We start from the raw sequence: 112148 nt of genomic DNA on the forward strand, positions 1-112148 counted from the left end.
CGCTGCACGGTTCTGGTCAGCGTGGCCGGACTGACATGGCAGTCGAGACTCGTCCGGCCGAAGTTCAGCGTCTGGGCGAGATGCAGGAAGAGTCGTAGCTCCCGGTGGTCGTCCATGTGACCTCGGCATTTCAGTTCATGCAACAGTGCGCTGCGGAAGTTGCGCTTGCTGCAACGCTCGGCCGGAGCCTACAACTCCACCATGACCTCCACCACGTACGCCTCCGGCGTCTTCGCCCTCGAAACCCTGGATGTCCCCGGCGGCACGGAGACCGTCCTGCGCGGCGGCCGGCACCTGTTCCCGCTGCTGCCTCAGGCCTTCGCCGGGGTCCGTCGCATCGGCGTGCTCGGCTGGGGCCCGCAGGGCCGCGCCCAGGCACTCAACCTGCGCGACTCCCTGGCCGGCACCGACATCCGGGTGGCCGTGGGACTGCGCCCCGGCTCCCGCTCGGCCGCCGACGCGCGCGCCCACGGCTTCACCGAGGAGGACGGCACGCTGGGCGACTGGCTCGCGGTCGCCGCCGACAGCGACCTGGTCGTCCTGCTGATCGCGGACGCGGCCCTCGCCGCCCACCACCAGGAGATCTTCGCGGTGCTGAAGCCCGGCGCCGCGATCGGACTCTCGCACGGCTTCCTGCTCGGCCATCTCCGCGAGACCGGCGGGGACTTCCCCGTGGGCCACCCCGTGATCGCCGTGTGCCCCAAGGGCATGGGCGACTCGGTGCGCCGCCTCTACCAGCAGGGAGCCGACGTCAACGGCGCCGGGATCAACAGCAGTTTCGCGGTGCACGCCGACCCCGACGGCCGCGCCGTCGACCTCGCGCTCGGCTGGTCGGTGGCACTCGGATCGCCGTACACCTTCCGCACCACGCTGGAGAGCGAGTACCTGTCGGACATCGTCGGCGAACGCGCCCTCCTGCTCGGCGCCGTCCACGGCATCGTCGAGACGCTGTACACGCGGTACCGCCTGGCCGGGGACGACGAGGTGACGGCGTACGAGCGGTCCTGCGCGAACGTCACCGGGCCGATCGCCCGCACGATCTCGCACTCCGGCCTGCGGGCGGTCCGCGACGGCCTCTCTCCCTCCGACCGGGACGTCTTCGACCGCGCGTACACGGAGACGTACGGTCCGGCCCGCGAGATCGTCGCGGAGATCTACGACGAGGTCGCCGACGGCACCGAGCTGCGCAGCGTGATCCTGGCCGAACGGAGGCTCGGGGCACGGCCGATGAGCGAGATCGGCGGCTCCCCGATGTGGGGTGCCGGTGAGCGGGTGCGGGCCCGACGCGGTGAACGCGAGCTGCCCGTCGACCCGTTCACGGCCGGCGTGTTCGTCGCCACCATGCTCGCCCAGATCGACGAGTTCGCCGACCGTGGGCATCCCTGGTCGGAGATCGTCAACGAGTCCGTCATCGAGGCCGTCGACTCCCTCCTGCCGTACATGCACGCGCGCGATGTGGCCCACATGGTCGACAACTGCTCCCGCACGGCCCGTCTCGGCGCCCGCCGCTGGGGCCCGCGCTTCCAGGCCGCCTACGAGCAGATCGCCTACCCGGCAGCCGAACACCCGGCAGACCAAGGCCTGTTGACGGCCTTCGTGGACCACCCCGCCCACGAGGCACTGGCCGCGGCGGCGAAACTGCGGCCCTCCGTGGACATCTCGGTGGCGTAGGGCTGATGCCGCAGCCAGGGGTCGCTGTCGGTGGCGGCGGCTAGCCTTCAGGTCATGATCGAGACGACCGAGACCGACCGCGCCTTTCCGCCCGCCCTGGCCGACGTGGCCCGCGTGGAGTTCGACTACGACGACGGCGAGGGCGTCGACTTCGAGCCGTACGACGCCTTCGACTCCGCCGAGGAGACCACCGACTGGCTCCGCAACTGGACCGGCAACCACGAACTGGACGGCGACGCCTACCGGGTCTTCGGACAGGACGGCACCGGAGGTCTCGCCGCCCTGTGGTGCGTACGGCCGGGGCGGCCGCTGGTCGAACAGCCCGTGGTGTTCCTGGGCTCCGAGGGCGAGCGCGGGGTGGTGGCGGCGAACCTGTCCGACTTCCTGTGGGTGCTGGCCGACGGCCTGGGACCGATGGAGGTCGTGGAGTACGAGCAGTACGAGGCCCGCGTGAACGCCACGCTGACCGAGCTCGCCGAGCGCCACGCGACCACCCCGCGCCGTACCACCCGCGACATCGTCACCACCGCCCGCTCCGAGTTCCCGACCTTCTCCGAGGACATGGACGCCCTCTGCCGGTGATCGGGGATCAGGGAACCAGGGGTTCCGGCCACTCCACGGCGAACGCACGGGCGGGGTTGTCGGTGAAGACGCGCCGCACCAGGTCCTCGCCCAGCTCCACGGCGAGCCGCGGCCGCACCCGGCGCAGCAGATACGGCATCCCGGGGCCGCCGTCCACCGACCGGGCGGCCGCGGTCGTGGTGTCCCCGCCGAGCAGCAGCCGGTCGCCGTGGCCCGCGTCGGCGAGGGCCCGTACCGCGTCCGGCATGCGCCAGTCCGTGGCGTGGTGGGCGCGCGAGGGCCCGTCGAAGGCGAGGTAGCAGCCGGTGCCCGCGGCCTGACGGTGCACCGTGAAGTCGGGGGAACGGTTGAGATGCCCGAGGACCACCCGATGCGGCGGCACCCCCAACTCCCCGCACAACAGGTCGAGTACGTCCAGCGCACCCGTCCCCAGCTCAAGGTGCACGGCGATCGGCGCCCCCGTCGCACGATGGGCCTCGGCCGCCGCGACCATGGTCCAGCGGGCGTGCGCGTCGAGAGCGTGGAAGCCTCCCGCCACCTTGATCAGCCCCGCCCGGACCCCCGACGTGCCGATACCCGCGGTCAGTTCGGCCACGAACACTTCAGCCAGCCTGCCGCGCAGCCCGGCGAGCGTCCGGTCGTCGTAGTGGACGTCCTGGTGCAGACCGGTCGCCGCGACGATCCGCACCCCGGTCTCCCGGGACAGCGCCGGCAGATCGGCGGCCCGCCGCCCCAGCCCGTACGGCGTCCACTGCACGACAGTGCCACCGCCCTGCGTGGCGAACGCCGACAGCTCGGCCCGCGCCGCCGAGACGCTCTGCAGCTCCTGGCCCGGCAGTCGGGGGCTGGCGAAGAAGAGGTGGTCGTGCGCGTCGCACACGCCCAGCTGCTCGGCGGGGATGTCCCCGAGCACCGTACGGACCGCGCTCACCACTGACGCCCCCGCGCCGGCCGCTCGCGCCCGGGTGCCGACACATGCAGCACCTCGAACACGTCACCGTCGGCCTTCGGCGTCCCATACGCCCACAGCGAGAAGTGGACGAGCTCCCAGCGGGCCGTGTCCACGGCGGCCGCCGCGAACACCACGCCGTCATCCCCGGCCAGCCGCTCCGTCTCACTTACCGCCTCAGCCATCACCCCCGCCAACTCCACACCCGAGGGCACCGGTTGACCCAGCCGGACGGCCGAGCGCGCAGACGAGCCGACGGCGCCGCCCTCCTCGTACGACAGCCCGGCCCACTGCCGGACCGAGGGCCGCCCGAAGTCGTCGCTGAGCCCCTGGAAGGCGCCTCCCCACAGGAAGGTGTTCATGCCCTCGACGGTGTTCCAGAGGTAGAAGGGCGCGTACTGGTTGACCGGCGAGCCGTTCACCCCGCGCTCGCGCATCAGGTACGTCTTGAAGCCGAGGCCCTTCCAGTCGTCGAGGAGATGCCCGACGCGGGCGACCCGGTCGCGGATGACGTTCATGTCGTATCCCGCGGGCAGCGTCAGCTCGTACTGCATGGCGTGCACAGGGTCACATCCTCTACATGGTCGGGGACTTGAGCAGCGACAGAAGACCCCGCACGCCCGTGTCGAAGGCGGCGGGCGAGCCGGACGCGCGGGCGAGGACATAGCCGCCCTGGACGGTCGCGAGCACGGTCGCCGCGATCTCCTCGCCGTCCAGTGAGGACGCGAACTGGCCCTGTTCCTTGCCCTCTTCGACGATTCCGGCGATGCGCTCGCGGATCCAGCCGATCGTCTCGTCGACGGGCGCGCGCAGCGCGTCGCTGGCGATGACGTCAGGGTCCATCGTGAGCCTGCCGATCGGACAGCCGCGCAGCACGTCCCGCTCGCGCCGCAGATAGGCCTCGATGCGCTCGTACGGCGTGCCGGGACCGCCGAGTACTTCCTCCGCGGTAGCCCGCAACTCCTCGGCGGTCCGCCGGATCGCGGTCAGGGCGAGGTCGGGCTTGCCCTGGAAGTGGTGGTACATGCTGCCCTGTCCGGCGCCCGCGCGCTCCAGGATGGCCTTGGGGCTGGTGCCCACATAGCCGCGCTCCCACAGCAGCTCACGGGTGGACTCGATCAGTCGGTCCGAGGTGTTCATGAACCCACTGTACATACTGGTAGTTACAGGCGCACGTACTCCCCGCGAGGTACGCGCGATGCCGCTGGCCGTACGACGACCCGGACCCCTCCTCGGAGCGAGTCTCGATTCATCACCACAGGACACACCGAGGAGATGAACCGACATGCAGACACTCGCGAACTGGGACGGCGGCCCCGGCCCGTGGATCCTCTTCCTCCCGCTGATTTGGGCGGCCGTCGTGCTCGGCGTCGTCACCGTCCTGCGCCGCACCGTCTGGCGCGGCCGCCGGGGCCCGTGGCGCGCCACGGCGGACGCAGGCCCCTCCGGCGACTCGCCGATCGCCATGCTCGGCCGCCGCTTCGCCGTAGGCGAGATCGACGAGGACGAGTACTGGCGCCGGCTGTCCGTCCTGGACGAGCAGTTCGGCCGCACGGCGGGCAAGGGCGGTGCGGCATGACCGCCCCCACCGCCACGACCCGCTCGGCGAAGAAGCTGCCGGCCGCCCGGGTGGTCGACGCCGTGAAGGTGTACGGCAGCGGCGACACCGGCGTGCGGGCCCTGGACGGGGTGAGCGTCGACTTCCCGGCCGGCCGCTTCACCGCGATCATGGGGCCCTCGGGCTCCGGCAAGTCCACCCTCATGCACTGCGCGGCCGGGCTCGACACGCTCACCGCGGGCGCCTCCTACATCGGCGACACCGACCTCGGCGCCCTCGACGACCGCCGTCTCACCCTCCTGCGCCGTGACCGCGTCGGCTTCGTCTTCCAGGCGTTCAACCTGGTACCGACGCTGACCGTCGAGGAGAACATCCGGTTGCCGCTCGATCTCGCGGGCGGCAGGGGTGACCCGGAGTGGATCGACGCGCTCGTCGACGTCGTCGGACTGCGCGACCGGCTCCACCACCGGCCGGCCGAGCTCTCCGGCGGTCAGCAGCAACGCGTCGCCGTGGCCCGGGCGTTCGCGGGACGGCCGGACGTCGTCTTCGCGGACGAGCCCACCGGCAACCTCGACTCCCGCTCCGGCGGCGAGGTCCTCGGCCTCCTCGGCAGGACCGTGCGCCAGACGGCCCGCACGGTCGTCATGGTCACCCACGACCCGGTCGCCGCGGCCCACGCCGACGAGGTCGTCTTCCTCGCCGACGGACGACTGGTGGACCGTATGGAATCACCGACGGCGGACAGGGTCCTGGACCGCATGAAGGCCTTCGAGCTGTCCGCACAGACCGCGGTCGGGGCGGAGGGGGCATCATGAACGCCTCCGTGCGCCTGAGCGTGTCCTCCCTGCGCGCCCACAAGCGGCGGTTCGCCGGGACCTTCCTCGCCGTCTTCCTCGGTGTGGCCTTCCTGGCCGGAACCCTCGTCATGGGCGACACCCTGCGGGCCGGCTTCGACACCATGTTCGGCAACGCGACCCGGGGCACGGATGCCGTGGTCCGCAGCGCCGACGCCATCACCACGCCGGGGGAGAGCGAGGGGGTGCGCGAACCGGTCGACGCCGATCTCGTGAAGACCGTGCAGCAGGTCCCGGGTGTCGCGGCCGCCGCCCCCGACATCCAGGGCGCGGGTCAGCTGATCGGCGCGAACGGCGAGCCCGTCGGCGGCCAGGGCCCGCCCACCCTGGCCGGCAACTGGATCGACGACCCGAAGCTCAACCCGTACCAACTCGCCGAAGGGCGCGCCCCGGAGAAGTCCGGCGAGGTCGTCGTCAACCGCGGCACCGCCGACCGGGGCGACCTGAAGCTCGGCGACACGACGATCCTGCGCACGCCCGAACCCGTCGAGGTGAGGATCGTCGGCCTCGCGACCTTCGGCGGCGAGGACGGCATGGCCCAGGTGACCTTCACCGGCATGACCCGGGCCGACGCCGAGAAGTACCTCACGGCCCGGCCCGGTCAGGCGTCGAGCATCCAGGTGCGCGCGGGTCCCGGGGTGAGCCAGCAGGAGCTGGTCGACCGACTGAATCCCGTGCTGCCCAAGGGTGTTGAGGCCATCACCGGCCAGGAGTCGACCGAGGAGAACACCGACATGATCTCCAGTCAGTTCCTGGCGATCTTCACGACCTTCCTGCTGGTGTTCTCCGGCGTCGCCCTCCTGGTCGCCACCTTCTCCATCCACAACACCTTCGCGATCGTCGTGGCCCAACGCACCCGCGAGAACGCCCTGTTGCGAGCGCTCGGCGCCTCCCGCCGTCAGGTCACAGCGTCCACCCTGACCGAAGCGAGCGTCGTGGCCGTCGCCGCGTCGGCAGCGGGCCTCGCGGGCGGCATCGGTATCGCCGCCGGACTCCAGGCACTGTTCCCGGCCATCGGATTCCCCTTTCCCGAGGGCGACTTGGTGGTCAGCGTGCTGTCGATGGTTCTGCCGCTCGCGGTCGGCGTCCTGGTCTGCCTGGGCTCCGCGCTGCTGCCCGCCATACGGGCCGGCCGTACCGCACCGCTGGCCGCACTGCGCGAGACGGCCGTCGACCAGTCGGGCGCCTCACGCGTCCGAGCGGCGATCGGCGGGGGACTGGCGGCACTCGCGGTCGCCGTCACCCTCACCGGCGTTCTGATGTCCCCCTCCCTCTGGCTGGCCGGAACCGGCGCCGTCCTGGCCCTGGCCGCGTTCGTGGTCCTCGGCCCGGTCGCCTCCACGGCCGCCGTACGGGTCCTCGGCGTCCCCCTCGACCGGCTGCGCGGAGTCACCGGCTCACTCGCCCGGCGCAACGCCCTGCGCAGCCCCAGGCGCACGGCCGCCACCGCGAGCGCACTGATGATCGGCGTGGCCGTGGTCTCCCTGTTCACGGTGTTCGGGGCGTCCCTGAAGGCGACCATGGACCAGACCGTGTCCCGCTCCTTCGCGGGCGATGTCGCCGTGAGCACCCCGGGTTTCGGCGCGGGCGGCAGCGGTCTGAGCCCACGGCTCGCCGGCGCGGTCCAGGACCTGCCCGAGGTGGACACGGCCGTAGGACTCGGCCGCGGCGTCGCCGAAGTCGACGGCAAGGGACGGGCGTTGACCGTCACCGACCCGCTCGCACTGGAGCGCACCTTCGACCTCGGCCGGATCCGGGGCTCCCTGGGCGGCCTCGGCACCGACGGTATCGCCATCACCGAGAAGGAGGCGGAGAAGCAGGGCCTCACGACGGGAGACAAGGCCCAACTCACCTTCACCGACGGCGAGAAGGACACCTTCACGGTCCGCGCGGTCTACGGACAGTCCGAGCTGGCGGGGGAGTACGTCATCACCCGGGCCGCCTGGGCACCGCACCGCACACAGGACTCCGACACCCTCCTCGCCGTCTCCTTCAAGGAGGGCGTGAGCACGGACGCCGGCAAGGCGGCGGTTCAGAAGGTGGCGGCGCGGTACGGCAATCCGGACGTGCAGACCCGCGACGAGTACGCGCAGTCCTCGGCCGGCGGAATCGACATGATGCTGACCCTCGTCTACGCGCTGCTGGCCCTCGCGGTCCTCATCGCCCTGCTCGGCATCGCCAACACGCTGACGCTGGCGATCCACGAGCGCACCCGCGAACTGGGCCTGCTGCGGGCCGTCGGCCAGACCCGGTCCCAGCTGCGGGCCATGGTCCGCTGGGAGTCCGTCCTGGTCGCCGCCTTCGGCACGGTCGGCGGACTCGCCCTCGGCGCCTTCCTCGGCTGGGTCCTGGTCAAGGCCTCGGACGGCGCCAGCGACAGTGCCTTCGCCTTCGCGATGCCACCCCTGCAACTGGCGGTGGTCGCCCTGGTGGGCCTCGCCGCCGGAGCCCTCGCGGGCCTGCGCCCGGCACGGCGAGCGGCACTGCTGGACGTACTGCGGGCCATCGCCACGGAATGACCAGCCCACATGCCCACCAAGGTCCACTGTCCCCAGGCCACCGGCCGCGAGAGAGCCGGAGGGGCGCGCCGGTGCCGAGAGACCGAACGCGCGGAGGCCCGAAGGGCTGAGCACGATCGGTCTCTCGACACCGGCTGAGAGCGCCCCGCAGGCGAACGAGCAGACCAGAGGCGCGTCACCGCCCGGTCAGCCGGCAACGGCGGACCGGGCGGGAGTGTGTTCCGGCCGGTGGCTGTCCACGGACACCTCGGCGAACCTGAGCGCGGGCTTCTCCGCGACCTTGCGCCGGGGCGAACGCGTGGTGGGCCGTGCCGCGGCCGGCGTCGGCAGCGTGAACCACACGACCTTCCCCGACTCGCCGTCCGGCCGTACGCCCCAGCTCTCGCTGACCGCGGCGACCATCGCGAGTCCGCGCCCGCACGTGGCGAACGGCTCGGTGTCGTCGATGTCGGCCACGACCGGCAGACGCGGGTCGTGGTCGTGCACGGAGACCATGAGCCGGTCGAGCAGCAGCTCGATCTCCACGGTGCACGTCTTGTCGGGCTGGGCATGCCGGTGGACGTTGGTCAACAGCTCCGTCACACCGAGCGCCGCCCGGTCTATGAGGGGGTCCATATGCCAGTAGCGCAACTGCGCTGAAAGGATTCTGCGGACCTGGCCGATCCGCGACGGCAGGGCTTGAAGCTCCACCGTGCAGTGCCTGCTTGGGTGACTGATCACGGCTGCGACTCCCCGACATTAGGTCCGGAAGAACACGGAGTTCGGATCGATCCAGCAGGTGCCCGCATGAAATCGGCTGCCTGCCGTCGTGCCCGGCGGCTGGTTCGCAGCGTAATCGCCGGTAAACCGAGAGTGATGTGAGATCAGCGTGACTCAGGAGGTACGGGACCGCAACTCGCGGCCTGCGGGCGGCCGCACAGGGCGACGACTCAGCCGCTACGGCCCGCAGCCCGGCGTACGGCCTCTATGAACCGGCGTGCCGCGGGCGGTCCCGGCTCGCCCGGGGCCGGGTCGTGATCGCCCAGGGTCAGCAGATACCGGTTGCCGTTGAGGTCCGCGAGGGCCCGGTCGTCGGCCGCGAACCACGGTTTGGAGGCGCGTACCGCCTGTACCGGCGCACTGTCGATCTCGCTGCCGTAGCTGGTGAGCAGTTCGAGTCTGCCGTCGCTGATCCGGACCTGTCCGGCTCGGGTGAGTGAGCGCAACCTCTTGCCGATCCGCACGCCCGTAGCCGTGAACTCCGGCTCCGCCATGCCGCCCCGCCCCCTTGTGCGCGTCGGTGTGCCGGCCCGTGCTCCCGCTTGGGCCGAGAGCCGGCTCCTGTCGTGATCCAGTGTGCGCCCCCGTCCGGGACCTCGTCCCGTCCGGTGCAGTCTGCCCGCCATGGGCGTCGAGCACCAGTGCGCATGACACGGCCACCGGAACCGCCCGGAGCACTCGCGCGAATGCGCCCCCGCGGGTGCGCGCTGCGGTGACCCCAGGGGTGCCTTTGGGGCTCTCAAAGGTGCGTTTATGCAGGTGAGAAGCGTGCGGAAGGTGTCTATGATCGAGACGTAGGCCGCGCGACACGCCGTCGGCGCGCAGCGTAAGGAGCCCTGTCGTGAGCACCCCTCAGCAGACCCGCACCGGCGACACTCTCGACGTCGACCGCAGCGACACCTCCTACCGCGGCTGGCTGAAAGAAGCCGTCCGCAAGGTCCAGGCCGACGCCAACCGCTCGGCCGACACCCACCTCCTGCGCTTCCCGCTCCCGGAGAGGTGGGGCATCGACCTGTACCTGAAGGACGAGTCGACCCACCCGACCGGCAGCCTCAAGCACCGGCTCGCCCGCTCGCTCTTCCTCTACGGCCTCTGCAATGGCTGGATCCGGCCGGGTCGCCCGGTGATCGAGGCGTCCAGCGGCTCCACGGCCGTGTCCGAGGCGTACTTCGCGAAGCTGATCGGCGTGCCCTTCATCGCGGTCATGCCCCGCACGACGAGCGCCGAGAAGATCCGCCTGATCGAGTTCCACGGCGGGCGGTGCCACTTCGTGGACGACCCGCGCACGATGTACGAGGAGTCCGCCCGCCTCGCGGTGGAGACGGGCGGCCACTACATGGACCAGTTCACCTACGCGGAACGGGCCACGGACTGGCGCGGCAACAACAACATCGCCGAATCCATCTTCCGCCAGCTGGAGTTGGAGCGTTTCCCGGAGCCCGCGTGGATCGTGGCCACGGCCGGCACCGGGGGCACCTCGGCGACCATCGCCCGGTACGTCCACTACATGCAGCACGACACCCGCATCTGTGTCGCCGATCCGGAGAACTCCTGTTTCTTCGAGGGCTGGACCACCGGCGATCCGGACGTCACCTGTGACTGCGGCTCGCGCATCGAGGGCATCGGCCGGCCGCGCATGGAGCCGAGTTTCGTGCCCGGTGCGGTCGACCGCATGATGAAGGTCCCGGACGCGGCCAGCGTCGCCGCCGTACGGGCCCTGGAACAGGCCATCGGCCGCAAGGCGGGCGGCTCGACCGGCACCGGGCTGTGGAGCGCGCTGAAGATCGTCGCCGAGATGGTGGCCGAGGGACGGCAGGGGAGTGTCGTCACGCTCCTCTGCGACCCGGGCGACCGCTACCTCGACAAGTACTACTCGGACGCCTGGCTGGCCGAACAGGGCCTGGACATCGGGCCGTACACGACGGCGATCGCCTCACTGCTGGAGACGGGCGTCTGGCCCGACTGAGCCCGTCACCGAGCAGACCCCGGGCCGCGTCACTCCCGACCTTGATCCCGTCCCCGAGCCCGTCCGGCCAGAGCGGTCGGGCTTGCACGGGCGGGCGTGCCGACCAACGCCCCATCCCCCGAACGGCCTGCGAAGGCGCGCCGGATACCGAGGGAGGGATTTCCATGGACACCATGCCCCGACTCGACACCACCAGCCGCCGGTCACTTCACTCCGCCGCAGCACTGAGCCTGGTAGCGGCGCTGGCCGTCGGCTGTACCGGGTCCGACGCCGACACCGCCGCCGTCGTCGGCCGTGCGGCAGCCGCTACGTCGCCGCTGCCCAGCGTCCCGCCCGCCCAGCCACCGGCACAGCTCACCCGTGCCAAGGTCGAGACCGCGGTGGGCCAGCTGGACAACGTCGTCAAGGACGCCATGCGCACCACCGGGGTGCCCGGAATCGCGGTGGGCGTCGTCTACGACGACAAGGTGGTGTACCAGAAGGGGTTCGGCCTGCGGAAGGTGGGCACGAAGGACCGGGTCGGAGCGGACACGGTCTTCCAGCTCGCCTCGGTCTCCAAGCCTCTCGCCTCCACCGTGGTCGCCGCTGCGGTGGGTGACAAGACCGTCGGCTGGGACGACCCGGTCGTCAAGCACAGCTCCGGCTTCACCCTGAAGGACCCGTGGGTCACCCGGCATGTCACGCTGGCCGACCTGTTCTCGCATCGCAGCGGACTGCCCGACCACGCCGGAGACCTCCTGGAGGACCTGGGCTACGACCGCTCGTACATCCTGAATCACCTGCGCTACGAGCCGCTGGCCCCCTTCCGTGCCCACTATGCGTACACCAACTTCGGACTGACCGAAGCGGGCGTCGCCGCCGCGCGAGCGGCGGGCACCAACTGGGAGGAGCTGTCCGCCGACAAGGTGTACAAGCCGCTGGGGATGGACTCCACCAGCTCCTCGTTCGCCGACTACGAGAAGGCGGGCAACAAGGCCACCTTGCATGTGAAGAGCGGGGACACCTGGAATGCCTCGTATGTGCGAAACCCGGACGCCCAGAGCCCGGCGGGCGGGGCCAGTTCCACGGTCCGCGACATGACGAAGTGGCTGCGCCTGCAACTGGGCAACGGGAAGTTCGAGGGGCGGCAGGTCGTCGCCGCCGCCGCGCTGGAGCAGACCCACCTGCCGTACATGGTCTCCGCGCCGCCGCACACGCCCGCGGGCAGGGCCGGGTTCTACGGGCTCGGCTGGAACGTCAGCTACGACGACCAGGGCAGGCTGAAGCTCGGCCACTCCGGCGGCTTCGCGCTGGGGGCGGCCACCAACGTCGCGCTGCTGCCCTCGGAGAAGCTCGGCATCGTCGTCCTGACCAACGGCGAGCCCATCGGTGTGCCCGAGGCGATCTCCGCCACGTTCCTCGACACCGCGCAGACGGGCGGGCCGACCGTCGACTGGCTGAAGTTCCTCGGGCCGGTCTTCCAGCAGACCCTGCAGGCGGAACGCTCGGAGACCGACTACAGCAAGCCCCCGGCCTCGCCCGCGCCCGCCAGGGCCAACAGCGCGTACACCGGGACGTACGCCAATGACTACTACGGCCCGCTGACGGTCAGCGCCCAGGGGAACGAACTCAGCCTGCAGATCGGGCCCAAGAAGCAACGGTTCGTCCTGACCCACTACGACGGTGACACCTTCAGCTACCGAACCACCGGCGAAATGGCCGTCGGCCTGACCGGCGTGACCTTCACCGTCGACTCCGGCGGACGCGCCGACAAGGTCCGGGTCGAGAACCTCGACACGAGCGGCCTCGGCACCTTCACGAGGAAGGACTAGCGTCGCGTTCTCACGGGCGCTGTGGAGGGTCCGGCGTGCGTACGGGCTCCTGGTGCGCGAGCCGCCGGTCCAGCCGCTTGACCGCGTCCCGGAAAGCCCGTCCCAGGCCGGCGCGCCCGAGCTTCGCCACGAGCCGGAACGCCGCCGTGCCGTCCGCGGCGAACGTCCACCGCACGCTCGTGCCCGTCCCGGCGGGCATGAGCCGCCACTCCTCGGCGATGGCGCGGGCCCCGGGAGCGTTGGCCACGTCGACGCGGTAGGCGTACACCTCGGGGCCCTTCGCCGCGATGACCGTCTCCTGGAAGCGCCCGCCGCCCTTGAGGTGGATCTCCCGCGTGGAGCCGTCTCCGGTCGAGCGGGCCAGCGTCACCGCGGAGAACCACTCCGCCCAGCCCGGCACGTCCTCGGTGAGCGCGTGGAAGACCGCCTCCGGCGGGGCGGACATCTCCTGCGTGAACACCAGCCGTACGGGCGCGATCTCGATGAAGTCGAGCCCCACCGCGCGCAGTTGGTGAGCCATGGACACCCCCTGGGTCCGGATCAGGAGGTGTCACCCTAGCTGACGCTCAGTCAGCTGTCTGCACCCTCAACGGACTCGCCGACCTGACCGGCCAACACCAGCCGCCGCAGATGCTCGGAGATCTCCCCGCGCGCCTCGGCCGGCAACCCCGCGTCCGTCACCAGTGTGTCGACCTGCTCCAGCGAGGCGAACGAACTCAGGCCCACCGTGCCCCACTTGGTGTGGTCCGCGACCACCACGACCCGCCGCGCCGACTGCACCAGACGGCGGTTGGTCTCGGCCTCCGCGAGGTTCGGCGTCGACAGGCCGGCCTCGACCGATATCCCGTGCACCCCGAGGAAGAGGACGTCGAAGTGAAGCGCCGCGATCGCCTGGTCGGCCACCGGCCCCACCAGCGAGTCGGACGGAGTGCGCACACCACCGGTCAGCACGACCGTCGCCGCACCCTGACGGGGGCCCGTGGTGCGCTGCGCCGCGTGGAAGACGTCGGCCACCCGCACCGAGTTGGTGACGACGGTCAGATCCGGCACGTCCAGCAGATGATGCGCCAGCGCGTACGTCGTCGTACCGCCCGACAAGGCGATCGCGGTACCCGGCGCCACCAGCTCGGCCGCGGACCGCGCGATGTCCTCCTTGGCGGTCAGCTCCAGGCCCGACTTGGCCTCGAAACCCGGCTCGTGCGTGCTCGCCTCGACCACGGGGACCGCGCCGCCGTGCACCTTCTCCAGCACGCCCTGGCGGGCCAGCGCGTCGAGATCACGCCGTACGGTCATGTCCGACACGCCGAGCTTGCGGGTGAGCTCGTTGACCCGCACGCCGCCTCGGCGCCGCACCTCGTCCAGGATCAGGGCGCGCCGCTGCTCCGCGAGGAGGTTCTGATTCTCACTCACGTACGCTCCGGTCCTTTCGCCTGAGACTGTCCGACACGCCCTGCGCCACCAGCGTATTTTGCCCGTCCCTGGTGCGCGGACGTCCCATACTCGCACGGGCCGCCGCCGGTGGCGCCACCGACCGCCCCGGCGCGCTCATGCCACCGGCCCGACACCCTGGCTCCGGCTGTCACCCGGATCGGGGAGATTCCGTGACGAGAGGTGTGCGAAACGCGCCGAACGGAGATCCTGGTGCCCGCACGGACAGATGCCGACGGCGCGTCACGGGGGAAGTGCGAACAGTGGAACGTGTCCCGACCATGGGCGCGGACGGCTCGGCCGCCCGGCCCGAAGAACCCGGCACCGCCCTGGAACTCCTGGTCCACGGGGTGGGCGGCACCACGCCGGAGAAGATGCTCGACGATCCGCGCACGGTCCGGATCACCGGTGACGACATCGCGGCCGTCTTCCGACGCGCCGACGACGTGGACGCGGAGACCAGAGGGACCGGACCGCACGACGGCCGCACCGGACCGGTGCCCGAGGCCTACGTCTGGTGCAACCTCACCTCCGGCAACGGCACCCGCGCCCTGTGGCTGCTCCTGCTGCCCTTCATGGTGGTCAACCTCGCGCACTGGATGCGCCCCACCGCCCGCGGTCGCAAGAAGACCGTGCGGTTCTACGGCCTCCTCGTGCGGCTCGCCGGCCTGACCCTGACCGTTCTGCTGGTCGCCGCCGCCTGCGAGGTCGCCCTGGACCTCGCGGCCTGGCAGTGCGCGGGCACACGCGCGTGCGCCGCGTCGCACTCCTGGCTGGGCTTCCTGTCGCCCGATGTCTCGGACGACGGCTGGTGGAGCAGGCCCGGCCGCCGACTCGCCCTCGCGGCCCTGGTCCCGGCCGCGCTCACCGGCCTGCTCTGGTACCTGTCCCACCGCACGTGGAGCGCCTACGAGTCCCAGCAGCCCATGTCCCGCGAGGGCGAGCCCGAAGAGGACAACGTCCGCACCGCCCTCGGCCGCCCCGGCTTCTGGTACGGCCGCCGCCTGGTCGCCCGCCTGCGCGCCGCCCACACCGCGGCGGGACTGCTGACGATCGCCGCGGCGGTCAGCTCGACGGCGGCCCGCTTCGACCGTGCGCCGGGTGGCCCCGCACTGCTCGACACGCTCGGCCGCCTCCTGCCGGCGAGCCTCCTTGCCGCCGGTGCGGCCGTCGTCTGGGTGGTGTGCCGCCGCGGCCGCAGCGAGAAGTGCCTCGACCGGGAGCTCGACGAGCATCTCGTACGACGCCTGCCGCTCACCGCGCTCGTCCTGCTGGCCCTCGCCGCGGTGTACGCCGGGTGGGAGCGACCGGGGTGGGAGTCGCAGGGCCGGTTGTCGGGGGACGCCACCTTCGGCGGCATCGCCTTGGTCCAGGGGCTGCTCGTCATCGCCCTCGCCGTGGTCGCCCACATGCTCTACCGCACCCATCCCGACCCGCGCTCCGCGATGCGCGGCCTCGGCGGACCCGCCGTGGCGATGCTGGCCTGCGCCCTGGGCGGCGTGATGTCCGGCGGCGTGTCGCAGCGTGTGGCGGACTGGCTGGACGGCACCGGCGCGACCATCCCCGGACCGCCGGTCCTGCTGACCTGGCAGGCCTCCGTGATCCCGCTGGTCCTCCTCGTCCTGCTGGGCCACTGCGCCTGGCTGGGCCTGCGCACCTGGCGAGCCGCAAGGGCCCAACTGACCACGGTGGAGAGCGAGTACCCCGCAGAGCCCAAGGACGCGACCCGCACCCGGCGCATCGCCAGAACCCGCGCGATGGCCGCACTGACGGACCGGGGCCCCCGTCTGATCGGGGTGACCTCGGCCAGCACCCTGCTCCTCGGTGCCGGCGCCCTCGTCGGCGCCCTGACCTCCCGCAAGACCCCGGGCAAGGCCGCCGAGGGGTCGTACCCCTTCGTCGAGAGCGCCGCGGAGACCGCGCAGGCGCTCGGGTCCTGGCTGATCGGCCTGGGCTTCATCCTGTTCGTCACCTGGGGCAGGCGCGCCTACAAGGACCCCTCCGCCCGCCGCACCATCGGCATCCTCTGGGACGTCGGCACCTTCTGGCCGCGCGCCGCCCACCCCTTCGCCCCGCCCTGCTACGCCGAACGCGCCGTACCGGACCTGACCTGGCGGATCGGGACGTGGACCCGGGCCACGCAGGGCAGGCTGGTCATCTCCGGGCACTCCCAGGGCAGCGTGCTCGCGGCCGCCGCGGCCTGGCAACTGGAGCCGTCGGTCCGCAAGCGGGTCGCCCTGCTGACCTACGGCTCCCCGCTGGAGCGCCTCTACGGCCGCTGGTTCCCGGCCCACTTCGGCCCGGTCGCCCTCACCGCGCTGCACCACGACGTGGACTGCTGGCGCAACCTCCACCGGCTCACCGACCCGATCGGCGGCCCGGTGCGGCTGCCCGGCGACTGCGGACCCGAGGTGGACCGGGAACCCCTGAAGGACCCGCTCGCCTACGGCCGCACCGACCTTCACCCGCTGCCCGCGCCGATCCTCGGCCACTCCGACTACCAGGCCGACCCGGTCTTCGCCGAGGAGCGGGCGAGACTGCTGGGCCGACTCCAGCCGGACGTACCCGGCCAGCGGTCTCAGGACGACCCGGGCAGGTCCTCGGCGTAGAGCAGCGTCAGATCGTCCTTGGTCGGGTCGTCCACCTGGGCGACCCGGCTCGCGTGCTTCTCCACCATCGCCTCGAAGGTCTGGCGCGCGGTACGGCCGTTGCCGAAGGCGGGTCCCTTCGGCAGCACCGTGAAGTACTGCAGCAGGGCCTCCGGGGCGCCCGGAGCCAGCCGGTACTCGTGCTCCTCGGCCTGCTGCTCCACGATGCTGAGCAGTTCCTCGGGGTCGTAGTCGCTGAAGGTGATGGTCCGTGAGAAACGGGACGCCACACCCGGGTTGACCGACAGGAACCGCTCCATCTCGGCCGTGTATCCGGCGACGATCACCACGACCGCGTCCCGGTGGTCCTCCATCAGCTTCACCAGCGTGTCGATGGCCTCCTTGCCGAAGTCCCGGCCCGAGTCCTCCGGTGACAGTGCGTACGCCTCGTCGATGAACAGCACACCGCCGCGCGCCTTGTCGAAGGCCTCCTGGGTGCGGATCGCGGTGGAGCCGATGTGCTCGCCGACCAGGTCGACACGGGACACCTCGACGAGATGGCCCTTCTCCAGGACACCGAGGGAGGCGAGGATCTCGCCGTAGAGCCGGGCGACCGTGGTCTTGCCGGTGCCGGGGGAACCCGTGAAGACCAGATGCCGTTTGACGGACGCGGCCTTGAGGCCCGCCTGCTGGCGGCGCCGGCCCACCTCGATCATGTCGGTGAGCGCCCGCACCTCGCGCTTGACGCTGTCCAGACCCACCAGCGCGTCGAGCTCGCCCAGGACGTCCTTCGAGGTGCGCGAGGGCTTCTCCGGCTCGGCCGGTGCGACCAGCGGCTCCTGCTCGGTGATCCGCTGCCCCGGGATCGCGCCCAGCAGGCCGGGCGAGCGGGATTCGGTCTGTACGGCCGTCTCGCGGGCCGCGGGCGGGGTGAGGCCGCCGCTCTCGTCGCTCGTGCAGTCCTCGACGACGGGGCCCGATCCGGCCGCCGAGTCCGGGGCGTCCGCGAACTCGTAGCCCCCGCGCGCGCAGCGCTCCGTGCGGCACTTCCTGAGCGTCGAACGGGAGCCGTCTATGACGTGGAAGCCGTAGCCGCCGCTGCCCGTCACCCGGCAGTTCAGGAAGCTGCCACGGCCGCCCGCCGACACATAGAAGCCCGCCTCCGCAGGGGAGTCGACGGTGCAGCGCTCGATCGTCGGGTCGGCTCCCTTGGTGACGATCACGCCGGTCTGGGTGCCGTCCACCGTGCAGCTGTTCAGGGTGCCGCCGCTGCCGTGGTCGCGGAACCAGGCGCCGGTCGCCGCGTCCCGGATCCGGCAGTCGTCGAGCTGGGCGGTCGCCCCGTCGCTCACCGACACGGCCGTGTTGCGCACCTGGGAGATGTCACTGTCGACGACGTCCGCGCGGGAACCGCGGTCCAGGACGAACAGGGCGTCCGGCACGTCGTGCACCCGGCAGGAGTCCAGTACGGCGGTGGCGCCGTCGCTGACCCAGACAGCCGGGTAGTCGCCGGTGCTGTCGAAGATCTCGCACTGGTTGGCGTCCACACGCGTGCCCGGGTCCCACACCGACAGGCCGTTGCGCCCGAACTGACGGACCGTCGTGCGGGTCAGCGTGAGCACCGACCGCGAGCGCAGGTCGACCGCGTTCTCCGGGATGTCGTGGATACGGCAGTCGGCCAGGGTCAGCACCGCGTCGGTGTCGAGGGTGACGCCGTCGGCGGTGGTGCGGTGCACATCGCAGTCGGTGAGGTGTGCGGTGGCCCGGCCGGTGATCTGCACGCCGCTGCCGCGCACCTCGTAGACCTCGCAACCCACGGCCTCCAGAGCGGAGTTCTCGCCGGTCACCGCAAGGCCCGCGCCCGAGGTGTGGTGGATCCGGGAGCGCTCCAGACGGGGGTGGGCGCCGCCGCGCACCGAGACGCCGGACTGGCCGGCCGCCACGATCTCGCACTCCTCGAACACCCCGCCCGCGCCGTCCAGTACGGCGATGCCGACGCCGGCCGGGTTGTCGACGGTGCAGCGCCGTACGGTCGGGCGCGCCCCGCCGCGCACCTCGATCCCGGCCGCGGAGCGGGTGATGACCCTTATGTCGGCGAGCTCCGGTGTGCCCTCCTCGACGAGCAGGGCGGGCGCGGCCGCGTCCTGGCCCTCCACGTGCAGATCCTGGACCACCGCCGAGGCACGCACCGTCAACGGCACCCCGTCCACCGGCGCGATGCGCACGGAGCCGGGCGAACCCTCCGGGCCACGGAGGGTCACCGCGCGCTGCACGATGAGGTTCTCCCGGTAGGTGCCGGGAGCGACGGTGAGGACGTCGCCGTCGGCCGCGGCCTCCAGGGCGGCGGCGAGCGACGCGTACTCACCCGTGCGGCGCCGCCACCGCGATGTACCGGTGTGCGTCACCTGGACCGTGCCCTGTGCCATGGCGCTGCCGTGCTCCCACCTCGTAGTACGCGGGTTTGTGCTGCCGAAGGACTTCGGCCGGTCCACCGTAGCGTGCGCGCGGGTGGTGGGTTGACCAGAGCCGTAAGGCCGTCAACTGCCGGTGCCGGTGCGGCCCCAGTCCGGGCCCGCGCGCTCCCAGGCCTGGTCCCAACGGGCGTACCGGTGACGGACCATGCGCCATACCGCGAGCCGCCTGCCGCCCTCGATCAGGCCCGTGGTCAACAGGGCCGCGCCTATGCCCGCGAGAACGGCGTGGGTGGTGGCGGTGGCTGAGTCCAGCGGCCGGGCCACTATCCGCCCGTGGAGGTCCGTCCACAGGCTGAAGTGGTCGCCGCGGTGCGGGGTCTGGAGTTCGGCCATCACCTTGCCCTCGTGCGTGGTGCCGTCCGGCGCGGTCCAGTCGGCCAGCACCCGGCTGCGCAGCTCCCGCCCCGTGGAGGTCTCGGGGTCGGCGTCCAGCGGGGAGCGGTCCAGCTTTCGGATCACCGTGGCCGTGACCAGTTGGCGGGACTCGCGCTGCTCCTGGACGGACCGCTGCAGCGCGTCCTGCGCCACGCCGCCGATGACGGCGCCGACCACCGGTCCGACGACCAGGATGAGCAGCAGGGCCGCCAAACCCACCCAGGCCTCGGCCAGGTCGGTCCCGCGGCGCAGCGGGTTGCGCCGCCACCGCCAGAGTCCGCTGATCGCTCGCACGCCCGCACCCCCTTCCCGCTCCGTGATAACCCCCGGTGGAGTCGTTCACGTCCGGGACCGGCCGAAGAGAGAGCGAAATCACCTGCGGCCGGGTCCTCTCATGAACTCCTCATGAAAGCCCCAACGCGCGGGCCCCCGGGCCGGGTTCCCGTCGGCCGGGCTCGGGTGGATCTTTGACGGAACCTGTCCACGGCCCCCCCCGGCCGACCACCCGGTGGCCTATTCGAGAATCCCGACCGGATCACCGACCCGGATCGTGCCGCGGGACTCGGGCACCAGGTTCTGCCCGAAGACCAGCTTGCTGCCGAAGCGGCGGTGGCGGCCGAGGGTGTGCAGGGGCTCCTTGCCGCGGACGGCGCTGGCCTGGTCGGTCGTGGTGACCACGCACCGCCCGCACATCTTGGCCACCCGGAAGGTGACGTCACCGATCGCGATCCGCGACCAGTCGTCCTCGGCCCAGGCGTCGGTGCCGCTCACCACGACGTTCGGCCGGAAACGGTTCATGGGCAGGGGACCGTCGGACGCGTGCCGGCCTTCGGAGATCAGGGAGTTGAGGGCGTCGAGGGAGGCCGTGGAGGCGAGCAGGAGCGGGAATCCGTCGGCGAAGGTGACGGTCTCGCCCGGCAGCGCGTACTCGGGGTCGACCGGGCGGCGGGTGGCCGGGTCGTCCAGGTGGACGAGGCGGGTCGGAACGCCGAGGTAGTCGCTGCACCAGGCGTGCGCGGCCGCGTCGGTGGCGGGCACCCCCTCGACCTTCTCTCCGAAGAGCTCCAGCGTGATGGTCTCGGCCGGCTCGGGGACGGGCACCGCCAGCGGTTCCAGACCGGGCGCGGCCAGCAGAACGCCGCCGGGCATCAGCTCGGCGGCGGCCAGCGCCAGGCGCGGCTGCTGTCGTTGTGTGACGACCTTTCCCCCGTCGTCGACCAGCGCCCAGCGCCGGTCTCCGGCCAGCCCCCAGGGCTCCACCTCGGCCTCCCGGAGCCCGAGAGCCCGGAACGCCTTGACCGGATGGACGTGAATCGACTGCAGCTGCGCATTCCCCATGAGGCCATCGTGCCAGGTGGCACCGACAGCCCGGGGGGAATCAGTACCCGCGGTACTGCTGGTTGTTGTACGGGTCCTGGTAAGGAGCCGCCGGAGCGGGCCGGGGAGCCGCGGGGCGCATCGCCTCGTAGCCCGTGCCCATTCCCGTTCCGGGAGCCGCCGGACGCGGCTGCTGCTGCGGTCCGGGATAACCGCGCGGTGCGGCGGCCTGCTGCGGGATGTACGCCGCGGGCGCCTGCTGCAGCGGAGAGGGCTGCTGCGCCTGCGGATAGCCGTAGGAGGGCTGGGAGGGTCCCGCTGGAAGGGCGGGCAGTGCGGACGGCAGCGCGGGCAGGTTGCTCACCGGCATGTCGTACGCGGCGGGGACCCGGATCGGGGCGATCTGCGGGGTGCCCCGCTCGGCCACGAGCTTGTCGTAGATCGGAGTGTCCGGGAAGGCGGAGTAGTAGCCGCCGCCGTACGTGGAGCGGGGGGAGGTCATGGCACATAAGTTAAGCCCACGATGTGCTGGTTGGGGAGACCGATAAGAGGGTTGTTTTCCGTGTCGGCCGTGACGTGGGATCCCCAATGCGAGCGAACTCGGCAAAATAGGACGCAAATCCATGTCCGAGTCGTGTAAAGGCCGAGTTCCCGGCGGGTTACCGACGGTTGACCGGCGATCTCTCCGTACAGCGGGATGGGAGTTCGCTGTCCCTGGGGAATAGGTTGAGCGGGTAGAACACGAAGGACCGCCGGGCGCGTCCTGGCCTGCCGACATGTGATGGAGGCGGACATGTCAATGTCGAAAGGGTCGAACGCGCCGGTGCCCACGACCGCACTGCGCGTCGAATTGGGCTGGCGTTCCGGACCGGGCGTCCCCGACGCGGATGCCTCGGCCCTGCTGCTCGTCGGCGGAAAGGTGCGTTCCGACGCCGACTTCGTCTTCTACAACCAGCCCGCGCACTCCTCGGGAGCGGTCCGTCACGAGGGCAAGCGCACCGACGGCGGCCGGGTGACCGACACACTGCTCGTCGACCTCGCGCGCGTGGAGCCGTCGGTCGAGACCGTCGTACTCGCCGCTTCCGCGGACGGCGGGACCTTCGCCGGGATCCCGGGCCTCTACATCGAGGTCCGGGACGCCGCTCAGGGAACCGTGGCCGCGCGGTTCGACAGCGAGGGCGCCACCGTGGAAACCGCTTTCGTACTCGGGGAGTTCTACCGTCGTCAGGGCGCCTGGAAGTTCCGCGCCGTCGGCCAGGGATACGACAGCGGACTGGAAGGTCTCGCCACGGACTTCGGCATCACCGTGGACGAGCCCCAGCAGGCGGCCCCCGCCGCCGCGCCCCCGGTCCCTCTGACCAAGGTGACGCTCACCAAGTCCGCGCCCTCGGTCTCCCTCACCAAACAGGGCGGCACCTCGGGCACGATGCGTGTGAACCTCAACTGGCAGGTGCGCAAACAGTTCTCGGGATGGGCCGGCAAGCGCGGCCGAGCGGTGGCCATGCACGCGGACCTCGACCTCGACCTGTGCGCCCTGTACGAGCTCGCCGACGGCCGCAAGGGGGTCGTACAGGCGCTGGGCAACGCCTATGGAGCCCTGCACCAGCCGCCCTACATCCACCTTGACGGCGACGACCGCACCGGTGCGGTCGCGAGCGGCGAGAACCTCACCGTGAACCTCGACCACAGGCGGGACCTCCGGCGCGTCCTCGTCTTCGTGACCATCTACGAGGGCGCACGCTCCTTCGCCGACCTGCACGCCATGGTCACGCTCCAGCCGCAGCACGGCGCACCGATCGAGTTCGCCCTGGACGAGTGCACGGTGCCCTCCACGGTCTGTGCGCTGGCCCTGATCACCAACACCGGAGACGACCTGGTCGTCCAGCGCGAGGCCCGCTATCTGGTGCCCGACCGCGGAGTGAGCCCCCAGCGGACGGTGGACCACGCCTATGGCTGGGGCATGAACTGGACACCAGGCAGGAAGTGAGACCTCAGCTCTCCTCGCCGGCGACCGCGTCCGGGCGCGTGTAGGTGCGGCCCTTCCAGGCCGCCCCGCGCCCCCTGTAGTGCTGCACCGCCGAGTCGACCGTCATGAGGAGATAGAGGAACGCGGTGAACGGCAGCAGGGGAGCGAGCCACAGCGGCTGCCGGTAGTAGCGGAGCATGGGGACGTACGTCCCCGTCATGACCAGCCACGCGAGAGCGCCGAGTACCGCGGTCGTCGTGCTCCCTGTGGCCGCGCCCGCGACGACGGCGACCGGCGGCACCAGATAGACCAGCGCGAGGCCGGCCACCGTGCCGAACAGCACCAGGGGGTTGTGGCGGAGCTGGGCATACGCGCTGCGGGACACCATCCGCCACAGGTCGTGCAGCCGGGGATAGGGGCGCACACTGTCCACCCGCTCGGCGAGGCCCAGCCAGATGTGGCCGCCCCCGCTCTTGACGGCCCGCGCGAGGGCCACGTCGTCGATGACGGCCTGCCGGATGGCGTCCGGGATCCGCGCCCGCTCGGCGGTCTCGGCGCGCAGCAGGACACAGCCGCCCGCCGCGGCCGCCGTCCGTGCGCCTTTCCTGCCGATCCGGCGGAACGGGTACAGCTGCGCGAAGAAGTAGACGAACGCCGGCACGACGAGCCGCTCCCACAGGCTCTCCACCCGCAGCCGGGCCATCAGCGAAACCACGTCGAAGCCACCGGAGTGCGCGGCGGCGACCAGTCGCCGCAGGCTGTCCGGCGCATGGGCGATGTCGGCGTCCGTGAGAAGCAGGTACTCGGGGCCACGCGCGCGTGCCAGGCCGATGCCGTGGCGCACGGCCCACAGCTTGCCCGTCCATCCCGCGGGCGGCTCACCGGGCGAGGACACGGTCAGCGGCAGTCCGCCGTGCCGGCCCGCCAGTTCCCGTGCCAGCTCCCCGGTGCCGTCCGCACTGCCGTCGTCGACGAGAAAGACCTCCGCCCGCCCCGGATACTCCTGTGCCAGCAGGGAGGGAAGGCTCTCGGGCAGCACCTCGGCCTCGTCGCGGGCCGGGACCACGACAGCCACGGACGGCCAGGCCGCCGGATCCCGCTCCGGCGGGAGCCGCACATCGGTGCGCCAGAAGAAGCCCTGACACAGCAGCAGCCACAGCCAGGCGGCGAGGGATACGGCGGCGGTCCACGCGATGGCGCTCACGCGCGCAGTCTGCCCCACGGGACCGGCGCTCAAGGGCTCATCGTCTATCGTGGCCGGGTGAAGATCGCGCTCTTGGACTCCGGAATCGGTCTGCTGGCGGCCACCGCCGCGGTACGGCGACTGCGCCCCGACGCCGACCTGGTGCTCTCCCTCGACCCCGACGGCATGCCCTGGGGTCCCCGGACGCCGGACGACATCATCGGGCGTGCTCTCACCCTCGCCGAGGCCGCCGCCGCCCACGGTCCCGAGGCGCTGATCATCGGCTGCAACACCGCCACCGTGCACGCCCTGACCGCCCTGCGCGCCCGCCTCGAACCGGACCTTCCGGTCATCGGCACCGTCCCCGCGATCAAGCCCGCCGCGGCCGGCGGCGGCCCCTTCGCCATCTGGGCCACCCCCGCCACCACCGGCAGCCCCTACCAGCGCGGCCTCCTCGACGAGTTCGCCGACGGCGTGCCGGCCACCGAGGTGCCCTGCCACGGTCTCGCCGAGGCGGTGGAGCACGCGGACGAGGCCGCGATCGACGCCGCCGTCGCCGCGGCTGCCGCCCTGACCCCCGACGACGTGACCACCGTCGTCCTCGGCTGCACCCACTACGAACTGGTCGCCGACCGCATCCGCGCCGCCGTACAGCGCCCCGGCCGCCCGCCGCTCGTCCTGCACGGCTCCGCCCGAGCGGTCGCCGCCCAGACGCTGCGTCGGATCGGCGAGCAGCCCGCGCGCGAGGCCGCAGCCACCGGCACCCTCACGGTGCTGCTCAGCGGACGCGAGGGCAGCGCGTTGCCCGCGCCAGCCCTGGCCTACGCGGAGGGCCGGCTCCTGCGGACGGCCACACCGGCCCGCTGACCGCCGCGAGCGGCCGGAAAGCCCACCCGGAGCAGTCACTCTCCGCGACGACCTACCCGCGCGGCGAAACCTGAGTAACCTCGTAGGTATGAGGGACCACCCCCACGGCGAGCAGACCTCGCACCACACCGACGTCTGGACCGGTCGCGCCTCCAACCGGATCCAGTGGCTGCTGGCGCTCGGCGGCGCCGCGATCGTGGCGCTCGGCATCGAGCTCGCCGTCGACTCGGCGTGGACTTCCGGCATCGCCCCGCTCGTGATGTCCGTGGTCGGCTGCATCGCCGCCGGCCTGCTGGTCCTCTTCCTCACGCTCGCCTTCGTCCATGTCGCCCTCAGGGTCGACATGGAGTGCCTGGAGGTGCGCTGCGGCCACATCGGCGTGCCGCGCCGCCGGATCCCGCTGGCGCACGTCGCCGGTGCCGAGTTCGCTCCCCACGTGAACCCGCGCCAGTGGGGCGGCTGGGGCTATCGGTGGCGCCCCGAGAAGGGCACCGCGGTAGTCGTACGCCGTGGTGAGGGTGTGGTCCTCCAGCTGTGGGACGGGCATACGTTCACGATCACCGTGGACGACGCGGAGGCGGCCGTACGCATCATCAGGGACCGTCTGCGGCCCGGTGCTCCGGGCCCGCGGCACTGAGACCGGCACGTTCGGTCACCTCGCGGACGGATCGTCGACGATCGGGTGAGCCGTCGCCAGGCCCGCCAGGAGCCCCGCGCCCACCGAGACCATCGTGAAGCTCAGCGCGTTGCCGACCGCCGCGATCCCCGCGAGCGCCGTCAGGGCCGCGCCCGCGGTCAGGACCACCGGCGTGGGACGCGGTGAGCGCCACAGCGCGTACAGCAGCCAGCCGAAGGCCGCCGCCAGCAGGACCACCCCGACCAGCCCCTGCTCCGCGGCGAGCTGCAGCGGCGCCGAATGCGGCTTGCCGTCGGGCAGCAGCAACTCGGCGGCCGTCTTGCTGAGCTCCCCGAAACGCCCCGGGCCCACGCCGAGGGCGGTGTCCTCGCGGGCCAGGCGCAGGGCGTCGTGCCACAGTTCGATGCGGTGCGCGGTGAGCTGACCGCGCAGGGACGCGGCGAGTCCTTCCGGTACGGCGCTCCCGGCCACCGCCCAGACCAGGCCGGTCACCGCGGTCGCGGCGAGAGCGAGCCCCGCGAGGCCCGGACCGCGGTGGCTCATCCGGCTCGCGGCGAGCGAGCACAACAGCACCGCGGTGCAGGTCACCAGCCCGGAGACCGAGCCCAGGGCGGCTGCGGCCACCGCGATTCCGGCGGCCAGCACCCGCAGGAGGAGCCGCAGGGCGGTCGACCGGGTGGACCAGGCGGCACAGCACGCCGCGCCGGTGGCGAGCGTCAGCAGGGCGGCCGTGGCGCCCGCGTGGCCGAGCGGTGCGACGATCTCGGGGCCCGGCGCGAGATGAGGGAGCCCCACCGTCAGGCCCAGGCCGGTCAGCGCGGCGGCACAGGGTGCGGCGACCGGCAGCAGGGCCCCCGAGATCCGTCCCGCGGAATACCCCGCGGCGACGGCCAGCAGGGCGAGGAGGACGCCCTCCGGACGGCCGTCGTGCGCGGCCGCCGTGATCAGCGACCAGGTGGCACAGGCGCCGAGCACCAGCACGCCCACCGCGTCCGAAACGTTTCGTCTGTCGCCGTCCTCGTCCCGACCGGCCACAGACATCATCCCCGTGGAACCCACCCCGCCCCCCGAACCCCGGTCCCCCGACCTGTGGCCCCCGCCGCCCGGATTGCTACCGGCCCGTACGAAAGGGACTCCGGCACACCGTAACGGCTGATGGTCGATTTGTGGACGAGTTGCGCCGGGTTGCCCGGCCATGCCGCTGCTCACATGCCCGGGCCGGCGCCGTGGTCACCACACGGACCGCGCTGTCGACGCCGAGGTCAACCGCCGTACACTCCCGGAGTGACCGTCACCGCAACCTCCGTGGACGAGTCGGACCAGCTGGAACCGCAGTCCGCGCCCGCCTCCCGCTGGGCCGCCCGGCTCCGCCGTCTCGTCCCGGCCGCCGCCGCGGCGCTCTCCGGAGTGCTGCTCTACGTCAGTTTCCCGCCGCGCACCCTGTGGTGGCTGGCCCTGCCCGCCTTCGCCGTCTTCGGCTGGGTGCTGCGGGGCCGCGGCTGGAAGGCGGCCTTCGGTCTCGGCTATCTCTTCGGCCTGGGCTTCCTGCTGCCGCTCCTGGTGTGGACCGGCGTCGAGGTCGGACCCGTCCCGTGGATCGCCCTGGTGGCGATCGAGGCGATCTTCATCGCACTGGTCGGCGTGGGCGTCGCCGCCGTCTCGAAGCTGCCCGGCTCGCCGGTGTGGGCCGCCGCGGTGTGGATCGCCGGAGAGGCGGCACGCGCGCGTGCGCCGTTCAACGGTTTCCCCTGGGGCAAGATCGCGTTCGGCCAGGCGGACGGCGTCTTCCTGCCGCTCGCCGCGGTGGGCGGCACGCCTGTGCTGGGCTTCGCCGTCGTCCTGTGCGGCTTCGGCCTGTACGACATCGTGCGGCTGGTCGTGGAACGGCGGGGGACCGGTGCCGTACGGCGTCCGGCCGCCGCCGTGGCCCTGCTGAGCGTGACCGTGCCGGTGACCGGGGCGCTCGCCGCCCGGACGCTGGTCAGCGACAAGGCCGAGGACGGCACCGTGACCGTAGCGGCCATCCAGGGCAACGTGCCCCGCGCGGGCCTGGAGTTCAACGCCCAGCGGCGGGCCGTGCTGGACTACCACGCGCGCGAGACCGAGCGGCTGGCCGCCGAGGTCAAGGCCGGCAAGGTCGAGAAGCCCGACATCGTGTTGTGGCCCGAGAACTCCTCCGACGTCGACCCGTTCGCCAACGCTGACGCGGCCGCCGTCATCGACCGGGCGGCCAAGGCGATCGACGCGCCCATCTCGGTCGGCGGCGTCGTCGAGCGGGGCGGAAAGCTCTACAACGAGCAGATCCTGTGGGACCCGGTGAAGGGGCCCACCGACACCTACGACAAGCGGCAGATCCAGCCGTTCGGCGAGTACCTCCCGCTGCGGGGGCTCGTCGGCGCGATCAACAAGAACTGGACCTCCATGGTCCACCAGGACTTCAGCCGGGGCACCAAGCCGGGCGTCTTCCAGATGGCCAACGCCAAGGTCGGCCTGGTCACCTGCTACGAGGCCGCCTTCGACTGGGCCGTGCGCTCCGAGGTCACCGACGGCGCGCAGTTGATCTCGGTGCCCAGCAACAACGCGACCTTCGACCGCAGCGAGATGACCTACCAGCAGCTCGCCATGTCCCGCGTCCGCGCGGTGGAGCACAGCCGGACCGTCACCGTGCCGGTGACCAGCGGGGTCAGCGCGATCATCATGCCGGACGGGAGGATCACCCAGAAGACCGGCATGTTCGTGCCGGCCTCGCTGGTGCAGAAGGTGCCGCTGCGCTCGACGGAGACCCCGGCCACCCGGCTCGGCATCCTGCCCGAGACGGCCCTGGTGCTGATCGCGGCCGGCGGGCTCGGCTGGGCGATCGGCTCGGGAGTGCGCAGGCGTCGGGCCGAAGGCGCGTAGGCGTACGTCGGTCGTACGTACCGAAAAGATCACTGGAGCCATGAGGGCGGCCGTTAGGGTCGGGGCATGGCTACTCCTGACTTCATCCGCACCCTGCGGGCTTCCATCGGTCACGACCTCCTCTGGCTCCCCGGCGTCAGCGCCATCGTCTTCGACGACGAGAACAGAGTGCTGCTCAACCGCCGTTCGGACACGGGCAAGTGGTCGCTGCTCGGCGGCATCCCGGAGCCGGGGGAGCAGCCCGCGGCCTGTGCCGTGCGCGAGGTCGAGGAGGAGACGGGCGTGCACTGTGTCGTCGAGCGGGTCGTCATTGTCCAGGCGCTCGAGCCCGTGACCTACCCCAACGGCGACATCTGCCAGTACATGGACATCTCGTTCCGCTGCCGGGCCGTCGGCGGCGAGGCGCGGGTGAACGACGACGAGTCCCTTGAGGTGGGGTGGTTCGCGGTGGACGCCCTGCCCGAGCTGAACGAGTTCGGGATGCTGCGGATCAAGCAGGCACTGATAGACGGACCCACATGGTTCGACCCCACGAGTTTCGAGTGAAGTATGGGGTGTGACCATATGTGGTCAGGGCTGAGCGCTGCCTAGGGTCGGAGCATGACCGGCAGCAGCGCCCTCCCGGGCCCCCACGCTCCCCTGCTCGACCTCGGCGGCCGCACCGCCCTCGTCACCGGCGCCGCAGGCGGCATCGGCCGCGCCTGTGCGCTGCGGCTGGCGGCCGCCGGGGCCAAGGTGAGAGCGGTCGACCGGGACGCCGCCGGTCTCGAAGCGCTCGCCGAGTCGGCGGCGGGCCTCGCGGGCACCGTCGAGCCGCACGTCCTCGACCTCACCGACCTGGACGCCGCCGAGCACGCCGCCGCGGGCACCGACGTCCTGGTCAACAACGCCGGCCTCCAACTGGTGCGCCCCATCGAGGAGTTCCCGCCCGAGGTGTTCCACACGGTGCTCACCGTGATGCTGGAGGCGCCGTTCCGGCTGATCCGTGGCGCCCTGCCGCACATGTACGGACAGGGGTGGGGACGGATCGTCAACGTGTCCTCGGTCCACGGACTGCGCGCCTCGGCCTACAAGGTGGCCTATGTGGCCGCCAAACACGGCCTGGAGGGGCTGTCCAAGACGGCCGCCCTCGAAGGCGCCCCCCACGGGGTGACCTCGAACTGTGTGAACCCCGCCTATGTGCGCACCCCACTGGTCGAGCGCCAGATCACCGACCAGGCCCGGGCCCACGGCATCCCCGAGGAGCGCGTCATCTCCGAGGTGCTGCTGCAGGACAGCGCGCTCAAGCGGCTCATCGAGCCCGAGGAGGTCGCCGAGGCCGTGGCCTACCTGTGCAGCCCGCAGGCGTCGTTCGTGACCGGCACGTCCCTCGTCCTCGACGGCGGCTGGACCGCACACTGAAGGGCACCAGGCCGGAGTGCCACGGACCGAGGTTGTCCACAGGGCTGACGGGGTCACCGTGCGATGAGTAATCCTGTGGGCATGTCCAGCGATCACGTGCAGCCCGCCGAGCTCTCCGTCGGCAGCGCCGAGGCCCCCTTCCTCGCGCTGCTGGCCAGGGGCGCGTCCATCGACGCCTACGAGCAGCCGGTGCTCCTCGCCCGGGCCGAGGGAAGGCCGGCCGAGCGGATCGCCGCGCTGGAGGAGGCCAGGGCGATCGCCCTGAGCGTGCGCTCCGAACTGGAGGGGCGCCGCCGCCGGGAGGCCGAGCTGTCCGCCCTCTTCGAGACCGCCCACGACCTGGCCGGGCTCAGAGACCTGGACGCGGTGCTCCGGGCCATCGTGCAGCGCGCTCGGTCCCTGCTCGGCACCGACGTCGCGTACCTCAGCCTCCACGACCCGGCGCGCGGCGACACCTACATGCGGGTCACCGAGGGCTCGGTCGCCGCCCGCTTCCAGCAGTTGCGGCTCGGGATGGGCGAGGGCCTGGGGGGACTGGTCGCCCAGACCGCGCGCCCCTATGTCACCGACGACTACTTCAAGGACGAGCGTTTCCAGCACACCCGCACCATCGACGCGGGGGTCCATGACGAAGGCCTGGTCGCGATCCTCGGCGTGCCGCTCACGCTGGGGCATCACGTCATCGGGGTCCTGTTCGCGGCGGACCGGCGCGCCCGGGTCTTCGAGCGGGAGCAGATCGCCCTGCTCGGCTCCTTCGCCGCGTTGGCCGCGGCCGCCATCGACACCGCCAACCTGCTCACCGAGACCCGTTCGGCCCTCACCGAACTGGAGCGGGCCAACCAGATCATCCAGGACCACAGCGCCGTCATCGAGCGTGCCTCCGACGTCCACGACCGGCTCGCCGAACTGGTCCTGCGCGGCGGTGGGGTGCACGACGTGGCGGCGGCCGTCGCCGAGATCCTGGACGGCACGGTCGAGTTCACCGAGACGGCAGCGGCCGAGGCACTGGAGAGCTCCCGGGCCGAAGGCCACGCCGTACGGCACAAGGACGACTGGATCGCCGCCGTGGCCGCCGGCGGCGAACTCCTCGGCGCGCTCGTGCTGCGGGGCCGTCCCGGACTCGACCCCGTCGACCAGCGCACGCTGGAGCGCGCCGCGATGGTCACCTCGCTGCTCCTGCTGGCCAGACGCTCCGCCGCCGAGGCCGAACAACGGGTGCGCGGTGAGCTGTTGGACGACCTGCTCGACGCGCGGGACCGCGATCCGCGCCTGCTGCGCGACCGGGCCTCCCGCCTGGACGCCGACCTCGACGCCACCCACGTCGTGCTGGCCGCTCGTCTGGACGGGCCCGCGGCCGACGCGGACCAGGAAGCGGCCGCCCGCCGACGCCTGTGGTCCGCGGCCTCCCACCTCGCCGCCACCCGGCACGGTCTGGCCGCCGCCCGCGACGGCGGCACGGTCCTGTTGCTGCCGCTCACCGCCGGGGACACCGCCACCGAACTGGCCCGCCGCACCGCCGGACACCTCGGGACGGCCGTCCACGAGGCGGTCACCGTCGGCGCCTCGGCCCCGGTCCGTGACCTCGCCGTCCAGCCGGACGCGGTGTCCGCCGCCTACGAGGAGGGCCGCCGCTGTCTCGACGCGCTGCGCCTGCTCGGCCGCTCGGGGGACGGTGCGGCGGCGGAGGACTTCGGCTTCCTCGGGCTGCTCCTGGCCGGTGACCGGGACATCGCGGGGTTCGTCGACCGGACCATCGGCAAGGTCGTCTCCTACGACGACCGGCGTGGCACCGACCTCCTGCGCACCCTCGACGCCTACTTCGCGTGCGGCATGAGCCCGGCCCGCACCAAGGACGACCTGCACGTCCATGTGAACACCGTCGCCCAGCGTCTGGAGCGGGTGGGCCGGCTGCTCGGCGAGGACTGGCAGAGCCCCGCCCGCGCCCTGGAGATCCAACTCGCGCTGCGGCTGCACCGGTTGTCGGCGCCGGAGCGGCACTGACCCCCGTACGCGGGTGCGCACGGGGGTCGGCCGGCTGGGCTCAGGGAGTTCAGGTCGTACGGGCATCCGCGGCGGAGGCCTTGGGCGCCTCCGGCTCCGTCTCGGGGGCCGGCTCGACGTCGGCCAGATCCCGGTGCCGGGTCTCCTTGGCGACACCGACGGCGACGACCGTCAGGACGGCCGCGGCGATGACGTAGAGGGCGATCGGGGTGGAGCTGTCGTAGTCGGCGAGGAGCGCGGTGGCGATGAGCGGGGCGGGGGCGCCGGCCGCGACGGAGGCGAACTGGGCGCCGATGGAGGCACCGGAGTACCGCATCCGGGTCGCGAACATCTCGGAGAAGAAGGCCGCCTGGGGCGCGTACATGGCGCCGTGCAGGACGAGCCCCACGGTCACCGCGAGGACCAGGTTGCCGAAGCCGCCGGTGTCGATGAGCGAGAAGAACGGGAACATCCACAGACCCACGCCGACCGCGCCGAGCAGGTACACGGGGCGGCGACCCACACGGTCCGACAGCGCGCCCCAGGCCGGGATCACCGCGAAGTGCACGGCCGAGGCGATCAGCACCGAGTTGAGGGCGGTCTGCTTGGAGACACCGGCCGACGTGGTGGCGTAGACGAGGATGAACGCGGTGATGACGTAGTAGCTGATGTTCTCCGCCATGCGCGCGCCCATCGCGACCAGCACGTCCCGCCAGTGGTGCCGCAGCACGGAGACGATCGGCAGCTTCTCGGCCTGTCCGTCCCGAGCCGACTTACGGGCCTCCGCCTGGGCCAACGCCTGCTTGAACACGGGTGATTCGTCGACGGACAGCCGGATCCACAGACCGACGATCACCAGGACACCGGAGAGCAGGAAGGGAATCCGCCAGCCCCAGCTGCCGAACGCGGCGTCCGACAGCACGGCGGTCAGCAGCGACAGCACACCCGTGGCGAGCAGCTGCCCGGCCGGTGCGCCGGTCTGCGGCCACGAGGCCCAGAACCCGCGCCGCCGGGCGTCCCCGTGCTCGGACACCAGCAGGACGGCCCCGCCCCACTCGCCGCCCAGCGCGAAGCCCTGGACGAGGCGGAGCACGGTCAGCAGCACGGGAGCGGCGGTGCCGACGGTCGCGTGGGTGGGCAGCAGCCCGATCGCGAACGTCGCCCCGCCCATCAGCAGCAGGCTCAGCACCAGCAGCTTCTTGCGTCCCAGCCGGTCGCCGTAGTGCCCGAAGACCAGGGCACCGAGCGGACGGGCGGCGAATCCGACGGCGTACGTCAGGAAGGACAGCAGGGTGCCTACGAGCGGGTCGGAGTCGGGGAAGAACAGCTTGTTGAAGACCAGGGCGGCCGCGGAGCCGTACAGGAAGAAGTCGTACCACTCGATCGTGGTGCCGATGAGGCTGGCGGCGACGATGCGCTTGAGGTTGCTCGGCGTCGGGGGAGCGGATGCTGCGGAGGCCATGTGCGCCACTTCCTCGTGTGCGATGGGGACGGGTACGTGTTCGCACACGGTAGGAACGCGCAGGTCAAGGGCACATGTGGTGGGGCACCATAGTTCGAGGGTCAGGTATCCGCGCGGCCACCATGACTAGTGGAGTTGTGTCCATGGGGCGAACCCCGTCGGGCCGTAGCGATCTTTACCGCACTATTGCGTCGCCATGACCGGATAACTGCTGATCCATGACCGGATACCTGCAGACGTGCGCTCATGATGGTCGGCGTAAGTAAGGCGTGCCTTCGCTAACCTGCGGCAGCGGCCTGACGACGACGGGCCGGAGGGCCGCAGCTCATGTGGGATGACGCGTTTCCGAGCTTCCTGATCGGGCTCAGGGAGGGTCTTGAGGCCGGGCTCATCGTCTCCGTTCTCGTTGCCACGCTGGTGCGGGCCGGCGCCAGGTCCAGGCTTCCGCAGGTGTGGACGGGTGTGCTGGCCGCGATCTCGCTCGCGCTGAGTTTCGGCGCGGTGCTGACCTTCACCGCAGCGTCCCTGTCCGCGACCGCTCAGGAGGCGTTCGGCGGTGCGCTGAGCGTGGTGGCCGTGGGGTTCGTCACCGCGATGGTCTTCTGGATGCGACGCTCGGCGCGCACCTTCTCCGGTGAGATCCGGGAGAAGGTCACCGGCGCGCTGGGCATGGGCGCGGGCATGCTGATCGTCACGTCGTTCCTGGCGGTGGGCCGCGAGGGCCTGGAGACCGCGCTGTTCCTGTGGACCACGGCCCGGGCGGCCGGCGAGTCCGCGGGCCCGCTGGCGGGTGCCGGTGTCGGACTGGTCCTCGCCGCCGGGCTGTGCTGGGGCCTGTACCGCCGCGTCCTGCACATCAACCTGACGAAGTTCTTCACCGCCACCGGCGCCGTCCTCATCCTGATCGCGGCCGGAGTGCTCGGGTACGGGCTGCGTGACCTGCAGGAGGGAGGGGTGCTTCCCGGCGGGACCTCGTACGCCGTCGATCTCGGCGGCAGCATCGACGCCGGGTCCTGGTACGCCACCCTGGCGCAGGGCGTGTTGAACCTGACGCCGACGATGACCTGGCTGCAGGTGGTCGCCTACGTCGGCTATCTCGCCGTGGTGATGACACTGTTCCTGCGCGGTGCCCGGCCGCGCGTGGCCGACCCCGCGCCGCAGCCGCAGACGAAGCCCGGTGCGCCCGTGCCCGGCCGCCGCCGGCCCACGTGGGTGGTACCCGTCGCGGTGGTCGCCGGGCCCGCTGTCCTGGCGGGACTGGCCGTCGCCCTCGGTGACTCCCCGGCCGCCGCTGCCCAGACCGTGGCCGTCTCGGAGACCGACTGCGGCAACGGCTTCACCGCGCCGAAGCCGGGGCGGCAGACCTTCCAGATGCACAACACCGGTGACAAGACCGCCGAGGTGTACCTCGTCGACCCGGCCACCGACGCGGTCTACGGCGAGGTCGAGGGCCTCGCCCCCGGCACCACACGGGCCCTGGTGGCGACCGTCGCCGGCGGTATGTACGCCTGGCGCTGTGTGCCCAGCAGCGGCAAAGCGGTCACCTCCCGCGCGGTCCGGGTCAGCGGCAGCGGGGGGACCACGGCCGTCGTGCCGGTCTCCGCCCACGACCTCGCCGCGCCGCTCGCGTCGTACCGGGCATACGTCGACCGCGGCCTGGCCACGCTCGTCACCCAGACCCACCGGCTCAGCGCCGACATCACGGCCCGCCACCTGGGCGCCGCCCGCACGGACTGGCTGACCGCGCACCGCACCTACGCCTCCCTGGGCGCCGCTTACGGCACCTTCCAGGACTACGACCAGAAGATCAACGGCAGGCCCGACGGGCTCCCCGACGGCGTGCACGACAAGGACTTCACCGGCTTCCACCGGATCGAGTACGGGCTGTGGCACGGCCAGTCCGCGAAGGACCTGTCCGGCCCCGCCCGGCAACTCGCCGCCGACGCGGCCGGGTTGCGCAAGGCGTTCCCCACGCAGGACTTCGATCCGGGCGACCTGCCGCTGCGCACCCACGAGATCCTGGAGAACACCCTCCAGTTCGAGCTGACCGGCGACACCGACCAGGGCAGCGGCACGGGCCTCGCCACCGCCGACGCCAACCTCACCGGCACCCGCGAACTCCTCACCGTCCTGCGGCCGTTGCTGACCAGTCGCGCCCCGCACCTGCTGCCTACCGTCGACGCGGACATCGCCCGGCTGCAGAAGCTGCTCGACGCGGCCCACCACGGCGACCGGTGGACCCCGGTCGACCGTCTGGACGCGACCGCACGGGCCCGGCTGAACGGGGCCACCGGACAGCTCCTGGAGGACCTCGCGCCGGTGCCGGACCTGCTGGAGATCAGGAAGTCCGCGTGAAGACCGAAGACCACGAACGCCCCGAAGGGAACCACCCCATGCCGTCCACCGAAGCATCAGGCTGCCCCGCGGGTGCCGGACGCCGTTCCTTCATGCGGACGGCCCTCGGCGCCGGTGCCGCCGGAACGGCCATGGCCGGCGGCGCCTTCGCACTGAGCGAGAGCACCGGCACGGCCCAGGCGCAGGCCTCGGACGCCACCGGCCCCGCGAAGGTCCCCTTCCACGGCACCCACCAGGCGGGCATTGTCACCACGGCACCGGCCGCGGCCACCTTCGTCTCCTTCTCCGTCATCGCGGACGACCGAGCCCAACTCGCCGAGCTGCTGCGGACCATCACCGATCGGGCCCGCTTCCTCACCTCCGGCGGCACCCCCACCGACCTCGGAGTCGGCGCCCCGCCCTCGGACAACGGCATCCTCGGCCCGGACGTCCCCGCCGACGCGCTCACCGTCACCGTGGGCGTCGGCGCCTCGCTGTTCGACGACCGCTACGGGCTCACGAAGGCGAAACCGCGCCGGCTCACCCCCATGCGCACCTTCCCCAACGACAACCTGAAGCCGGCCGAGTGCCACGGCGACCTGTCCCTGCAACTCTGCGCCGCCCGCCAGGACACCGTGCTGCACGCACTGCGCGACATCGCCAAGCACACCCGCGGTGCGATGCAGATCAAGTGGCGCGTCGACGGCTTCCAGAACGGCCCGCGCCCCAGCGGCGCCCAGCGCAACCTCCTCGGCTTCAAGGACGGCATCGTCAACCCCGACGTGGCGTCGGCCCGGGAGATGAACCGGCTGGTGTGGGTGGGCGACGGACAGGACGAGCCGGCCTGGGCGCACGGCGGCAGCTACCAGGTCATCCGTGTCATCCGCATGCTCGTCGAGTTCTGGGACCGTGTCTCGCTGTCCGAACAGGAGCTGATGTTCGGCCGCCGCAAGGACACCGGCGCCCCGCTCGACGGTTCCAAGGAGACCGACATCCCGCACTACGCCAAGGACCCGCACGGCACGGCGATCCCGCTCGACGCCCACATCCGCCTCGCCAACCCGCGCACCCCGACCACTGACAACTCCCGCATCCTGCGCCGGGGTTACAACTACGACCGGGGGATCGACGACGTCGGCAACCTCGACATGGGCCTGGTCTTCTGCTGCTACCAGCAGGACGTACGGCGCCAGTTCGAGGCCACCCAGACCCGCCTGATCGACGAACCCCTCGTGGACTACATCTCCCCGACCGGCGGCGGCTACTTCTTCGCCCTGCCCGGCGTCCGCGACTCCTCCGACTGGCTGGGACGCGGCCTGCTCGCGACGTAGCGCACCGGCCGGTCGAGGAGGGGAGGGGAGAGCCCTCCAGCCAAAGGCTAAGGTCACTGGGACCGCCCCTTTCGATGCCGTACTCGACCGGGCCCGTGGCGGTCGAGCAGGCCGGGCCGGACACGAAAGGGTGTGACGACGTGCCGAGTTGGGATCGCAGGCTGGCGGCCGCCGGTGTGCAGGACCGCTCCTTACGGGCCGACTACTCGACCGCCGCCCGGGTCTTCGCCCGCAGGATCCTCGCCCACTACGCGGCCGTACGCCTGCTGGTGGCCCCGGAGTTGCACCCGCATGTGGTCGCCGCCTACGCCTTCCTCGCCCGCACCGACGACCTCGCCGACCAGGGACCGCTGGAGGAACGGCTGCCGCGCTGGCGCGACTGGGCCGAGCGGGTCACCTCGGGGCTGGAGTCAGGAGAGGCGGAGGACCCGGTCCTGCGGGCCTTCCTGCACACCGTGGCGGCACGGAGGCTGCCCCACCACTGGGTGCACACCTACCTCAAGGCCACCACCGAGGAACTGCACTTCACCGGCCACGCCACCGAGGCCGACTTCCAGCACTACGTCGACAACCTCGCCCTGCCGGCCCTGATGCTGATCGAGGACCTGCAGTACGAGGGCGGCGGCGACGAGGTCTTCCGGTCCCGTTGCCGGTCGTTCGCCGAAGGTCTGCAGCGCCTGGACTTCCTGACCGATCTGACCGACGACCTGAACGAAGGACGCCTCTACCTTCCGCGGGAGGACCTGGACCGGTTCGGCGTCGGCCGCTCCGACCTCGAACAAGGCCAGGACACCCCGGGCGTACGGGAGTTGGTCGCGCTGACCTGCCGTAGGACCAGGAAGTCCCTGACCGAGTCGCGAGCCCTCGTGGACGTCACCGCGCCGGGCTTCCGGCCGCTTCAGCGTGCCCTGTTGGACCTGGCCGAGCACCAGTTGTCCCGCGTCGAGAGCACGGGAACCTCCGTCACGCGGCGCGCGGTGGGGTACGGCATCCGGGTGCCGCTCGCCGTGCTGCTCCGGGAGCGGCGCCGGCTCAGGGGCGGGGCCGCGTACGACGGGTGAGCCGGGCGGGCGAGATGGCCGCCGGACGCCGTAAAGCTCCGTACGGCCGGGGCGCTGGTCTTCGCCCACCGGACCCCACCGATGGGCGAAGACCGAGCCCGCGACTCCGAGTCCACCCGAGGCCCGTCGGCCGCGGTGCTCGTCAGTGACGCACCTTCACCTTGCTGAGTGCGGCCACTCCGAGCGCGGCGACGGCGATCTGGATCAGCCACTCCACCCAGTCGACGCCGTCGGTGTCGGCGACATCGAGACCAGCCGCGATGCCCGTGCCGATGAAGGCGGCGACGATGCCGATCAGGATCGTCCACAGCATGCCGATGCGCTGGCGCCCGGGGACCACGAGCCGGCCGAGGACACCGATCACGATGCCGATGACAATCGCGCTGATGACGCCTGAGATCTCCATGCGGTGTCACCCCATCCGTAGTTGGTGACGCACGGGTGCCCCCTCAAACGGCGCACACTCCACAGCTTTGGCCATCGCTTTGCGGCCAACCAGGCGAGGGAGCCCCCGGGCCGGCAGACAGGCTTCTGGGCCGACCCGGGGACGGAAAGCGGGCCGACCTCGGTCAGTTGCGCGAGTTGGCGAACAGCAGGCGATAGCCGATCAGCAGGACCAGCGACCCGCCGATCGCCGCGCCCCAGGTGTAGAGGTCGAAGAAGTGACTCTCCACCGGCCGGTCGAGGAAGTGCGCGGAGAGCCAGCCGCCGACGAACGCTCCCGCGACCCCGATCAGAGTGGTGCCGATCAGGCCGCCCGGGTCCCGGCCCGGCAGCAGGATCTTGGCGATGGCTCCGGCGAGCAGGCCGAGGATGATCCAGCCGATGATGCCCACGTCGTTGTCCTCCAGTCGGGCCGGAGCCGGGCGGAGTGCGCCGGACACCGATGCCTTGGGTTGCCTGATTGCGCAAGCCTAGGGATTGATCAGGGGAGGAAAGAGGTCCGACGATGACTGATGACAAGTCGTCGATGTTCTTTCACACGCTTATTACATTGCGCAAGCGATGAACTGGCGTGAACTGCCGGCGCGCTCGTCGGCGTATCCCCACCGCCCCTACACTGAGACAGCACGCGTGCGTTGACGGTGACCGGGCGGAACGGGAGGGGACCGTGGTGACACTCGCCGGTGGCTTGGAGGATCCGTCCGCCGAGGTGCTCACCGAGGCGGCCGCCGCGTTCGGACTGCTCGCCTCCTCCGCCCGGCTGCACATCATGTGGGCGTTGTCCCAGGGCGAGAGCGACGTCACCCATCTCGCCGACCGCGTGGGCGGCGCGCTGCCCGCGGTCAGCCAGCACCTGGCGAAACTGAAGCTCGCCGGGCTGGTCCGGGCCCGCCGCGAGGGCCGACGCCAGATCTACTACGTCGACGACCCCGACATCGTGACGGTGGTCCGCGTCATGGTCGGTCAGCTGACGGCCCGGACCGTCCCGGCCGTGCACAGCACCGCCTCACGCCGCTCTTAGCGCACCTTCGGTAGAGGGAGCCAGGCCGGAGAGGGGGTGGGCATGTTCGATTCCCGGGCGCGTCGGCGCCGGCTCCCCGTGCTGGTACTCGCCCTGGCGTTGTACGTGATCGTGCGCGCGGCGAACACCTCGCGGGGCGACTCGACGCCTCCGAGAGAGGGTTCCCCAGCCACGCGTCCCGCCTCCGCAACGCCTTCCACAGCGCCTTCCGCGACGACCCCTTCGTCGTACGACCCCGCCGACTACGCCTCCCAGGTCCGCAGCCGCGCCCGACAGACCGGTGTCAGCGCCCGGTTGCTGATGGCGATCCTCTACAACGAGTCCTGCAAGCCGCACGTCCCGTCCCTGGAACGGGCCTGGCAGAAGTACAAGCCGGACGCGGCCTTCGGCATCGCCAACATGCACCGCACCACCTTCGACGAGGTGAAGAAGGGCCGGGATTTCGCTGACCGGAGCTGGGAGGAACTGCCCGACGACCGGGACCTCGCCATCGAGGCCGAAGCCTGGTACCTGCACGACCTGGCGGCCGAACTGCCTGCCGACCGGACCGCCCCCTGCACCAAGGATGAACTGCTGGCCCTCGGCTACAACATGGGCGGGGGCAACATGCTCGCCTTCGCCCGGGGGGCCGCGCCGGTCAGCCAGGCCCGGTCCTGTCTCGACCGCCTGCGCCCGAACTGGGCCGAGGCGGGGCGGGCAGTGGGCGGAGGGTAAGGCGGCGGCTGAGCGGAGCCGGAGGCGGGAGCGGAGGCTGATTCGCCCCGATCAGGTTGCCGCAGGTTTCCATGAGATGCCTCACCTGTGAAAAGCGGCGGGCATTGTGCTGGCCGGTCCAGGGGTTTGTTAGATTGCGCAACTACGCAACCTAGGCGAAGTTCCCGCTTGGCCTGCCTGTACACCGCCGCGCACGCCCGGCCGTCCACCCCTCGGCCCGGCCTGACGGGCCCGACCCTTTCGTGGGAGTGGTAGATGAGCGACCGGTGGGACGGCCCGGGCGGTCAGGCCACACGAAGCCGCACCGGCCAGGTGCCGGGCCAACGGACGGACGGGGCCGGGGGAGCACCACGGCCGGGTGGCCGGGCAGCGGCCCGTGCCGCGGCCCGCTCGCGCGGGGGGAAGCGGTCGCGGCGCAGGGCGCGCCCCGTGCGGCGCGGCAGGCGGGTGCTGAAGATCGCCGGGATATGTCTGGCGCTCCTGCTGCTGGGCACGGCCGGCGCAGGCTGGTGGTTCTACCAGCACCTCAACGGCAACATCAACAGCGTGGCCCTGGACGGCAAGGGCGGTTCGGAGAAGGCCGACGCCTTCGGCCGTACCCCGATCAACATCCTGGTCATGGGGTCGGACGGCCGGACCAGCGCGGCGGACTGCAAACTGGGCGGCGGCTGCTCCCAGACCGGGGTGCAGACCGGCAACGGCAACGCGGACGTGCAGATGGTGGTGCACATATCCGCGGACCGCTCCAACGCCACCGTCATGAGCATCCCGCGCGACACCATGGTGGACGTCCCGGCCTGCAAGGACAGTAAGAGCGGCCAGTCCACGCCCGGCTACTACGGCCAGATCAACAGCGCCCTGCAGTACGGCCCCGCCTGCCAGGTGGCCACCATCCACCAGCTCACGGGCATCCCCATCGACCACTTCGTGAAGCTCGACTTCTCCGGCGTGGTGAAGATGTCCGACGCGGTGGGCGGTGTCTCCGTGTGCGTCAGCAGCAACGTGTACGACACCTACTCGCACCTGAAGCTCTCCAAGGGCACCCACACCCTCAAGGGCGAGGCGGCCCTGGAGTTCGTCCGTTCCCGGCACGGCTTCGGGGACGGCAGCGACCTCGGCCGTACGGTCTCCCAGCACATCTTCCTCAGCGCGATGATCCGGAAGTTCAAGAGCGCGGGCACGCTCACCGACCCGACCGCGGTCTACGACCTCGCCGACGCCGCCACCAAGGCGCTGACCGTGGACGACGGTCTCGGCAGCGTCAAGAAGCTGATCGCGCTCGCGGCCGACGTGAACAAGGTCCCCACCCAGCGGATGACCTTCACCACCATGCAGACCGCCCCGGACCCGGCCAACGCCAACCGGGTCGTGGTGGGCTCCGGCGCCAAGGCACTCTTCTCCAGCATCGCGAACGACCAGTCCCTGACCACCGGCTCCGGCAAGAAGGCCGCGGCGGCCTCCGCGACGGCCACGGCCTCCGCGGTGCCCGCGTCCGAGATCGCCGTGACCGTCGAGAACGGCACCGAGATCACCGGGCGCGCCTCCGACATCGCGACCGCGCTCACCGGCCAGGGCTTCAGCTCCGCCACGACCACGGCCAACGCGCCGAGCCCCGCGACGACCACCACCCTCACCTACGGCACCGGTCAGAAGGGCGAGGCCCAGACGGCCGCCAAGGCGCTCGGGCTGCCCGCCTCGCATCTGGAGCAGGGCACCGGCACGGGGCTGACGCTGGTGATCGGCAGCGACTGGGCGAGCGGGACCACGTATCCGGGCGGCTCGTCCTCGCCGGCGCCCGCCGACACCAAGGCCGCGGTCTCCAACGCCCACGCCCAGACCGCCGACGAGGCCAAGACCTGCGCGAAGGTCAGCCCCTACAAGACGGTCGCGCTCAACGGGGTCGCGATGACTCCGGCTCAGGCGTATGCGGCGGCGACGAACAAGAAGGACTCCGACGACTGAGGTGGCGTCAGGGCAGTTGGTTGTACAGTTGCGCAAGCTGGCAACAATGAGCGTAGAGAAAGGACGTGCGGGATGCTTCGCAACGGACTGGAGCCCTGGCACCTGTTGGTCGTGGTGATCCTGTTCCTCCTGCTGTTCGGTTCGAAGAAGCTGCCCGACGCCGCCCGCGGGCTGGGCAAGTCGATGCGCATCCTCAAGAGCGAGGCCAAGGCCATGAAGGAGGACGGCACCGCGCAGTCCTCCACCAACTCGGCCGAGGGCACGACCACGTCCTAGTCCCGCTCTGACCGGGGTCCAGCGCCCGACCCCCACCCTGGTCATGAGGCACGTCGGCGACGACCGCGTACTGCCCGAGCTGTGACGACGTCCCGTGCCGGGCGGGGCGAACGCTGTCGGTGGGGACAACTAAGCTCCCGCCCATGAGTGAGGCAGACGAAGGCCCCGGCAGACGAGTCGTCGACGGGCGCTTCGAGTTGGAGGCCCGCCTCGGCGGTGGCGGGATGGGCATGGTCTGGCGGGCCAGGGACCTCGTGCTGCACCGGATGGTCGCGGTCAAGGAGGTCCGGCCGCCCGACCGGGACCTCGCCGAGTACGACCCCGACGGCGCGCGGATGCTGCGCGAGCGGGTGCTGCGTGAGGCACGGGCCCTCGCCCGGATCGACCATCCGAACGTCGTCACCATCCACCACATCGTCGACGGCGGCGACGGCACCTACCCGTGGATCGTCATGGAGTTGGTCAGCGGCGGCTCGCTCGCCGACCGGCTGGCCCAGGGATCGATGCCGCCCGCCGAGGCGGCCCGGATCGGCAGGGGAGTGCTGGCCGCGCTGGTGGCCGCGCACGACGCCGGCATCCAGCACCGGGACGTCAAACCCGCCAACGTCCTGCTGAGGACCGACGGCCGCCCCGTCCTCACCGACTTCGGCATCGCCGCGATCCGCGAGGCGACCAGCCTCACCGCCACCGGCTCCATCATCGGCACGCCCGACTTCATGGCGCCGGAGCGGATCTCCGGGCACGAGGGCGGATCGGCCTCCGACCTCTGGTCGCTGGCGATGATGCTGTACACCGCCGTGGAGGGTCACCACCCGCTGCGCCGGGGCACCACCCTGGCCACCCTCGCCGCGGTCCTCCACGAGGACGTACCGCCGCCCGTGCGGGCCGGCGCCCTGGGCGACGTACTGATGAGCGTGCTCGTACGGGACCCCGCGGCGCGGCCGTCGTCCGCCGAACTGGACCGCCGACTGGCCGGGATCGAGTCGGGGCAGCCAGGTTCGGCGACCGGGTGGCACCAGCCCACCTCCTATCTGCTGCCACCGCCGTCCGCCGCCGCCACGGCCCCTTCGCACCCAGGGGCCCACGCCTCGCCGACCGCTCCCGTCCCGGGTGCCCCCGCCGGATTCGGGCCGCCGCCGGTCCACATCGCGGCTGGGCAGCCGACGACCTCGCCGGTTCGCGCGGTCCGTAAGGGGCGCCCCGGACTGAGCGTCCTGCTGAGTGTCTCGGGGGCCTCGCTCGCCGGTGCGCTGGTCCTGATGTGGTGGCTGTTGCCGTTCGGGAGCGACTCGGGTGGGTCGGGGGCCACGGCGGGCGCCGGCGGTTCGTCGGCCACCTCGGCTCCGGAGGCGACCGGTTCCGCGACCGCGGCCCCGGCCGCCCAGAAGCCGAAGGACACGAAGACCACGAGTCTGCTCACCCCGGCCGGTATGCGCACCGCCATCGAGGCGATCGAGCAGGAGACCGGCCGGGACAGGTTCGGTGACTTCACCGTCTACGACGAGTACGCGTCGGCCGAGGTGATGGTCAAGGGCAGCGACACCGCGTACGACACCTACACCTACCGTGTCGGACAGGGTGTGGAGAAGGGCATCATCAAGGGCAAGCTGACGGGTGGCGTCCAGCCCTTCGGCCTGGACGGCTTCAACTGGGACAAGCTGCCCGCGCTCTTCGAAGAGGCGGGGAAGAAGCTCAACGTCGACAAAGTGGACACCCGTTACGTGATGGTGCGGCAGCCCAACGACATCTTCGACACCCCTCTCGGCATGGCCGTCTACCTGAGCAACGAGTACAGCCAGTCCGGCTTTCTGGAGGCGGACCCCAACGGCAAGGTGACCCGGGTCGTGCCCGCGGAGGACTGACCGCACACGGTCCGGCTCACCGCTTGCCGAAGTGCGCGAGGTGCTCCGGGCCCGGCCGCCGCCGACGCACCAGGGTGTGGCCTTGATGATGCTTGCGAGTCCAAGGCCGGCGGCCGTCCGAGCAGAACCGGACAGCGCGTGCCCCCCGCCGACGCGCTGCGCGCCTGCACGGTCTCTCCGGCCTGGTCGAGACGGGCGAGGCCGTCGACCTGTGCGTCCTGGGCGCCCGTTGACGGATCTCGACCCGCACGACATCACGGCGGTCAGGGTGTGGCCGATGAAGGACTGCGGCACGCCCCGAGCGGCCAGTCCGTCCGGGTGGGGCAGGCCACGGCCGATACCGGCGACGGCAGTCGACGTAGGCCCGGCCGAAGGCGAACCGACGTCTCCGTACTGTCACGAGCCGCCCGCGGTCCGACATGACGGCCCTGACCCGCCCTCGCTCAGCCCACCGGCCGCACCGAATCCCGGATCACCAGCTGTGTGCTCAGCACGACATGGTTGTCGGACGCGAATCCGACCTCGCGCTCCAGGGCGAGACGTACGGCGGTGCGGCCCAGTTCCTCGAACGGGACGCGGACCGTGGTGAGCGCCGGGGTGAGGTCGGCGGCGAACGGGACGTCGTCGAAGCCGACCACGGAGACATCGCCCGGGACGCTCAGACCGGCCTCGCGCAGGGCGGCCAGCGCCCCCAGCGCGACCATGTCGGCCCCCGCGAACACCGCCGTGAACCCGACTCCCGAGCGGAGCGCCTCCCGGGTGCGGAGGTAGCCCGACTTCCGGGTGTAGTCACCGGTGGTGTCCAACTCCTCGGCGTGCGGCGCGCCATGGGCCCGCAGGGCGTCCTGGTGACCGAGACGCCGCTCCTCCGCGCTGCTGAAGCCGGGGACGCCACCGAGGAAGAGGACGCGCCGGTGGCCGGCCGTCAGCAGATGTGCCGTGGCCTGGAAGGCGCCGCCGCGGTTGTCGTAGTCCACGACCGTGGCCGGCACGCCCTTCGGCAGGGGCGGCCGGCCGCACAGGACCAGCCGGGAGCCCGCTGAGTCCAGTGCCTTGGCGTAGCCGGCCATCCGACGGTTGTAGGCGTCGTCCGTCACGGTGCCGCCGACGAGGACGACCGCCGCCGCGTGCTGCTCCCGCATGAGCTGGACGAGGTCGTCCTCCCGCCCGATGTCGCCCTTGGTGGAGCAGACCAGACTGAGGCGGCCCCGGTTGCCGGCCTCCTCCTCCACTCCCGCGGCGACATGGGCGAGAGACGGACCGGTGATGTCGCTCAGCACGAGGGCGATCGGTCCGGCGACCCGTCCGGAGAGTGCCTTGGCGTGGACGTTCACGACGTAGTGGAGGGATTCGACCGCGGCCATGACCCGCTCCCTGGTCTCCGTGGACACCGGGTAGTTGCCGGCCAGCGCCCTGGAAACGGTTGCTACGGAGACACCGGCCTTCGCGGCGACGTCACGGATCGTACTGGGCCTGTCGGCAGGCTTCCTCTTCCGCTTCGCCTTCTTCGCCCCCGGGGCGTGGGTCGGCCCTGGTTCCTCGTCAGTCACGGCTCCGACGTTACTGCACCGGTCGGTCTTGCGACTCCGCCGATCGGGAAAGTACCACCCAGAGGGAAAGTAAGCGTTTTCTCCCCCTCCGGGACACCCGCAACTGGCACTATCCGTACCTGGACGGCGCAGGAGAGCACGCGGACTTCACGTACGCCACCTACCGGGAGGGGAACGCCTGATGGGCCGGATCCGGCTGTTCCGCACCGACCTCGGACCGGCCGACGCCCCGGTCCCGGTGGACGGCTGGGGCGGGGACGGCAGGGAGTGGTCGCCGCACGCGGAGGCGCTGGCGGGGCGGTTCCGTGTCGTCGTACCGGATCTGCGGGGGCACGGCCGGTCTCCGGTGCCGGACGAGGGCAACACCCCGGTGGAGATGGCCGACGACCTCGCGGCCCTCGTCGACGGGCCGGTGACCGCCGTAGGGCACTCCATGGGCGGGCAGGTGGTCAACCTGCTCGCCGTACGGCATCCCGCCCTTGTCCGCTCCGTGGTCGCCCTGGATCCCGCGCACGGTGCGCACGGCGCCGAGGTGGACGGGATCCCGGCCCGGCTCGCCGCGTACCGGGAACGCGGGGCCCGGGAGGCCGCCGAGTTCGTGGCCGGAGCGTTCGCCCCGGACGCCCCGGCGGGTCTGCGCACGGCCCATGTCCGCACCATGCTGGGCACGCCCGACCACGTCATCGCCCAGGCGTACGCCGGTATGTACACCGATCCGGGCGCGGTCGGCATCCGGCCGCACAGCGAGGAGTGCCTACGGCTGCGCACCCGGCCCGCGTTGACCGTGTGGACCTCGCGGAAGGCGGCCGTATGGGAGCGCGGCACCCTGCACGCGCCCGGGTCCCGCGTGGAGCACTGGTCGGACTCCGGGCACTATCTGCACGAGGAACACGTCGACCGCACGATCCGGCTCCTCGCCGACTGAGCGGACTGGGGGGACCGGGCGGTCGACGGCTGACCCCGGTCAGCTCGGCTTCAGGACGACCGCCTGACCGCCCGCCGGGGCCATGGCCACGTTCAGTGTTGACTCCGAGGTGACGGTCTGGGTGCTGACCACGACAGGGGTCTGGTAGGGGCTGGCACCCGGGGTGCCGTCGCCGTAGACCGTCGCCGTGTAGGTTCCGCTGCCCAGGAAGGACAGGGGGAGCGACAGGGTCCGGGACGTCTCGTTGGTCATGGCGCCCAGGTACCAGGTGTCCCCGTTGCGGCGGACGACCGCCACGTACTCGCCGATGGACCCGGCCAGGGTACGGCTCTCGTCCCAGGTGGTGGGGACGGCGTTGAACCAGGGCAGTCCCGGCCAGTTCGCGGGGTTGGCGTACTTGGACGGCTTGTCGTACCAGAAGAGGAAGTTGAGCGGCTGGTAGTACACCGCGGCCATCGCCATCTGGTGGGCGTTGGTCGTCTTGTCCCGGGACTGGCCGTAGCAGATGGTGTAGTCGATCGGACCGCCGATGTTGCGGGCGAAGGGCAGCGTCACGTTGTGCGTGGCGGTCGGGAACTGCTCGTTGCCGCGGACGCCCTCCAGGCTGATCCAGTTGGGGTAGGTGCGCTCGTAGCCGAACGGCCGGACGTCGTCGTGCATGTCGATCAGCAGCCGGTGCTCGGCGGCCGCCTTCGCCCAGTCGGTGATCTGGTTCGTCATCGACTGCGTGCCGTCGTTGATGAAGCCGAGCTTGATGCCCTGGACGCCCCAGCTCTTGTAGAGGGCGAAGAGGGAGCCCGCGTCGGTCAGTGCGAGCCGGTTGACGTAGAGGAAGACGCCGACGCCCTTGCTCGTGGCGTAGGAGATGACCGACGGCAGGTCGATCGCCGCGATCGGCTTGGTCGCGTCGACGGTCGTGAACTCGGGGCCGTACCAGCCGGCGTCGTACTCGACGTACTCCAGGCCCCGGGCCGCGGCGAAGTCGACGCCCGCGAGGCCGGCAGCGGTGGTGAGCTCGCAGCGGAAGACCTTGCCCGGCTTGATCCACGAGGTGTCGGCGAGGACGTTGGGCGGGGCCAGGTTGAGCACCAGCTCGGCGTTGTCGATCAGTTCGGCGTGGGTGGAACCGATTACTGTCGCGCGCCACGGTGTGGCGAACGGAGTCGTCACCGTGCTGGCCGTCTCGACCGGGCCGGTGCCGCGGGCGGTGTGCTCCATCAGGAACGCGGCCAGGGTGCCCGGCCGGCCGTCGACCGAACTGAGCATCAGCCGGGGGAAGTCCAGCCGCGCGGACTCGCAGACGCAGGCGATGAGTCCGTCCGTGAGGTCGGCGGTCAGCGGCAGGTCGGTCAGCGGGCCGTTGTCGGTGGTGGCGGTACCGGTGACCGGGATCGAGCCGGGGGCCACCGGGAGGTAGGCGTTCTCGTCGCGGGCGCTGTAGACGGTGGTGCCGTCGGGGAAGGCGAACGTGGTCAGTTCGTCGGAGACGGTGACCGTGCCCTCGTCGAGCAGCAGGTAGCGCAGCGCCACACCGGTCCGGTAGGCGCGGATCTGTACGCCGAAGCGGATCCCCGAGGCGGTGTCCCGCAGGTCCCAGCGCTGCTCCTGGTAGTGGTCGGTGACGGTGGCGTTGCGCCCGTACACCGGGGTCCAGGTGGTGCGGGTGGTCGCCTGCCCGTCCTGTTGCACCGTCACATCGCTGCCGAGGACGGTCCCGTCGCTCAGTCCGAGGCCGAGGACGGACGTGTCGATCACCGTTCTGCCCTTGTGCTGGACGGACCAGCGCAGGGCTCCGTCCACCACCGACATCGTGATGGCGTTGCCGCCCATGCGCGCTGTCGCGCAGACGGAGTTGCTTGCGCCGGGCGCCTCGGCGGCCGCGTGCGCCGGCTGCGTGGCGCCGACGCCTGCCGCGGCCAGCCCCACGGTGACGGCCGTGCCCTTGAGGACGCCCCGACGGGACAGTGCCCCTGGCCTGCCCGCTCTCTCCGCGGTGGGCTCTTCCCGGTCCTCTGCGGTTCTCATCGTGGGAGGGGCCTCTCCATTGAGGGCCGCGTCGGCGCGCGGCTCGGTGCGGGCGACGGTCCGTCGATGCGGTGCCAGTAAACGTTTTCTGCCGAGGAACGTTGTACGCGCCGGGGGGAGCCGGGTCAAGACCTGCGGAGGCGTTCCGAGTCCGCGGTGAGTGTTGTGGTCGTGGCCTTCGGAGGCGTCGATCACTGTGCGGGCGGCCGCAGGCCGCTGCCGAGCCCCCTCATGAGCGGTGCTGCGCGTCAACCGGGAGGGCTCACGCGGTGGCAGCAGCCTCTTCGTCGCTTCCGGACCGGGCGGTGTCGCGGTCTCCGGCCAGGCGAAGTGCCGTCAGGGCCGCCAGTCCCGCCGTGACGCCGAAGGTGAGGGCGGCGGGAACGCCTCCGCGAGGAAGGCGAGCACGTGCAGTGGACCCCACACATCGGGGGTGTCGTCGATCGCCATGTGCAGGACCTGGCTCGCCAGCAGTCCGAGCACGGTCGCACAGACAGCGCCGGCGGCCATGACCGGTGCCGTGGTCCGGGTGAGCAGACCCGGCAGCAGACGCAGCGACCACCACACCACGGCCGGCACGAGCGCGTCGGCGGCCCGGTACAGCAGCCACTGGCCGAGCGGTGAGGCCGACGGCCCAGTCCAGGCGCCGAGCAGCAGCCACTCGCGCAGCAGGTCACCCGGCTCGGACAGCAGCCCGCCCCGCTGAACGAGGTAAGACGGGCCGGGACATCGACACCGCGTTCGCCCTGCACACCACCGTCCAGGACGGGCGGATCACCAGGTACCACCTCAACGCGCTGTCGCCAAGGCCTACTTCGACGAGTGCCCGTCGGGCCGGGTCACTCCTCCCAGCCGGCCGTCGCGGTCGCTCGTCGCCGCCACTGGCTCACGCCCGAGCCGTGCGGCTCCCAGCGGTGACAGAACTGCCTGAGCGATTCGCAGCGGGCCAGCATGGCGGCCTTCCGCACCGGCCAGGGCGGCACCTCACCGCCGTAGGCCCGAAAGAAGTGGCGTAGTGCCCGGCGCTGAGCGGGGTGGTGCGTGCGCACGATCCACTCGCACCAGGCCAGGTCCTCCACCGGATCTCCCAGGTGGGCGAACTCCCAGTCGACGACTGCTGTGACCGCGCGGGTGGAGGGGTCCAGCAGCATGTTGTGGGGACCGAAGTCGCCGTGCACGAGTACCTTGCCCGACTGGTCGGCGCCCGCCCGGAGCACGCTCGGGTCGGTTTCGTGCAGCCGGCGCAGCAACTCCCCGCAGCTCACCAGGACTTGTACCGCGTGCCCCGAGTCCAGGAGCTCCTGGCCCGGGGTGCCGGCCACGAAGCCGAGCGTGAGGGTGGCACCGTCCGCCGCCGCCACCACCGGCGGCACGGGCAGCAGGCCCCTGAGTCCCGTGAGCAGCACGCGTTCGCGGTGGAGTCTGAGCTCGGCGTCGGGCCCCTCGTACGTCTTCACCGAGCTTCTTCCACGGCGAGCTGGCCGCCGTCATGATCGGCACCGCGTACGCCGCCGCCGACGAGTACGCCCGGATCGTCGCCGCCCGCCCCCTGCTCCTGGAGCCCGACCGCACCCGCGCCGACCTGCACGACTACCAGCGCCACCTCGGCGAGGCCCTCGGCATGATCCACCTGGCCGAGGCGGCCCTCAGGCAGACCGCACAGGACTGGATGGAGGCATGCCGTCGCAATGTGAGCGGCGAGGCGCCCTTCACGCTCGTCGAGGACAACCTGCTCGCCCTGACGTTCCTGAACGCCGGCCGCATGGCCTGGGACGTGCTCCAGGGGGTCCTCTTCCGCACGGCCGGCTCCCGGCACGCCCGCGACGGTGAACGCATGCAGCGCTATTTCCGGGACGCGGCCACGTACTGGACCCACGTGGGGCCCGGCATGTACGAGCCCCTCGTACGGCGGGTCGGCTGCGACACCCTCGGCCTGCCCTCGGAGCACATCGCGCTGATTCCCTGACGTCCCGCACGCATGCTCTCGGCACGCTCGGGTACGCGAGCAGAACCGCGCCCCGGGCGATCATGCCCGCGGACGAGGCCGCACGACCGCCGCTACCAGGGGATCTGCCATGGACACACCCGCCAACGACAACATCGCCACACCGGCCCAGCGGGCGCTGGACGCGCTGACGCAGAACACCGACGACGCGACGGCGCTGAACACGCTCGCGACCAGCGACGTGCTCATTCCGGTCCCCGACGACGCCGGGGACGAGGACACGACCGTGGCGCTGCCCGTGCTGGAGCAGCAGGACGGCGCTCCCGTGGTGCCCGTGTTCACCTCGGAGACGGAGATGGCCGAGCTTCTGCCGTTCGTCTCCCGCTACCGTCTCGTCCCGCTGGGCGCACTCGCCGCGCAGTGGCCCGACGGCGATCTCTCGCTCTCGATCGACGCCAGCTCCACGCATCCGCTGACCCTCACCTCCGAGGGCGTGCGCACACTGCTGGCGCGGCCGCAGGGCTGATCACACACGGTGGGGCCCGGCCACCAGATGCGACGGAGGGGGAGCGGCCGGGCCCGCAGAGGGGTGCGGACGCTCCCGCTGTCGCACCCCGGTTCTCGCATCGGTAACGGGGATGAGCGGCGCCGACCCTGCTCATCCCCGGTGCGGTCTGCGATCGCCGTGCCCCGACCATAGGACCGATCCGGCAGGCCGTCGCTCCGGATTGCGTGGCGCATGGCCGCAAAGCGCGGCGGATCGGCGGGCGTGAGGGCTCACACGGCGCGCAGCGTCTGCGAGGGCGACTCCCCGAAGCGCTCCCGGTACCGCCGCGCGAACCGGCCCAGATGGACGAACCCCCACGCATGAGCCACGTCCGTCACGGTCGTCGTGCCCGGCGCCGCCGCCCGCAGCTGCCGGTGCACGCGTTGCAGCCGCACCTCGTGGACGTAGGCCATGGGCGACATGCCGACATACCTGCGGAAAGCTTCCTGCAGGGTGCGCAGACTGACCTGGGCGATGGCCGCGAGCCGGTTCGCGTCGTACGGCTCGGCGGGCAGCTCCTGCACGGCGTCCATGACCCGCTTCACCGACGCCGGACGCATCGCGGGCGGAGGCGCCGCCAACGTGTCCCGGAACGTGTGGTCGGTGGCCAGCAACATCCCCTCCAGCAGGGCCTGTTCAAGACGACCACGGATCATCGGATGGCTCAGCATCCCGTCCGGGACGTCCCGCTCCCGCAAGTTCCACATCGCGAGCCGCACCCAACTCAGGCCTGGCCCCCGGGAGACGTCCATGTACGGTCCGAACCGCGGCGGACGACGCACCGCCCGGCCCAGCAACACCTCCAACTGCCGTAGTAGGGCGGCCTTGTCGACCTTGACCGTGAGGGCCTGACAGTCGGCGGACCAGGTGTCGATGTGGATGTCGTGCTCGGGATCGAAGACCAGCGCCCGCCGCTCGGTGGCGAACTCCACGTCCGCGCGCCCCTCCTGGACGCTGAAGCAACCGCCGAAGGGCACGGCCACGTGGTACACACCCGGCTCGCCGAAGCTCATCCGCATCTCGGTCCCGAAGCGGATGTCGCCGACGGTGAGCGCGCCGAGCTCGACGACACTGAGCCGGGTGGCGAACAGCGAGGCCTGGCCCGCGACTTCGAGCCGCAGGTCGTAGTAGTGGGCCGCGATCGCGTCGTGCGCCTCCTCCACGGAGCTCGTCGCGTAGCTGCTGAACCCGGCGGCCCGGTCCTCTTCCACGGCCAAGGCGTCGTCAGCCCCTTCCCCGCTCGGTGTCTGCTGTTCAGCATGACCCCGCGCACGGCCGGTCATGCCGGGCAGGACACCACCCGGGTTTCACAGTGCCTTTCCGGGGTTGAGGATGCCTCGTGGGTCGAACACCTCCTTGATGCGGCGCTGCAGGGAGTGGGTGGCGGGCCCGAGTTCCTCGGCCACCCACTGCCGCTTGAGCACCCCCACTCCGTGCTCGCCGGTCAGCGTCCCGCCGAGCCTGAGCGCCAGCGCGAAGATCTCGCCGGCCGCCTCCCACGCGGCGTCCGGCAACCGGTCCAGGGCCCGGTCGACCACGATGATGGGGTGCAGATTCCCGTCCGCCGCATGAGCGATGGTGAACACGGGCACGTCGTGCCGGGCCGAGATCGCCCGGATCTCCCGCACGGCCTCCGCGAGCCGGGACCGCGGCACCGCGATGTCCTCGATCAGGGGACGGCCCAGCCGTTCCAGCGCGGGCAGCGCGAGCCGACGGGCGGCCAGCAGCGCCTCTGCCTCGGCGGGGTCCTCCGTCACCTCCACCGCCGAGGCGAGCGGCGCGAGCAGCCGGGCCACGGCCGCCGTCTCGGCCGCCGCACCCGCCCCGTCGCACTGCACCACCAGCAGCGCGGCTCCCCGCTCCCGCAGCGCCGGGTCGACGGCGTGCAGTACGGGCCCGTCGACGAGTTCGGCCAGCGCGGGTTCGACCCCGGCCCGGGCGACGGCGTACGAGGCCTCGGCCGCCGCCTCGAACGAAGGGAACCAGGCGGCGAGGGTGGCCGTCGCCACCGGGACCGGCCTGAGCCGCAGCGTCGCCGAGGTGATCACCGCGAGAGTGCCCTCCGAGCCGGTCAGGAGCGCGGTGAGGTCGTACCCGGTGACACCCTTGACCGTACGGCGGCCCGTGCTGATCACCGTCCCGTCGGCCAGCACCGCCTCCAGACCCAGCACACTGTCCCGGGTCACCCCGTACTTCGCACACCTGAGGCCGCCCGCGTTGGTCGCGATGTTCCCGCCGATCGTGGACAGCGCCGCACTCGCCGGATCCGGCGCGTACCGCAGCCCGTGTACGCCCGCCGCCCGGTCCAACTCGGCGGTGATCACGCCCGGTTCGACGACGGCGAGCTGGTCGTCGGCCGAGAGTTCGAGCACGCGGTTCATCCCGGAGAGATCCAGCACGAGGGCACCCTCGTCGGCGGTCGCCCCACCCGAAAGCCCGGTGCCCGCGCCCCGGGGCACGACCGGGACCCGCAGCTCGTGGGCGTGCCGGAGCGTGACGGTCACGTCCTCCGTGCGCCGGGCGTGCACCACGGCCAGCGGCTCGCCCCGGGGTCGGGTGCCTGAGCGATCGGTGGCGTGGGTGGCGAGCACGCCCGGGTCGGTGCTCAGCCGGTCGGGCGGCAGATCACGGGCGAGCAGCCCGAGGAACCGCGCCGACACGGTCGTTTCCGGTGCCGCTGTCATGGGTTCAACGCCTTCGTTCCGATCGCGAGCAGGGCGATGTCCTCCTGGGGCGCGTGCACCGGCGCGCACTGGATGTCCCGGAAGTGCCGCTCCAGCGGGTTGCCCCGGGACAACCCCGGATTCCCCAGCAGCCGTACGGCCGCCTCGACTGCCCGCACCCCGTGCCGGTCCGCCAACACCCGTGCTCCCAGGGCCTGTTCGGGCGTGTACGAGGTGTCACCGGCGTCCAGCTTCGCGGCACCGTCGAACACCAGCTGCTCGGCCGCCGCCAGCAGCACCTCGATCTCCCCGGCCGTACGGCGGAAGCGTTCCGTACGCGCCACCGGATGACCGAGGTTGGCGGGCACGCGCGCGTGGGCGAAGGTGTGGAAGAACGCCTGCGCGGCCCTGGCGACACCCAAGTAGAGGGCGGCGAGCGGGAGATGGAGCGCGGCGCCCGCCCGGTTGTCCTGCTCGGCGGCGGGCCCGTGCGGCCCGATCCCGATCACGTGCTCGTACGGCACCTCGACATCCCGGAAGGTCACGTCGTGACTACCGCTCGCCCGCAGGCCCAACTGGTCCCAGCGCCCGGTGATCTCGATGCCGGGCGAGTCCCCCGCCACCAGGAAGGTGCCCACCCGCGGTTCGTCCTCGTCGGTGGTCGCCCACACCAGGAACCAGTCGAGCCCCTCGGCCCCCGTCACGAACCGCTTGGTCCCGCTGACCGCCCACCCGTCGGCGGTCCGCCTGGCCCGGGTCGCGGGCAGCCCGCCCCGCGCGGGGGAACCCAGATCGGGCTCCACACGCGCGTGGTTGAGCAACACAGGACGCGCGAACGACTCCTTCACCACGCGCGCGTACAGCTCCTCGGGCCAGTGCGGCTGTACGGCCTGACGGGCGTGGTTGGTGAGCGTCATCGCCGCGATCAGGGCGACGGACGGGTCGGCCCGGCCCAGCGAGTGCAGGATGCGCGCGCTCTCCTCGACGCCCGCGCCCCGGCCGCCGTACTGCTCGCCGATGGTGGCGGTGAGCAGTCCCGCCTCGTGGGCGATGCGCAGGGACTCGGCGGGGAAGGCGGCCGATCGGTCGTACTCGGCTGCGAGGTCGGCGATGCGCTGGGTCACAGTGCCTTCTCGAGGTCGGCGTTGAGCTGGGTGGTCCAGAACGACTTCACGTCCAAGTGCTGCTTCAGCGCTCCGAGTTCGGTGAACGCGTCGGCGACCTTCTGCTGTGAGGCGACGGCGTCGTCGCCCACCGTGCGGGCCTGCGTGGGGCGTTGCGCCTGCGCGTCCGTGAGGTCCTTCTTCGCCTGGGCGAGGGGCTGGTGGGTGGCGTCCGCGGTGACCTGGGCGAAGCCGTCCAGGTGGCCGTCGCGGACGTAGGCGTACGCCTTGGTGATCCGGGCGATCAGGTCGGCGGCGGCCGCCTTCTGCTCCGGGCTCTTCAGCACGCTGTCCCGCGCCGACCAGAGGAAGTTGCCGGACAGGATGTCCTTGCCGGAGCCGACCGTCGTGGCGCCCTGCTGGTGGGCGGTGATGATCGAGGTGCCGTAGGAGGCGAAGGCGTCGATGCCGCCGCCGTTCAGAGCGGCCAGGCCGTCGTTGGGCAGAAGCGGCTTGGCGTCGATGTCGGACCACTTCAGGCCGGCCTGCTTCAGCAGCTCGTACAGGAAGTAGTGGGCGGTGGTGTTCTGGACGTAGCCGACCCTCTTGCCCTTCAGGCCGGCGATGTCGGTGACCTTGGAACCCCTTGGGACGACGACCTCCTGGTTCAGGGTCGCGCCCTTCTGCACGGCGACGACCTTGAAGTTGGGGTCGCCGTCGGCGGCGGCGAAGACCGGCGGGATCTCGCTGGAGGACGCGAGGTCGAGGGCTCCGGCGCGGACGGCCTGGAGCTGCTGGTCACCGCCCTGGAAGAGGCTCCACTTGACGCGGTAGGGGGTGTCGTCGAGGTGGGCGTACTTCAGCACCGCCTCCTCGGTCTTCCAGCCGGTCGCACCGACGTTGAGGGTGACGGTGGGGGACTCGGCCCGGGCGTCGCCGCCGCATGCCGTCGCGAAGGGCAGGAGCAGGGCGACTACGGCGGCGGACGTGCGCAGGGAACGTCGGAACAACACGGGCTCTCCATCAGGCAGCGTGGGCGCCGGCGGCGCGGTGGGCGAGTTCCTGCCGGACCAGCGGCAGGACGTGACGGGCGTAGTCGATGGCGTCGTTCAGCGGGTCGTAGCCGCGGATCGACAGCAGGTCGCAGCCGATGTCGACGTAGTCGAGCAGGGCCTTCGCGACCGTCTCCGGGGAGCCGACCAGTGCGGTCGAGGCGCCGGCCGCGTTGGTGGCGACCGCCGGGGCGGTCCACAGGCAGCGGTCGTGGAGCTCGCCGCGGTCGGCGATGTCGAGGAGCCGCTGGGAGCCGACGTTGGCCGGGCGACCCGTGGTGCGGTAGTGCCGCAGCAACTCGGTGTTCTTCGCCTGGTCCTTGAGGACGCCGAGCGTGCGGTGGGCCTTCTCCCAGGCCAGCTCGTCGGTGGCGGCGATGATCGGGCGGAACGACACCCAGATACGGGGGTGCGGGCGCCCCGCGGCGTCGGCGACCGCGTTGACGGCGGCGATCTGCTCTGCCGTCTCCTTCAGCGGCTCGCCCCACAGGCCGAAGATGTCGCCCTGCTGCCCGCCGACCCGGTAGGCGTCCTGGGAGGAGCCGCCGACGGAGATGGGGATCAGCCCTTTGACCGGCTTCACGTCCGAGTAGTAGCCCTCGAACCTGAAGTACTTGCCCTCGTGCGAGACCGGCCCGTCGGCCTGCCACACCTTCCGCAGGATCTGGATGTACTCGTCCGAACGCTCGTACCGCTCGGTCTTGTTGAGGTAGTCGCCCTCCCGGCGCTGCTCCTCGTCACTGCCACCGGAGATGATGTGGACGGACAGCCGCCCGTCGCTGATCCGGTCCAGCGTGGCGAGGGCCCGGGACGCGTGGGTCGGGAAGACAACACCCGGCCGGTGCGCCAGGATCGGGCGGATCCGCTCGGTGTGGGTGGCGACGAACTGGGCGATCTGGAAGGCGTCCGGGGACGCCGAGTGGTAAGCGACCAGGGTGTGGTCGAAGCCGCCGTCGTCCAGGGCGCGGGCGTACCTGCGCAGATGGTCGCGGTCGAAGCCGGTGCGGCTCGTGGCGGCGGGCCCCGAAGCCCCGCTGTCGGTGTGGACGGCGCTGATGAACTCGACAGGCATGAGAACTCCCTTGTGGCGGCGACTACTTGAGAAGTGACGTGTCGGCCGACTTCGCCACGTCGACGTTCGGTTCCAGGACCCCGATGCCGTTCATGAGGTCGGCCACGCCCTGGACGGTGCTGTTCACGTCGTCGGTGATCGGCAGGACCTTGCCGTACGCCGCCGAGGCCAGTGTCCTCGCCACGGTGGCGTCGGCGCCGTTACGGGTCTCGATGGCCTTGGCGTAGGCGTCCTGGTGGGTGCTGGTCCAGGTCAGGGCCGTACCGAGGCGCTTGAGGAAGTCGGTCAGCGCGGCCTTCTTCGACGAGTCGGCGAGGGCCTTGTCGGAGGCGTTGATGAACCCGATGCCACTGACCCGGCCGTCCGCGCCGTCCACCAACAGCTTGCCGCCCTGCTCCAGACCGACGGCCTGGTAGACGCCGAAGGTCGCCCACGCCTTGATCTTCCCGGAGGCGAACGCGGCCTGTGCGTCGGTCGGCAGCAGGTACTGGACCTTGACGTCCTGGTAGCTCAGGCCGTTCTGCTTGAGCACGTTGGCCAGCAGATACTCCGAGACACTGCCCTTGGCCGAGGACACCACGACCTTCTGGCCCTTCAGGTCCTTCACACTGTCGATGCCGGAGTCCTTGCCGACGACGATGCCGACATGGGTGCCGTCGTTCTGCAGAGCGGCCACGTTCTTGATCTGCACTCCACCGCTGAGGGCCTGGAGGGCCGGCAGGTCGGCGGAGTAGCCGGTGTCGGCGGCACCCGCCTGCACGGCCTGGTAGAGCGGGGCAGCGCCCTCGAACTCGGCCCATTTCACCTTGTACTTGGCGCCCTTGAGGGCGTCCGAGGCGGCGACGATGGTCTGGAGGGTCTTGGCCTGGTCGCCGACGGTGAGGGTGACCTCCTTGGACGAGGCCTCGGCGGAGGAGTCGGCGCCGCAGGCTGTCAACGCCAGCAGGGCGGAGAAGCTCAGTGCGGCGGTGGCGAGTCTGCGGATCACGAGGGGGTTCCTTCCAGGGTGCGGGTCACGCCGAGCCAGTTCAGGAGGCGGGCGCGCAGGGAGACGAACTCGGGGGCGGTCAGATCACGGGCGCGGGGCAGGTCGATGGTGAGCTCGTGGGCGATCCGGCCCTCGTCCATCACCAGGACCCGGTCGGCGAGCAGCAGCGCCTCCTCCACGTCATGGGTGACCAGGAGGATCGCGCAACCGTGCCGCTGCCACAGCTCGGCCACCAGCTGCTGCACCCGGCCCCGGGTCAGGGCGTCGAGAGCGCCGAACGGCTCGTCCAGGAGCAGCAGTTCGGGCTCACGGACCAGGGCGCGGGCCAGGGAGACGCGCTGGGCCTGGCCACCGGAGAGCGTCTTGGGCCAGACGGTCGCGCGGTCCGCGATGCCGACCTCGTCGAGCGCCTTCGCGGCCAGCGCGCGATCGGGTCGCCCGGGAAGTCCGAGGACGACGTTCCGCCACACCTTCAGCCACGGCAACAGCCGCGGTGACTGGAAGGCGGCGCTGCGCCGTGCGGGTACGGTCACCTCGCCGCCGATCTCCTCGTCGAGCCCGGCGAGGATCCTCAGCAGCGTCGACTTCCCGCAGCCGCTGTGCCCGAGCAGGGCCACGAACTCACCCTCACGGATGTCGAGATCGAGCTCGTGCAGGACCGTGTTGCCGTCGAAGGCGCGCGAAAGTCCGCGTATTTCCACGCTGTTGGGCATGTCTAGGCCTCGCCCTCGAAGTTGGCCCGCCACGTGAGCAGACGGCGGGAAAGGATGCGTACGGCGAAGTCGCAGGCGAGTCCGAGCAGCGCGTACACGACGAGGCAGAGCACGATGACGTCCGTACGGAAGTACTGCTGGGCGTTGCTCATCAGATAACCGAGCCCCGCGTCCGCGTTGATCTGTTCGGCGAAGACCAGCGCCAGCCACGCGGTGGACAGCGCGTACCGGAGCCCCACGAGCGCGCCGGGCAACGCGCTCGGCAGGATCACGTACGTGATCAGGCCGAGCCTGCCCAGGCCCATCATCCGTGCGGCCTCGACGAGTTGGGCGTCGGTGGAGCGGATGCCGCCGTAGATGTTGAAGTACAGCGGGTAGGTCACGCCGAGCGCGACCAACGCGATCTTCGGGGTCTCCTCGATGCCGAACCAGATGATGAACAGCGGGATCAGACCCACCCACGGGATGGCCCGGAACATGCCCATCGAGGAGTCGATGACGTCCTCGCCGAGCCGGAACAGCCCGGCGAGGAGGGACAGACTCAGAGCGATCGTGGCGCCGATGAGGAAGCCGGTGGCGGCCCTGCGGCCCGACGCGGCGATGGCGCTGGGGAGTTCGCCGTTCTTCGTGAGCTCGACGGCCTGCTCGATGACGTCGACGGGCGAGGCCAGCACGGACTCCGGGAGGACTCCGGTGGCCGAGGTCAGGAACCACAGGAGGACGAGACCGACGGGGCCCGCTGCCCTTCGCACGGAACGGGGGACCGCGAAGCGGCTGCCGCTCTTCGTGGTGCCGCGGATGGTGACCCGGGCGGCTTTCGCCGGGGCGGCCTGTTGCAGCACCGGTGTGTTCGTCGTCATGGCCGGCTTCCCTTCGTGGCCGGTCGTTCCGGGTCGGACGACCAGGCGGACCAGGAGCCGGGGAAGAGGGCGGCCTCGAACCCGGCGATCTCCAGCGCGGCGATCTGATGGGCCGCGGTGACGCCCGAACCGCAGTACACGCCGATGCGCTCCGCTGTGCCGGCGCCCCGCTCCTCGAACCGCTTGCGCAGTTCCTCGGCCGGCAGGAAGGTGCCGTCCGCCGCGAGGTTCTCGCCGGTCGGCGCGGACACGGCACCCGGGATGTGACCGGCACGCGGGTCGACCGGCTCCACCTCGCCGCGGTACCGCTCCCTCGCCCGCGCGTCCAGGAGCAGCCCGGACACGGTGAGTTCGGCGGCTCCGTCCGCGTCAACCACGGGCAGCGCACCCGCCCGCAGGACGACGTCACCCGGCGGCGGATCGGTGGGCAACCCCGACTCCAGGGGCAGTCCTGCGGCCCGCCAGGCACCGAGCGCCCCGTCGAGCAGGGTCACCGTGCCGAGCCCGGCGTACCGCAGGAGCCACCAGGCCCGCGCGGCGGCCGTGTTGCCCAAGTCGTCGTAGACGACGACGGGTTGGCCCTGCCGGAGACCCCACCGGCGTGCCGCCTCCTGAAGGTCCTCGATCGAGGGCAGCGGATGTCGGCCGCCGTCGGGGCTCGGGGCGGACGCGAGTTCGGTGTCCAGGTCGACGTAGACCGCGCCCCGGATGTGGCCCTCGGCGTAGTGCTCGCGGCCGTGCGGATCACCGAGCGCCCAGCGGACGTCGAGCAGGGCCGGGGGAGTGTCCGAGGCAAGCAGCTCGCGGAGTTCCGCGACGGTCACGGTGACGGTCATGCCCGCTCCTCGGCGATCGGCGGCAGCTCGGGGGACAGCCGCAGCCGCTCCAGGAAGAGGACGACCGTGGCGGCGACGGTGCGGTGCAGGGCGTCGTTGAGAAGGTCGTGCCGACCGCCGTGGAACAGGACGGTCCGCGCACCCGCGTACGCGGCGAGGGCCTGGTCGACCGGGCTCACCGTGTCGTCCTCGCCGTGCAGGGCCAGGACGGGGACGTGTACGCCGTCGAGGTGGGGTCCGGGCAGCTCGGGAGCCGAGCCGAGGGCGCCCCGCCGGAATTCCGGGTCGTTCGTCAGCCGCCCCTGGTGGGTCGGGCACGCGGTGCGGGCCTCGACCTCAGCCTGCCAACTCCCGGGCGTCCAGGGGGAGGTGGGCAGTCCGGCCAGGATCAGGGCGTCGACGTCCACGGTCCGCTCGGCGGCCAGCCGGGCGGCGTACAGCGCTCCGGTGTCCGAGCCGACCAGCACCTTCGGGCCGGGCAGTGACTCGTCGGCGAGCAGTTTGGACGCCTCGTCGAGGACGGAGGGGTCGGCGGAGGCGTCGCCGAGGGCGCGGACCCGGTACGCGTCGAAGGCGAGCCGGCGGCCGAACCGCTCGTACACACCGCCGTGTTCACCACGGCCGGCCAGCACGATCAGGGTGCCGCGCGCGGCGAGACCTTCGGGTTCGTCCCAGGAGAAGGAGGAGGGCATGAGGGGGCAACTCCCGTGTCAGGGCAGGGAAATGTGCAGACAGGAGGAGCTGTCACGGGTCAGCAGGAAGTGAACGTGATCAGCTCAGAAAGAGACGCGGCCGGAGGCCGCGGGGAGGTCAGCGACAGCGCGCGCTGCACGCCACGCCGAAGTCGATGACTCGGCGCTGCGTCAGAAGGGCAGCAGTAGTGGTCGCGTGCAGCATGCGTTCATGATGACCGACCGTGACGGACCGCGTCCAACGACGATTCCGCATCGAAACCGATCAGCTATCGCGATCGATCGACCCTAGCGGCTAGTGTCACGGCATGCCCCAACCCGTCCTGGACATCGTGGCCCTGCGCAGCCTGACCGCGATAGCCGACTGCGGCGGCTTCCACCGCGCCGCCCAGGCCCTCGCCCTGAGCCAGTCCGCGGTCAGCCAGCATGTGCGCAAGCTGGAGAAGATTCTGGGGCGTCCGGTCGTCGAGCGTGAGGGCCGCGGAACCCGCTTCACCCCCGAGGGGCGCCTCCTCCTCGAACAGGCCCGCCGGATCCTGGCCGTCCACGACGAGGCCGTGCGCACCCTCCTCGGTGCCGACGGCGACACGGTCACGATCGGCTCCACCGAGCACGCCGCCGACCAGTTCCTGCCGAGGCTGACCGCCGCCGTCGAGGCGGTCCGCCCGGGTTGCCGGGTGCGTTTCCGCATCGACCGCTCCGCGCGGCTGGTGGAGGCCGTGGAGCGCGGCAGCGTCGATGTCGCGGTGTACGTCACCGAGGCCGCCGCGACCGAGGGCACCCGCGTCGGCGGCCTGCCGCTGACCTGGCACGCCGTACCCGGCTGGGAGCCGCCGCGGGCGCCGGCCCCGGTGCCGCTGGTGGCCATCGAGGACCCGTGCGCGATCCGCCGCCGCGCCATCGCGACCCTGGCCGCACGCGGGGTACCCGCCACGGTCGTCGGAGACGCCGGCTATCTCGCGGGCGTCCTGGACATCGCCCGCACGGGCCAGGGCGTGGCACTGCTGGCGGCGGTGGGCCCCGCCCCCGACGGCCTGACCCCGTACGAGGGCCTGCCCGACGTCACCCCGATCCCCATGAGCGCCCTCGCCCGACCGGGCGCGGACCCGGCGACGGTGGAGGCGGCGTTCGAGGCGGTACGGGGCCTGCTGGCTTAGCGGGCGCCAGGGCCGCTCCGCTCTCAGGCGTCGTCGAGCATCCGGGCCAGGACGCCCCGCTGAAGCGGCAGCACCTCGGTATGCAGTGCACGGCCCTTACGGGTGAGCGAGACATACACCCCGCGTCGGTCCTCCACGCACATGGACCGCTCCACCAGCCCGTCCTTCTCCAGCCGCCCGATCAACCGCGACAACGCACTCTGGCTGAGATGCACCCGCCCGGCCAGATTCTGCACCCGGCACTGATCCCCCTCGCGGGGCGACTCCGTGGCGAGGATGTCGAGCACCTCGAAATCGCTCGCGCCCAGTCCGTGCGGATGCAGCACGCGGTCGATCTCGCACATCGTGCGCGCGTGCACCGCCAGGATGTCCCGCCAACGCTCCTCGAGACCGGTCTCGACCGTTTTCACCGCCATACATGCACGGTAACACCGATCCGGCCATTCATTGAGTGCGCAACTAGTGCACGCGCAAGGAGTTGGTCAGTCCTGAGGGTCCTGGGTGATGCCGACCAGGTTCCCGTCCGCGTCCCGGACGAAGGCGATCAGCTTGCCGCCGCCGACGTCCTGGACGTCCTGCAGTGTCTCCGCCCCGGCGGCCACGAGCGCCGCGAGGGTCGCCCGGATGTCGTCCACGTGCCAGTAGGGCACCGGTCCTGTCATGCCCCGGGCGTGCCCGTTGGGGTCGAGGCCGACGTCCTGCCCGGCGTCCTTGAAGCCGACGTAGTACGGCTCGTCGGCATACGGCTCCACCCCCAGTAGTGCGCTGAACAGGGCCTTCGCCGCGGCCAGGTCCTTGACGGGGTAGATGATCGTCTTGAGGCCCGCAGTCATGGTGTGCTCCTTCGTGAGGTGGTCCCCGACGTTCCGCGTCGGTGGTCTCACGCTAGGCCGGGGGAGGGGAGGGCCGCTTCTCCGATCCTGACCGGTCACCGTCCGCCCGCCCCGACGCACCGGGGCTCACGCCGACTCCCGCCGCACCAGCTCCGTGGGCAGGATCACCGCCGCCGGATCCTCGCCCCCCAGTTGCGCCAGCAGCACCCGCACCATCTCGGCGCTGATCCGGTCGTAGGGCTGGCGGATGGTGGTGAGGGCGGGCGTGGCCTCCGTCGCCGCGATGGAGTCGTCGAAGCCGCCCACGGGGACGTCCTCGGGGACCCGGCGGCCCGCCCGGCGCAGGGCCGTCAGGGCGCCCAGCGCCATGAGGTCGGAGGCGACGAACAGGGCGTCCATGTCCGGGGCCCGCGCCAACAGCCGCTCGGTGCCCTCCTCACCCGCGGTCCGGCTGTAGTCGCCGGAGACGACGAGCCGCTCGTCGATCTCGATGCCGGCCTCGGTGAGCACCTCCTTGTAGCCCGCGAGGCGGTCCACACCGCCGGGTGAGTCCGGCGGACCGGTCACGATGCCGATCCGGCGGCGGCCAAGGGACAGCAGATGGCGCACCATGTCACGGGCGCCGTCGCGGTCGTCCGCGGCCACGTAACTCACCTTCGAACCCGACCGCATGGGCTTGCCGCACTGCACGACGGGCACGCCCGCCTTGTGCAGCTCCTCGGCCACCGGGTCGGCGGAATGGCTGGTCACCAGCAGCACGCCGTCGAGGTGGCCGGCCGTGATGAACCGCTTGATCCGGCGCCGCTCGTCCTCGGTTCCCGCCAGCATCAGCAGCAGCGGGATGTCGTGCGCGGCCAGCGCCTGGGTGCAGCCGCGCAGCAGGACGTTGAAGTTGGGGTCCTCGAAGAACCGCTCCTGCGGCTCCGTGAGCAGGAAGCCGACCGAGTCGGAGCGTCCGGTGATCAGGGAGCGGGCGTGCCGGTTGACGACGTACCCGGTCTTGCGGATGGCTGCGTTGACCGCCTCCAGGGCGGGAGGGCTGACGTAGTGTCCGCCGTTGAGCACACGCGAGACGGTGCCCCGCGAGACCCCGGCCTCGCGGGCCACGTCGTGGATCGTCGGCGGTTTACGCCGGCCCCCCGCATTGTTCATGGTCAAGACTCTAAGGCCCGGGAGGGCGCGAAGGAGGGGCTCGTACGGCGGGGACGGCAGCGGCGGCATTCCGACGCTCTGGGATCGTGCACAGAAAAGTCTCACCGAAAGCACTTGGCAAGCCTCGTCCCTGTACGGTTACCTTGGGCCGCACACCTCTGGAGCCGTGTGTGCACGTTCCCATCCACTCGAAACGGGAGAGACCATGCCGGAGACCACCCCCAGGGGCCTCACCAGGCTTGCCTTCGGCGGGGACTACAACCCGGAGCAGTGGCCGGAGAGCGTCTGGGACGAGGACGTCCGGCTGATGCGCGAGGCCGGGGTCACCATGGTCAGCGTAGGGATCTTCTCCTGGGCGCTCCTGGAGCCGGAACCCGGCGTGTACGACTTCGGCTGGCTGGACCGGATCATCGACCTGCTGCACGCGAACGGCGTCCGTGTCGACCTCGGTACGCCCACCGTCGTACCGCCCGCCTGGTTCTACCGCGCCCACCCCGACGCGCTGCCCGTCACGGCCGACGGCAACCGTCTCGCGTTCGGCTCGCGTGGCGCCATCTGCCACAGCGACAGCGCCTACCGCGCGGCCGCCGCGAACATCACCACCAGGCTCGCCGAGCGCTACGCCGACCATCCCGCCCTCGCGATGTGGCACGTGCACAACGAGTACGGCGTCCCCGTCTCCGCCTGCTACTGCGACTCCTGCGCCGCCCACTTCCGCCGCTGGCTGGAGACGACGTACGGCGGAGTCGACGGCGTCAACGAGGCCTGGGGCACCGCCTTCTGGGGCCAGCACTACACGAGCGTCGAGCAGATCGAGCCACCCCGCACCGCGGCCACCGTCGGCAACCCCGGCCAGGCGCTGGACTACAAGCGGTTCGCCGACGCCACCATGCGCGAGAACTTCGTGATGGAGCGGGACATCCTGCACCGGCTCTCCCCGGGCGTCCCGGTCACCACCAACTTCATGACCGCGCTCAGCCAGTGCGACTCCGTCGACTACTGGGCCTGGGGCCGCGAGGTCGACATCGTCACCAACGACCACTACCTCATCACCGACGGCCGCCGCACCCACGTCAACCTCGCGATGGCCGCGGACCTGACCCGCTCGGTCGCGGGCGGCGCACCCTGGATCCTGCTCGAACACTCCACCTCCGGTATCAACTGGCAGCCCCGCAACCCCGCCAAGGCCCCCGGCCAGATGGCCCGCAACTCCCTCGCGCACGTGGCCCGCGGATCCGAGGGCGCCATGTTCTTCCAGTGGCGCCAGTCCCGGCGCGGCGCCGAGAAGTTCCACTCCTCGATGGTCCCGCACGGCGGCACCGACACACGCGTGTGGCGCGAGGTCGTCGAACTGGGCGCCTCCCTCGACTCGTTGAGCGCCATCCGCTCCACCCGCACCCAGGCCGACGTGGCCGTCCTGTGGGACTGGCACTCCTGGTGGGCGCAGAACCTGGACTGGCGGCCCAGCGTGGACCACGACGCGCGCGAGCGCGCCGACGCCTTCTACGAGGCCCTCTACGACCGCCACCTCACGGTCGACTTCGCCCACCCGGAAGCCGACTTGTCGGCCTATCCCCTTGTCGTCGTACCGGCTCTCTATCTGATGACGGAGACCGCCGGGAACAACCTCAGGGAGTACGTCGAGAACGGCGGCACCCTCGTCGTCTCGTACTTCTCCGGCATCGTCGACGAGCACGACGCCGTCCACGAGGGCGCCCACCCGGGCGCACTGAGGGACGTTCTCGGTCTCACCGTCGAGGAGTTCTCGCCGCTGCTCCCGGACCAGCTGGTGCGCATCACCGGCCCCGACGGCTCCGAGCTCACCGGCGACGTGTGGACGGAGTTCGTGGTGCCGCGCGGCGCCGAGACCGTGTGGACGTACGCCGACGGCCTGACCGCGGGCCACCCCGCCGTCACCCGGCACCGCCTCGGCGAGGGCACCGCCTGGTACGTCTCCACCCGCCTGGCCGCCCAGGGCCTCGACGCGCTGCTCGGCTGGGCCGCGGAGGACGCCCAACTGCCCTCCCGCGCGGACCTGCCCGACGACGTCGAGGTTGTGCGACGCAACGGCGAGGCCGGTTCCTTCGTCTTCGTGGTCAACCACACCGCGGCCGAGGCCAAGGTGCCCCTGGAGGCGGGGGGCACCGAACTGCTCACCGGAGAGCCCGCGGCGGGCAGTCTCGCCGTCCCGGCGGGCGCCGTCCGGGTCGTACGACTCGACGGCTGAACCGACTCCCCTCCGCCCGCGAGACCACGAGCCGCGGGCGGAGGGGGCCAGTTCGATATCGGACAAGCTCGGCGACTTGGGGACACGGCGGCTCCGGCTGCGGGACAGTGGGCACACCCGGTTTCAGGAGGCTCGGACGGAGGCGCGAGCGATGCTGAGAACTCCCACCGGCGAGATGCGCCTGGCCATCCTGGAGTGGCTGAAGGACCCGGCTGCGCACTTCCCGCCGCAGCGGCACATCGACCCCGTCGAGGACGGCGTCAGCGCCGACGCTGTCGCGGGCAAGCTCGGGGTGCCCCGCTCGGTCGCGGAGACCCACCTGGGCCTCCTGGTGAACATCGGCCTGCTGCGCGCCAGGAGAATCCGGTGGCGGACCTACTACCGTCGGGACGAGATGCGCATCGCGGAGGTGGCGCGCATGTTCGAGAAGGGCTGGTAGCGACCGCACCGGAAGGGCACCTCATGGACCGTCCCACCGCACTGACCCCACGCCACTACGTCGCGATCGGCGGCCGCGGACCCGAGGACGTCGTCGCCGACGCCCGCGGCCGGATCCTGACCGGAGTGGAGGACGGCCGCATCCTGCGCGTCGACGGCCTCACGGAACCCCTCGCCGCCCGCGTCGAGACGCTCGCCGACACCGGCGGCAGGCCACTCGGCCTCGAACTCCTCCCGGACGAGGGCCTGTTGGTGTGCGACGCCGAACGCGGACTGCTGGGCGTCGACCTCGCCGACGGCACCGTACGCGTCATCGCCGACGAGGTGGCGGGGGAGAGGCTGCGGTTCTGCAGCAACGTCGTCGCACTCTCCGACGGCAGCGTGTACTTCACCGTCTCCAGCCGGAGTTACCCGCTGGACCTGGGGGTCCCCCCACGCCCTCAAGGCAGTGGGGGAGGATCGGCGACATCGTCGAACACACCGGGACCGGCCGCCTGCTGCGCCTGGCACCCGGCGACGACACCCCCGAAGTCCTCCTTGAGGGGCTGCAGTTCGCCAACGGCCTGGCCGTGAGCGCCGACGAGTCCTTCCTGGCCGTCGCCGAGACCGGGGCGTACCGCCTCACCCGCTACTGGCTCGAAGGACCGCGGGCCGGCCGCAGCGAACCCCTCGCCGAGAACCTCCCCGGCATGCCCGACAACATCTGGCGCGGCGGACCCGACGGCCCCATCTGGGTCTCCCTCGCCGGCCCGCGCGTACCCCCGCTCGACCTGCTGCACCGCGCCGCCCCGCCGGTCCGCCGAGCCGCCGCCCGCGCGGCCGTGCGCGCCCCCTTCCGGCCGACCGGCACCATCGGCGCCCTCGCCGTCGACGACCACGGCGAGACCGTCCGCCCCCACTCTCAACTACGTTCGAGCGGGGGGACCCCCATCCTCACCCGGCACCGGTCCCGCTTCCGCATGGTCACCAGCGTCTGTGAGGCCTCCGGGCACCTGGTACTCGGCAGCCTCTGGGAGCGCGGCATCGCGCTGTGCGAGCCGCCCGCCGCGAAGTGACCCCGGCAGGCACCCGGCGTTACCCTGGTCCTCGGTCGCGATCACCCTCGCGGCACGGCGGTGGGGCCCGCCGTACCCGAACCGCGGCGAAGGCGCCGCCAACGGTCCCTACTTGCGATGGAGCGCGCCCGCATGCCCGGGCCCCGGCGAGTAGGAGAGACACGACCATGACAGCCCCGGAGAGCCTCCGCACCCCCACCGGGCCCCCACGCCAGGCCGTCTGGCAGGGCCAGGCACCCGTGGTCGCGGTGGTCGCGCTCGGCGGCGCCCTGGGTGCCACGGCCCGGTACGCCCTCGCCCTCCACTGGCCCGCCCAGCCCGGCGGATTCCCCTGGGCGACCTTCTGGACCAACGTCGTCGGCTGTGCCGTCATCGGCGTGTTCATGGTCGTCATCACCGACGTGTGGGCCGCCCACCGCCTGGTCCGCCCCTTCTTCGGCACGGGCGTCCTCGGCGGCTTCACCACCTTCTCCACCTACGCCGTCGACATCCAGAAACTCGTCGACCACGGCCACCCGGCCACGGGTCTGGCCTATCTCTCCGCGACCCTGCTCGCGGCCCTCACCGCGGTGTGGCTCGCGTCCCAGGCCGCCCGCCGCGTCCTGAAGTGGAGGCAGCCATGACGAGGCTGACCGGCAACGCCCTGCGCGTCACCGTCCACATCGGCGAGAACGACACCTGGCACCACAAGCCCCTCTACACCGAGATCGTGCACCGCGCCCACGCAGCGGGGCTCGCGGGGGCGAGTGTGTTCCGCGGCATCGAGGGCTTCGGCGCCTCCTCCCTCATCCACACCTCCCGGCTGCTCTCCCTCAGCGAGGACCTGCCGGTGGCCGTGGTCATCGTCGACACGGAGACGCGCGTACGGGAGTTCCTGCCGCAGCTCGACGAACTCGTCACCGAGGGCCTGGTCACCCTCGACCACTGCGAGGTCATCCGGTACGTCGGCCGGGACGACAGTCGGGACCGGACTCAGGACAAAGCGGGCACGAAGGGTAAGAAGTCGTTGTGAACTGGCTGCTCGTCATAGCGGGTGCCGTGGTCGGTGCCCCGCTCCGCTACCTCACCGACCGCACGGTGCAGTCGAGGCACGACTCGGTCTTCCCCTGGGGCACCTTCGCAGTGAACGTCACCGGCTGTCTGGTCCTCGGCCTGCTCACCGGCGCGGTGGCTGCCGGGGCCGCCGGATCCCACCTCCAGCTGTTGCTGGGCACCGGTCTGTGCGGGGCGCTGACGACGTACTCGACGTTCTCCTACGAGACCCTGCGGCTGACGGAGACCGGGGCGCGCTTCTACGCCGCGGTCAACGTGGTCGCGAGTGTGGTGGCGGGGTTGGGAGCGGCCTTCGCGGGCGTGGCGCTGGCGCAGGTGGTGTGGGCGTAGGAATCGGTCCTCGCCCGGGTGTAGTAAGACTGACCCCGCCGCACCCGCGTCCCCTGAGAAGAACTGGATCCCATGAGCGTTATCAGCGTCGGTCAGGCCGTCGTCCTCGGAGCCGTCGAGGGGGTGACCGAGTTCCTGCCCGTGTCCTCCACCGGCCATCTGAAGATCGTCGAGGGGCTGATGAGCATCCCGGTCGACGACGACGCCGTCGTCGGGTTCTCGGCCGTCATCCAGGTCGGCGCGATCGCCGCCGTGCTCGTGTACTTCTTCAAGGACATCGTGCGGATCGTCTCCGCGTGGGGGAGGGGCCTGGTCAACAAGGAGGAGCGCTACCACCACGACTACAAGTTCGCGTGGTGGGTGATCGCCGCGACCATCCCGATCGTCATCGTCGGTCTCGCCGCCAAGCCGCTCATCGAGGGGCCGCTCGCCTCCCTGTGGGTGGTCGCGGGCTCCCTGATCGTCGGCAGTGGTGTGATGTGGGCGGCGGACCAGATGGGCCGGCACAAGCGCGGTGAGGACGACACCACCTTCAAGGACGCCATGCTGGTCGGCAGTTCGCAGATCCTCGCCCTGCTCTTCCCCGGCTTCTCCCGCTCCGGCGCCACCATGTCCACGGCGCTGATCCTCGACCTGGACCGCGTGGCCGCCACCCGCCTCTCCTTCTTCCTCGGCATCCCCGCCCTCACCGGCGCCGGCCTCTACGAGCTCAAGGACGCCCTCGGCGCGGGCGTGGGCGCGGCCCCGCTCGCCGTGGGCACGGCCGTCTCCTTCGTCGTCGCCTACGCCTCCATCGCCTGGCTGCTGAAGTTCGTGGCCAAGCACTCCTTCAACGCCTTCGTGATCTACCGGATCGTCGTCGGTCTGCTGCTGTTCGGGCTGCTGGCCACGGGCACGCTCAGCAGCTGAGGCCGGGGGCCGGGGTGGGCGGCACCTCCGCGCGCACGCCGAACGTGCTTCCGCGGTGTCGTCGGGGTCGCGCTGGCCGTTGCGGTCGTGAGCCGCGGCAACGCGAGAGCGACGATGGCCGCGGCAAGCTCCGCCATGGCGATCCAGCCGGCCGTCCTGCTCGCCCCGTCGTCCGCCGGTGGCGCGGGCGGCCGCTGTCGTCGACGTTTGCGACCGTGCGGCCGCTGCCCTGGGCGAGACACCGGGCGACTGGTTGCGGACAAGAGTGCGAAGGGGTGCCGGCACTCGGCCACCCCGCTCCTGTCGCCGTGGGCGTCGGCGGAGCCCGCTGGTGATCGCCGGCCCCGGGCGCGGTTGTCGGCCATGCAGCCGGCGTGTCGTTTCGTTCGGGCAAGGATGTGCCGTACGGCGTCGGCGTGATCGGCGAGGGCGTCGTAAGGGACGACCGTGCGTCGGCGGAAGTGTCGAACCCGGTGTCGATGCCCTGTGCGGATCTCTCCAGAGGTTCGTCACTCCCGGCCCCCACCCCTTGACAGCCCTTCCCGCCACCCGGAGTATCACCCCTGTGAACCTGTCAGACAGCCGGACAGCCAGTCAGCCCCCGCGGCGCATCAGCGCCATGGAGGCGGTGCTGGCGCATCTGCGTGGCGCCATCGAGCGCGGGGAGTACGCCATCGGCGACAAGCTCCCCTCCGAGGCGGAGCTCTGCCGCACCCTGGAGATCAGCCGGCCTGTGCTGCGCGAGGCCCTCAGGGCCCTGCAGACCATGGGGCTGACCGTCTCCAAGACCGGCAAGGGCACCTTCGTCGTCGCCAACGCGGTGGAGGACCCCACCTTCGGCGACTACGCGGCCAGCGACCTGCTGGAGGTGCGCCGCCACGTCGAGATCCCGGTCGCCGGGTACGCGGCACAGCGCCGCACCCCGGAGAACCTCGACCACCTGGCCCACCTCCTGGACCGGATGGAACGCGAGACCGACACCACCGCGTGGGTCGCGATGGACACCCTCTTCCACCTCGCCGTGGCCGAGGCCGCCCAGAACCCGGTCTTCCGCCGGGTCATCGAGGAGATCCGGGACGCACTGGCGCGTCAGTCGGCCTTCCTCAACGAACTGGGCGGCCGCCGGGAGCAGTCCAACCGCGAGCACCGCGCGATCGTCGAGGCGCTGATCGACGGTTCCGAGCACGACGCGGTGGAGGCGATGTCCCACCACCTCGACCGCGTCGAGACCACCCTCACCGACATCGTGCGTTCCCCGAACACGGGCACGGACACCCCCACGGAAGGCGAGCCCCAGGCGTGAGCGAGCAGTCCCTGCGCGACGGCGTGCAGAAAGGTTCCGGTCATGTCGACGCCGGAGACGAGGGATACAGCAAGTCCCTCAAGTCACGGCACGTCAACATGATCGCCATCGGCGGCGCGATCGGCACCGGCCTCTTCCTCGGCGCCGGCGGCCGCCTCGCCGACGCAGGACCGTCCCTGTTCATCGCCTACGCGGTCTGCGGACTCTTCGCCTTCCTCGTGGTCCGCGCCCTCGGCGAACTCGTCCTCTACCGGCCTTCTTCCGGCGCCTTCGTGTCGTACGCCCGGGAGTTCCTCGGCGAGAAGGGCGCCTACGTCGCCGGCTGGATGTACTTCCTGAACTGGGCCACCACCGGCATCGCCGACATCACCGCCGTGGCCCTCTACACGCACTACTGGGGCATGTTCGCCGACATCCCGCAATGGGTGCTCGCGCTCATCGCGCTCGCGGTGGTCCTCACCGTGAACCTCATCTCCGTGAAGATGTTCGGTGAGCTGGAGTTCTGGTTCGCCATCATCAAGGTGGGCGCGCTCGTGGCGTTCCTGTTGATCGGCATCTTCCTGCTGGCCACCCAGCACCCCATCGACGGCCACCACCCCGGCCCGTCCCTGATCACCGACAACGGCGGCATCTTCCCGAGCGGCCTGCTGCCCATGCTGCTGATCATCCAGGGCGTCGTCTTCGCCTACGCCTCCGTCGAACTCGTCGGCGTCGCCGCGGGCGAGACCGAGAACCCCGAGAAGATCATGCCCAAGGCGATCAACTCGATCATGTGGCGCGTCGGCCTCTTCTACGTCGGCTCGGTCCTCCTGCTCTCGATGCTGCTGCCCTGGAACAAGTACACCGCCGGCGAGAGCCCCTTCGTGACCGTCCTCTCCAACATCGGCATCCCCGCGGCCGGCGGCGTGATGAACCTCGTCGTCCTCACCGCGGCCATGTCCTCGCTCAACTCCGGCCTGTACTCCACCGGCCGCATCCTGCGCTCCATGGCCATGTCCGGCTCGGCACCGAAGTTCACCGGCGTGATGAGCCGCAGCCAGGTCCCCTACGGCGGCATCCTGCTCACCAGCGGCGTCTGCGTCCTCGGCGTCGGCCTCAACTTCGTGGTCCCCGCCGACGCGTTCGAGATCGTGCTCAACTTCGCCGCGATCGGGATCCTGTCCACCTGGGGCATGATCATGATCTGTCACCTGCTCTTCTGGCAGAAGACCGAGAAGGGCGACCTCACCCGCCCCGGCTACCGACTGCCGGGATCCCCCTGGACCGAACTCGTGACGCTGGCCTTCCTCGCCTCCGTCCTGGTCCTCATGTACGCCGACGGCGGCGCCGGCCGCACCACCGTGCTGTGCCTCCCGCTGATCGTCGGGGCCCTGGTCGCCGGATGGTTCGCCGTCCGGGGCCGGGTCTCAGCCAAGTCCACCACCGGCGCCGACGCGTGATCCGCGAGGCGCTCTCCACGAGAAGGCAGTGATGTACAGCAGTCCTGTTGCGGACGCACCCCTTGTCCGTGAACCCCTGCACGCTCCCGTCGCCCACCTCATCCGCGGTGGACTGATCGAGGGCACCCACTACGGCTCAGTCGTCGTACTCGACGGCGACGGGGGTGTCCGGTTCCAGCTCGGGGACATCGAGGCCGCGTTCTACCCCCGGTCCGCCCTCAAGCCGGTCCAGGCCGTGGCCATGGTCCGGGCCGGGCTGCCGCTCGACGGTGAACTCCTCTCGCTCACCGCCGCCAGCCACTCAGGCGAGGAACGCCACCTCACCGGGGCCCGGAAGATCCTGGAGCTCGCGGGCGTGCCCGAGGACGCCCTGCGCAACGTCCCGGACATGCCCTTCGACCCCGCCGTCCGGGACGCGTGGGTGCGTGCGGGCCGTGCGCCCTCGCGGCTCGCCCAGAACTGCTCCGGGAAGCACGCGGCGATGCTGTACACGTGCGTGCTCAACGACTGGCCGCTGGAGGGGTATCTCGATCCCTCGCATCCGCTCCAGCAGGCGATCGCGGAGATCGTCGAGGACCTGACCGGGCAGCGGATCGCGCGGGTGACGGTGGACGGTTGTGGCGCGCCGCTGTTCTCCGTCTCGCTGCACGGGCTCGCCCGGGCCGCCGCACGGATCACCTCGGCGGTTCCCGGCACGCCCGAGGCGCGCGTGGCCGATGCGATGCGGGAGCATCCCGAGATGGCTTCCGGGGCCGGGCGTGACGTGGCCGCGTTGATGAAGGCCGTGCCCGGGCTGCTCGCCAAGGACGGGTTCGAGGGCGTTCAGGTGGCCGCGCTTCCCGATGGGAGGGCCGTTGCCGTGAAGATCTCCGACGGGGCGAATCGGGCGCGGGTGCCGGTTGTTGCGGCGGCGCTTGGCCGTGTCGGGGTTTCGCCCTCGCTGCTCACGGAGTTCCAGGGTGAGGCGCTGCTCGGAGGAGGCCGTGAGGTCGGTCGAGTGAAGCCCGTTCGTTCGCTGGAGCCGGTTGTCGTGTCCGCCTGCGCCTAGGAGACAGCCACATCTCTCGCATGGCGACCGCGGGTTCGTGGGGGCTGGTCGCGCAGTTCCCCGCGCCCCTGAAAAAACTCAACTGATCCCCTTTGGAAGAAGGACCCGTACCCTCATGACCGCAGTCGTCAGCCGCCGTGAGCATGATCTGCTCGGTGACCGGGATGTTCCCGTCGATGCCTACTGGGGTGTGCACACCCTGCGTGCCACGGAGAACTTCCCCATCACGGGTACGCCGATCTCGGCCTACCCCCATCTCATCGATGCCCTCGCCGCAGTCAAAGAAGCAGCCGCCCTCGCCAACGAGGAGCTCGGGCTGCTGGAGCCGAAGAAGGCCGCCGCCATCGTCGAGGCCTGCCGGGAGATCCGGGAGGGGAAGCTCCACGACCAGTTCGTGGTCGACGTGATCCAGGGCGGTGCCGGTACCTCCACCAACATGAACGCCAACGAGGTCATCGCCAACCGGGCATTGGAACTGCTGGGCCACGAGAAGGGGCAGTACGTCTTCCTGCACCCCAACGAGGACGTCAACCTCGGGCAGTCGACCAATGACGTCTACCCGACCGCCGTCAAGATAGCGACGGTCTTCGCGGTCCGTGGACTGCTCAACGCGATGGCTGTACTGCAGGACTCCTTCGCCCGTAAGGCCGTCGAGTTCCGTGATGTGCTCAAGATGGGCCGTACACAGTTGCAGGACGCGGTGCCCATGACGCTCGGTCAAGAGTTCTCGGCCTATGCCGTCATGATGGACGAGGATCGCAGCCGTCTTGACGAGGCTGTCCAGTTGATCCATGAGATCAACCTGGGGGCCACGGCCATCGGGACCGGGCTCAACGCTCCCGCCGGGTACGCCGAGTCGGCCCGTCGCCACCTCGCAGAGATCACCGGACTCCCTCTGGTCACCGCCGCCAACCTGGTCGAGGCGACCCAGGACTGTGGTGCGTTCGTCCAGATGTCCGGTGTGCTCAAGCGGGTCGCCGTCAAGCTCAGCAAGAGCTGCAACGACCTGCGGCTGCTGTCGTCGGGGCCGCGCGCCGGTCTCGGCGAGATCAACCTGCCGCCCGTACAGGCCGGTTCGTCGATCATGCCCGGCAAGGTCAATCCGGTGATCCCCGAGGTCGTCAACCAGGTCGCCTTCGAGGTGATCGGCAACGACGTCGCCATCACGATGGCCGCGGAGGCCGGACAGCTCCAGCTCAACGCGTTCGAGCCGATCATCCTGCACTCCCTCTCGGAGTCGATCACCCACCTGCGCGCCGCCTGTCTCACCCTCGCCGAGCGTTGTGTGGACGGCATCACCGCCAACACCGAGGCGCTGCGCCGGACGGTCGAGAACTCGATCGGCCTGGTCACCGCCCTCAACCCGCACATCGGCTACACGGCCGCCACGGACATCGCCAAGGAGGCGCTCGTCAGCGGCCGGGGAGTGGCCGAACTCGTCCTGGAGAAGGGCCTGTTGCCCGCCGAGACGCTCGCCGACCTGCTGCGGCCGGAGGTCGTCGCGGGCACCGGCTCGCCTCGCGCCTGACAGCCCCCACCTGCGGTGACACGCACCAGAACCGGCCCGGAGGCACAATAGTGATCATGGCAACGACGTCGTCGCTCACCTTCCAGCCGGTCCTGGAGCGCATCGCCGAGGAGATCGAACGCACCCCGGGCCGGGGCCGCGCCGCCGACTACATCCCGGCGCTCGCCGCCTGCGACCCGCGCAGCTTCGGCATGGCCGTCGCCGAACTCGACGGCACGGTGTACGGCGTGGGGGACTGGCGGGAGCCGTTCTCCACCCAGTCGATCACCAAGGTCTTCACCCTCGCGCTCGACCTGGCCCGCGAGGGCGACGAACTGTGGGAGCACGTGGGCCGCGAGCCCTCCGGCAACCCCTTCAACTCCCTGGTGCAGCTGGAGTACGAGAACGGCATCCCGCGCAACCCGTTCATCAACGCCGGCGCCCTCGTCGTCACCGACCGCCTTCACAGCCGTACCGGAAACGCGGCGGGGGAGTTGCTGTCCTTCCTGCGCGAGGAGAGCGGCAACCCGGCCCTGGACTTCGACGAGGACGTGGCCGCCTCCGAGTCCGCCCACGGTGACCGCAACGCGGCCCTGGCCCACTTCATGGCCGCGTACGGAAACATCGACAACGACATCCCGGTCCTGCTCGACCAGTACTTCCGTCAGTGCTCGATCAGGGCGTCCTGCGCCGACCTGGCCCTCGCCACCACCTTCCTGGCCCGCCACGGCATCCGCGCCGACGACACCCGCCTCCTCACCCGCAGCCAGGCCAAGCAGATCAACGCGATCATGCTGACCTGCGGCACGTACGACGCGGCGGGCGACTTCGCCTACCGGGTGGGGCTGCCGGGCAAGAGCGGAGTGGGCGGCGGTGTGATCGCGGTGGTGCCGGGGCGTTGCACGCTGTGCGTGTGGAGCCCTGGCCTGGACGAGCGCGGCAACTCGGTGGCGGGGGTGGCGGCCCTGGACAGGTTCACGACGCTCACGGGCCTGTCCGTGTTCTGAACCGCCCGCGCACGACCGGCCCGCACCCGACCACGCACCGGTCACACCCCGGTCTCCACCCCGTCGCCTTCCAGCCACCCAAAACTGACACGCTGCTGACGTGTTGGCCAAAGTTCCCGTCGATCTCCGCCGCTGCCAGATCCTCGGTCTGGTCGGCACCGCCTTCCTTGCCGCAGGAGGTGAGACGGCCGGCGCCCTCCCCGTGCGGGAGTTGCTCACCCCGGCCTCGCCCGGCGCGGCGCTCGGACTGGTCGGCGCCTACTTCGGTGTCGTCCTCCTGATAGCCGCCTGGCTCCTCCTCGGCCGCCTGGTGCGCGGCGCCGACAAGAAACCCAGCACGCGCGAGCTCATGGCCGTCCTGATCATCTGGTCGGCCCCACTGCTGCTCGCGCCACCCCTGTTCAGCCGGGACGTCTACAGCTATCTCGCCCAGGGCGCGATGGCGGACGCCCACATGGACGTCTACAGCCAGGGGCCCGCCCTCCTCGGCGGACCCCTCGCCGACGAGGTCGCCCCCATGTGGCAGAACACGGCCGCCCCGTACGGCCCGGTATTCCTGGGCGTGGCCTCCGTACTGGCCAAGGCGTCCCGCGAGGAACTCCCCGCCGGTCTGCTCGGGATGCGGCTCGTCGCCCTGCTCGGCGTCGCCCTGATGGCGGCCGCGCTGCCCCGTCTCGCCCGGCACAGCGGAGCCGACCCGGCCGCCGCGCTCTGGCTCGGCGCCCTCAACCCGCTGGTGCTGCTCCACCTGGTCGCGGGCGCACACAACGACGCGGTCATGCTCGGCCTGCTGGGCCTCGGTCTGGTCGCCGCACTTGGCCGGTGGCCGATCCTCGGCGCCGTACTCGTGACCCTGGCCGCTCTGGTGAAGGCGCCCGCCGCCCTGGGGCTCGCCGCGATCGTCGTACTGCGGATCCGGGCCGGCGACCACCCCGCGAAGGCTGTCCTGAAGGCCACTGCCTCGGCCGCGGTCACCACCGTCGTCGCAACGGCCGTCGCGGGCACCGGCTACGGCTGGATCGGCGCCCTCAACACCCCGGTGTCGTCCGGGAACTGGGCCCTGACCAGCCTCCTCGGCCGCGCCACCGAGGCCCTGCTGGAGCGGCTCGGCAGTGACCTGGCCCCACTGGCCGTCCCCGCCTGGCACGCCTTCGGCGTCGTGACCGCCGTCGTCGTCATCGGCTACATATGGCTGCGCCTGCGCCCGCGGCCCGTGTACGCCCTGGGCCTGAGCCTCGCCACCGTCGCCGCCCTCGGGCCGGCGATCCGCCCCTGGTACGCGCTGTGGGGGCTGTTCCTCATAGCGGCCGCCGCACCCAGCGCCTCGGTACGGCACCGGGTGGCCGCCGTGACGGGCGTGCTCGCCCTCGCCACCCTGCCGAGCGGCGGCCCGGCCGACGCCGGACAACTCGTCCTCGCCGTCTCCGGAGGCGTGCTCGCCCTGGTCGTACTCGTGCAGGCACTTCAGACGGCCCAGGCCCCGGCGACGGGACACACGGCATGAGGACACCGACCACGGACCGCGGCCGCTTGCTGCCGGCCCTCGCCGCCGTTACCGCCGTCACCGTCTTCACCGCGACCGTGCCGCTCCTGCGCGACTGGTTCGATCTGCGCGTCTACCACGGAGCCGTCGACACCTGGATCCACCACGGCGGACGGCTCTACGACTACCGGGTGCCGGGGACGACGTACGGCTTCACGTACCCGCCGTTCGCGGCTGTCGCCATGCTCCCGATGGCCCTGCTCGACCTGCGCACGGCGATCGTGGTGGGCCTGCTGCTCAACCTGGCGGCGCTGGCTGTGGTGATGCGCCTGCTCACCGGCCGGGCCTGGCGGCGCTACGGCTGGTACGGCTGTGCCCTGGGCGCCTGTGCGCTCGCGCTGTTCGAACCGTTGCGCGACACGTTCAGCTTCGGGCAGGTGAACCTCCTGCTGCTGGCCCTGGTCCTGGTCGACGCCTGGCTGCTCGCCACGGGCCGGGAGCGCCGGGCCGGCATCGGCATCGGTCTGGCCGCCGCGGTCAAGCTCACCCCGGCGCTCTTCATCGGCCTGCTGCTGGTCGCCCGGCGCTGGCGCGCGGCGGCGGTCGCCACGGTGGTGGCCCTCGCGGCCACCGGGTTCGCGGCCGTGGTCGCCCCCGACGCCTCGCGTTTCTACTGGACCGACGCCCTGTGGGACACGACCAGGGTGGGCCGCCTGGACTACGTCTCCAACCAGTCGCTCCAGGGCATCCTGGCCCGGCTCGGCGAAACGGACCGCGCGGTGTGGGCGGTGGCCGTGCTGCTGACCCTGGGCGTGTGGGCCGTGCGGGCGCGGCGGGCCGTGGTGGCGGGGGACTGGGCGGCCGCGTTCGCGCTGACCGGGCTCACCGCCTGTCTGGTCAGCCCGATCACGTGGGTGCACCACCTGGTGTGGCTGCTGCCGTCCTTCGCCGTCCTCGTGCGCACAGGGCACGCCCGGGTCGCGGGCGCCCTCTACGCGGTCATGTGCACCAGCGTGGTGTGGCTGTGGTTCGACGACGCGTCCGGCATCGACGGCTTCCTCGGCAGCAACACCTACACCTGGATCACGCTCGGCCTGCTGCTGTGGCTGCCGGTGGGTCAGCCCCGCGCCGCCCGCCCGAACCGGGACCGCAGCGCCAGCGCCATCGATCCCGCACCGAGCCCGGCGGCGCCCAGGATGGCCCAGGTCTCCAGCCAGCCGGGCCCGCCGTCCTCCGGCGACACCGCCGCCGCGACCGGCACGGCCTCGGGACCCGGCCGGGGCTTCGCCCGCAGCGCGTCCAGTGAGCCCACCGGATCCACCCGCCCGGCCGCCCCGAATCCCCAGTCGAGCAGCTCGCGCGCCTCCTCGTAGACCGCGAATCCGCCGCCCTCCTGCGGGTTCATCACCGTGACCACCAGCGTCCGGTCACCCCGGCGAGCGGCGGCGACCAGCGTGTTGCCGGCGTGGCTGGTGTAGCCGTTCTTGATGCCGAGCAGGCCGGGGTACCGCTCCACGTCGTCGGCGCCGGTGAGCAGCCGGTTGGTGTTCTGGATGCCGTACGACCGTCCGCCCCGGCCGGGGAACTTCGCCTCGGCCGTGCCGCAGTACCGCGCGAAGTCCGGGTTGCGCAGTCCGGCCCGCCCGAAGACCGCGAGGTCGTAGGCCGAGGAGACCTGGCCCGGGGTGTCGTAGCCGTCGGGGGAGCGGACGTGGGTGTCACGGGCGCCCAGGGCCCGCGCCTTGGCCTGCATCCGGGCGGCGGTCGCGCGCCAGCCGCCGCCCAGCCGGGCCAGGACGTGCACGGCGTCGTTGCCCGAGTTGAGGAAGACCCCGCGCCACAGGTCGGCCACCCGGTACGTCCGTCCCTCGGCCACCCCGACCAGGCTGCTGCCGGGCCCGATGCCGGCCAGCTCGTCCTCGCCGACCCGGTGTCTGAGGCCGCCGGGCAGCACCGGCAGCACGGTCAGGGCGAAGAGGGTCTTGAGGGTGCTGGCCGGCGGCAGCCTGCGGTGCGCGTTGTGCGCGGCCAGCACCTCCCCGCTGTGGGCGTCGGCCACCACCCACGACAGCGCGGACACGTCCGGGACCCGGGGCACGCCCCGGTGCGGCCGGACCTGGGTGCCGGAGCGGTAGAGCAGGGCGGGCGACGCGGCCACGGCCCGTGGTCCGCCGGGTGCGTCGGGGTCCGAGCCCGGGTGGGCGGCCGCCGTCGCGGAAGCGAACACCAGCAGGCCCGAGGTGCACAGAGCGCAGGCAGAGACGGCCATCCGGGAGGGAAATCCGATTGTCATACCGCAAAGCTAGGAATGGATCCGCCCCGCGTGGCGCTGCCCGGGCCGGACGGCGGGCGCGAGCACCCGGATGGCACAGGGCGGGCACCGCTACGGCGTGCTGCCGCCCAGGTCCTCGGTGATGGAGCGGGTGGCCGAGATGAGCAGGGTGCCCAGCTCGGGGAGGCGTTCGCGGGTGACCCGGGTCGCCGGGCCGGAGATGCTGACGGCGGTGGTGACGGCTCCCGTGTGGTCGTGGACGGGGGCGGCGACGCACCGGATGTCCTGTTCGTTCTCCACGTCGTCGACGGCGTACCCGCGCTCGCGGATGAGGTCGAGCTCGGCGAGGAGCCGCTCGGGGGAGGTGATGGTGGTCGGGGTGCGGGCCGGCATGCCCGCCGCGATCACCGTGCCCAGTACGTCGTCCTTGGCGTGCGCGAGGAACACCTTGCCGGTCGCCGTGCAGTAGGCGGGCAGCCGGCCGCCGATGCGGGAGTGCATGCGGACCGCGCGGGGACTCTCGACCTTGTCGATGTAGACGATCTCCGGCGGGTCGAAGCTCACCAGGTGGACGGTCTCGCCGCTTTCCTCGGCGAGCCGGTGCAGTACGGGGGGCGGTGATCTGCCGGGTGTCGCGCCGCTCCAGATAGGCCTGACCGAGCAGGGCGTTCTGCGGCCCCAGACGGTAGCGGCCGGACTCGGGGTCCTGGTCGACCAGGCGTACGTCCTTGAGCGGTGCGACCAGCCTCAGCACGGTGCTCACTTCGGCGCGGCCTATCTGAGCGGGTTCGCCATCAGCGTCTTCGGTGCGGCCCTGCTCGCCCTCACCCCCTATCAGGGCGCCTACATCGCGGAGGTCTTCCGGGCCGGCATCGAGGCCGTCCCGCGCGGTCAGTGGGAGGCATCCCGGGTGCTCGGCCTGAGCCGGGTGCAGACCTTCGGCGGGGTGATCCTGCCCCAGACCCGGGCGATCGTGCTGCCTCCGTTGGTCGGCCAGTACCTCTCCCTCATCAAGGACACCTCGATCGCCGTGGTCATCGGCTACGTCGAACTCGTCCGCCAGGGCCAGGCCGTCATCGACCGCGTGGGCGACCCGACCTCGTCGTATCTCGCCGTCGCCGTCCTCTACTTCGTCATCTGCTATCCGCTGTCGGTCCTGGTACGGCGGATGGAGAGAAAGGCTGTCACCGCATGACGACCACGACCACGGACCGAGGGGTGGCGAGCGCCCGCGTCTCCCTGTCCGGAGTGCACAAGAGCTTCGGGGTCCTGGAGGTCCTCAAGGGCGTCGACATCGGCGTCGAACCCGGTGAGGTCGTCGTCCTCATCGGGGCCAGCGGCTCCGGCAAGTCGACCCTGCTGCGGATCATGTGCGACCTGGAGCGCGCCGACAGCGGCGAGGTGTGGGTGAAGGACGTACCGCTGCATGACCGCAAGCGCGCGTCGGAGATCTTCGGCCATGTCGGCATGGTCTTCCAGCAGTTCAACCTGTTCCCGCACAAGACCGCGCTGGGCAACGTCACTCTGGCGCTGTCCAAGGTGCGCAGGCTGGGCAGGGCGGAGGCCGAGGAGCGCGGGCGGGCCGCGCTGGCCCGGGTCGGTCTCGCCGACAAGGCGGACTCCTACCCCGCCCAGCTCTCCGGCGGGCAGCAGCAGCGGGTCGCCATCGCCCGGGCGCTCGCCATGGACCCGGCGATCATGTTCTTCGACGAGCCGACCTCCGCCCTCGACCCCGAACTCGTCGGTGAGGTCACCGGTGTCATGCGCTCGCTCGCCGAGGAGGGCATGACGATGGTCGTCGTCACCCACGAGATGCGGTTCGCGCGGGACACCGCCGACCGGGTCGTCTTCATGGACGGCGGGGTCGTCCTCGAACAGGGCCCGCCTGAGCAGGTGTTCGGCTCTCCCGCCGAGGCACGGACCCAGCAGTTCCTGCACCGGGTGCTCGACACGTGAGGTCTCGCGACGCCATGGAGGTCGTCTGCCTCGGCGAGACGATGGCCGTCCTGGTCCCGCACGACCAGGAGCCACTGGAACGGCAGCACGTCCTGCGCCTGGAGGTGGGCGGCGCCGAGTCCAACATGGCCTGCGGGCTCGCCGCTCTGGGGCACCGCGTGGCCTGGGTGAGCCGGGTCGGCGACGATCCGCTCGGCCGGCGCGTCCTGGCGGACCTCCGAGGCCGTGGGGTCGACGTCCGCGGTGTCGAGACCGACCCGGACCGTCCGACCGGCGTGTACTTCAAGGACACCGGTCCGACGGGCACCGGCACGTACTAGGACCGCAGGGGCTCGGCAGCCACCCGCATGGGACCGGCCCTCGCGAACGCGTGCCATGCCCCGCTGCTGCACCTCAGCGGCATCACATGGCCCTCTCCGACAGCTGCGCGGAGCTGGTCACGGAGATCGTCGTCTGCAGGGCGGTCCCGGGTGCGACCGTCTCCTTCGACGTCAACCACCGTCCCGCCCTGTGGAGACCGACCCGGCGACCGCGTTGCTGGAACCGGCCCGCCGCGCCGACATCGTCTTCGTCGGACGCGACGAGGCGGAGACGCTCTGGGGTACCGCCAAGCCGGAAGAGATCCGAGAGCTGCTCGCACCGGCCGCCGTCATCGTCGTCAAGGACGCGGAACACGGCGCCACGGCGTACACCGCCGACGGCGGGGAGGTGTTCGTGGCCGCACCGGACTCACGGATCGTCGAAGGTGTCGGCGCGGGGGACGCCTTCGCGGCCGGATATCTCGCGGCCCATCTCGAAGGCAGAGAGGTGGCGGTCGCCCTGCGCCTGGGCGATCTGATGGCCGCCGCGGCCCTGGCCACCGGCGGCGACGTGCCCACGGCGCCCGACCGGGCCGAACTCGACCGGCTGCTCACCCTCGACGACGAGGAATGGCAGGCGCTTCGACTGGGCTAGCCGGCGGGCAGCGTCGGCTGGATCCGCCGCAGGAACGTCGCGTTGTCCGGGGTCTCCCGCATCCGCTGGAGAAGCGTCTCCAGGTTGCCCTGGCCGTCTCCGCTCTGGAGAACCCGCCGCAGTCCCCGTACGGCGGTCAACTCCGCCTGAGACAGCAGGAGTTCCTCCCGGCGGGTGCCGGAGGGGTTGATGGCGACGGCCGGGAAGACGCGCCGGGAGGCGAGTTCGCGGTCGAGGCGCAGCTCCATATTGCCGGTGCTCTTCAGCTCCTCGAAGTAGAAGTCGTCCGCGCGGGAGCCGGTCTCCACGAGGGCGGTGGCGAGGATGGTCAGCGAGCCGCCCTCCTCGGTGAGCCGGGCGGCGCCGAAGAACCTCTTCGGCCCGATCAGCGCGGTCGCGTCGACACCGCCGCTGAGGGTACGGCCGTTGCCGGGAGCCGCGTTGTTGTGGGCCCGGCACAGCCGGGTCAGGGAGTCGAGCAGGATCACGACGTCCTCGCCGGCCTCGACGAGCCGCTTGGCCCGCTCGATCACCAGCTCGGCGAGCGCGATGTGCTGCTTGGGCGTGCGGTCGAACGTGGAGGCGTACACCTCGCCGCGCACGGAACGCCGCATGTCGGTGACCTCCTCGGGGCGTTCGTCGAGCAGTACCACCATCAGGCGGCACTCGGGGTGGTTGCCTGCGACGGCTGCCGCGATCTGCTGGAGCAGCACGGTCTTGCCGGTCTTGGGCGGGGCCACGATCAGCCCGCGCTGGCCCTTGCCCACAGGTGCGATCAGGTCGGCGACCCGGCCGGTCAGCCCGGCCGCCGGGTGTTCGAGACGGATCCGCTCACGCGGGTGCAGCGGGGTGAGGTCACCGAAGTGACGGCGGTTCTTGTCGGGCGTACGGCCGTTGACGCGGGCGACCTCGGTGAGGGCGCGCTGGGTGCCGCGCACCCCGTCGACGACATCGCCCTTGCGCAGGCCGAACCTGCGGATCAACGCGGGGGAGACCTGGAGGTCGGAGGGCGTGGACAGCAGGTCGGCGGCGCGCAGGTGCCCCTTCCCGCTCGCGTCGACGTCGAGGACGCCGGTGACGGCGCGGACCGGGGGCTGCTGCTGGACTGGAGGGTGTTCGAGAGTGGTGGTCATGGTGGTCGGTCCTTTCGAGGACGGTCGGCATGAGGCATGCGGAAGGAAGGGGAGAAGCCGCGAGAAGGAAGGCGTACGACGCCTTCGGGCGGCGGAAGACAGCACCCATGAACCTGTGAGCTGCTGAAGGAGAGGCCGGTCCATCGACCGGCGAGGTGAAGAGAGAACTGGCACCGGCGCCCTCGAACGGGCGTACACAGGTGCTAGCAGGACGGTACCACGGAGGTTCAGCGCGTGGCGAGGAGTCCGTAGAGAAGCGGGATCCGAGGCTCGGGAAGTCGCCACCAGCCGGACGGCGTGTGCCGCATCTGCGGCCAGCGAGGCCAGGGCAACTCGTCGCTCTCACGGAGTCGCCGCACGCTCAGTCCCGCCTCCGTCAACGCACCCAAGACCTCTCCTATTCCGTGCATCCACTCGAAGCTCTCCGTGGCCCCCTCGACGGCCGGACCGTCGGTGTAGGTGCGGGTCGCGTCCCGGCGCACCGGCCCGCCGCCGCCCAGATAGTCGTGCCGGAGCAGCAGCTCGGGCCCCTCGCCGGGAGCGGGCTTCGGGCCGAGGGAGTTGAGCAGTGGATGGAACTCCACCACGTACAACAGTCCGCCGGGGCGCAGCAGTTGACCGATCACGTCCGCCCACCGCGCCAGGTCGGGGAGGTAGCACAGCGCGCCCTTGCCGGTGTAGACGACGTCGAACTGCCGCCCTCCCAGTGCGTCGACGGCGTCGTACACGTTCGCCGGCACGTACTCCACGTCCACGCCCGCCTCCGCCGCGATCTCCCGAGCGGCCGCGACGGAGGCCTCCGAGAAGTCGAGCCCCACCGCCCGGGCCCCACGACGGGCGAAGGCCACCGTCTCCGTGCCGAGATGGCACTGCAGGTGGAGCACGTCACGGCCGGTGAGCTCGCCGAGGTCCTCCCACTCGAACGCGGCGAACCAGCGCTCCGGATCGAGGTCCTCGTCGAGGCCGTAGAACCGGCTGGCGAGGTGGACGGGGGTACGGGCGTCCCAGTTGGCCTGGTTGACCCGCATCAGCCGCGCGTGCTCGTCGGACGTCATGAGCCCATCCAATCGCGAAGCAGAGCTTTTCCGCGCCCCTGTGTCGATTCGAGCCGGTCCCGTTCGTCGGGTGGGTGTAGGAAGCTCATGAGGACCGGGAGGATCCATGAAGTACATGCTGCTCGTCTGCGGCGACGACACCAACGACGCCTCGGACATGGCCCCCGTCGAACCCTGGGTCGAGGAGCTCGGAGACCGCGGCGTACGGCGGCACGGGCACCGGCTCGCGCTGCCCGCCGACGCGGTCACCGTGCGGGTGCGAGGCGGTGAGGTGCTGCGCACCGACGGGCCGTTCGCGGAGACCAAGGAGTACGTCGCCGGCTTCGACATCCTGGACTGCGACAGCCTGGAGGAGGCGATCGAGGCGGCCGCGAAACACCCCGTGGCGACCATCGGCGCCATGGAGGTACGGCCGTTCTGGGAGGACGAGGACGCCGAGGGGGAGATCCGGCGCCTTGAGGCCGAACTGACGGAGGCGGCCCGCACGGGGGACGTCGAGCGGACGGTCGCCTGCCACGCGCAGGACGCCGAGGTCGTGTCGAACGGTCGGCCGTACAGGGGCGTCGAGGCGCTCCGCAAGCTCTGGGTGGAGACCGGGCCGGTCACCCGCGAGGTGCTGGAGTTCCGGGTCCACGTCGACGAGAGCATCGCCTTCGGCCACGCCCTCGTCCGTACCGACGACAGGCTGCTGCGCGTCACCACCGGCTACCGCAACAACGGTCCGCGCTGGCTGATCGTCCACCAGCACGTCACGGAGGCCACGTCATGAAGTACGCCCTGCTGATCTGCACCCCCGTCGGCGGCGAGGAGCTCAGCCCCGCCGAGATCGCCGACGACCCCCGCTTCGCCTCCTACATCGAGGAGGTCCGCAGCCGGGACGTCGTCAAGGGTGGGGCCCGGCTGCGCCCCGCCTCCGACGCCACCACCGTGCGCGTCCAGGGCGATGAGGTCCTGCTCACCGACGGCCCGTTCATCGAGTCCAAGGAGTACATCGCCGGCATCGACATCATCGAGGTCGCCGACCTGGACGAGGCGATCTCCCTCGCCTCCCGGCATCCGGCGGCGCTCGGTGGCGGTTCGGTGGAAGTGCGGCCCGTGTGGGAGTGACTCCGGAAGAGGCCGTCGCCGCCGCCTTCCGCGAGGAGTGGGGCCAGGTCGTCGCCACCTTGATCCGGGTGACCGGCGACTGGGACCTCGCCGAGGAGTGCGCGCAGGACGCCTTCGCCCAGGCCCTCGACCGGTGGCGGCGCGACGGCGTCCCGCGCCGCCCCGGCGCCTGGCTCACCACGACAGCCCGCAACCGGGCCATGGACGTCCTGCGCCGGGAGGCCGTCGGGGCGCGGAAACTACAGGAGGCGGCGATGCTCACGGCCCCAGAGGAGCCGTACGACGACAGCGGTGTCCAGGACGACCGGCTGCGCCTGATCTTCACCTGCTGTCACCCCGCGCTGCACATCGAGGCCCGCGTCGCCCTGACGCTGCGCACCCTGGCCGGGCTGACCACACCGGAGATCGCCCGCGCCTTCCTCGTCCCCGAGGCGACCATGGCGCAGCGCCTGGTGCGCGCCAAGAGGAAGATCCGCAACGCCGGCATCCCCTACCGCGTCCCGCCCGCCCACCTCCTGCCCGAGCGCACGACCGGCGTGCTCGGCGTGATCTACCTGCTGTTCAACGAGGGATACGCGGCCACCTCGGGCGCCGATCTCGTACGACGGAACCTGTGCGCGGAGGCCATCCGGCTGGCCCGGGTCCTGGCCCGCCTCATGCCCGACGAACCCGAGGCCCTCGGCCTGCTGGCGCTGCTGCTCCTGCACGACGCCCGCCGCGAGACCCGCGTGGACGGCGCCGGCGAGCTGGTGACCCTGGAGGACCAGGACCGCTCGGCCTGGGACCACGCCGAGATCGACGAGGGCGCCGCCCTGCTGGAAACGGCGCTGCGGCGCGGCCGCCCCGGGCCCTACCAGAGCCAGGCCGCCATCGCCGCCTGCCACACCACCGCCGCCACGGCCGAGGAGACCGACTGGGCCGATATCGCCGCCCTGTACGGCGAACTGGTCCGCTTCGTGCCCTCGGCCGTGGTCCGGCTCAACCGCGCGGTCGCCGTCGGCATGGCCGAGGGCCCCGACGCAGGACTGGCACTCGTCGCGGAGCTGGAGCGGGAGGGCGAGCTGAGCGGCTACCACCTGCTCCCGGCCACGCGCGCCGACCTGCTGCGCCGCAGCGGCCGTACGACCGCGGCGGCAGTGGCCTACGAGCGGGCGCTGGAGCTGGTGGAGACCGACGCCGAGCGGAACTTCCTCGAAAAGCGGCTCGCGGAGTGTCGATCCGGTTAGAGGCCGTTCGTCGGTGGGGTGAAAGGCAACCCCGAGACACCCGGAGGCACCCATGACCGCCGCCACCGACATGCCCGCCACCGACTCCCGCCGCTGGTACGCCCTCTGCCTGCTCTGCGTCGCCGGTTTCATGGTGATCCTGGACGCGCAGATCGTCGTCCTCGCCCTGCCGTCGATCGCCGACGGACTCGGCTTCTCCGCGAGCGGCGCTCAATGGGTCATGAGCGCCTATCTGCTCAGTTTCGGCGGACTGCTGCTGCTCGGCGGCCGGATCGCCGACCTGCTGGGCCGCCGCCGCGTCTTCATGACCGGCACCCTGCTGTTCGGCCTCTCCTCGCTGCTGTGCGGATCCGCCGGATCGGCGTCCGTGCTCATCGCCGCCCGCGCGGTTCAGGGCGTGTCCGCCGCCGTCATGGCGCCGACCGCGCTGTCGATCCTGCTGAACACCTTCGAGGAGGGACCTGAACGCAACAAGGCCCTCGCCTTCTGGTCCGGCAGCGGCGGGTTCGGCGCGACCGCCGCCCTGCTGATCGGCGGACCCCTCACCGATGTCCTCGGCTGGCAGTGGGTCTTCTTCCTGAACGTGCCCGTCGCACTGGCCCTGCTGGTCCTGAGCCCGGTGCTGCTGCGCGAGAGCCGCACCGGGACCCGCACCCGCTCCTTCGACCCGATCGGCGCCCTCACCGCCACCGGCGCCCTGGTCGCCTGCGTGTACGCCGTCGTCGAGGCGCCCCGCGCGGGCTGGCTGTCGGCCCGTACGACCGGCCTGCTGGCCCTGGCCGTCGTGCTCGCCCTGGTCTTCCTGCGCACCGAGTCCAGGTCCGCGGCCCCGCTCGTCCCGCTGCGCCTGCTGCGCTCCCGGACGGTGAGCGGCGCCAACCTGGTCGTCTTCCTGCTCGGCGCCGCCTGCTTCGGGATGTCGTACACGCTGTCCCAGTACGGCCAGGGCGTCCTCGGCTGGTCGCCGCTGCACTTCGGCCTCGCCAACGTCGTGATGCCGCTGGGGGCGGTCGTCGGGTCGTACGCCGGACAGGCCCTGGTCACCCGGACCGGCGCCCGACCGGTCGCGGTCGGCGGACTGGCGGCGACCGCGCTCGCCGCGCTGCTGCTGACCGGGGTGCCGGTGGACGGCGGCTTCCTGCGCGACCTGCTGCCCGCGCTGCTGCTGTTCGGGCCGGGTGTCGGCGCCTGTGCGGTGGCCGGGTCGATCGCCGCCCTGACCGGTGTCGGCGAACGGGACTCGGGAGTCGCGTCCGGCATCCAGACGGCGGCCTTCCAGATCGGAGGGGCGTTCGGGGTCGCCGTGGTCACCTCCGCGACCGTGTCGCACACGGTCGGCAGCGGGCGGCTCGCGGCCCTGACCGCGGGCTACCAGGCCGCCTTCACCGCGTGCGCTGTGCTCGCCATGGTCGGCCTGGCCTGCGCCTTCGCGCTGCTGCGCGCCCCGCGCATCAAGACGCCGCCGCTGGTGCGGGAAGCCGTGGTCACGGACCGTCGAGTGCGTCCGTGACCGCCATCAGCGGGCCGTGCGCCGCATACCCGCCGCCACCGCGTGAGCCTGCGCGGGGGTTCGAGCCCTGCCGATCGCCTCCGTCACCGCCGGGACCCCCCGGCAAGCGGATGGGAGACGTACCCCGACGGTTACACCCTCTCGGCGGAGGACGCCCGCGCCTCCGCCTTCTTCGCGATCTCGTCGAACTGCGCCCCCATGGCCGCCGCCAGGGCCTGCGCGCCCGACAGCGGACGGACCATCACCATCAACCGGTCGATCCGACCGTCCTCGTCGAGATGGATGAAGTCACAGCCGTCCAGGGCCCGTTCACCCACCCGGGTCGCGAACACCAACGCGTGGTCACGGCCGTCCTCGCTGCTGAGCTCGCTCACATAGCGGAAGTCCTCGAAGACCTTCACCACCGCCCCCAGGATCGCCGCCGTGATGGCCTTGCCCTCGTACGGCTTGAACACCACCGGACTCGTGAACACCACGTCCTCGGCCAGCAACGCCTCGACGGCACCGAAGTCACCGGCTTCGACCGCTTCTCGGAACGCTCGCATCGAGCCTCCATAGTCAATTTGTTGAGTAAGTGTGGAGTAGATTAATCACCGGCTGCTAGCGTGTCCACATGTCGCTCAAGTACGCCGTTCTCGCCGCCCTCCTGGAAGGCGAGGCCTCGGGCTACGAACTGTCCAAGGCCTTCGACGTCTCGCTGGCGAACTTCTGGCCCGCGACCCCGCAGCAGCTCTACCGCGAGCTGGAGCGACTGGCGCAGGACGGGCTGATCGAGGCGCGGGTGGTGCAGCAGGAACGCAGGCCCAACAAGCGGCTGTTCACCCTCACCGAGACCGGCCGGAGCGAGCTCGGCGCCTTCGCCGCCGAACCGCCCCGCAGACCGGCCGCACTCCGTGACGAGTTCCTGATCAAGATCCAGGCCATGGACGGGACCGACCCCGAGGTCACCCGGGAACTGGTGGAGGAGCGTCTGTCCTGGGCCCGCGGAAAGCTCGCCCGCTACGAGCGGTTGCGGGACCGGCTCCTCGACGGGCGCACCGAGGAGCAGTACCTCGCGGAGGCCGAGCGGATCGGCCCCTACCTCACGCTCATGGGCGGAATCGCCTTCGAATCGGACAACGTCCGCTGGTGCGAGCGCGTTCTCGTCATTCTGCGGCGCCGCGCTCCCCTAAGCTGACGCGGATGTTCAGCCCAGAAGGCCCCAGCCTCCGCGAACTCGCCGTCCAGGCGCTGTCGTCCGTCGAGCGCGGCTACGACCTGCTCGCCCCCAAGTTCGACCACACCCCCTTCCGTACGCCGGACTCCGTACTGGACTCCGTCGCCTCCGCGCTCCGGCGCATGGGTCCCTTCGACGCCGGGCTCGACCTGTGCTGCGGTACCGGCGCCGGGGCAAAGGTGCTGACGAGGGTCTGCCGGGAGAGCGTCACAGGAGTCGACTTCAGCGCCGGAATGCTCGACGTGGCCCGGCATCGGACCCGCTCCGGGGGGCCACGCGTGTCCTGGGTGCGCGGTGATGCGCGGGCCCTGCCGTTCGCCCCCGCCTCCTTCGATCTCGTCGTGAGCTTCGGCGCCTTCGGTCACTTCCTGCCGCGAGAACTGCCCGGCCTGTTCGCGCAGGCCCGTGAGGTGCTGCGCCCGGGCGGCTGCTTCGCCTTCCCGATCGTCGCCCCGCCCCGCCCCTCGTCCCCCGCCTACTGGATGCTCCTCGGCTTCGACGCCGTGATGCGGGTGCGCAACGCCCTGTGGCGGCCGCCGTTCGTCATGTACTACCGGGACTTCCGGCTCGGGGACGTACGGCGGGAACTGGAACGGGCCGGACTCCAGGTCGAGCTGCACGCCCTGCCCGAGTTCGGAGAACGCGGGGACGGCAGCCCACGGGTCCGCATGGTCGTGGCGAGACGTCCGGCCTAGTCGGTCCGGATCGGCCCCCTGCGGCGGTCCTGGGAGGAGCACGCGGCGGCCATGCCACCGGGGTCGTCCTGGTGGCCGTACGCGGGCGGGTCGGCCGGTGAGCCCGTCCGGTCCGCCCGCTGACCGGCCACCAGGACGGACTGCCGGTCGTCGTCGGTTCGGCCCTCTTCGGCTTGGGGCGCTCCGGGACCGTACGACGGTCATCGGCCCCGGACGTGCCGGGGCCGTCCAGCGGTGCCAGGAAGTCGCGCGGATACCAGGTGTCGCCGTCGGCCCCGGGACGACCCAGGCCACGCCGGGGAGGTCGACCCGATCGGCCTGCTCCACCCATGAAGCCCGGCCCCTCCCCGCTCCCGAGCCATCCGGCGTCCTTCGCCCGGCAGTTGGAGACAGGGCAGGCCACCGCCGATCTTCCGCGGGCCGGCGGTGACCGCGCGAAGCTGCTCGCCTCCACACCCTGTGGCCCGTGCCCGGCGCGGAACTGCCGGCGCCCTCGACGAAACGGCCGTCAGTCCCGTGTGATCCGCGCCGAGGGTCCGTGAGCCCGACGGCGGAACCCCGCCGTCACAGTGCGCTGTACAACGCGTCGACCAGCGCCATCTTCCGGGGATCGTCGGCGATGTGCGGGCCCATCCGGTTCATCACATACCCGAGCGAGACCCCCGCGTCCGGATCGGCCAGCCCGCAGGAGCCGCCGAAGCCGTCGTGTCCGTAGGCTCGCGGATTGGGCCCGTACGAGCCGTTCGGCCCGCTGAGCCACAGGCCGAGGCCGAGCTCCGTGTCCCTTCCGAGTCCGATGCCCAGCACCAGGTCGCGGCAGCCGCCCTGACCCTCGCGCACCCGCTCGGCCATCTCCGGGGACAGGACCCGGTGACCGTCGTACGAGCCGCGGCCCGCGAAGATCCCGTAGAGCGCGGCGACCGCCCGGGCGGTGCCATGTCCGTTGGCGGCGGGGATCTCGGCAGCCCGCCACTCGGGCGTGTTCGCCTCACTCGCCCCGGCGATGGGATTGGCCAGTGCGGCGATCGCCGCGGGCGTCAACTGGGCGAAGATGGCGGCCTGTTCGCTTGCCGACGCGGCCGGCGGATGCACCAGTTCGGCGACCCGCCCGGTCTCCTTCTGCGGCAGCCCGACGGTGAAGTCGATGCCCAGCGGTCCTGTCACCTCCCGCTCCAGGAACGCGCCCGGCAACAGCCCCGAGACCCGCCGGACGACCTCTCCGACCAGGAAGCCGTACGTGAAGGCGTGGTACCCGGCCGCCGTGCCCGGCTCCCACCAGGGCTCCGTCGCCGCGAGCCGCCGGGTCGTCAGCTCCCAGTCGCAGAGCTCGGCGAGGGAGTGGGGCTCACGCAGCCCGGACAGCCCGGCCCGGTGCGACAGCAGGTGCCGTACGAGCACCTTCTCCTTGCCCGCCGCGGCGAACTCCGGCCAGTAGGTGGCCACCGGGGCGTCGAAGTCGAGCAGCCCCCGGTCGGCGAGGAGGTGGGCGCACAGGGCCGTCGGACCCTTCGTCGTGGACCACACGTTGACCAGCGTGTCGTGCTCCCACGGCCGGGTGCGGGCCGCGTCGGCCCAGCCGCCCCACAGGTCCACCACCGTCTCACCGCCGACCGTGACGCTGACCGCGGCGCCCAGTTCGTCACGGTCCCGGAAGTTCTCCTCGAACGCCGTCCGCACCGCCGCGAAGCGCTCGTCGCAGTGGCCATGGGCGGTCGGCTGGTGCTCGGACATGGACCCTCCGTCGTCGCCGGAAACCCGGGTCGCGACACTGCGACCCGGGAACCGGAACATACCGACTGGTCGGACTGAAGGGAAGATCTCCGGCAGGACTCAGGCGTACGAACGCAGCCAGCTCAGCTTCGCCGCCTCCTGGTAGGGGCCGCCGCCCTCGTGGTCGTTGAAGTCGTAGACCTCGATCGCCTTGTCGTCGTGCGCCCAGGAGTTGAAGGCAGCGAAGACGGTGGACGGCGGGCAGGTCTGGTCCTCCAGGGCCGCCGAGAAGAGCGCCGGGGCGCGGCCGCGGCTCGCGAAGTGCACGCCGTCGAAGTAGGCGAGGGTGCCGAGGACGTCCTCGAAGCGGCGGCGGTGCGTCTTGAGGTAGAGGCCGATCTCCCGGTACGGGTGTCGGTCCGTCAAGGTGGCCGCGCGCGGGAAGTCGCACAGGAACGGCACGTCCGGGGCGACCGCCGCCAGGTCCGGGACCAGACCGCCCACCGCGATCGAGATGCCACCGCCCTGGCTGCCGCCGAGCAGGACCGTGCGCGCCGGGTCGGTCAGCGGGTGCGAACGGGCCGCCTCCACCGCGCGCACGCCGTCCGTGAACACCCGGCGGTAGTAGTAGTTCTCGGGGGCGTCGATACCGCGGGTCATGAACCCGGGGTACGCGGGCGCGCCGGCCACCGGGTCCGCGGTGCCACCGCCGCCGCCCCAGGCGCTGCCCTGACCGCGGGTGTCCATCACGAAGTGCGCCCGGCCGGTCGACGCCCACAGCAGATGCTCGTGCGGCAGGCCGCGGCCGCCGCCGTACCCGATGAACTCCACCACCACCGGCACCGGGGCGGAGACCTCGGCGGGGATCGTGAACCAGCCCTTGACCGGGTGGCCGCCGAACCCGGCGAACGTCACGTCGTACACCTTGACCGTGGACAGGCCGGTGTCGACGAGTTCGAAACGGGCGTCCAGGTCGTGCTCGCGGGCCTCCTGAAGGGTCTTGGACCAGAACGCGTCGAAGTCCTCGGGCTCGGTGGAGTCGCTGTGGTACTCGCGGAGCTCGTCGAGGGGGAGGTCGAACAGGGCCATGTAGGACCGCCTTTGCGAAGGATCAGTGCCGGATGATCACACCGTACGTGGGTGGTCGGACGAATCGCCAGGCCTTTGCGTGACCGGCTGGCTACGCTGACGCCATGTCGACAGTCGTGGATCTGCTGGTCAAGGACGCCGGGCTGCTGGTCGTGGACGGGGAGCGGGAGATCGCGGGCGGCTGGCTGGCCGTCGCGAATGGTCGGGTCACCGCGGTGGGGAGCGCGGGCACCGAACCGGAGGCCGCGAGGACCGTCTCGGCGGCCGGACGTCTCGTCACCCCGGGCCTGGTCAACACACACCACCACATCTACCAGAACCTCACCCGCTCCTACGCCCCCGCGGTGGGCGGCTCCCTCTTCGACTGGCTCACCACCCTCTACCCGCTGTGGGCCGCCCTCGACGAGGAGGCCGCGTACGTCTCGGCGTACGTCGGCATGACCGAGCTGCTGATGGGCGGCTGCACCACCTCCTCGGACCACCTCTACGTCCATCCACGGCCCCGCCTCGTCGACGCCGAGATCCGCGCCGCCCTCGACATCGGCTTCCGCTTCCACGCGACCCGGGGCTCGATGACCCGCTCGGTGGAGGACGGCGGGTTGCCGCCGAGGAGCGTCACGCAGACGGAAGAGGAAGTCCTCGCCGACAGCGAACGGCTCATCAGGGCGCACCACGACCCCTCGCCCGGCGCACTGATCAGGGTCGGGCTCGCTCCCTGTTCGCCGTTCTCCGTCACCAAGGAGCTGATGACGGCGACCGCCCAGCTCGCCGAGCGGTACGACGTCCGGCTGCACACCCACCTCGCCGAGGACCGCGACGAGGACACCTACTGCCTGGAGACCTACGGCTGCCGTCCCGTCGAGTACTTCGAGGAGACGGGCTGGATGAGCGAGCGGACCTGGGTCGCCCACTGCATCTACCCGAACGACGCCGAACTGCGCCGGCTCGCGGCCGCCGGCGTCGGGGTGGCGCACTGTCCGAGCTCCAACATGCTGATCGGCGGCGGGACCGCGCGGGTGCGGGAGATGCGCGAGCTGGGGATGCCGGTCGGCATCGGCTGCGACGGCTCGGCCTCCACGGACCACGCCTCGCTCTGGATGGAGACGCGGGGCGCACTGCTGCTCGGCCGGTACCGGGGCGGGCCGGGTGCGATGACCGCGCGGGACGCTCTCGACCTCGCGACCCGGGGCTCGGCCCGTTGTCTGGGCCGCGCGGACGAGATCGGTCACCTGCGGCCGGGGGCCTGCGCCGACCTGGTCGTCTGGGACCTGCACGAGGTGGCGCTCGCGGGCGCGCTCACGGACCCGGTCGAGGCGTGGCTGCGCTGCGGGCCCGCTCGCGCGTGGACCACGGTGGTGGCCGGCCGGATCCTCGTGGACCGCGGCGAGCCGCTGCTGCCGGGCCTGCCGGACGCGCTGCGGACGCATCGGGGGATTGCGCGCCGGATGCAGGAGGGGGTGGCGTAGGGCCGGGTGCCGCCCGGGTGGGCGGCGATTCCCAGTGAGACCCCGACCGTGACCACGTTGGTTCGTGCGGAGGCGGGGAGGCGGGGAGGTGGCGGGGTCGGTCTGGGCCAGGGGTGGCGTATGAGCGTGCGGTGTCGGTTTGAGCCGGGAGCCGGGAGCCGGGAGCCGGGAGAGGGGAGCCGGGAGCCCGGTGGTGGCGGGGTCGGCCTGGGCCGGAGGTGGCTCACTCATGCGGTGTCGGCTGAGCCGGGGCTGGGAGCGTGGGCCGGGGGCGGGGTAGCGGCGGTATCGACCCGGGCCGGAGGCGGCTCACCCAGGCGGAGCCGGGAGCCGGGAGCCCGGTGGTGGAGGAGTCGGTCCGGGCCGGAGGTGGCTCACCCCTGCGGTGTCGGCATGTGCCGGGACGGTGCGCAGTGCCCCGGGCCGAACCCCACGGCAGCCTTTCTGCGCTCGGCGAGGACCAAGGTGGGAGCCGGTCATGGCCGCTGTACGGGCGGTCAGGCCCGGCGGCGGGTCCACTGCGGTTCGGTGAGGGCCCAGTCCCGCTCCCACTCGGCAAGTCGGTGGCGGCCCGCCGCGCCGCGTACCAGGGAGTGCCCGAGGAGGATGACGGCGACGGCCGCCCCCACGCCACAGGCGCCCATCGTCACGGTGTGCTGCCAGATCGCGGTCTCGTCGGGCGGCGGGGCCACGCTCCGGCCCCGGGAGTCGAACCACACGTCGACCTTCTCGCCCTGCTCGGTACCGCCCGGGACCCGCGCGGTGGCCGTCTTCACGACGCCCCCGGCCTCCGCCCAGCGCACGGCCACCCGGTACGAGCGCTCGCGGCCGCCCTGGACCGCCGGCGGCGAGTCAGGGACCTTGCCGACGACCTCGGCGTGGACGCGATGGCGTTCCGCACGCTGCGCGCTCGCCACCGCACGGGCGTCGTCATGGGCCCACCAGCCCACGACCGCGCCCACCAACGGGGCTACCAGAATCAAGAGAAGAGCGACGGTCAGGACCGTCCACGCCTCGACGACGTCCGACCGGCGCCTGAGCGGATTGCGCCGCCAGCGCCAGCCGCGCACCCGGGTTCGCATGTCGACCTCCGCACCACGCACGCCTGCGAGTGGCACAGGTGTAGTACCCCTCTACCCGCTGCGTTCACTTGTGGGATGGCGCACATTCGCATGGAGTGCGCAGGCGCACCGCCCGTCAGCCGAAGCGTTCGATCCGGATGCGCTCCACCGGCTGACCGGCCTCCACGAGCAGCCGCGAGGCATGCTCGGCGAACGCGTTGGAACCGCACACATAGGCCTCCCATCCATTATCCGGCTGATCGGCCAGGAACGGCGCCACATGTGCTGCGGTCATACGTCCCACCCGCACACCCTCCGGAGCCCTCCGCGTGTACACCGGGGTCGTCTCGGGCCCGAACTCCCGCGCGTAGATGAGCTCCTCGGGACCGCGCGCCGACACCAGCAGCCGTAGCGGCACGGACAGACCGAGCCCCCGGTGGTGCCGCACCATCGACATCAGCGGTACGACCCCGGACCCGGCCCCGATCAGCAGCGCGGGCCGGTCGCCCGGCCAGGCGAAGAAACCGCTCAGCGGCCCGCGCACCTGGACCTCGTCACCGGGCTGGGCCACCGTGTGGAACCAGCCCGAGACCTCACCGCCCTCGACATGGTCCAGGGTCAGCTCGATGTGCCCGGAGTCCTCGGGCGCGGACGCGATCGAGTAGTGCCGCTGGGCCGTGTACCCGTCCGCGGCGGTCAGCCGCAGCATCAGGTGCTGGCCGGGCAGATGCCCCTGCCAGTCGGGCACGGCGAAGCGGAACGTCGACGCGTGCGGGGTCTCCCGGCGGATCTCGGTGAGCGTAGCGGTCTGCCACTCGGAGGCGGCCCGGTTGCTCACGGCGATACGCCCGGGCACCGCGAACCGCGTGACGGGAGCGGAGGCGGGGGAGCGCAGTGTCTCAGTCACCGGAGTACCTCTGCTCCTCCCAGGGGTTGCCCCGCTCGTGGTAGCCGTTCTGCTCCCAGAAACCCGGCTCGTCGTGGTCGAGCAGCGTCAGCCCCGCGACCCACTTGGCGCTCTTCCAGAAGTACAGGTGCGGCACCAACAGCCGGGCGGGCCCACCGTGCTCGGCGGGCAGCGGCTTCCCGTCGTACTCCCAGGCGATCCAGGCCTGCCCGCCCGTCAGGTCCGCGAGCGGCAGGTTGGTGGTGTAACCCGTGTGCGAATAGGCGACGGCATGGGTGGCGGACCCATGTGGCCGCACCACATCCAGGAAGGCGTCCAACGAGACGCCCGCGAACCGCACCCCGAACTTCGACCAGCTCGTCACACAGTGGATGTCACCCTCGTAGACCGACCCCGGGAGCGCGTGCGCCTCGTCCCAGTCCCAGGTGCGGGGTTCCTCGACCAGGCCGTCCACGCGGAACGTCCAGTCGGCCGGGGACAGGTCCGGCGTGACCTCCGCGGAGAGGACGGGCCAGTCGTCGCCCGCGTCGTACTGGCCGGGCGGGAGCCCGGGGTTGGGGACGCGGGGGCGTCCGGTGAAGCCTCGGGTGACGTTCATGCATCAACCGTACGCTGTCGCCCCAGGTGCCCCGCTCCAGGTCAGTTCCCCCATCATTGCGGCCGTATGAACACTGCGGGGGCGCGGGAATAGCCGCCGCGCGCCGGTCCTTGGCGCTGGAGTGCCGGGACGGTGCCCCGGTGACGGAGCGAGGAGAGTGAGGAACCAGATGGCTCAGCCCGTGCGGTACGTCGAGGATCACGCGTCCGGCGAGGGGGACACGAAGGTCCCGCACGTTCTCGACAACCCCGCCCTGGCCTCCCTGACCGGCCCCCACGCCCACTTCGCCGAGAAGCGCGGCCGAGTCCTGCGCTACCCCCTCGACGTGTCCCCGTGGGTGGCCCTGCCCGACGATCCCGACGCCGGCGACTGGTCCGATGTCGCGGCGCTCGTGGGCCCCGGCGCCGAGGTGGCGCTGGCGGGTTTCACCGGCCGGGTACCGGACGGCTGGGAGATCACCTTCCACGTCGACGGCGTGCAGTTCGTGGACGACGGCCTCGCCGCCACACCCGACCCGGAGGCGGTCCGGCTCGGCCCCGCCGACGTGCCGGAGATGCTCGACCTCGTCGCCCGCACACAGCCCGGACCCTTCCTGCCCCGCACCATAGAGATGGGCACCTACCTGGGCATACGCCGGGACGGGAGGCTCGTCGCCATGGCGGGGGAGCGGCTGCACCCGCCGGGCTGGACCGAGATCAGCGCGGTCTGCACCGACGACGCCGTCCGCGGCCAGGGCCTCGCGACCCGGCTGGTCCACGCCGTCGCACACGGCATACGGGAGCGCGGCGAGACCCCGTTCCTGCACACCGGCGCGGGCAACACCCGTGCCGTCCGGCTCTACGAGTCCCTCGGCTTCCGCCTGCGCCGCAGCACCGCCTTCCTCGCCGCACGGGTGCCAGGTCAGCCGGACCGCGGCCAGGCGTTGTAGCGCACGAGGTATCCCGCGAAGCGCTCCAGGTCCTCCTCGGACCACTCCGCGAGCCGTTCGCCCACGGCCGCCCGGCGGCTCACGGTGACCTGGCCGAGGATGTCCCGTCCGGCCTCGGTCAGATGCAGGACCTGGACGCGGTGGTCGTCCGGGTCGGTGCGCCGCTCGATGAGTCCGGCCCGCTCCAGCCCGGCGACCTGTCGGCTCACCGTGGACTTGTCCAGGGCGTAGTGGGCGGCCAGGTCGGTGGCGCGGCAGCCGTCGCGCTCCTCCAGATGCCCGAGCAGGGTGTACGACACCAGCGACAGCTCGGGATGCAGGCGCCCTGCCGAGGCCCGGGCGCGCCGGGCGAAGACGGTCATCTCGTGCTGGATGGTCTCCACGGCTGTGGCTGTGTCCACCTGGCCTCCCTCGCAGTGCTGGTTGCAGCTGGTTGCAGAATACAACTCATGGGGGAAGGGGGCCCGGACCGGTCGGGCCGCCGGTGTAGGGTGGCCGTCCGGCTGAGGGAGGTCCCAGCCGTGAGAAACCGAGGAGGTGAGACCCGTCAACGCTGTGTCAGATCGGGTGCTCTCCCCTCGAACCGGCGCGGATCACCGCCTGTAGGTGACCGCTGGAGCGCCCTTCGGCTCTCGAAAGGCTCCCGGCTTCCATGCCTCCACGCTCTCCCCTTTTTCCCTGGTCCACCTCTCCCGACTCCGTCGTCGCCGCGCTGCGCACCGCGGGCTGTGTCTTCGCCGAGGACGAGGCCCGGCTGATCCTCGCCGCCGCCCGTACTCCGGACGAGCTGGCCCGCATGGTGGACCGCCGGGTCGCCGGACACCCGCTGGAACTCGTCGTCGGCTGGGCCGAGTTCCGCGGACTGCGCATCACCGTGACACCCGGCGTCTTCGTGCCCCGCCGCCGCACCGAGTTCCTCGTCGAACAGGCCCTCGTCCAGGTGCCGGACGCCTCCGTCGTCGTGGACCTGTGCTGCGGTTCGGGTGCCGTCGGGGCCGCGCTCGCCGCCGCGCTGGGCCCGGTCGAGCTGCACGCCGCCGACATCGATCCGGCCGCGGTGGACTGCGCTCGCCGCAACACCGCCGAGGCCGGCGGTCGCGTCCACGCCGGCGACCTTTTCGAGGCCCTGCCCGCCGACCTGCGCGGCCGTGTCGACATCCTCGCGGCCAACGTGCCCTACGTCCCCACCGACGAGGTCGGCCTCCTGCCCGCCGAGGCCCGCGACCACGAGCCCCAGGTCGCTCTCGACGGCGGCACCGACGGCCTGGACATCCTGCGCCGGGTCGCCGACGAGGCCCGCGAGTGGCTCGCCCCCGGCGGGTGTCTCCTCGTCGAGACGAGCGAACGCCAGGCCCCCGCCGCCGTCGAGGCTTTCCACCGGAGCGGTCTGACGACCCGCCTGGCGGTCTCCGAGGAGCTCTACGCCCACGTCGTACTCGGGACCCGGAGGTAGAGCGAGCGCGAGTCAGTGGTGGTGGCCGCTCCGGCCGAGGGTCTCGACGGGAGTCGCGCCGGGGCGGGTCCACTGCGGCACGGGACGGCTGGTCGGACCCCAGGTGGCGTTCCCGTCCGCGTCCGAGCGCCACGACCAGCAGGCGTCGCCTCCCTCGGGCCACTCCGGGGGGTTGTCCTCCCACGCCTCGCCGCGGCCGTAGGGCGTCATGTCGAGCAGTCCGAGGGCCGGGTTGACCCGCTCGTTGCCCCGACCCGTCGTGGAGTAGGTGAGGAACACGCGCTCGCCGTCGCGAAGGAAGCAGGTGAGATACCCCATGTCCCCGCCGGCCGGCCCCTCCACGCCCCGCACCGAGTACCAGGGCTGGGTGTACCCCATGAACTCGACATAGGGGGCCACCTCGTCCCACGGGCCCGTGGTCAGGACGGCGAACGACACGCCGCGGGCGTGGAGATAGACCGAGTCCTGCAGATGCCAGGCCGTGGTGGTGCAGCCCTCGCACTGACCCTGGTGGGGGGCGCCGTCGTACCACATGTGCTTGTAGACCACGAGCTCTTCGCGGCCCTGGAACAGGTCCAGGAACGGGACCGGTCCGTCGGGTCCCACGACCTCGACCGTGCCGTCGAACTCCACCATCGGCAGCCGTCGGCGGGCCGCGGCGATGGCGTCGCCCGCACGGGTGTGGGCCTTCTCGCGGACCAGCAGTTCGTCGCGGGCGGCCTGCCAGGTGGCCAGGTCGACGACGGGCGGGCGGCCGGGCAGCGCTTTGGACGAGTTGTCGGGTGCGGTCGTCATGGGTCCTCCGTGAAGTCTCGTTCCGGGCAGCGTCGTACGACGCTCTACGAGGGTCGCCAGAAGAGACTCGCGCCGCAGCCCGAACTCATCGCGATCGGGCCGACAGTCGTCAGGCCCAGCTAGGTGCCCACACCCCGGCGCCCGGCGGTTCGGGACGGGTGGCGTGGAGGTGGTCCCGGAGGGCGCCGAGGGCCGGGTGCGGGTTGTCGGCCCGCCAGATCAGGGAGTGCGGGTAGACCGGCGTGGGCCCGCGCACCGGGATCCGCCGCAGGTCCTGGTCGGCCGGCCAGACGAAGCGGGTCAGCTCGCCGACGAGGGTCGCCAGGGACGGGGAGTCGGCGATGGTGTCGAGGAGGGGGTCGGTTCCGAAGTCGGGGCCGGTGACCTCGATCGTGAGCCCGAAGGCGGCGGCGAGGTCGTCGTAGTACGTGCCCCACTCGGTCCCGGTGACGAGGCCGGGCATCCAGATGCGGTGCCCGGCCAGCGCGGCGGGCTCGACCGCTCGGGCGGCCGCGAGCCGGTGGTCAGGACCGGTGAGCAGCTGGATGGGCTCGTCGTAGACCCGCATGGACGTGATGCCGTCGGAGGGTTGCCCCGCGGACCGGGGTACGGCGCGGAAGGAGGCGTCGATCGTGCCGGACCGGATCGCGGCGAGGGCCGCGTCGGCGTCGAAGAGGGTGACGACGTCGAGCTCGGTGTCGGGGTGGGTGCGGTGGAAGGCGCGCAGCAGTTCGGCGGGTGCGAGCCGGCGGCCGATGACGTCCACGCGCAGGGCCCGGCTGCCCGGCCGCACCGAAGCGGCCGCGCGTTCCGCGGCCCTCAGGAGTTCGCGGGCGTGCGGCAGGAAGGCCTGGCCGTCGATGGTGAGCCGGGTGCCGCGCGGGGCTCGGGTGAACAGGCGCGCCCCGAGGTCCTTCTCCAGTGCGGCGATCCGCTTGGACACGGCCTGCTGGGTGACCGCCAGCCGGTCGGCGGCTTCCTGGAACCGCCCCGCGTCGGCCACGGCGACGAAGGTTCGTACGGCGTCGAGATCCATGCGGGCAGCCTAGGCCGTCACCGGGACAACCCCGGGTTGTGGCCGCCCGGTCCGGTGGTTGTTTGATAGGCAGGCCCGGCACTCGGTTGGATGGCGTCGGTCAACGCGAGGTTGTCGGCGAGGGGGTTCGGGGCGTGAGCGGGAAACGGTCGCTGGGACGGCGGTTCGGGTGGCTGTGGGCGGCCTACGCGGTCAGTGCGTTCGGCACCTCGCTGTCGTTCGGCGCCTTCCCGCTGATCGCCGTGGTGGTGCTGCACGCGGGTCCCGCCGCGGTGTCGGCGCTGGCGGCCGCGGGACTCGCCGTCGGGGCCGTGGCGGCGGTGCCGCTCGGGCCCTGGGTGGAGTTCCGCCGTAAGAGACCGGTGATGGTCGCGACGGACCTCGTCCGGTTCGCCGCACTGCTGAGCGTCCCCGCCACCTACGCGCTCGGCGTGCTCAGCTTCGTCCAGCTCCTGGTGGTGTCGGTGCTCGTGTCGGCGGCCGACATCACCTTCAACGCGGCGTCCGGGGCCTTCCTCAAGCATCTGCTGCCCCGGGAGGACCTGCTGGCCGCGAACGGGCGGTTCGAGGCCACCACCTGGACCAGCATCGTGCTCGGACCTCCCCTCGGCGGAGTCGCCATCGGGCTCTTCGGCCCGGTGACCACCCTGCTGGCCGACGCCGTCAGCTACCTGCTCTCGGCGCTGGGCATCCGCGCGGTCGGCGGCGGCGAGCCGCGGCCCGCGCCCGGCGAGAGGGTGAAGGGCTCGCTTCTGGAGGGCTGGCGCCACATCCTGACCAGCCCCGCGCTGCGCCCGTGGTTCTTCAACACGGTCCTGGTCAACACCCTGATCATGGTGCCCGTCCCGCTGCTCACCGTCCTCATGCTCGGCCCGCTGGGCTTCGCCCCCTGGCAGTACGGTCTCGCCTTCGCGGTGCCCTGCCTCGGAGGTCTCCTCGGCTCCCGGATCGCCCGCCCCCTGGTCGCCCGGTACGGACGGCACCGGGTCCTGCACGTCTCCGGTGTCCTACGCGTGTGCTGGCCCCTCGGCCTCGCCTTCGTCGGCCCCGGGACCGCCGGGCTGCTGCTCGTCATGGCCATCGAACTCGGGGTGATCACCTCCTGTGCTGTCTTCAACCCGGTGTTCTCCACCTACCGGCTGGAGATGACCCCCACGGACCGGGTGGCCCGTACCCTCACCGCCTGGTCGGTCACCGGCAAACTCACCACCGCGGCGCTGACCGCGCTGTGGGGCCTGCTGGCCGGTGTCACCGGAACCCGTGAGGCGATCGCGCTCGCCGGCCTCCTGCTGCTGGCCACCCCGCTCCTGGTGCCCCGGCGACCCGCCGGCGCGCCCGAGGAGCGTCAGGAGGCCGTGCCCTCCGCCAGCGGGCCCTCGTGACGCCGGTCTCCGGGAGGGCCGCCACCTCCCCGGGGCCGGGCCATTGCCGTGTGCTGTCAGAGGACTTCGAGGGCGACGGCGACGAGGAGGCACCGCACAGGTAACCGTGTCGCCGACGGCCAGGACGCCGCCCGAGCTCGCCCGGGCCGCCGCTCCCGCGGTCCTGCGCAGACCGGAGTGCTCCGGCCCGCCCGTGACCACCTCTGTGTCGTCCCTCAGGTCACCGGCGTCTGCACCCGCGCGATCAACAGCGCCACGTCGTCGGAGTTGTCCGGCTGGTGCAGGGTGCGCAGCAGCAGGTCGCAGACGTCCTCCAGCAGACCGTCGGGACCGTCGAGCAGGTCCAGGAGCGCGTCCAGGCGCTCGTCGAGCGGGTGCTGGCGGGTCTCGACGAGGCCGTCCGTGTAGAGGACGAGCCGGTCGCCGGGTGCGAGGTCGACGGTGGTCGTGGAGAAGGCGACTCCGCCCACGCCCAGCGGCGCCCCGGTGGGGAGGTCGAGCAGCTCCGGCGGACGGCCCGGACGCAGCCGTACCGGTGGCAGATGCCCGGCGTTGGCGATCCGGCACTGTCCGAGGCGCGGATCGTGCACGGCGTACACGCAGGTGGCGATGGCGTCGTCCAGGCCGTCGGTGATCCGGTCGAGGTGTTCGAGGAGCTTGGCCGGGTCCAGGTCGAGCGAGGCCAGGGTGTTCGTCGCGGTGCGCAGCCGGCCCATGGTCGCGGCGGCGTTGATGCCGCTGCCCATCACGTCGCCCACCACCAGGGCGGTCTTGCCCTCGTCGAGCGGGATCACGTCGAACCAGTCGCCGCCGACCTCAGCGGTGGCGCCGGCCGGCTGGTAACGGGAGGCGACCTCCAGGCCGCCGGTCACGGAGGGGTGACTGGGCAGCAGGCTGCGCTGCAGGGTGAGCGCGGTGTTGCGGGCGTCCTGGTACCAGCGGGCGTTGTCGATCTGCACCGCCGCGCGGGCCGCGAGCTCCCGTGCCAGAAGTACGTCGTCCTCGCCGAACGGCTCCTGGTTGTCGACGCGCTTGAGATCGAGGGCGCCGAGCACCTCCCCGCGCGCGATGAGCGGTACGGCCAGATAGGAGTGCACACCGGCCTTGGCCAGCAGCGCGGCCGCCTCCGGTGAGCGGGCGATACGGGCGAGGTCGTCGGGCCCGACCCGCGGCACGAGGACCGGGCTCGCCGTGCGCACGCACTCGGTGACCAGGCGTTCGGGGGCGTACCGGGCCACCTGCCCGGGCGGATCGGCCGCGTTGAGGGCGTCCGGGGCATCGGCCGCCTCGACGGCCAGCGGGCGGATCACGGCGGGCTCTCCGAGGACGAGGGTGCTCGGTCTGCCCTGCACCACCGCCTCCAGCAGGTCCACGGCCGCCACGTCCGCGAGCTCCGGCACGGCCACGTCGGCCAGCTCACGGGCCGTGCGGTCCAGGTCCAGCGTGGTGCCGATACGGGCGGAGGCGTCGGCGACCAGCGCCAGACGGCGCCGGGCGCCTTCGGCCTCCACGGTGGCGAGATGCTGCTCGGTGACGTCCAGGACCGAGCCCGCCACCCCGAGGACGGTTCCGTTCGCGTCCTCCAGGCGGTACAGGGACACCGACCAGGCGTGCTCCGAGTCGGGGTCCGCGGGCGTGCGGCCGACCGTGTGCTGGTCGACGAGCGGCTTGCCGGTCCGCATCACCTCCAGGGCGGCCGCCTCGAACGCGGCCACGTCGAGGTGGGGCAGAACCTCGCCGATTTTCCGCCCGACGTGCTCCGCGGCCGGTACTCCGTTCAGCTGTTCCAGCGCCGGATTCACGGACACGTACCGCAGCTCGGTGTCCAGGACGGCCAGTCCGATGGGGGACTGGGAGACCATCCGCGTCGACAGGGCCACGTCCCGCTCCAGCCGGCGCACGGTCCGCTGGTCGGCGCACAGCCCCAGCGCGTAGACGTCCCCGTGGTCGTCAAGCAGCCGCATGTTGCGGAACTCGACGAGTTTGGTGTCGCCGTTCTTGTGCCGTACGGGGAAGGCTCCGGCCCAGCTCTGTCCGGTCTCCATGACATCGGCGAACAGCTTGACGACCAGGTCGAAATGCTGCTCGTTGATCATCAGATGGGCCGCGTACTGCCCCAGCGCCTCCTGCGCGGTGTAGCCGAACAGCTCCTCGGCCTGCGGGCTCCACAGCACGATGCGGCCCTCGGTGTCCGTCACCACCGACGCCATGCCCAACTCGTCGAGCAGCCCGCTCGGCCGTACCGTCCCGCGCGCGGGCTCCCCGCCCTCGGACACGGGTATTCCGGCTGCACCCATTGCACGAACCGCCTTCGACCGTTCTCGCGGCACGCCGTACCCCCGTGCCGACTCCCCTGTTCTACCGCGCTCAACCGTCTCCAGGACCACGCGGTGGTGTTCTTCCACCATCTCTCAACACGGGGGCGCGCGTCCGGCGAAGTGCGCGGGGTGATGAAAACCTCTCGTTCATCATTTTGGTCTGTACATGACCATCCCGAGGGCGCCAGACTGACCGCCGAGCCACCCCACCTCCGCCCCAGGAGCATCAGGAGACACCCATGCCCCCGCGCGCCAGACAGCGTTGTCACGCGGTCCTCGCCGCCCTCGTCACCCTCACCGCGACGGCTCTCCTGGCCGCCGCCCCGCCTGCCTCCGCAGCCGACACCTGGACCGAGACCGGCTCCGACCGCGCCGACCCGCTGACCGAGAGCCAGGGCCTGACCTCGGTCGAGGTTCCCGCCGGGGCCGCCAACCGGTACACCGGCATCGGAACCATCCCCGCCGGGGTCAGCAGCCGCGGCTGGAACCACGTCGGCGACCCCGACGCCTCCTACGACGGCCACTACATCGAGCCCTACCAGGCCGACTCCGGCACCGCGAAGATGTACCGGGTGCAGGCGCCGGACGGGAGCTGGTCCGAGTACGTCCACGCGCTCGGCTCCGGCGAGGCGCTCAACAACTCCTGGGTCGCCATCTCGCCCGACGGACAGTGGATGCTGTCGGGTGAGTACGGCACCATGAGCCGCTTCCTGGTCTTCCCCACGCCCGGCGTCAACGCGAGCACCTCGCCCTCGGCCAACCTCCCGCAGGCGGCCACCGTCACCCTCGACCACGCCGTACGGGACGTACAGGGCTGCGACTTCCTGAGCGCCACCCAGCTGCTGTGCTCCTCCGACGACCCTGCGGGCACGCTGTTCGGCTACACCAAGCCGCTCCTGCAGATCGACCTGTCCGCCGCCCCGAGCGGCACGGCGAACGTCTCCGGCCATGTCACGGCACTGCGCCAACTGCCCCTGCGGAGCTCCTGTTCCGGCGAGTTCGAGGCGGAGGGCATCGACTACGACCGCCGTGACGGAACCCTGCGCGTGATCGTCGTCTCACCCGGCTTCTGTGTGCTGACGGACAGCAAGACGTACCGCTTCACCAGGAGTTGAGGCATTCACGGGCGGGTGCCGGCCCTCGGTGAAATGGGGGTCGGCACCGATGGCGGGGCCCGGCGACCGGATGCGACGGTGGCACAAACACCCCACTGCACAAAGGGAGACTTCGCATCCACCCCCGTGAGACACAGCACGCACGTCCGTCCGCGCCCCCGGGGGAGGTGACCCGTGGGACACGCTGACACCCTGCTCGCGATGGGCGGCGCCTTCCTGGCCGCCGCCTTCCTCGCCCGCCTCGGCGGCCGGATCGGACTGCCGACCATCCCGCTGTTCATGCTCGCCGGCATCCTGCTCGGCCCGCACACCCCCGGCATCGTCCTGGTCGAGGACGCGCACGACTTCGAGATGCTCTCCGCGCTCGGCCTGGTGCTGCTGCTGTTCTACCTGGGCCTGGAGTTCCACGTCGACGACCTGCGCACCGGCGGAAAGCGCCTGTTGGCGGCAGGCGGCATCTACCTCCTGGCGAACGTCGGCGCGGGGCTCGGCTTCGGATTCGCCCTGGGCTGGGGGAGCCGGGAGGCACTGGTGCTCGCCGGCGTCCTCGGTATCTCCTCCTCCGCGATCGTCACCAAGGTCCTGATCGATCTGGGGCGGATCGGCCGCCCCGAGACCCGGCTGATCCTCGGTGTGATCGTGGTGGAGGACATCTTCCTCGCCCTCTACCTCGCCGCGCTCCAGCCCGTCATCAGCGGCGCCCGAGGTCCGATGGAGGTGCTCCTCCAGGCGGGCAAGGCCTTCGGGTTCCTGCTGGTGCTCGCCGTCGCCGCCCGGTACGGCACCCGCTGGATCGGCCGACTGATCCACGTGCGCGACAACGAACTCCTGGTCATCAGCTTCCTCGGCGCCGCCGTCCTCGTCGCCGGCGTCTCCGAGGTCCTGGGCGTCGCCGACGCCATCGGCGCGTTCATGGTCGGCCTGATCCTGGCCGGCACACCCTCCGGGCCCCGCATCCGCCGACTCGTGCACCCGCTGCGCGACGCCTTCGCCGCGATCTTCTTCTTCGCCTTCGGACTGTCCATCGACCCCGGCGTCGTCACGTCGGTCGCCGGACCCGTCGCCGCCGCGGCCGCCGTGACCGTCGTGATGAACGTCGTCGCCGGCCTTCTCGTCGCCCGCCTCTACGGTTACGGCGCCCAGCCCGCCGCCGACATCGCCACCACCCTCGTGGCCCGGGGGGAGTTCGCCCTGATCCTCGGCGCGATGGCGGCCAGTGCGGGACTCGACGCACGTCTGGCGCCGTTCATCGCCGGGTATGTCCTTGTCCTGGCCGTTCTCGGTCCCGTGGCCGCGGGGCGGGCCCAACTGCTGGCCCGGGCCCTGGGGTCCCGTCGTCGTGCCCGGACGCCCGGGGACGACACCTCGCCACAGCCGGTCTCCGTCGGGGTGGGTGCGGACGCCGAACGGTAGCGGACGTTCGCCGTGCGAAGGAGGAGTCATGCGCCAGCCCGACGACGAACACCTGGTCGACCTCGCGGCCCGGCTGGAGCGTGACGACCCACGGTTCGCCCGTGCGCTCGGGGCGGGCCGTCCCGCCAGGCCCCGCGAGTACCGACGCGCGGGCGCCTGGGGGACCCTCGCCCTCGCCCTGACCCTCCTGGCCGTCGGAATGGCTCTGCCGGAAGGGATTCTCGTGGCCACGGGCCTGGTGCTCGCCGGGATCGCCCTCCCGTTGTTCGATCCGCACCGGGACCGGCCCCGCCGCTGAGTGGGCCGCGGGTAGTGCTCGGTGAAAGGTGGTGCTTTTCTGAGGGTGTGGCGCGGTTCGCGGGGAACCCGGCGGTACCGGTCATCGCCATGAGAGGAGCGACCACGATGGATCGTGAGCGAGCGCACGACGAGTCCGTCTCGCTGGAGATCAGCGGATGCAGCGCGGACGACGCCCGGATCGTCTTCGACACGCTGAACACGTGTTTCGAGTCGGACCGGGGTGCGGACGAGGTGCCGCAGCAGCTGCACGAGACGCGGCCGATGGTGTGGCTGGGGACGTTCGAGGTGACCGAGGCGCGGTCGTGTCCACCGCCTGCGCGGTTGTCGTCCTCTGTGGAGGCGGATGCGCAGGGCGGGTACTGGGCCATCGAGAGGCTTCGGTCGACGTTGGATTCGATGTTCACGGTGCGGGATCTTGCGTCCGCCTCCGGGGATCAGGAGCGGGAGCTGCATGTGCGGCTGGAGAGCCGTTGATTGCCTGGGGTGTTGTGATCAACCCTGGCGCACCGGCACCACCACCATCTCGGCGACGTTGACGTTCGGCGGGGCTGCCACTGCGAAGGCGATCGCTTCCGCGATGTCCGTCGCGGTCAGGGGACTCACGTCGGCGCGCATGCGGGACAGGGACGCACGCGTCTCGGTGTCCTGCATGTCCGCGCCGAGCTCCGTGGCAGTGACGCCCGGTTCGATGTTCTTCACCCGGACTCCGCGCGGGCCGAGTTCGGCGCGCAGATTGCGGGTGAGGTGGGAGACGGCCGCCTTGGTGGCGCAGTAGACGGACCAGTCCGGGAAGAGGAGGTGCCCGCCCACTGAGCCGACGTGGACGAGGTCCGCCGGACCGCCGCCCGCCGCCGCGGCCAGGAGCTGGCCTGTGAAGGCGCGGGAGGTGTGCAGCAGCCCGCGCAGGTTGATGTCGATCATGTGGTCCCACTCGCTGATGGCGGCCCGCTCGAAGGGAGCGCCGAGCATCGCACCTGCGTTGGCCACGACCAGGTCGACAGCGCCGAGCGCCGTGGTGACGGCGCCGGCCGCCTCCGTGACGGCCTCGGCGTCGGTCAGGTCCACGGTCACGGGCAGGACCGAGCCGGTGGCGGTGCGGCGCAGGTCGTCGGCCAGCGTCATGAGCCGGTCCTCGCGGCGGCCCAGGAGGGCCACGCTCGCCCCGGCGTCGGCGAGACGGCGTGCCGTGGCCGCGCCGATCCCGCTGGAGGCGCCGGTGACGACCGCGACGCGGTGGGTGAGGTTCTGGGTGTGTGTCATGCCCTCCACGGTGGGGTGGGCCCGGCCCCGGGACCAGGCCGTGCCTCCCCGAGGAGAGCGGATCGTAGGAGTACCGCGGCCACCCTGAGGGCCCTCGTCGTGGCAGGGCCGGGCGTACGGTCGACGGCATGGACACCGACAACCCGCTCGGCCGGTTCCTCCGGGCCCGCCGCGCTCTCGTGAGCCCGCAGGACGCGGGGATCCCGGCCGGTGGCCGGCGCCGGGTGGCGGGCCTGCGCCGGGAGGAGGTCGCCCTGCTGGCCGGGGTCAGCGGGGACTACTACGTCCGCCTGGAACAGGGCCGCGAGCGCAACCCCTCCGTTCAAGTGGTCGACGCGCTGGCCCGGGCCCTGGGTCTGGAGGCCGACGCCGCCGACCACCTGCACCGCCTGGCCCGACCCGTCGCGGCCCGCCCTCGCGGCCGTACCCGGGCGGAACGGGTCAGCCCCGTCCTGCTGCGGATGATGGAGGGCTGGCACACCACGCCGGCCGTGGTCCTGGGGCGCAGCCTCACGGTGCTGGCCCACAACTCCCTGGGCCGTGCACTGTTCGCCGGCCACACCTACAGCGGAGACCTGATGCGGCTGGTCTTCCTCGATCCGGACGCCCGCACCTTCTATCCGGACTGGGACCGTGTGGCCGTCAACAGTGTGGCCGGGCTGCGGGCCAACGCCGGAACCGACCACGACGACCCGCGCCTGATCGCCACGGTCGGTGAACTCTCCCTCAAGAGCGAGGAGTTCCGCAGGCTCTGGGCCCGCCACGACATCCGCCAGAAGACCCGTGAGACCAAACGCTTCCGGCACCCGATGGTCGGCGAACTGGCCCTGGACTACGAGTCGTTGACCGTCAACAGTGCCCCGGGCCAGCAGCTGGTGGTCTACCAGGCCGAACCGGGCAGCCCGTCCGAGCAGGCGCTGTCCCTGCTGGGCAGCCTCGCGGCGGTCGAGATCCCCTCCGAGGACGGCGAGGAGACCATCGACTGAGGTGACCCTGCGTGGCTAGTATCACCCCGGCCCGGTTGTGCAACTAGTTGCATAAACGGCTCGTGGTCCTCTACAACAGAGAGGCACGCCACCGCCACGGAGGGGCCCGATGAGCCGTTACCCGCACCTGCTGAGCCCGCTCGACCTGGGCTTCACCACGCTGCCCAACCGCGTCCTGATGGGCTCGATGCACGTCGGCCTGGAGGAGGCTGAGCGTGGCTTCGAGCGCATGGCGGAGTTCTACGCGGCACGCGCGCGTGGGGGAGTGGGGCTCATCGTCACCGGTGGCATCGCGCCCAACGACGAGGGGCGGCCCTGGGAGGGCGGTGCCAAGCTCACCACCGACGCGGAGGCCGAGCAGCACCGGGTCGTCACCGAGGCCGTGCACCGTGAGGGCGGCCGGATCGCGATGCAGATCCTGCACTTCGGCCGGTACGCCTACCACCAGGACCTCGTCGCCCCGAGCCCCCTCCAGGCGCCGATCAGCCCCTTCCCGCCCCACGAGCTCAGCGACGCCGACGTCGAGCGGACCATCGAGGACTACGCCCGCGCGGCCCGGCTCGCCCGGCAGGCCGGCTACGACGGCGTCGAGATCATGGGCTCCGAGGGCTACCTCATCAACGAGTTCATCGCCGCGCAGACCAACCACCGCACCGACCGCTGGGGCGGCTCGTACGAGAACCGCATGCGCTTCCCGGTCGAGATCGTGCGACGGGTGCGCGAGGCCGTCGGCGAGGACTTCATCATCGTCTACCGGCTGTCCATGCTGGACCTCGTCCCGGGCGGCTCCACGCTGGACGAGGTGATCACGCTCGCCAGGGCCGTCGAGGCCGCCGGGGCCACCATCATCAACACCGGCATCGGCTGGCACGAGGCCCGCATCCCCACCATCGCGACCTCGGTGCCGCGCGGCGCCTACACCTGGGTGACCAAGCGGCTCATGGGCGAGGTGTCCGTCCCGCTGGTGACCACCAACCGCATCAACACCCCCGAGCTGGCCGAGGAGTTGCTCGCCGACGGGTGCGCGGACATGGTGTCCATGGCC

At 71.6% G+C, this 112148-nt stretch carries 108 protein-coding genes and 2 pseudogenes (2 of these 110 running past the window's edge); 61 read left to right on the forward strand and 49 right to left on the reverse strand.

What is annotated here, in order from left to right; all coding sequences use genetic code 11:
* Positions 1-116, reverse strand: partial view of an HTH-type transcriptional activator IlvY gene (gene ilvY / locus AB0D34_RS01745; protein WP_362654885.1) — the beginning only. It extends 742 nt beyond the left edge of the window; the window shows 116 of its 858 coding nt (coding positions 1-116); it begins with the start codon at positions 114-116; its stop codon lies off the left edge, out of view.
* Positions 117-201: 85 nt separating this feature from the next.
* On the opposite strand from ilvY, the gene AB0D34_RS01750 reads away from it, so the two are divergent.
* Positions 202-1671 carry a ketol-acid reductoisomerase gene (locus AB0D34_RS01750; protein WP_362654887.1) on the forward strand — a complete coding sequence of 490 codons (1470 nt, stop codon included), beginning with the start codon at positions 202-204 and terminating at the stop codon, positions 1669-1671.
* A 54-nt stretch (positions 1672-1725) separates the two neighbouring features.
* Positions 1726-2253, forward strand: coding sequence for an SMI1/KNR4 family protein (locus tag AB0D34_RS01755; RefSeq protein ID WP_362654890.1), 528 nt, complete (start codon positions 1726-1728; stop codon positions 2251-2253).
* A gap of 7 nt (positions 2254-2260) precedes the next feature.
* On the opposite strand, the gene AB0D34_RS01760 is transcribed toward AB0D34_RS01755, so the two are convergent.
* From AB0D34_RS01760 to AB0D34_RS01770, 3 genes are read right to left on the reverse strand one after another with little or no spacing between them, the layout of a single operon-like run.
* Positions 2261-3184, reverse strand: a complete 924-nt coding sequence (locus tag AB0D34_RS01760; protein WP_362654893.1) for a phosphotriesterase — start codon at positions 3182-3184, stop codon at positions 2261-2263.
* Positions 3181-3765, reverse strand: coding sequence for a DUF4865 family protein (locus AB0D34_RS01765; RefSeq protein WP_362654896.1), 585 nt, complete (start codon positions 3763-3765; stop codon positions 3181-3183). Before AB0D34_RS01765 ends, AB0D34_RS01760 begins: the two co-directional genes overlap by 4 nt.
* Before the next feature lie 13 nt (positions 3766-3778).
* Positions 3779-4357 carry a TetR/AcrR family transcriptional regulator gene (locus AB0D34_RS01770; RefSeq protein WP_362654899.1) on the reverse strand — a complete coding sequence of 193 codons (579 nt, stop codon included), beginning with the start codon at positions 4355-4357 and terminating at the stop codon, positions 3779-3781.
* 130 nt (positions 4358-4487) lie between these two features.
* Between AB0D34_RS01770 and AB0D34_RS01775 the strand changes: the two genes are divergently transcribed.
* Genes AB0D34_RS01775 through AB0D34_RS01785 form a run of 3 tightly spaced genes read left to right on the forward strand, consistent with a single transcriptional unit; the run spans position 4488 to position 8133 of the window.
* Positions 4488-4781, forward strand: coding sequence for an SHOCT domain-containing protein (locus AB0D34_RS01775; RefSeq protein ID WP_362654901.1), 294 nt, complete (start codon positions 4488-4490; stop codon positions 4779-4781).
* A complete protein-coding gene (locus AB0D34_RS01780; protein ID WP_362654904.1) occupies positions 4778-5575 on the forward strand; it encodes an ABC transporter ATP-binding protein in 798 nt (265 codons plus the stop codon). Before AB0D34_RS01775 ends, AB0D34_RS01780 begins: the two co-directional genes overlap by 4 nt.
* Positions 5572-8133 carry an ABC transporter permease gene (locus tag AB0D34_RS01785; RefSeq protein ID WP_362654907.1) on the forward strand — a complete coding sequence of 854 codons (2562 nt, stop codon included), beginning with the start codon at positions 5572-5574 and terminating at the stop codon, positions 8131-8133. Before AB0D34_RS01780 ends, AB0D34_RS01785 begins: the two co-directional genes overlap by 4 nt.
* A 186-nt stretch (positions 8134-8319) precedes the next feature.
* Here AB0D34_RS01785 and AB0D34_RS01790 read toward each other — a convergent pair whose 3' ends face one another.
* Together AB0D34_RS01790 and AB0D34_RS01795 are read right to left on the reverse strand one after the other, a co-directional pair.
* On the reverse strand, positions 8320-8853 hold the full coding sequence (locus AB0D34_RS01790) for an ATP-binding protein (protein WP_362654910.1): 534 nt from the start codon (positions 8851-8853) through the stop codon (positions 8320-8322).
* Between the two features lie 209 nt (positions 8854-9062).
* Complete coding sequence (locus AB0D34_RS01795) at positions 9063-9386, reverse strand: hypothetical protein (RefSeq protein WP_030045118.1); 324 nt, start codon at positions 9384-9386, stop codon at positions 9063-9065.
* 347 nt (positions 9387-9733) lie between these two features.
* On the opposite strand from AB0D34_RS01795, the gene AB0D34_RS01800 reads away from it, so the two are divergent.
* Together AB0D34_RS01800 and AB0D34_RS01805 are read left to right on the forward strand one after the other, a co-directional pair.
* On the forward strand, positions 9734-10858 hold the full coding sequence (locus AB0D34_RS01800) for a PLP-dependent cysteine synthase family protein (protein WP_362654912.1): 1125 nt from the start codon (positions 9734-9736) through the stop codon (positions 10856-10858).
* Between the two features lie 164 nt (positions 10859-11022).
* Positions 11023-12669 carry a serine hydrolase gene (locus AB0D34_RS01805; RefSeq protein WP_362654915.1) on the forward strand — a complete coding sequence of 549 codons (1647 nt, stop codon included), beginning with the start codon at positions 11023-11025 and terminating at the stop codon, positions 12667-12669.
* A 10-nt stretch (positions 12670-12679) separates the two neighbouring features.
* On the opposite strand, the gene AB0D34_RS01810 is transcribed toward AB0D34_RS01805, so the two are convergent.
* Positions 12680-13189 carry an SRPBCC family protein gene (locus AB0D34_RS01810; protein WP_362654918.1) on the reverse strand — a complete coding sequence of 170 codons (510 nt, stop codon included), beginning with the start codon at positions 13187-13189 and terminating at the stop codon, positions 12680-12682.
* Positions 13190-13239: 50 nt separating this feature from the next.
* Positions 13240-14079, reverse strand: coding sequence for a DeoR/GlpR family DNA-binding transcription regulator (locus AB0D34_RS01815; protein WP_362654920.1), 840 nt, complete (start codon positions 14077-14079; stop codon positions 13240-13242).
* A gap of 299 nt (positions 14080-14378) precedes the next feature.
* On the opposite strand from AB0D34_RS01815, the gene AB0D34_RS01820 reads away from it, so the two are divergent.
* The gene (locus tag AB0D34_RS01820; protein ID WP_362655378.1) at positions 14379-16706 is read left to right on the forward strand and encodes a hypothetical protein; all 2328 of its coding nucleotides are present in this window, start codon (positions 14379-14381) and stop codon (positions 16704-16706) included.
* Here AB0D34_RS01820 and AB0D34_RS01825 read toward each other — a convergent pair.
* From AB0D34_RS01825 to AB0D34_RS01840, 4 genes are all read right to left on the reverse strand, one after another.
* Entirely contained in the window at positions 16676-19111 is a 2436-nt protein-coding gene (locus tag AB0D34_RS01825) for a right-handed parallel beta-helix repeat-containing protein (RefSeq protein ID WP_362654923.1), read from the reverse strand. The two genes, AB0D34_RS01820 and AB0D34_RS01825, sit on opposite strands and share 31 nt — an antisense overlap.
* 111 nt (positions 19112-19222) lie before the next feature.
* Positions 19223-19828 (reverse strand): hypothetical protein, encoded by a 606-nt coding sequence (locus AB0D34_RS01830; RefSeq protein WP_362654925.1) that lies wholly within the window; start codon positions 19826-19828, stop codon positions 19223-19225.
* Positions 19829-20047: 219 nt separating this feature from the next.
* Positions 20048-20872, reverse strand: coding sequence for an MOSC N-terminal beta barrel domain-containing protein (locus AB0D34_RS01835; protein WP_362654928.1), 825 nt, complete (start codon positions 20870-20872; stop codon positions 20048-20050).
* Between the two features lie 40 nt (positions 20873-20912).
* Positions 20913-21353: a DUF6643 family protein gene (locus tag AB0D34_RS01840; protein WP_362654931.1), complete on the reverse strand. Its 441-nt coding sequence runs from the start codon at positions 21351-21353 to the stop codon at positions 20913-20915.
* A gap of 297 nt (positions 21354-21650) precedes the next feature.
* Between AB0D34_RS01840 and AB0D34_RS01845 the strand changes: the two genes are divergently transcribed.
* The gene (locus tag AB0D34_RS01845; RefSeq protein ID WP_362655381.1) at positions 21651-22838 is read left to right on the forward strand and encodes a TerD family protein; all 1188 of its coding nucleotides are present in this window, start codon (positions 21651-21653) and stop codon (positions 22836-22838) included.
* A 4-nt stretch (positions 22839-22842) separates the two neighbouring features.
* On the opposite strand, the gene AB0D34_RS01850 is transcribed toward AB0D34_RS01845, so the two are convergent.
* A complete protein-coding gene (locus AB0D34_RS01850) occupies positions 22843-24039 on the reverse strand; it encodes a glycosyltransferase (RefSeq protein ID WP_362655384.1) in 1197 nt (398 codons plus the stop codon).
* Between the two features lie 39 nt (positions 24040-24078).
* Here AB0D34_RS01850 and AB0D34_RS01855 point away from each other — a divergent pair, with 39 nt between their 5' ends.
* Together AB0D34_RS01855 and AB0D34_RS01860 are read left to right on the forward strand one after the other, a co-directional pair.
* A complete protein-coding gene (locus AB0D34_RS01855; protein WP_362654934.1) occupies positions 24079-24867 on the forward strand; it encodes an aspartate/glutamate racemase family protein in 789 nt (262 codons plus the stop codon).
* Positions 24868-24955: 88 nt separating this feature from the next.
* Positions 24956-25504 (forward strand): hypothetical protein, encoded by a 549-nt coding sequence (locus tag AB0D34_RS01860; protein ID WP_362654936.1) that lies wholly within the window; start codon positions 24956-24958, stop codon positions 25502-25504.
* A 15-nt stretch (positions 25505-25519) separates the two neighbouring features.
* Here the strand turns inward: AB0D34_RS01860 and AB0D34_RS01865 are convergent, their stop codons facing one another.
* Entirely contained in the window at positions 25520-26545 is a 1026-nt protein-coding gene (locus AB0D34_RS01865; RefSeq protein ID WP_362654939.1) for an O-antigen ligase family protein, read from the reverse strand.
* Between the two features lie 243 nt (positions 26546-26788).
* Between AB0D34_RS01865 and lnt the strand changes: the two genes are divergently transcribed.
* From lnt to AB0D34_RS01885, 4 genes are all read left to right on the forward strand, one after another.
* Positions 26789-28402 (forward strand): apolipoprotein N-acyltransferase, encoded by a 1614-nt coding sequence (lnt, locus tag AB0D34_RS01870; RefSeq protein WP_362654942.1) that lies wholly within the window; start codon positions 26789-26791, stop codon positions 28400-28402.
* Positions 28403-28468: 66 nt separating this feature from the next.
* The gene (locus tag AB0D34_RS01875) at positions 28469-28948 is read left to right on the forward strand and encodes an NUDIX domain-containing protein (RefSeq protein ID WP_362654945.1); all 480 of its coding nucleotides are present in this window, start codon (positions 28469-28471) and stop codon (positions 28946-28948) included.
* A gap of 54 nt (positions 28949-29002) precedes the next feature.
* On the forward strand, positions 29003-29803 hold the full coding sequence (locus tag AB0D34_RS01880) for a 3-hydroxybutyrate dehydrogenase (protein WP_362654948.1): 801 nt from the start codon (positions 29003-29005) through the stop codon (positions 29801-29803).
* Between the two features lie 81 nt (positions 29804-29884).
* Positions 29885-31804 carry a GAF domain-containing protein gene (locus AB0D34_RS01885; RefSeq protein ID WP_362654951.1) on the forward strand — a complete coding sequence of 640 codons (1920 nt, stop codon included), beginning with the start codon at positions 29885-29887 and terminating at the stop codon, positions 31802-31804.
* A gap of 49 nt (positions 31805-31853) precedes the next feature.
* Here AB0D34_RS01885 and AB0D34_RS01890 read toward each other — a convergent pair whose 3' ends face one another.
* Positions 31854-33245: an MFS transporter gene (locus AB0D34_RS01890; RefSeq protein ID WP_362654954.1), complete on the reverse strand. Its 1392-nt coding sequence runs from the start codon at positions 33243-33245 to the stop codon at positions 31854-31856.
* Positions 33246-33572: 327 nt separating this feature from the next.
* On the opposite strand from AB0D34_RS01890, the gene efeU reads away from it, so the two are divergent.
* The 3 genes from efeU (at position 33573) to AB0D34_RS01905 (ending at position 37971) form a co-directional block, all read left to right on the forward strand.
* Complete coding sequence (efeU, locus tag AB0D34_RS01895) at positions 33573-35600, forward strand: iron uptake transporter permease EfeU (protein WP_362654957.1); 2028 nt, start codon at positions 33573-33575, stop codon at positions 35598-35600.
* A gap of 38 nt (positions 35601-35638) precedes the next feature.
* Complete coding sequence (efeB, locus tag AB0D34_RS01900; protein WP_362655387.1) at positions 35639-36910, forward strand: iron uptake transporter deferrochelatase/peroxidase subunit; 1272 nt, start codon at positions 35639-35641, stop codon at positions 36908-36910.
* Between the two features lie 140 nt (positions 36911-37050).
* The gene (locus AB0D34_RS01905; protein ID WP_362654959.1) at positions 37051-37971 is read left to right on the forward strand and encodes a squalene/phytoene synthase family protein; all 921 of its coding nucleotides are present in this window, start codon (positions 37051-37053) and stop codon (positions 37969-37971) included.
* A gap of 142 nt (positions 37972-38113) precedes the next feature.
* On the opposite strand, the gene AB0D34_RS01910 is transcribed toward AB0D34_RS01905, so the two are convergent.
* The gene (locus AB0D34_RS01910) at positions 38114-38377 is read right to left on the reverse strand and encodes a GlsB/YeaQ/YmgE family stress response membrane protein (protein ID WP_362654962.1); all 264 of its coding nucleotides are present in this window, start codon (positions 38375-38377) and stop codon (positions 38114-38116) included.
* A 163-nt stretch (positions 38378-38540) separates the two neighbouring features.
* On the reverse strand, positions 38541-38807 hold the full coding sequence (locus AB0D34_RS01915; protein ID WP_362655390.1) for a GlsB/YeaQ/YmgE family stress response membrane protein: 267 nt from the start codon (positions 38805-38807) through the stop codon (positions 38541-38543).
* Positions 38808-39082: 275 nt separating this feature from the next.
* Between AB0D34_RS01915 and AB0D34_RS01920 the strand changes: the two genes are divergently transcribed.
* The 5 genes from AB0D34_RS01920 (at position 39083) to AB0D34_RS01940 (ending at position 44250) form a co-directional block, all read left to right on the forward strand.
* A complete protein-coding gene (locus AB0D34_RS01920) occupies positions 39083-39436 on the forward strand; it encodes a metalloregulator ArsR/SmtB family transcription factor (RefSeq protein ID WP_362654964.1) in 354 nt (117 codons plus the stop codon).
* Between the two features lie 42 nt (positions 39437-39478).
* Positions 39479-40150, forward strand: coding sequence for a transglycosylase SLT domain-containing protein (locus tag AB0D34_RS01925; protein WP_362654967.1), 672 nt, complete (start codon positions 39479-39481; stop codon positions 40148-40150).
* Positions 40151-40405: 255 nt separating this feature from the next.
* Positions 40406-42112 (forward strand): LCP family protein, encoded by a 1707-nt coding sequence (locus AB0D34_RS01930; protein ID WP_362654970.1) that lies wholly within the window; start codon positions 40406-40408, stop codon positions 42110-42112.
* Between the two features lie 72 nt (positions 42113-42184).
* Complete coding sequence (gene tatA / locus AB0D34_RS01935; RefSeq protein ID WP_362654973.1) at positions 42185-42388, forward strand: Sec-independent protein translocase subunit TatA; 204 nt, start codon at positions 42185-42187, stop codon at positions 42386-42388.
* A gap of 143 nt (positions 42389-42531) precedes the next feature.
* Positions 42532-44250 carry a serine/threonine-protein kinase gene (locus AB0D34_RS01940; protein WP_362654976.1) on the forward strand — a complete coding sequence of 573 codons (1719 nt, stop codon included), beginning with the start codon at positions 42532-42534 and terminating at the stop codon, positions 44248-44250.
* Positions 44251-44693: 443 nt separating this feature from the next.
* Here the strand turns inward: AB0D34_RS01940 and AB0D34_RS01945 are convergent, their stop codons facing one another.
* Positions 44694-45713, reverse strand: a complete 1020-nt coding sequence (locus tag AB0D34_RS01945; RefSeq protein WP_362655393.1) for a LacI family DNA-binding transcriptional regulator — start codon at positions 45711-45713, stop codon at positions 44694-44696.
* 268 nt (positions 45714-45981) lie between these two features.
* Here AB0D34_RS01945 and AB0D34_RS01950 point away from each other — a divergent pair, with 268 nt between their 5' ends.
* Positions 45982-46725, forward strand: a complete 744-nt coding sequence (locus AB0D34_RS01950; RefSeq protein ID WP_362654979.1) for an alpha/beta fold hydrolase — start codon at positions 45982-45984, stop codon at positions 46723-46725.
* 39 nt (positions 46726-46764) lie between these two features.
* Here AB0D34_RS01950 and AB0D34_RS01955 read toward each other — a convergent pair whose 3' ends face one another.
* The 3 genes from AB0D34_RS01955 to AB0D34_RS01965 all read right to left on the reverse strand — a co-directional run bounded on the left by AB0D34_RS01955 (position 46765) and on the right by AB0D34_RS01965 (position 50207).
* On the reverse strand, positions 46765-48750 hold the full coding sequence (locus AB0D34_RS01955; RefSeq protein ID WP_362654982.1) for a glycoside hydrolase family 97 catalytic domain-containing protein: 1986 nt from the start codon (positions 48748-48750) through the stop codon (positions 46765-46767).
* A 336-nt stretch (positions 48751-49086) separates the two neighbouring features.
* Positions 49087-49329 (reverse strand): hypothetical protein, encoded by a 243-nt coding sequence (locus tag AB0D34_RS01960; protein WP_362654985.1) that lies wholly within the window; start codon positions 49327-49329, stop codon positions 49087-49089.
* A gap of 260 nt (positions 49330-49589) precedes the next feature.
* Positions 49590-50207: a phosphotransferase gene (locus AB0D34_RS01965; protein ID WP_362654988.1), complete on the reverse strand. Its 618-nt coding sequence runs from the start codon at positions 50205-50207 to the stop codon at positions 49590-49592.
* Positions 50208-50239: 32 nt separating this feature from the next.
* Between AB0D34_RS01965 and AB0D34_RS01970 the strand changes: the two genes are divergently transcribed.
* A complete protein-coding gene (locus tag AB0D34_RS01970; RefSeq protein WP_362654991.1) occupies positions 50240-50716 on the forward strand; it encodes a hypothetical protein in 477 nt (158 codons plus the stop codon).
* Between the two features lie 109 nt (positions 50717-50825).
* The gene (locus AB0D34_RS01975) at positions 50826-51221 is read left to right on the forward strand and encodes an SseB family protein (protein ID WP_362654993.1); all 396 of its coding nucleotides are present in this window, start codon (positions 50826-50828) and stop codon (positions 51219-51221) included.
* Between the two features lie 251 nt (positions 51222-51472).
* On the opposite strand, the gene AB0D34_RS01980 is transcribed toward AB0D34_RS01975, so the two are convergent.
* From AB0D34_RS01980 to AB0D34_RS02025, 10 genes are all read right to left on the reverse strand, one after another.
* Positions 51473-52453, reverse strand: coding sequence for an AraC family transcriptional regulator (locus tag AB0D34_RS01980; protein ID WP_362655396.1), 981 nt, complete (start codon positions 52451-52453; stop codon positions 51473-51475).
* Positions 52454-52549: 96 nt separating this feature from the next.
* Positions 52550-53926, reverse strand: a complete 1377-nt coding sequence (locus AB0D34_RS01985; protein WP_362654996.1) for an FAD-linked oxidase C-terminal domain-containing protein — start codon at positions 53924-53926, stop codon at positions 52550-52552.
* Entirely contained in the window at positions 53923-55029 is a 1107-nt protein-coding gene (locus AB0D34_RS01990; RefSeq protein ID WP_362654999.1) for an acyl-CoA dehydrogenase family protein, read from the reverse strand. Before AB0D34_RS01990 ends, AB0D34_RS01985 begins: the two co-directional genes overlap by 4 nt.
* Positions 55026-56021, reverse strand: coding sequence for a PhnD/SsuA/transferrin family substrate-binding protein (locus tag AB0D34_RS01995; protein WP_362655001.1), 996 nt, complete (start codon positions 56019-56021; stop codon positions 55026-55028). The genes AB0D34_RS01990 and AB0D34_RS01995 overlap by 4 nt, the downstream gene beginning before the upstream one ends.
* A 10-nt stretch (positions 56022-56031) precedes the next feature.
* Positions 56032-57132, reverse strand: coding sequence for an LLM class flavin-dependent oxidoreductase (locus AB0D34_RS02000; protein WP_362655004.1), 1101 nt, complete (start codon positions 57130-57132; stop codon positions 56032-56034).
* Positions 57133-57154: 22 nt separating this feature from the next.
* On the reverse strand, positions 57155-58120 hold the full coding sequence (locus AB0D34_RS02005; protein ID WP_362655007.1) for an aliphatic sulfonate ABC transporter substrate-binding protein: 966 nt from the start codon (positions 58118-58120) through the stop codon (positions 57155-57157).
* Complete coding sequence (locus AB0D34_RS02010) at positions 58117-58833, reverse strand: ABC transporter ATP-binding protein (protein WP_362655010.1); 717 nt, start codon at positions 58831-58833, stop codon at positions 58117-58119. The genes AB0D34_RS02005 and AB0D34_RS02010 overlap by 4 nt, the downstream gene beginning before the upstream one ends.
* A 2-nt stretch (positions 58834-58835) precedes the next feature.
* A complete protein-coding gene (locus AB0D34_RS02015) occupies positions 58836-59693 on the reverse strand; it encodes an ABC transporter permease (RefSeq protein WP_362655013.1) in 858 nt (285 codons plus the stop codon).
* On the reverse strand, positions 59690-60529 hold the full coding sequence (locus AB0D34_RS02020) for a sulfurtransferase (protein WP_362655016.1): 840 nt from the start codon (positions 60527-60529) through the stop codon (positions 59690-59692). The genes AB0D34_RS02015 and AB0D34_RS02020 overlap by 4 nt, the downstream gene beginning before the upstream one ends.
* Positions 60526-61221: a lysophospholipase gene (locus AB0D34_RS02025; RefSeq protein WP_362655019.1), complete on the reverse strand. Its 696-nt coding sequence runs from the start codon at positions 61219-61221 to the stop codon at positions 60526-60528. The genes AB0D34_RS02020 and AB0D34_RS02025 overlap by 4 nt, the downstream gene beginning before the upstream one ends.
* Before the next feature lie 308 nt (positions 61222-61529).
* Here AB0D34_RS02025 and AB0D34_RS02030 point away from each other — a divergent pair, with 308 nt between their 5' ends.
* Complete coding sequence (locus tag AB0D34_RS02030; protein ID WP_362655022.1) at positions 61530-62378, forward strand: LysR family transcriptional regulator; 849 nt, start codon at positions 61530-61532, stop codon at positions 62376-62378.
* Between the two features lie 23 nt (positions 62379-62401).
* On the opposite strand, the gene AB0D34_RS02035 is transcribed toward AB0D34_RS02030, so the two are convergent.
* From AB0D34_RS02035 to AB0D34_RS02045, 3 genes are all read right to left on the reverse strand, one after another.
* Positions 62402-62794, reverse strand: a complete 393-nt coding sequence (locus tag AB0D34_RS02035; protein WP_362655025.1) for a MarR family transcriptional regulator — start codon at positions 62792-62794, stop codon at positions 62402-62404.
* Positions 62795-62860: 66 nt separating this feature from the next.
* On the reverse strand, positions 62861-63211 hold the full coding sequence (locus AB0D34_RS02040; RefSeq protein ID WP_362655028.1) for a VOC family protein: 351 nt from the start codon (positions 63209-63211) through the stop codon (positions 62861-62863).
* Positions 63212-63337: 126 nt separating this feature from the next.
* Entirely contained in the window at positions 63338-64369 is a 1032-nt protein-coding gene (locus tag AB0D34_RS02045; RefSeq protein ID WP_362655030.1) for a LacI family DNA-binding transcriptional regulator, read from the reverse strand.
* A gap of 199 nt (positions 64370-64568) precedes the next feature.
* On the opposite strand from AB0D34_RS02045, the gene AB0D34_RS02050 reads away from it, so the two are divergent.
* The 14 genes and pseudogenes from AB0D34_RS02050 (at position 64569) to AB0D34_RS02115 (ending at position 79535) form a co-directional block, all read left to right on the forward strand.
* Positions 64569-66590, forward strand: a complete 2022-nt coding sequence (locus tag AB0D34_RS02050) for a beta-galactosidase (RefSeq protein WP_362655033.1) — start codon at positions 64569-64571, stop codon at positions 66588-66590.
* 151 nt (positions 66591-66741) lie between these two features.
* Positions 66742-67029 carry a winged helix-turn-helix domain-containing protein gene (locus tag AB0D34_RS02055; protein WP_362655036.1) on the forward strand — a complete coding sequence of 96 codons (288 nt, stop codon included), beginning with the start codon at positions 66742-66744 and terminating at the stop codon, positions 67027-67029.
* 23 nt (positions 67030-67052) lie between these two features.
* Positions 67053-68083 (forward strand): annotated as a pseudogene (locus tag AB0D34_RS02060) (SMP-30/gluconolactonase/LRE family protein).
* Between the two features lie 167 nt (positions 68084-68250).
* Entirely contained in the window at positions 68251-68706 is a 456-nt protein-coding gene (gene crcB, locus AB0D34_RS02065; RefSeq protein ID WP_362655039.1) for a fluoride efflux transporter CrcB, read from the forward strand.
* Positions 68703-69095, forward strand: a complete 393-nt coding sequence (locus AB0D34_RS02070) for a DUF190 domain-containing protein (protein ID WP_362655042.1) — start codon at positions 68703-68705, stop codon at positions 69093-69095. The genes crcB (AB0D34_RS02065) and AB0D34_RS02070 overlap by 4 nt, the downstream gene beginning before the upstream one ends.
* Positions 69092-69466, forward strand: coding sequence for a fluoride efflux transporter CrcB (gene crcB / locus AB0D34_RS02075; RefSeq protein WP_362655045.1), 375 nt, complete (start codon positions 69092-69094; stop codon positions 69464-69466). The genes AB0D34_RS02070 and crcB (AB0D34_RS02075) overlap by 4 nt, the downstream gene beginning before the upstream one ends.
* Positions 69467-69538: 72 nt before the next feature.
* Positions 69539-70375 carry an undecaprenyl-diphosphate phosphatase gene (locus AB0D34_RS02080; protein ID WP_362655048.1) on the forward strand — a complete coding sequence of 279 codons (837 nt, stop codon included), beginning with the start codon at positions 69539-69541 and terminating at the stop codon, positions 70373-70375.
* Positions 70376-70994: 619 nt separating this feature from the next.
* Entirely contained in the window at positions 70995-71678 is a 684-nt protein-coding gene (locus AB0D34_RS02085; RefSeq protein WP_362655399.1) for a FadR/GntR family transcriptional regulator, read from the forward strand.
* A complete protein-coding gene (locus AB0D34_RS02090) occupies positions 71675-73117 on the forward strand; it encodes an amino acid permease (RefSeq protein ID WP_362655051.1) in 1443 nt (480 codons plus the stop codon). Before AB0D34_RS02085 ends, AB0D34_RS02090 begins: the two co-directional genes overlap by 4 nt.
* A 31-nt stretch (positions 73118-73148) precedes the next feature.
* Entirely contained in the window at positions 73149-74165 is a 1017-nt protein-coding gene (locus AB0D34_RS02095) for an asparaginase (RefSeq protein WP_362655054.1), read from the forward strand.
* 115 nt (positions 74166-74280) lie between these two features.
* On the forward strand, positions 74281-75693 hold the full coding sequence (gene aspA / locus AB0D34_RS02100; protein ID WP_362655057.1) for an aspartate ammonia-lyase: 1413 nt from the start codon (positions 74281-74283) through the stop codon (positions 75691-75693).
* 56 nt (positions 75694-75749) lie between these two features.
* Complete coding sequence (locus tag AB0D34_RS02105) at positions 75750-76679, forward strand: glutaminase (protein WP_362655060.1); 930 nt, start codon at positions 75750-75752, stop codon at positions 76677-76679.
* Positions 76680-76779: 100 nt separating this feature from the next.
* Positions 76780-78183 (forward strand): polyprenol phosphomannose-dependent alpha 1,6 mannosyltransferase MptB, encoded by a 1404-nt coding sequence (mptB, locus tag AB0D34_RS02110; RefSeq protein WP_362655063.1) that lies wholly within the window; start codon positions 76780-76782, stop codon positions 78181-78183.
* Positions 78180-79535, forward strand: a complete 1356-nt coding sequence (locus AB0D34_RS02115) for a glycosyltransferase 87 family protein (protein WP_362655066.1) — start codon at positions 78180-78182, stop codon at positions 79533-79535. The genes mptB and AB0D34_RS02115 overlap by 4 nt, the downstream gene beginning before the upstream one ends.
* Positions 79536-79618: 83 nt before the next feature.
* On the opposite strand, the pseudogene AB0D34_RS02120 reads toward AB0D34_RS02115, so the two are convergent.
* Together AB0D34_RS02120 and AB0D34_RS02125 are read right to left on the reverse strand one after the other, a co-directional pair.
* Positions 79619-80455: pseudogene (locus tag AB0D34_RS02120) on the reverse strand (serine hydrolase); the annotation flags it as partial.
* Positions 80456-80545: 90 nt separating this feature from the next.
* Positions 80546-80998 carry an IclR family transcriptional regulator gene (locus AB0D34_RS02125; RefSeq protein WP_362655069.1) on the reverse strand — a complete coding sequence of 151 codons (453 nt, stop codon included), beginning with the start codon at positions 80996-80998 and terminating at the stop codon, positions 80546-80548.
* Positions 80999-81248: 250 nt separating this feature from the next.
* Here AB0D34_RS02125 and AB0D34_RS02130 point away from each other — a divergent pair, with 250 nt between their 5' ends.
* The 4 genes from AB0D34_RS02130 (at position 81249) to AB0D34_RS02145 (ending at position 83344) form a co-directional block, all read left to right on the forward strand.
* Positions 81249-81629, forward strand: a complete 381-nt coding sequence (locus AB0D34_RS02130) for an amino acid ABC transporter permease (RefSeq protein WP_362655402.1) — start codon at positions 81249-81251, stop codon at positions 81627-81629.
* A complete protein-coding gene (locus AB0D34_RS02135) occupies positions 81626-82390 on the forward strand; it encodes an amino acid ABC transporter ATP-binding protein (RefSeq protein WP_362655072.1) in 765 nt (254 codons plus the stop codon). Before AB0D34_RS02130 ends, AB0D34_RS02135 begins: the two co-directional genes overlap by 4 nt.
* Positions 82387-82710 (forward strand): PfkB family carbohydrate kinase, encoded by a 324-nt coding sequence (locus tag AB0D34_RS02140; RefSeq protein ID WP_362655075.1) that lies wholly within the window; start codon positions 82387-82389, stop codon positions 82708-82710. The genes AB0D34_RS02135 and AB0D34_RS02140 overlap by 4 nt, the downstream gene beginning before the upstream one ends.
* 190 nt (positions 82711-82900) lie before the next feature.
* Entirely contained in the window at positions 82901-83344 is a 444-nt protein-coding gene (locus tag AB0D34_RS02145; protein WP_362655078.1) for a PfkB family carbohydrate kinase, read from the forward strand.
* Here the strand turns inward: AB0D34_RS02145 and rho are convergent.
* Together rho and AB0D34_RS02155 are read right to left on the reverse strand one after the other, a co-directional pair.
* Positions 83341-84477 carry a transcription termination factor Rho gene (gene rho, locus AB0D34_RS02150; RefSeq protein WP_362655081.1) on the reverse strand — a complete coding sequence of 379 codons (1137 nt, stop codon included), beginning with the start codon at positions 84475-84477 and terminating at the stop codon, positions 83341-83343. The genes AB0D34_RS02145 and rho overlap by 4 nt on opposite strands.
* A 227-nt stretch (positions 84478-84704) precedes the next feature.
* The gene (locus tag AB0D34_RS02155; protein WP_362655083.1) at positions 84705-85532 is read right to left on the reverse strand and encodes a class I SAM-dependent methyltransferase; all 828 of its coding nucleotides are present in this window, start codon (positions 85530-85532) and stop codon (positions 84705-84707) included.
* A gap of 106 nt (positions 85533-85638) precedes the next feature.
* Here AB0D34_RS02155 and AB0D34_RS02160 point away from each other — a divergent pair, with 106 nt between their 5' ends.
* From AB0D34_RS02160 to AB0D34_RS02175, 4 genes are read left to right on the forward strand one after another with little or no spacing between them, the layout of a single operon-like run.
* Complete coding sequence (locus AB0D34_RS02160; protein ID WP_362655086.1) at positions 85639-86301, forward strand: YciI family protein; 663 nt, start codon at positions 85639-85641, stop codon at positions 86299-86301.
* On the forward strand, positions 86298-86639 hold the full coding sequence (locus AB0D34_RS02165; protein ID WP_362655089.1) for a YciI family protein: 342 nt from the start codon (positions 86298-86300) through the stop codon (positions 86637-86639). Before AB0D34_RS02160 ends, AB0D34_RS02165 begins: the two co-directional genes overlap by 4 nt.
* Positions 86636-87865, forward strand: coding sequence for an RNA polymerase sigma factor (locus tag AB0D34_RS02170; RefSeq protein ID WP_362655092.1), 1230 nt, complete (start codon positions 86636-86638; stop codon positions 87863-87865). The genes AB0D34_RS02165 and AB0D34_RS02170 overlap by 4 nt, the downstream gene beginning before the upstream one ends.
* A gap of 52 nt (positions 87866-87917) precedes the next feature.
* Entirely contained in the window at positions 87918-89375 is a 1458-nt protein-coding gene (locus AB0D34_RS02175) for an MFS transporter (RefSeq protein WP_362655095.1), read from the forward strand.
* 131 nt (positions 89376-89506) lie between these two features.
* Here the strand turns inward: AB0D34_RS02175 and AB0D34_RS02180 are convergent, their stop codons facing one another.
* Positions 89507-89920, reverse strand: a complete 414-nt coding sequence (locus tag AB0D34_RS02180; RefSeq protein ID WP_362655098.1) for a nuclear transport factor 2 family protein — start codon at positions 89918-89920, stop codon at positions 89507-89509.
* Positions 89921-89988: 68 nt separating this feature from the next.
* Between AB0D34_RS02180 and AB0D34_RS02185 the strand changes: the two genes are divergently transcribed.
* Both AB0D34_RS02185 and AB0D34_RS02190 read left to right on the forward strand, forming a co-directional pair.
* Positions 89989-90552 carry a PadR family transcriptional regulator gene (locus AB0D34_RS02185; RefSeq protein WP_362655101.1) on the forward strand — a complete coding sequence of 188 codons (564 nt, stop codon included), beginning with the start codon at positions 89989-89991 and terminating at the stop codon, positions 90550-90552.
* 5 nt (positions 90553-90557) lie between these two features.
* Positions 90558-91286: a class I SAM-dependent methyltransferase gene (locus tag AB0D34_RS02190; RefSeq protein WP_362655104.1), complete on the forward strand. Its 729-nt coding sequence runs from the start codon at positions 90558-90560 to the stop codon at positions 91284-91286.
* Positions 91287-91850: 564 nt separating this feature from the next.
* On the opposite strand, the gene AB0D34_RS02195 is transcribed toward AB0D34_RS02190, so the two are convergent.
* Positions 91851-93017 carry a serine hydrolase domain-containing protein gene (locus AB0D34_RS02195; protein WP_362655107.1) on the reverse strand — a complete coding sequence of 389 codons (1167 nt, stop codon included), beginning with the start codon at positions 93015-93017 and terminating at the stop codon, positions 91851-91853.
* A 99-nt stretch (positions 93018-93116) separates the two neighbouring features.
* Complete coding sequence (locus AB0D34_RS02200; protein ID WP_362655110.1) at positions 93117-94085, reverse strand: acetylxylan esterase; 969 nt, start codon at positions 94083-94085, stop codon at positions 93117-93119.
* Positions 94086-94189: 104 nt separating this feature from the next.
* Between AB0D34_RS02200 and AB0D34_RS02205 the strand changes: the two genes are divergently transcribed.
* The gene (locus tag AB0D34_RS02205; RefSeq protein WP_362655113.1) at positions 94190-95551 is read left to right on the forward strand and encodes an 8-oxoguanine deaminase; all 1362 of its coding nucleotides are present in this window, start codon (positions 94190-94192) and stop codon (positions 95549-95551) included.
* 497 nt (positions 95552-96048) lie between these two features.
* Here the strand turns inward: AB0D34_RS02205 and AB0D34_RS02210 are convergent, their stop codons facing one another.
* From AB0D34_RS02210 to AB0D34_RS02220, 3 genes are all read right to left on the reverse strand, one after another.
* On the reverse strand, positions 96049-96633 hold the full coding sequence (locus tag AB0D34_RS02210) for a DUF3592 domain-containing protein (protein WP_362655116.1): 585 nt from the start codon (positions 96631-96633) through the stop codon (positions 96049-96051).
* A 115-nt stretch (positions 96634-96748) separates the two neighbouring features.
* A complete protein-coding gene (locus AB0D34_RS02215) occupies positions 96749-97519 on the reverse strand; it encodes a ferredoxin reductase (RefSeq protein WP_362655119.1) in 771 nt (256 codons plus the stop codon).
* Entirely contained in the window at positions 97512-98117 is a 606-nt protein-coding gene (locus AB0D34_RS02220) for a sulfite oxidase-like oxidoreductase (protein WP_362655122.1), read from the reverse strand. The genes AB0D34_RS02215 and AB0D34_RS02220 overlap by 8 nt, the downstream gene beginning before the upstream one ends.
* A gap of 169 nt (positions 98118-98286) precedes the next feature.
* Between AB0D34_RS02220 and AB0D34_RS02225 the strand changes: the two genes are divergently transcribed.
* The gene (locus AB0D34_RS02225) at positions 98287-99045 is read left to right on the forward strand and encodes a GNAT family N-acetyltransferase (protein ID WP_362655124.1); all 759 of its coding nucleotides are present in this window, start codon (positions 98287-98289) and stop codon (positions 99043-99045) included.
* On the opposite strand, the gene AB0D34_RS02230 is transcribed toward AB0D34_RS02225, so the two are convergent.
* Complete coding sequence (locus AB0D34_RS02230; RefSeq protein ID WP_362655127.1) at positions 99018-99446, reverse strand: MarR family winged helix-turn-helix transcriptional regulator; 429 nt, start codon at positions 99444-99446, stop codon at positions 99018-99020. The genes AB0D34_RS02225 and AB0D34_RS02230 overlap by 28 nt on opposite strands.
* Positions 99447-99697: 251 nt before the next feature.
* Here AB0D34_RS02230 and AB0D34_RS02235 point away from each other — a divergent pair, with 251 nt between their 5' ends.
* Complete coding sequence (locus AB0D34_RS02235) at positions 99698-100498, forward strand: putative protein N(5)-glutamine methyltransferase (protein ID WP_362655130.1); 801 nt, start codon at positions 99698-99700, stop codon at positions 100496-100498.
* A 12-nt stretch (positions 100499-100510) separates the two neighbouring features.
* Here AB0D34_RS02235 and AB0D34_RS02240 read toward each other — a convergent pair whose 3' ends face one another.
* Both AB0D34_RS02240 and AB0D34_RS02245 read right to left on the reverse strand, forming a co-directional pair.
* Positions 100511-101293, reverse strand: coding sequence for a DUF899 domain-containing protein (locus AB0D34_RS02240; RefSeq protein WP_362655133.1), 783 nt, complete (start codon positions 101291-101293; stop codon positions 100511-100513).
* 109 nt (positions 101294-101402) lie between these two features.
* Entirely contained in the window at positions 101403-102329 is a 927-nt protein-coding gene (locus AB0D34_RS02245; protein WP_362655136.1) for a LysR family transcriptional regulator, read from the reverse strand.
* Positions 102330-102463: 134 nt separating this feature from the next.
* On the opposite strand from AB0D34_RS02245, the gene AB0D34_RS02250 reads away from it, so the two are divergent.
* Positions 102464-103711 carry an MFS transporter gene (locus AB0D34_RS02250; protein ID WP_362655139.1) on the forward strand — a complete coding sequence of 416 codons (1248 nt, stop codon included), beginning with the start codon at positions 102464-102466 and terminating at the stop codon, positions 103709-103711.
* Between the two features lie 215 nt (positions 103712-103926).
* Here the strand turns inward: AB0D34_RS02250 and AB0D34_RS02255 are convergent, their stop codons facing one another.
* Positions 103927-106008, reverse strand: a complete 2082-nt coding sequence (locus AB0D34_RS02255; RefSeq protein ID WP_362655142.1) for a SpoIIE family protein phosphatase — start codon at positions 106006-106008, stop codon at positions 103927-103929.
* Positions 106009-106268: 260 nt separating this feature from the next.
* On the opposite strand from AB0D34_RS02255, the gene AB0D34_RS02260 reads away from it, so the two are divergent.
* The 4 genes from AB0D34_RS02260 (at position 106269) to AB0D34_RS02275 (ending at position 109331) form a co-directional block, all read left to right on the forward strand.
* A complete protein-coding gene (locus tag AB0D34_RS02260; protein WP_362655145.1) occupies positions 106269-107144 on the forward strand; it encodes a hypothetical protein in 876 nt (291 codons plus the stop codon).
* Between the two features lie 174 nt (positions 107145-107318).
* A complete protein-coding gene (locus tag AB0D34_RS02265; RefSeq protein ID WP_362655147.1) occupies positions 107319-108557 on the forward strand; it encodes a cation:proton antiporter in 1239 nt (412 codons plus the stop codon).
* Positions 108558-108585: 28 nt separating this feature from the next.
* Entirely contained in the window at positions 108586-108855 is a 270-nt protein-coding gene (locus tag AB0D34_RS02270) for a DUF3040 domain-containing protein (protein ID WP_362655150.1), read from the forward strand.
* Positions 108856-108962: 107 nt separating this feature from the next.
* Entirely contained in the window at positions 108963-109331 is a 369-nt protein-coding gene (locus AB0D34_RS02275; RefSeq protein WP_362655152.1) for a hypothetical protein, read from the forward strand.
* Positions 109332-109349: 18 nt separating this feature from the next.
* Here AB0D34_RS02275 and AB0D34_RS02280 read toward each other — a convergent pair whose 3' ends face one another.
* Positions 109350-110117, reverse strand: coding sequence for an SDR family oxidoreductase (locus AB0D34_RS02280; RefSeq protein WP_362655155.1), 768 nt, complete (start codon positions 110115-110117; stop codon positions 109350-109352).
* Positions 110118-110245: 128 nt separating this feature from the next.
* Here AB0D34_RS02280 and AB0D34_RS02285 point away from each other — a divergent pair, with 128 nt between their 5' ends.
* A complete protein-coding gene (locus AB0D34_RS02285) occupies positions 110246-111103 on the forward strand; it encodes a helix-turn-helix transcriptional regulator (RefSeq protein ID WP_362655158.1) in 858 nt (285 codons plus the stop codon).
* A gap of 109 nt (positions 111104-111212) precedes the next feature.
* Positions 111213-112148, forward strand: the 5' end (the start) of a protein-coding gene (locus AB0D34_RS02290) for an NADPH-dependent 2,4-dienoyl-CoA reductase (protein ID WP_362655161.1). 1080 nt of this gene lie beyond the right edge of the window; only the first 936 of its 2016 coding nucleotides appear in the window; its start codon is at positions 111213-111215; its stop codon lies off the right edge, out of view.

The sequence above is a fragment of the Streptomyces sp. NPDC048420 genome (assembly GCF_040651535.1).
GTDB lineage: Bacteria > Actinomycetota > Actinomycetes > Streptomycetales > Streptomycetaceae > Streptomyces.

Excerpts from the sequence above, each read along its gene's own strand:
- AB0D34_RS01750 (WP_362654887.1), top strand. The coding sequence starts at position 202 with ATGACCTCCACCACGTACGCCTCCGGCGTCTTCGCCCTCGAAACCCTG.
- AB0D34_RS01755 (WP_362654890.1), top strand. The coding sequence starts at position 1,726 with ATGATCGAGACGACCGAGACCGACCGCGCCTTTCCGCCCGCCCTGGCC.
- AB0D34_RS01770 (WP_362654899.1), bottom strand. The coding sequence starts at position 4,357 with ATGTACAGTGGGTTCATGAACACCTCGGACCGACTGATCGAGTCCACC.
- AB0D34_RS01775 (WP_362654901.1), top strand. The coding sequence starts at position 4,488 with ATGCAGACACTCGCGAACTGGGACGGCGGCCCCGGCCCGTGGATCCTC.
- AB0D34_RS01780 (WP_362654904.1), top strand. The coding sequence starts at position 4,778 with ATGACCGCCCCCACCGCCACGACCCGCTCGGCGAAGAAGCTGCCGGCC.
- AB0D34_RS01785 (WP_362654907.1), top strand. The coding sequence starts at position 5,572 with ATGAACGCCTCCGTGCGCCTGAGCGTGTCCTCCCTGCGCGCCCACAAG.
- AB0D34_RS01795 (WP_030045118.1), bottom strand. The coding sequence starts at position 9,386 with ATGGCGGAGCCGGAGTTCACGGCTACGGGCGTGCGGATCGGCAAGAGG.
- AB0D34_RS01805 (WP_362654915.1), top strand. The coding sequence starts at position 11,023 with ATGGACACCATGCCCCGACTCGACACCACCAGCCGCCGGTCACTTCAC.
- AB0D34_RS01810 (WP_362654918.1), bottom strand. The coding sequence starts at position 13,189 with ATGGCTCACCAACTGCGCGCGGTGGGGCTCGACTTCATCGAGATCGCG.
- AB0D34_RS01820 (WP_362655378.1), top strand. The coding sequence starts at position 14,379 with ATGGGCGCGGACGGCTCGGCCGCCCGGCCCGAAGAACCCGGCACCGCC.
- AB0D34_RS01825 (WP_362654923.1), bottom strand. The coding sequence starts at position 19,111 with ATGGCACAGGGCACGGTCCAGGTGACGCACACCGGTACATCGCGGTGG.
- AB0D34_RS01835 (WP_362654928.1), bottom strand. The coding sequence starts at position 20,872 with ATGGGGAATGCGCAGCTGCAGTCGATTCACGTCCATCCGGTCAAGGCG.
- AB0D34_RS01840 (WP_362654931.1), bottom strand. The coding sequence starts at position 21,353 with ATGACCTCCCCCCGCTCCACGTACGGCGGCGGCTACTACTCCGCCTTC.
- AB0D34_RS01845 (WP_362655381.1), top strand. The coding sequence starts at position 21,651 with ATGTCGAAAGGGTCGAACGCGCCGGTGCCCACGACCGCACTGCGCGTC.
- AB0D34_RS01860 (WP_362654936.1), top strand. The coding sequence starts at position 24,956 with ATGAGGGACCACCCCCACGGCGAGCAGACCTCGCACCACACCGACGTC.
- AB0D34_RS01865 (WP_362654939.1), bottom strand. The coding sequence starts at position 26,545 with ATGTCTGTGGCCGGTCGGGACGAGGACGGCGACAGACGAAACGTTTCG.
- AB0D34_RS01875 (WP_362654945.1), top strand. The coding sequence starts at position 28,469 with ATGGCTACTCCTGACTTCATCCGCACCCTGCGGGCTTCCATCGGTCAC.
- AB0D34_RS01880 (WP_362654948.1), top strand. The coding sequence starts at position 29,003 with ATGACCGGCAGCAGCGCCCTCCCGGGCCCCCACGCTCCCCTGCTCGAC.
- AB0D34_RS01885 (WP_362654951.1), top strand. The coding sequence starts at position 29,885 with ATGTCCAGCGATCACGTGCAGCCCGCCGAGCTCTCCGTCGGCAGCGCC.
- AB0D34_RS01890 (WP_362654954.1), bottom strand. The coding sequence starts at position 33,245 with ATGGCCTCCGCAGCATCCGCTCCCCCGACGCCGAGCAACCTCAAGCGC.
- efeU (WP_362654957.1), top strand. The coding sequence starts at position 33,573 with ATGTGGGATGACGCGTTTCCGAGCTTCCTGATCGGGCTCAGGGAGGGT.
- efeB (WP_362655387.1), top strand. The coding sequence starts at position 35,639 with ATGCCGTCCACCGAAGCATCAGGCTGCCCCGCGGGTGCCGGACGCCGT.
- AB0D34_RS01910 (WP_362654962.1), bottom strand. The coding sequence starts at position 38,377 with ATGGAGATCTCAGGCGTCATCAGCGCGATTGTCATCGGCATCGTGATC.
- AB0D34_RS01925 (WP_362654967.1), top strand. The coding sequence starts at position 39,479 with ATGTTCGATTCCCGGGCGCGTCGGCGCCGGCTCCCCGTGCTGGTACTC.
- AB0D34_RS01930 (WP_362654970.1), top strand. The coding sequence starts at position 40,406 with ATGAGCGACCGGTGGGACGGCCCGGGCGGTCAGGCCACACGAAGCCGC.
- tatA (WP_362654973.1), top strand. The coding sequence starts at position 42,185 with ATGCTTCGCAACGGACTGGAGCCCTGGCACCTGTTGGTCGTGGTGATC.
- AB0D34_RS01940 (WP_362654976.1), top strand. The coding sequence starts at position 42,532 with ATGAGTGAGGCAGACGAAGGCCCCGGCAGACGAGTCGTCGACGGGCGC.
- AB0D34_RS01950 (WP_362654979.1), top strand. The coding sequence starts at position 45,982 with ATGGGCCGGATCCGGCTGTTCCGCACCGACCTCGGACCGGCCGACGCC.
- AB0D34_RS01955 (WP_362654982.1), bottom strand. The coding sequence starts at position 48,750 with ATGAGAACCGCAGAGGACCGGGAAGAGCCCACCGCGGAGAGAGCGGGC.
- AB0D34_RS01970 (WP_362654991.1), top strand. The coding sequence starts at position 50,240 with ATGATCGGCACCGCGTACGCCGCCGCCGACGAGTACGCCCGGATCGTC.
- AB0D34_RS01975 (WP_362654993.1), top strand. The coding sequence starts at position 50,826 with ATGGACACACCCGCCAACGACAACATCGCCACACCGGCCCAGCGGGCG.
- AB0D34_RS01985 (WP_362654996.1), bottom strand. The coding sequence starts at position 53,926 with ATGACAGCGGCACCGGAAACGACCGTGTCGGCGCGGTTCCTCGGGCTG.
- AB0D34_RS02000 (WP_362655004.1), bottom strand. The coding sequence starts at position 57,132 with ATGCCTGTCGAGTTCATCAGCGCCGTCCACACCGACAGCGGGGCTTCG.
- AB0D34_RS02010 (WP_362655010.1), bottom strand. The coding sequence starts at position 58,833 with ATGCCCAACAGCGTGGAAATACGCGGACTTTCGCGCGCCTTCGACGGC.
- AB0D34_RS02015 (WP_362655013.1), bottom strand. The coding sequence starts at position 59,693 with ATGACGACGAACACACCGGTGCTGCAACAGGCCGCCCCGGCGAAAGCC.
- AB0D34_RS02020 (WP_362655016.1), bottom strand. The coding sequence starts at position 60,529 with ATGACCGTCACCGTGACCGTCGCGGAACTCCGCGAGCTGCTTGCCTCG.
- AB0D34_RS02025 (WP_362655019.1), bottom strand. The coding sequence starts at position 61,221 with ATGCCCTCCTCCTTCTCCTGGGACGAACCCGAAGGTCTCGCCGCGCGC.
- AB0D34_RS02030 (WP_362655022.1), top strand. The coding sequence starts at position 61,530 with ATGCCCCAACCCGTCCTGGACATCGTGGCCCTGCGCAGCCTGACCGCG.
- AB0D34_RS02035 (WP_362655025.1), bottom strand. The coding sequence starts at position 62,794 with ATGGCGGTGAAAACGGTCGAGACCGGTCTCGAGGAGCGTTGGCGGGAC.
- AB0D34_RS02040 (WP_362655028.1), bottom strand. The coding sequence starts at position 63,211 with ATGACTGCGGGCCTCAAGACGATCATCTACCCCGTCAAGGACCTGGCC.
- AB0D34_RS02050 (WP_362655033.1), top strand. The coding sequence starts at position 64,569 with ATGCCGGAGACCACCCCCAGGGGCCTCACCAGGCTTGCCTTCGGCGGG.
- AB0D34_RS02055 (WP_362655036.1), top strand. The coding sequence starts at position 66,742 with ATGCTGAGAACTCCCACCGGCGAGATGCGCCTGGCCATCCTGGAGTGG.
- crcB (WP_362655039.1), top strand. The coding sequence starts at position 68,251 with ATGACAGCCCCGGAGAGCCTCCGCACCCCCACCGGGCCCCCACGCCAG.
- AB0D34_RS02070 (WP_362655042.1), top strand. The coding sequence starts at position 68,703 with ATGACGAGGCTGACCGGCAACGCCCTGCGCGTCACCGTCCACATCGGC.
- AB0D34_RS02080 (WP_362655048.1), top strand. The coding sequence starts at position 69,539 with ATGAGCGTTATCAGCGTCGGTCAGGCCGTCGTCCTCGGAGCCGTCGAG.
- AB0D34_RS02085 (WP_362655399.1), top strand. The coding sequence starts at position 70,995 with ATGGAGGCGGTGCTGGCGCATCTGCGTGGCGCCATCGAGCGCGGGGAG.
- AB0D34_RS02095 (WP_362655054.1), top strand. The coding sequence starts at position 73,149 with ATGTACAGCAGTCCTGTTGCGGACGCACCCCTTGTCCGTGAACCCCTG.
- aspA (WP_362655057.1), top strand. The coding sequence starts at position 74,281 with ATGACCGCAGTCGTCAGCCGCCGTGAGCATGATCTGCTCGGTGACCGG.
- AB0D34_RS02105 (WP_362655060.1), top strand. The coding sequence starts at position 75,750 with ATGGCAACGACGTCGTCGCTCACCTTCCAGCCGGTCCTGGAGCGCATC.
- AB0D34_RS02115 (WP_362655066.1), top strand. The coding sequence starts at position 78,180 with ATGAGGACACCGACCACGGACCGCGGCCGCTTGCTGCCGGCCCTCGCC.
- AB0D34_RS02135 (WP_362655072.1), top strand. The coding sequence starts at position 81,626 with ATGACGACCACGACCACGGACCGAGGGGTGGCGAGCGCCCGCGTCTCC.
- rho (WP_362655081.1), bottom strand. The coding sequence starts at position 84,477 with ATGACCACCACTCTCGAACACCCTCCAGTCCAGCAGCAGCCCCCGGTC.
- AB0D34_RS02155 (WP_362655083.1), bottom strand. The coding sequence starts at position 85,532 with ATGACGTCCGACGAGCACGCGCGGCTGATGCGGGTCAACCAGGCCAAC.
- AB0D34_RS02160 (WP_362655086.1), top strand. The coding sequence starts at position 85,639 with ATGAAGTACATGCTGCTCGTCTGCGGCGACGACACCAACGACGCCTCG.
- AB0D34_RS02165 (WP_362655089.1), top strand. The coding sequence starts at position 86,298 with ATGAAGTACGCCCTGCTGATCTGCACCCCCGTCGGCGGCGAGGAGCTC.
- AB0D34_RS02175 (WP_362655095.1), top strand. The coding sequence starts at position 87,918 with ATGACCGCCGCCACCGACATGCCCGCCACCGACTCCCGCCGCTGGTAC.
- AB0D34_RS02180 (WP_362655098.1), bottom strand. The coding sequence starts at position 89,920 with ATGCGAGCGTTCCGAGAAGCGGTCGAAGCCGGTGACTTCGGTGCCGTC.
- AB0D34_RS02185 (WP_362655101.1), top strand. The coding sequence starts at position 89,989 with ATGTCGCTCAAGTACGCCGTTCTCGCCGCCCTCCTGGAAGGCGAGGCC.
- AB0D34_RS02190 (WP_362655104.1), top strand. The coding sequence starts at position 90,558 with ATGTTCAGCCCAGAAGGCCCCAGCCTCCGCGAACTCGCCGTCCAGGCG.
- AB0D34_RS02195 (WP_362655107.1), bottom strand. The coding sequence starts at position 93,017 with ATGTCCGAGCACCAGCCGACCGCCCATGGCCACTGCGACGAGCGCTTC.
- AB0D34_RS02200 (WP_362655110.1), bottom strand. The coding sequence starts at position 94,085 with ATGGCCCTGTTCGACCTCCCCCTCGACGAGCTCCGCGAGTACCACAGC.
- AB0D34_RS02205 (WP_362655113.1), top strand. The coding sequence starts at position 94,190 with ATGTCGACAGTCGTGGATCTGCTGGTCAAGGACGCCGGGCTGCTGGTC.
- AB0D34_RS02210 (WP_362655116.1), bottom strand. The coding sequence starts at position 96,633 with ATGCGAACCCGGGTGCGCGGCTGGCGCTGGCGGCGCAATCCGCTCAGG.
- AB0D34_RS02220 (WP_362655122.1), bottom strand. The coding sequence starts at position 98,117 with ATGAACGTCACCCGAGGCTTCACCGGACGCCCCCGCGTCCCCAACCCC.
- AB0D34_RS02225 (WP_362655124.1), top strand. The coding sequence starts at position 98,287 with ATGGCTCAGCCCGTGCGGTACGTCGAGGATCACGCGTCCGGCGAGGGG.
- AB0D34_RS02235 (WP_362655130.1), top strand. The coding sequence starts at position 99,698 with ATGCCTCCACGCTCTCCCCTTTTTCCCTGGTCCACCTCTCCCGACTCC.
- AB0D34_RS02240 (WP_362655133.1), bottom strand. The coding sequence starts at position 101,293 with ATGACGACCGCACCCGACAACTCGTCCAAAGCGCTGCCCGGCCGCCCG.
- AB0D34_RS02245 (WP_362655136.1), bottom strand. The coding sequence starts at position 102,329 with ATGGATCTCGACGCCGTACGAACCTTCGTCGCCGTGGCCGACGCGGGG.
- AB0D34_RS02255 (WP_362655142.1), bottom strand. The coding sequence starts at position 106,008 with ATGGGTGCAGCCGGAATACCCGTGTCCGAGGGCGGGGAGCCCGCGCGC.
- AB0D34_RS02260 (WP_362655145.1), top strand. The coding sequence starts at position 106,269 with ATGCCCCCGCGCGCCAGACAGCGTTGTCACGCGGTCCTCGCCGCCCTC.
- AB0D34_RS02270 (WP_362655150.1), top strand. The coding sequence starts at position 108,586 with ATGCGCCAGCCCGACGACGAACACCTGGTCGACCTCGCGGCCCGGCTG.
- AB0D34_RS02275 (WP_362655152.1), top strand. The coding sequence starts at position 108,963 with ATGGATCGTGAGCGAGCGCACGACGAGTCCGTCTCGCTGGAGATCAGC.
- AB0D34_RS02280 (WP_362655155.1), bottom strand. The coding sequence starts at position 110,117 with ATGACACACACCCAGAACCTCACCCACCGCGTCGCGGTCGTCACCGGC.
- AB0D34_RS02285 (WP_362655158.1), top strand. The coding sequence starts at position 110,246 with ATGGACACCGACAACCCGCTCGGCCGGTTCCTCCGGGCCCGCCGCGCT.